Source organism: Spirochaetae bacterium HGW-Spirochaetae-1, from assembly GCA_002839375.1.
In the GTDB taxonomy this organism is placed as follows: Bacteria; Spirochaetota; UBA4802; order UBA4802; family UBA5550; genus PGXY01.
In genome coordinates this window covers 8430-111077 of sequence record PGXY01000012.1, presented here as the reverse complement: position 1 = coordinate 111077, position 102648 = coordinate 8430, and the positions used below count along the sequence as shown (strand labels likewise).

The following is a 102648-nucleotide window of genomic DNA, read 5'->3' as shown; positions in this document are numbered from 1 at the left end:
CTTTCAAAAGAAGAGAAAACCTGTTGGCAGTCAACCCTTCTTTAACAAGAAAGGGTTGCACTTGTTACTTGAATCCAAGGATTATAATTACCAATTGAGCCATTGACTCAAGCTTTAATCCGAATTAAAAACGATTATTAATATCTATAATTAGAATCGCGAAAAATGAACCTTTAATTGACTTTTTGAGATGCCCTTATCTAAACATTATATTACGCCAGAACAGATAAAAATTTACGATATATATCTGACGCTTTTTACCCAAGAAATACTTATTTGATTGTTCTATTAGCTGACCATTTTTTATAAGACGGTCAATTCTCAGTTTAATAATTATTTCAGAATTATATTTCAATATTAATTCTTCAAGAGGTATTCCATAAATATCGCTTTCATTTATGATACTTAATAATTTAATCCGTAGAGAGACTTCCCCAATGTTTAGCAAATTAATATAGAAATATGAAAGACAAATAAGAATTATTAAATTTCCAAATAGAGTATAGATAAAATCGATTCCTTGATATTTGATTATAAAAAATAACACAAAACTAAAAACTATGAATATCAATAGCATAAAAATAAATGAAACAATAAAAGAAAGTAATATTGATTTAAAATGAAATATACGATGTATGATAGCATGTAGAATGAATAATGTAACAAGGGCCAAAATAGGTGAAAGAATACTTACAAGTTCATTATCCATAATTAACCTCGAAATTCATCGGATGTAAACAAACTTCTTAAGAATAAAATCGTGTATAATAACAGTCTCCCATTCCTTGTCATTACATATCTACCGTTTTGTTTTGTAACATTCTTGTCTCTTATTAATCCTTCCAACCTTTCTAAGACAGTATTATTATTTGTTAATATACCTTTCAATTCATTATTGGGTAATCCATTCATACCATATTTTTCAACCTTTTTGAGTATAAGGCCTGATGGACTGTCCGATTCAATAGCAGTATATGTTAGCAAGTAGGCAATAAACATTGATGAGGCAATTAAATAACTGTGAAGTAATCTATAAATATATTTTAAATTAATTCCTGCATATATCAAATGGTATCCGGTTAATAAAACATTTATAATCCCTAATAAAAAAAATCCGAATATAAATATTGCTATAATTATTTTAGGAGTTTTACTAACAATATTTCTTCTCCATAATACTATTTGTACACCAAAAGGGATGACAAAAAGAATTATTCCAAATAATAATACATTCATATATCTTTTCCTAAAATGTTATTTAATTCTGTGAGGAGTGCTACAATAGATTTTTCTATTTACAATTTTTACTTCTAACCATAAACGAAGAAATGAGTATATAACATCAATCAAATTCTTTAATGAGATTGAAGAACTGCCATCCAACCCTCGTTGCATATAACCCCCAACTTCATAAAAAGAACACCCTGTTTTTAACATTTTGATTGTAGCTTCAATAATAATACTAAATCTATCAGATTTCAAAGAGATTTGTCTTAATCTATCAGTCGAATAAAGTACTCCCCCATTAATATATTGAACATAAATATTAAATATAATGGTATAAATTATACCATATATGGTCGATATAACATTTCTCCTTCGCCCTCTTAACTCTTTGTTCAAAAAATATACAAATACCAAGTCAGCTTTATTTCGATTCTCTAATATATTTAAAATAACATCTGCAGGCATATCATTATCACCTGCAATAAAAAAGAACTTTGAATATTTAGCTATTAATAAAGCTTTTTTAAAACAATAGCCTAGACCTTTATTTTGAGTATTATGAAAGGATTGGATAAATTTATATTTTTCCTCAATTGTTTCAATTATTTGTCTTGTCCCATCAGAACTACCGTCATTGGCAATAATTATATCAATTTCCTTAATATGTGCCTTCCGACAAGCGTCTATGATATCGTCTATTGTATTTTCAATGTTTTTTTCCTCGTTCAATGCAGGTACAAAAAAAGATACCATAAATAACTCCAACTATAGTTGTATAATATTTAAAATTTTGTTAACAATATTCTCTTTTGTAAAACCAAGAAATTCACAATGTTCATGATAATTCCCATAATTGCGGAGAAAGACATCTGGTATATTGATAAAATCATATTTAATATCACCACGATTGCAGCATGTACGTAATACATCCTCATTAACACCACCATAAACTGAGTGTTCCTCTATTATAAGAATTCTTTTTGTTTTCTTTATGCTTGTTTTTAACAAGTCCTCGTCAAAGGGCTTAATTGTAGGATAATACAATAAATCGATATTAATCCCTCTTATGGATAGTTCTCTTGAGGCTTCCATTGCAACTTTTAATTGAGGTCCAATAACAAGGATGGAGGCATCATCGCCTTCAATAATCCTTATTCCTTTACCCAAAACTATTTTACTATCGGATATACTTATTTCATGCATATCGCCAGGTAATCGAAAATATGTCAGCTGGTTGTTGTTATAGGTCTGCTTAAACAATATATTAAATTCATTGGGCATAGCTGGATATAATACTTGTGAACCAGGTAATGATTTCATTAAATTAATATCATTATAACAGTGATGACTACACCCGAGTCCTGAATAATCAAAAGCAGACCCAACTGTAATCAGGTTGCCTCCAATCTCTTGATATCCGTATTCAAGCTTAATCTGTTCAAAACTTCTTTCAATAAGAAATGGAGCTATCGTGTGAGCCACAGGACACAATCCTGATCGAGACAAACCGGCACTCATACTTACAATGGTGTTTTCAAGTATTCCAATATTATAATACCTGCCCGGGCAAGATTGAGCAAATGGTTGTAGTATTCCATGGCTTATATCCCCAACTAAAACAACTAATTTAGGATCAATAGTACCTATCTCCACCATTGTATCTGCAAATGCCATTCGCATATTCATTTGTCAAGCTCCATCATGATCTCCTCGAACTCTTCGCTATTCGGTATTTTATGATGCCAAGGGCCATGAACTTCCATAAAACTTACCCCTTTCCCCTTGATTGTGTTCGCGACGATAACAAACGGTTTATCAGAAGTTTTAGTGTAAAATTCTGAAAGGACTGATTCAATTTCCTTTTTATTGTGACCATCGATCTCTCTAGTATCCCAACCAAAAGCTTGCCATTGTTTTACCATGTTTGGATGGGGGAGGATTTGAGCAGCAGAGCCGTTGAAATCAACGATACAGCAAAGATTGTTTAATTTTAAATTTTGAGCAACAAGAGCTGATTCCCATATTGTTCCCTCATGGCATTCACCATCACCGATAAGGACAATAACCTTATTATTCTTTTTCTGTATTTTCAAACCCAAGGCGATGCCAATTGCAAATGGTAAGCCGTGGCCCAATGATCCTGTAGAGGCCTCTGCTCCAGGGACTTTTGTCCGGTCTGGGTGTCCCCCAAGAATCGAGTTATATTTCCCATAACTTGCAATATCAGATTCTGACAAAACCTGATATTTTTCTAATACAATGTAAAGGGCAGCAGCTCCGTGCCCTTTGCTGAGAATGAAATAATCTCTATCTTCCCATTCAACATTTCTTGGATCGAAATTAAGAAAACCTCCATATATAGTATCAATGATATCAACAATAGAAAAGGAGCTAGGGATATGTCCTTCCCCGGCTGAAGTTACCATTCTTACTATTTTCTTTCTTAAATCATTATTCATTCCCATATTTCTGTCCGTTTGATATTGTTTTGATCATTATAGCAAGTTTAATTATGCATTGTTTTTCATCTAACGTTTTAATTCCAGACCATTTTCTTTTTGTTACTGACGAACAAGGTTCCCTCTTTATAATTAATTGGCATATCATCAACACTTCCGACTTGTGCCCAATTAATTTTCTGACTGAATAAATTTATTCCCAATTCTTTAAAATGTTCATAGATAGCTTCCGCATTATCTTTGTTTTCAATTTCAATAAATGCATCTAATCTTTCCCAAATAGATTTTGAAGTATTGATTATAATTTCTTTTTCATGACCTTCCACATCCATTTTAATAAAATCAACTCCGTCAAGCAGAAAATTAAAATCAATAATTTTAACATTAAATCTATCGAGATCTCCATATGGATTTGGCTTCGATCCGGCAAGATGACTACCTGTAGTGTTGCCCTTAATGCGCACAAACTCCATTTCTCCTGATTTACTCGAGACAGCCATATTAACTGTTTTTACTGTATGAATATTATTGCTCATAAGATTTCTATTCAGCATTTGAAAATGTACCGGGTCAGGTTCATAAGACGTAACATTATATCCACATTTACTCAGCATTATCGAATGAAGACCTATATTGGCGCCGATATCTATTACTTTTTTATACCGATGTCGGTTAGCCCAATAATATGTGAATATCATTATTTCATCAAGATCGAAAAGATTAAGTGAATCAATATTTCCCATGGAAAAATATGGAAAATTTATTTTCCCAAAAGATGCAATCTCTATTGCTCCATCTTCATTTCCATTAAATAAAAGCTCAATCTCCTTACGAAGGGTTTTTTTCATGAAGTTGTAAAATTGTGTTCCAGGTGCGTGGCTGTCGGTTAACTCAGGAAGGGATAAAATGAGACTATCAAGTATCTCTGATTTTTTAGGTTCTTGAACCATGTTTTTTACCAGCATGCCATTTCCTTTTCTTCGTAGTTTGTACATATTTTTATCTTTAAGTAGCATCCGCGATAGCCGTTCATCACCCCACATATCAAATACGACACTGAAATTTCTACCACTTACCACCTCACGAGAGGATTGCAATATCCATTCACAGCAATTTATTACATCTTCCATGGGAGTGCATTCGTCACTTTTAAGCTTTTGACGCGTCTTATTAAAATTATCACCGGCCTTTTCCTTGGCATTCATAGTTGCATCATGTATTTTTGTTTTAACCCATCCTGGACCGATAATTGTAAAACGCGTATTTTGAATCTCTTCGTCCAACAGTTCACACATTTTAATAAGAGCAATCTTAGAAATTGTATATGCAGAGTAATTCACAGTAGCGTTATTGGTTCCTCCACCCGCAAAAAATAAAACACATGGTCCAAGACCACTATAATGTTTTTTATATGGAAGCAAGCGATGAACAATCCTTATCTGATTTATAAAATTTATTCTTATCGATTTTTCCCAATCATTGAATTCAGTATCGATAATAGGACCGATCGGTTCCTGAGTTCCTGGGCACAGAATTAATGCATCCCATTCATGACACAGTTTTATTAAATCCGAGCAAGCCTTATCAATAGAATCAATACTATTAAGATCACAAGGTACCAGTTTCACATTACTGTTTTCAACTGATTTCACTTCCTCGGTCATTGTCCGATAAGTACCAAATATATTCCATCCGTATTGAACCCACTTTCTGCATATTGCTAGCCCGATATCGCTAGATGCAGATATGATAATTATATTCAATTTTGTCATATCCATAGATTCCTTTAACCATTTTTTTAAGTATTTTCTATTTCCAATGATTTATTAATTCAGCACATTTATAAACATTATCTAGAGACTGTGATGGACCAGATGGTAGTATAAAAGCATTCTTCGATAGCTCATTTGCACAAGGAAAATTATCAGGACTATCAAGATACCGAGCAGAATGTAGCGGTAAATGAAATCTCGAAGTACCAATATTATTCACATTTAAATAATTAATGAGATCCTCTCTCTGTTCAGAATACGCCTCTACATATAATGGAACTTCTCCAGATAATATGTCAACAGGGAGCAAATTACATTTACTATTTTCTGATAAAGCCTCATTATAAATTTTGTATATATCACATACTCTCTTAATCTTTTCCTGAAGTTTATCTAACTGCCCCAATCCTATAGATGCTAATAAATCGCTAACCTTATAATTTGCCCCGAGATATTTATATTCTTCAGGATTTCTTACAACACCATGATCGCGAATCAATCTTATTTTATTATGTAAATCAATATTTTTCGTTACTAAGAAACCACCATAACCAATTGATAATAACGAAATCATGCCCATGGAAAAACAACCTATATCGCCAATAGTACCAAGATAACAATTATTATTCTGAGAAAACATTCCTTTACATACATCTTCAATAATATAAATATTATTTTCTTTCGCAATATTCTTTAATCTTTTTATATCACAGGCCCGCCCATTTAAATTAACAGGAATTATCGCTTTTGTTTTTTTTGTTATTTTCCTAGCAACACCTTCAATATCAATAATTGGCAGCCTTGGCAAACAATCAACTAAAACGACATGAGCACCCAATAGAGCAGCAGCCTGTGCTGTGGCTATCCAAGTCAATGCAGGTAAAATTACTTCGTCGCCTGGCTTAATGCCAATTGATAATAGAGATATTATTAAAGCCGATGTTCCACTATTTGTTAAGGTAACATATGGGACATTCATCAATTCTGAAATTCTTTCCTCAAATTCTTGTGTATACGGACCCATACTAAAGCATTTATTGTTAAATGCTGTTAGCATATAATTCTTTTCATTATCACCTATTTCTGTATACCACCAAGGGATACTATTCATACAATACACCTTCCATGAACTCTAAATTAATGACTCGACTTAGCATTTTGGGGGCACACCTATGCCACGAGATTAAGCATTTCATATATATCTTGTTTGGAGATATCTCTCCTGTCCATTTCAATAATTTGATCTACGAATGATCTCTTTATCATGATGCTAAATATTTTCCTCTCGATATTTGAGGTTCTTTAGGGAAAAAGGGTTGCGCTCGTTACTAGAATCCAAGTCGTATTATCATTGATTCTTTGCAGTAAAGACTTGCCGAGCAATATGAAAATGATCGTTTAATGTGATTCCACCATCTATTGTAATAGTTTGACCTGTAATATATGATGCCTCTTTAGAACATAAAAACAATACTAAATAAGCAATTTCTTGCGGAGATGCTGCCCTTTTTAATGGGACGGTAATATCAACAATTTCTTTATTCATTGGCTTACCTGTTAATGGCCGCCCATCTTCGTGGATATCAACTAGACCAGGACTTATTGTGTTAACTCGTATATTATTCACACCAAATTCACGAGCAAGATAATGAGTTAGATGAACAAGTCCAGCCTTAGCAACGTGATATGATACAGGTTGATGGGATATATAATTTTCATTAGTCGAACCTATATTTATTATACAACCATTACTAGATTTTTTTAAATGATTGTAACTATACTTAGCCAATAATGCTGGTGCTTTTAATAATACATTTATAGCATAATCCCACTCATCAAAGCTTTCAATAAAAGGAACAATTTTCAGTAGAGGCCGTGCACTATTTATTACAATATCCAACCCTCCAAATGTTTCAATCGTAATATTAACTAAGTTTAAAATATCGTTTTCACTGCATAAATCTGTTTTTATAAATAATGCATTCCCTCCAGCACTATTTACTTCATCTACAACCTTAATTCCTTTATCATTATCTATATCAGCTATAATCACAATATAATTGCTTGCAGATAAAGACTTAGCAATCGCCTTCCCAATTCCATGGGCACCGCCTGTAATTATAGCAATTTTACAATTCATTTTATCATTTTTACTTTTCAAAATAAACCTCTGGTAATAAATTTACTCGATTGGTTAAATTCATCCTTTCAATGATGGAATCTATTTCCAATAGATGTTTGTCTTCAAGAGAAAAATCAACTGATGAAATACATTGTTTTAATTGGTCTATATTACGAACACCTACCAGGATTGTTGAAATTTCTGGTGCTATAAGTGTCCATGCTAATGATAATTCTGTAATAGACCTGCCGAAGCGCTCGGCATACGTTGCAAGCTCATTTACTAACAATAAAGTATCTTCTAATAGCCATTTCCTAACTCTATAACTGGTTTCAGCACGACAACCATGGGGTAATGGTTGTCCATATTTATACTTACCGGTTAAAATTCCTCTTGCTAGGGACCTGTTACATATTATACTTGTATTGTAATCTTTGCATATTGGAAATAATTCTGCTCGTGCTCTACGCTCAATAATGTTAAAATGACATTGAGCAGAAACAATATTACTAAAAGCTTTCCTTTCTGCCGTCTTTGCCGCTAAAATAAACTCATCTGGATTATAATTTGAACAACCTATATAACGAATTTTCCCATTTTGTACAAGATCATATAAAACATCCAGTGTCTCATCAAATGATGTTGTATGATCAAAAGCATGAAGTTGCAATAAGTCTATATAGTCTGTACCAAGATTTCTTAAACTTTGTTCGACACTTGTTACTATATTATTTTTTATTAATTTTATTTCACGGACACTAAATGAACCATCAGAATTGATCTCAGGTTCTAAGCCAACTTTAGTCGATATAATTATTTGTTCCCGTTTTATACCTTTTAATGCATTATGGAGATATTGCTCAGACTTTCCATTTCCATACATTGGGGCAGTGTCAATAAAATTGATTCCACAATCCAATGCAAAACTAACAATGTCATTAGTTAATTTCTGATCACAATAAACACCAAAGTGCAGACTGCCAAGACCTAAAACAGATGAGTATAATGATGATGTACCTATTCTTCTTTTAATCATAATTCGGGTATTATTCGGAATTCTAAGTTTAGACGTGTTATATTACTATTTTCTACATTTTCAGTGTGTATTAATCTAGGATGGTATAATATTATTTGTCCTATCCTTAAGTTTGGTCTAAAACATTCAGCCTCTAAAGGTGTATTGACCAATCGAAATTCATCACTTCTAAATTTACTATCATTAGGAAGATATCTCTCATATTCACAAACATGTGATCCAGGAATAAACTTCAATGTTTCCGATTCACTTCGACCAATTATTGGTATCCATGCAGAAATAACATTTTTAGCTGGCCCCCATTCTTTTCTGCTGAAAGGGTATCCATCTCCCACACCAGGTCGTATAAATCTGAAGGCTAGCCAACCTAATCCTTCATCCCAAATTTTAAATTTTTTAATTCCTATCTGTTTTAAAAAATTATCAATCTGTTTATTGATTATTTTTTTTTTAATATTTTCTGGAGGATTAATATGTCTGTTGGCAGCACGAAATAGATTATTATGGTCTACATTTAATAAATTCCACCATTTATGATAGTTTTCGAGAGAAAACTCCTTTTCCCTATTATTTAGCCATGGGTTTAAAATTTTATTCAACCAATCTATTGCATACTTTTCTATAATAGAATTATCAATGATGTTATAAGCTTCAATTAAAGCAAAACCGTATTTATTATAACATTCTAATGGACTATTCAAAATAGCATCATGTATTTCCATTAAAGATCCTCCTTACAAAGTACTTTTCATCAAAACGGCCCCTTGAACCAGTCGCCCGGGGAATCATGTGGCGTTTTCCTGCTATTTACGATTTCCTCTTCGAGTTTTGATAAATCTTTTCCCATCATCTTTCCGATTTCGGAGACAATATCTTCCGCTCGCTTATAATAGGTTTTGGATAATCCATAGCTTGTCGGCGACGGATAATCCGGCAGCGCCAGCCTGGCTGGAGCGCATTTCAGGTATTCAAAAAGATCCATGCTCACCCTCGCTACGATTTCACCTGCGACAGAAACCATGGCAGACGAAATATCCAGTACTATCAGCCTTCCCGTCTTTTTTACCGAACAATAAACAGCCTCCCAGTCTAAAGGACTCACGGACCTGAGGTCGATCAGTTCACAGTTAATCCCGTTCTTTTCAAGCAGATCGGTAACATGCAGTGCTTCTATGGTCATGTAAGAAATAGAAATTATGGTGAGATCCTTTCCCTTTTTCATTAAAGCAGCCTTGCCGATGGGGATCCGGTAATCATCTTCTGGCACGTCCCCTTCGATATTATGCAACCACCGATGCTCAAGGAACAGAACGGGGTTGTTGTCAAATATACTCGACAGAAGCATCCCCTTCGCATCATGTGCGGTTGTTGGCATGACGACCTTGAGTCCCGGCACATGGGCAAACCAAGAATGCAGGCTCTGGGAATGCGTCGGTCCCTGTCCCCAGCCGCGTCCAAGGATCAACCTGATGGTGATAGGAACCGACATCTTCCCGCCGAACATGAAATGCCATTTAGCCGCATTGTTCACCAGTTGGTCCATAGCAAGCAGAAAAAAATCAAGACGTTGATGAGTCATTACAGGACGGATGCCATTAAGTGCGGCTCCGATAGCAATACCCGTCATGGCGTTCTCCGAAGTGGGCATATCAAATACCCGCTCTCCTCCAAAACGCTCCTTCAAACCAAGCGTAGTCCCGAACACACCCTTTGGGTCGTCAACGCCAAGCCCATAGCAGATGACATTCGGATCGCTTTCTAATGCTATGGCTAAAGCCTCGTTGATAGCTTTTGCATATGTTGAGTTACGCGGCATTACTGCTCCCTATTCTTTAAATAAGTCTGTCGTAAAGTCATGCAGAGGCGGAAAAGATGATGATTCCGCGAAGTTAAAGGCATCTTCTATGTCCGATAATATTTTCCTTTCCATTTCGCTTATAGTATCTCTTGTGATTATATCCTGTGCCAGCAAATGGTTGACATATGTTCCGATCGGATCTTTCTCTTTCCAGCAGAGAAATTCTTCTTCACTTCGATAACCAAGATCGTTATCGTATAGGTGTCCGCAATGTTCTCGCCACCGGTAAGTGGCAAATTCAATGAAGCGCGGGCCATCGCCTTCACGAATTTTTTTGATATTATAATCTGCTTTTGTGTATACTTCCCACACGTTGTTGCCATCACCGAAATCGGCATGAATCCCCATGGCCTCCACCATTGTATGAATATTCCTGTCCCCGGGCTGGCGTACCGAGAGCGGTGAGTAAACGGAATATAAATTATTCTCGCATATAAACAGCACGGGTAGCTTTTTCAGGACTGCAAAATTCACCGATTCGTAAAAAACACCTTCTTCGACTGCTCCATCACCGAAAAAAACGACACTCACCTGATCTGTTTTTTTAAGCTTGATTGAGAGCCCCAGTCCTACACCAATGGGTATCGTTCCGCCCACAATAGCGGTACTTCCCATAAATCCCGCATTGAGATCAACCAGGTGCATGGATCCACCCTTGCCCCTGGAACAGCCTGTGGCTTTGCCGTAAATTTCAGCAATGAGGCTGTTTATATCCCCGCCTTTCGCAATGTAATGCCCGTGGGCTCTGTGGGTGCTCACCGCAAAATCATTCTTTCTCAGGGACATGCAAACTCCTGCAGCCACCGCTTCCTGCCCTGTACACAAATGGGTGGGGCACCGCATTTTCCATTCAGCATAGTGCGATGAAATTGCTTCCTCGACATTCCGGATACGCATCATGACTTCAAGAAGTTTTCGAGCAACGGAGACATCAACGGAATCTAGCTTTTTCATATGTTCGTCTTTATACATTATGCCATCAGGGGATGAACCAGAAGTAATCCCCGGTATATCCGATTTCACCGAAAAAAGAAATCCATTCGTCCACGCTCATAATTGTTTTTGCAGTCAGGTTCCATGCATACATGCGCTTCTTTTCCTCATCAGTGCGGTAAGCGTCGACCGTAATAAAGCTCTTTCCACGGCTTACCCTCTCAATCTCCTGAAGCGCTTTCCCGCATTCGTCCCTTTCCAGGTTATGCACCGTGTTGATCGATATGACCACATCGAATGATTTATCGGGGAAGGGTAATTTCTTAGCGTCGGCGACCTGAACATACGGCTTCATGTCCTCTATCGTGTTTTCAATGGCATATTCAGATATATCGATACCCTTCACGGTGATTCCCGGGATTAGTTGTGCCAGATCATGCAGCATAAATCCTTTTCCACATCCGACATCCAGCACGGAACTGGCAGAAGTAAGGTTAAAATGAGCCTCGAACGTGGGAATCACCGGCTGCCAGAAACGGGAGAAGTAATTAAATCCTCCATATCCATATTTTCTGTCGCCATCAAAAAATTCTTTCCCAAATTTTCTGGCGACAGCCCTCACCTCTTCAGTTTTTTCCTCGACCCTTTCGTCAAGGTTTCTTTTCGTCTTCGGGTAGTTAACCAGTAAATCAACTTCCTTTCCCATTCTGCTCTCCTGCCGTTTATGCTAAATTACTTAATGACTTCAGTGTCTTGATACTGTACCACTCATCCCTTTCCTGCAACGTTCCAGCTTTATAAGCCTCCATGACCTCACGAATTGCATCGCGGACCATTTGGCGCGGTCTGAACCCGGTACCCAGCAGTTTATCGGAATTCAACCTGTATGAGCGTGGATCATTGGACTCGGTTACGGTGATCTTTGCATTTGTATACTCCTTCACTGTTTCCGCTATGGTCATGATACTCATGTTTTCAAAGCCGGCGTTATAAATGCCGCGGATACTTTCCCCTCCGGCCAGGAAGTGTGAATATACCTCGATCATGTCTTTTAGATGTATGTTCGGACGCGTCTGGTTACCGCCGAAAACAGTAATTTCCCCCTTTGTCAACGCCTGCATAGTCAGCATATTCACTGAAAGATCAAGACGCATTCTGGGGGACACACCGCAGATTGTTGCGGGGCGGACTATTTGTAGTATAATGGAATCTTTGTAGCTTAACAGTACGCGTTCGCTGATCATCTTCGTCTTATTGTAATCCGATATCGGAACGAGTTCCAGATCCTCGGTAACCTCAGGTTCATCCTTGACGCCATACACGCTCCCGGAGCTGGCATAAATAAATTGCCGCACACCACTCTTTATCGCCTTTTCAACTATCTGCATTGTAGCAAGCGTATTTACTTCCCATGCAAGCTTCGCATTCAAATCACAGCTTGGGTCATTGGCAATATTGGCAAGATGAATGATCGCGTCTATCCCGTCCATGGGAATAGACGCCGTATCACGAATGTCCATACGGACAACCTTGAGATTCTTATGCTCCTTGAGATAGTTGCCGAACCACATAATGTCCACAACGGTAACATGGTGCCCCTCCTGGAGCAATCGTGGCGTAAGCGTTGACCCGACATAGCCGCATCCGCCGGTAAGCAGTATGTTCATCTATTTTTTCCTTACTTATGGTTTATGAATATAATCTAACGGCTGTTTCTTTATGTCATCCAGGTTCTGTCGAACCCATGAAATTGATTCCTCTATCCCCTGCTCAAGGGACACTGTATCTGCCCAGCCCAGTGTACTCCTGGCCTTGGTGCTGTCCAGAAGATAGGCAGAATCTTTTCCAAGACGCTCGCCGACAATCTCAACATGATCTTCAAATGATACTCCCATCTGGTTTGCAATCATCAGCACCAGTTCACGAATGGAAATATTACGCGATGTGGAGAGATGGTATATTTCGCCCGAAGTGGATTTTTCAGCCAAACGCAGAGTTCCCTCGGCAACATCCCGGATATGGATGAAAGATCGGACAGACTCTCCACCGCCATGCAGCTGAAGTTTCTTTCCTATCAGGAAAAAAAGAATAGTTCTGGGTATAATACGATAGAGCTGTTGGCCTGGTCCATACACATTGGCAGCTCTGGTGAAGGCCACAGGAAAATTATATGCGCGGTAGAAAGTCATCAGGCTCATGTCCGCAGCCGCTCGCGATACCGCATAAGGAGTACTGGGATTATAATTGGTACTCTCGGATATGAGCCCCTGGCATGAGCCATAAACTTCGGGGGTGGAAACATGCACGTATTTTTTTAGAAAATCGCAATGCCTGAGCCTGTCATGAAGCTTAACGTTAGAAACGACATTGGTTTGGAACCAATGCTCGGGATTTTGCCAGCTTTCGGCCACCATGCTTTGTGCTGCAAAATTGAATATGTATTTAATTTTATTTTTTTGAATGAGATCAATGATTCCATCTATGTCCTTATTAATATCCATTTTGTGGAACTGAAATTGTTTCTGCATCTTGGGTTTTATCCATCGGTAGGGAAGAAATACCGGATGCGGTTCCTCTGACCTGCTTAGCCCCAAAACTTCAAAGCCTTTTTCAAGTGCATAGGCTGTAAAACTGGCTCCCGAAAATGAATTGCTGCCGATAACAACGATTGTATCTGACATCATAAAATAGTATTACCTTATATAATATTTTTTATTATAAAACTGGATTGACCGGGCATTAGCGGGCTTCCGATTTCATCTTAATGATCATATCCACGATGCAATGGCATATTGCATGATGAACAACTTCCACAGGCCCATATTCGCTGACGGGGACAAAAAAATTGATATCACCCAGAGACCTGAGCGGATTGTCCTTACTGAAACCTGACATGGTAATTATACTGCATGAGCGTCTCAGTGCGGCATTGCATGCGTTAAGAATATTAATGGATTTACCAGAACTGCTAATAGCAATTAAAATGTCACCTTCATCAGCAAGAATTTCTATAGGTTTCTGAAATACATACTCATAACCAAAATCATTGCTGAAAGTGGTAAGCATCGACGGATCCGTAAAAGCTGTGGTTCGTATGCCGCAATTTTTCATTATATCGGTTGATATATGGCTCGAAATCGACTGGCTTGCTCCGTTCCCTATAAACATTAGTTTCCTTTGGGCATGGGACACTGCCAGTATCATTTCTACGGAAATCCCTATGGCATCGTGCAATTTGATTTCTCTGCCGGACTTGTCAGAAGCCTTAATATTATTGAGCAGACCGATCATCGCCTTAAAGTATCTTCGAGATGCTTCGTAGGTCCTTTCTTCATAATTTATTGTCATGTTCCCTGCTGAATAATTTAATTAAATTCTGATTATTGAAGTCTGCCTGTAATTGACGGTACCTTTCCGGAGAGTCAACAGAGCATCTGTATCCTTGTAGGGGGTACCCAAAAAGCTCTGAGTTGGCAGTTAGTCCCGGGAAAAGGTCTTTTGGGAGATCAGAAAATACATTTCCAACAATGGAGTCAAGTATTTTTCTATTGAAACAGTATAAACCTGAATTAACCCATTTCTGTTTCCTCAGTACCGGTTCAACCGCAGGACGCTCGATAAAGGTTACAACCCTGCCTTCCTCATCAACTTCTACAATACTATTGGATTTCTCACGCTCGTGCATAATAATGGTGGCAGCAGCATTCCTTCTTGACCGGTGATAATCGTATAGTTTACGATAATCCTGGGTGCAAAAAACATCTCCATATAAAACCAGGAAACTATCTTCTTTTGTGAGTATATCCGCAACCTTTTTTACGGCACCTGCCGTACCGAGAGGTTCATCCTCATAGCTGTACATAATTTCAACCCCCCAATGCTTCCCATCCTGAAAATAAGAGGTTATGGCATCGGCAAGATAATGGAGATTAATCACCAGTTTTGTCACGCCCTGTGAAGCCAACAACCTTATTGTGTATTCAAGTAGTGGCTTGCCATAAATCGGCAGCATTGGTTTCGGAATGTCTTTAGTAAATTGCTTCATCCTGGTTCCGAATCCGGCGCACAGTATCATTGCAGTATTCATTGTATTATTTGTTTCAATTCCTCAAGATTCAGGATTCTATGGTCCGGTTCAATTCCCCTGTTAAATACCATATCTGTTTCGATTAGAGGATCTTCATGCCGACCGGTAAGACATTGTACTGTCTTGCACCCTGCTGCCGATCCTGCGACAATATCAGTGATTCTGTCACCTATCATGTAACTCCTGGTTAAATCGATGTCGAATTCTCTGGATGCACTGATCAGCATTCCCGGCTTCGGTTTTCGGCATTCACACCGGATTCGGTACTTTTCAAGGTTTGCCGAAGGATGGTGTGGGCAGTAGTATATCCTGTCAATAATTGACGATAAATTTTTCTTCAGCAGTTCTTGCTTTAAGGTTTCGAAATATGCCAGCAACTTTTCTTCACTGATGATCCCTCGCGCTACAACCGGTTGATTCGTAATTACGAATATCTGGAAACCGAGATTTCGGAAATAGGCGATAGTATCCGCTGATGCAGGATATAACTCCATTTCAAAAATGTTTTTTCCAACACCTTTATCAATGGTCAATACACCATCTTTATCAAAAAACAATCCCCGTTTCATAATTTTTCGTATTTTGATTTATATCAAGAGAACCGCTTCATGTCAATATAGTTGTCTCTTTTTTATGTACTTTTTTAAATACTTTTTAATTCAGCTCTGCTGCATGTTCTTAATTTGCCGGAAATCTTCCTACTTTTATCTTATTAGCTACTGAGCTTCTTTCGGCTTCAAATCAATCTACCGGCAAAAATAAACATGTGTTATTCCTTCATCAATTTGACATTGCCCCCCACTTTCAAAAATCCTGTAAATTAATAACTTGAGTCAAGATTAACATTAATACTGCTTTTAATGAAATAAACCATAATATTCGAAATATTATCAAATATTGCACAATTGTACTTGACAAAAAGCTAATATTTATCGTTTTGTATATGTAATAAGAGAGGAAGCAGCAAAAACCTGCAGTAAAAAGATATAGCATTACATCATACTCGCATTTTCTTTCCTTAATAAATCCAGGTAAAAAAATTCAGTAGTACATGATAAGCTATATCCGGAAACTCTTATTGTATTGTATAATAATTTTTAAATTTTAAGGAGTATCAGCATGAAACAGGGTGTTGTTAAGTGGTTCAATGAAAGCAAAGGCTTCGGCTTCATTACTAAAGATGACGGCGGTGATATTTTCGTCCACCATACAGGAATAATCGGCGAAGGATTCAAAACGCTTCACGAAGGCGATAAAGTTGAATTCGATACGGAAGAAACTCAGAAAGGACCCCGTGCTATTTCTGTAAAAAAAATCTAACAGCTAATTTTTCTCTTTGACGGAGGCATTTTGACTAAAAAAAGAGACAGTCAGTTTAAATTTGAGAAACGTCAAAAAGAACTGGCTAAGAAAAAAAAGAAAGAAGAGAAAAAACAGCGTCATCAAGAAATTAATAATGAAGCGCATAATGACGAGGCTAAGGAAGAACAAAGCTGAGTTGTATGCGCATTTCATTTCTTGCTTAAGCTAACAAATAGTCTTAATAAATAAAGGCATATTATTTAAAACGTGATGTAATTAATACTGATATATATTTCATCTTTCCGAATCCGCAGTACCAGTGTCCACACAATCCCTGGCACCTGAAGCCTTCTGCCGAAGGGGAAATCAGAAAAATAAAGTACAATATTCATCCCGGCTATACAGTATATTTCAGAGGTAATAATGAAATTAAATGAATTCAGACAGCTTGGCCTGTCAGAAAAATCTTTATTGGAAATTGACAAAAAAGGATTTGAAGAGCCGACGGAGATTCAGAAGAAAACCATCCCCCTGCTTCTGTCCTCCACGGTGGATGTTATAGGACAGGCACAGACCGGGACCGGGAAAACAGCTGCCTTCGGGCTTCCCATCATAGAAATGATAAAAGAACATTCTAAATCTGTACAGGCCCTCATCCTGGTTCCCACGAGAGAACTGGCGATACAGGTATCGGAAGAAATCAATTCCTTCAAGGGCGGTAAAAAAATACAAATACTCCCCATTTACGGCGGCCAGTCCATGATGGACCAGATTCGAAGGCTTGAAAAAGGTGTGGATATTGTCGTGGGCACCCCCGGCAGGGTTGCAGATCACCTTAAGAGGAAGACACTCTCTCTTGATAAAATCAGTATTGCCGTTCTTGACGAGGCCGATGAAATGCTCAACATGGGCTTTATCGACGAGGTGGAGAGCATACTGGCATTCACCAACCCGGATAAAAGAATGCTGCTTTTCTCAGCCACGATGCCCACCCATATCATGAATATAGCCAAAAAATATATGCATGAATATGAATTCATCGCAATTAAGAAAGATGCACTCACGGAAAACCTGACGGACCAGATTTACTTCGAGGTTTCACCTTCCGATAAATTCGAATCGCTATGCAGAATTATCGATATCGAAGATGAATTCTACGGCCTGGTTTTCTGCAGGACCAAGGTTGCCGTAGACGAACTGGCCAACAGGCTTGCCGACCGCGGTTACAATGCCGAGGGAATTCATGGAGACTTTTCCCAGCATCAGAGAGAGCTTACTCTTTCAAAATTCAAAAAGAAAAGGACCAATATCCTGGTGGCAACCGATGTAGCTGCCCGCGGTATCGACATCAGCAATCTTTCCCATGTCATCAATTTTTCACTTCCCCAGGACCCGGAAGCATACATTCACCGCATAGGAAGAACCGGTCGCGCCGGGAAAAAAGGTGTGGCAATAACATTTATAAGCCCATCAGAAAGACGGAAGTTGAATGAAATTGTCAAACTGACCAAATCCACTATTAACAAGAAAATTATCCCTTCCGTGGATGAAATTATAAACGCAAAAAAAACAAAGCTTGCCGCAGATTTGAGTGCCACTATTGAACAGGGCAATCACAGCAATTATGTCGGGCCGGCAATGCAGCTCCTGAAGGGGAATGACCCCATTGAGATCATCGCCGCCCTTCTTCATTATTCTTTCCAGGATGAACTGGATCGGAACAATTACAACGAGATCAGTCCCATCGTAAAAGAAAACAAGGAACACGTCCGGCTTTTCGTTTCCATGGGTAAGAAAGACGGTCTCACGGCGAAGAAGCTCGTACACATGATCCAGAACGAGTCACGGGTCAAAGCAGGAAGGATCAATGAAGTCACAGTCAAGGATACCTTTTCGTTTTTCTCAGTCCCCTTTGATGAAGCGGATGTAATCATAGATGCCTTTAAAAAACAGAGAAGAAAAAATATCCCCATGATTCATAAAGCCAGCAAGGAAAAAGAAAAAGAACGGCCCAAAAGAAAGAAAAAGACTGCCTGATAAAAATCATCTTCCCGGCACATGGCCCCGTGCCTTACCCGGCATATTTTCTTCGGGGCCATTAAAAATATGTGTACAAAGAGGGTATTCTAAAATACAGTGTAATTGCATCAGCATAAGCTGTTGACATATCCTCAATAAATTTTATGGCCGGGAATGAATATTCAGTCAGACATCTCGACTTTTGTCAGTGCTCTCTTTTTTGGTATAATCTTCATTATCATTTCCCACCGACTGAGGATTCCTGCCATAGTTATACTTTTAATAGGCGGTATACTTCTTGGTCCCAGCGCACTGGGAATCAAGCTCATTGATCCTTCGCTCCTTGGAAGCGGACTGCCCGCCATCATTAAATTGACCGTCGCCCTGATTTTGTTCGAAGGTGGATTAACGCTGGACATTAAAGGTTTCAGGCGGGTTTCGGTCGAAATTAAACGCGCCCTATCCCTGGGAGTACTTATAACCTGGCTTTCATCCTCCATCATTATAAAGCTTATTTTCTCATTCCCCTGGCCTTTCGCCATACTTGCAGGAAGTCTTATCATTGTAACCGGGCCAACCGTCATAGTACCTCTGCTCAAGCGCATAAATGTAAACGAAAAAGTACACAGCTACCTTCACTGGGAGGCAGTACTCATTGATCCGATAGGTGTTTTTATAGCTCTCCTTGCCTATGAATGGATCATCGGCCATGATGCTCTGCTATTTCTGTTCTTCCGTCTGGTGATCGGATCCGTAATCGGCATACTCAGCGGCATTATTCTGACGAAAGTTATAAACAGGGGATTGATCTCCCATGAGCACCTCAATGTATTCATCCTCTCCTATGCTCTTTTGATTTACGCGGTGTCGGATATGATTATTCAGGAAAGCGGGCTGCTCAGTATTGTTATCGCGGGATTTGTCACGGGCTACAGGGATACCCCCCAACTCGAGGAAATAAAGATATACAAAGCACAATTGACGGAATTACTGATCGGCCTTCTGTTTATTCTTCTGGCGGCAAATCTCGACATTGATTCCTTTAAAAAGTATGATACTGTCAGGCTTGTTCTGGCCGTTACAGCCGTCATGCTAATTATCCGGCCGCTCAATGTGTTTTTCTCTACCATGGGCAGGAAGGAATTATCCCTGAGAGAAAAAATTTTTCTCAGCTGGATAGCGCCAAGAGGAATCGTAGCCGCGTCAATGGCCTCCCTGTTCACGCTTAACATAAAATTACATGGCAGGCCGGAATACTCTTCCCTCAATGATTTTCTGGAAGCCTTTACTTATGCAGTTATCATTGGAACCGTAGTCTTCCAGGGATTCACGGCCAAGTGGATTGGCAACCGTCTTGGCGTTCTGAAGCAGATACCTACCGGGTGGCTGGTAATCGGAGCTCATCGTGTTGCCCAGATTGCCGCACGGTTTATCAATGAAAATGGAGTTTCCGTAACGCTTATCGACACCAACATGCATAATATAAAAAGAGCCAGGCAGTACGGGCTTACCGCACTTTCCGCCGACGCCCTTACTGTTGATCCCGACGAACATCCCGAATTGTACGGGATCGGCAATGTACTGGCCATTACCAAAAATGATCACCTGAACCAACTGGTGTGCCAGCGATGGAAAAAACTGCTTAAAAATCCCGAATTATACCGATGGAAATTATTGCACGCACACGATCATTCAGTAGAAAACAAAGAAGAACTAAATGCAACGGGACGGCCAGTATGGACCTCCCTTGAGCTGGATAAGATATCAACCTATAATATCGAAGAGGACGACTTCCCGGTATTCACAAGAGAATTGCAGGAACGATCCATAAAACACCCGGAAAGGGTTCTTCTCTTTCAAAAAGAAGATACCCTGTTACCCTACGTTCCCGATGGATTCACAGGGAAATGCACCTGCATGGTGTATATGCCTTTCTATGTGAAACTGGATATAAATATACGGCAGGAATGGATTATATACACAGCATCAAAATCATACAGAGAAGTCCTTCACGAACTGCTGATCAGACTCAACCTCGATTTCCCCCGGTTGAACATAGAGAACATAGAAGAAACCATAATGAAGCAGGAAATTGAATTTTCCAGTGTTATCGGCTATGCAACGGCATTACCCCATGCCTATATAGATGGTATTGACGAGTCCCTTGTTCTCATGGCAAAGACAGCAAAACCGGTCTCCTGTCTTTTCTGTCATGACGATGATGTAAATTTTTTATTTCTTGTTCTTAGTCCTAAAAATAAGCCCGACACGCACATTCGAACACTGGCAACTATTTCGAAATTGATCATGGACGAAGAAAGGCGTGCTTCTCTGCTTAAAGCTTCCTCTCGTGAAGATCTTATTAATATATTTTTCCCGGAAGGAATAGAGTAGAGGATACAATAAAGGCCGGATTATCCTTTATCATTTTTTAAGAAAAAGAACAATGCCGATAAAAATCAGAACCAGGCTGAAGATTTTCCGCATAAGAGATTCATCTATACCGACTGCAATTTTTGAACCGATAAATCCGCCGATTATAAAACCAATGCAGATAAACAAGGCGACTTTAATATCGACATAGCCGCTTTTATAATACTCCCAGGCAGCCAGAAGGCCAATGGGGGGTACCAGCAGGGCCAGTGTTGTTCCCTGTGCTTCATGCTGCGAAAGGCCCAATAAAAGAATGAGTGCGGGGGTAATAATTATCCCCCCGCCGATGCCTATCAGCCCGCTCACAATGCCGGCTGTCATACCGATGAGAATCAATACTGTAATATTCAAGCTGACTCATCTCCATTCAAGGCTTAATAAGTAAAAGCATCGCAATAATATGTCAATCAACGGTAAATTCGCGGCTTACAACCTGATTGCCATCCATCTGCAGAATTATTCTGTATTTTCCTTCATTTTTAAAATAAACTTCCGGTATGTATCCGTTCAGTTTTTTGAATTTTTTTTCCACTTCATAGCTGATTTTCTTATACGACCTAAACGAGTCACCTTCCGAGACTTCAATTGCCAGGGTAATATTTTCAGCTTTAATTTTTGTTTTATTCCTTGTTACGGAAAAGTACAGCCTGTTGTCATCCTTGATGGTAACGGGATCGGTTTCAGGGATGTCATCTGGATTGGAAATTTCCTCGGCTGATATTACAAATTTAACCTTGCCATAATCAGGACCGAGATAAACCTTCACCAGGAAAAGAATAACGACTACTGCAACAATAATTGCCAGAAATGCCTTGAGTACCTTGTTATTTCTGATGTCGTTTAACATACATTTAATTGTTTACTCCTTTTTTTATGTATTAATATTTATACAGTCTGCTTGTTGATTTGTACAAAATTCATATATCCCTTCAACCGGGCCCCTATGCCCGTGCCGGCACTACTTCAGAATTAAACTCACCGGTGTTATTAGGCAACCTCAAGTTTTATATTCATATATATAGAATATCGTATAATAAGATTATTCATTCAGCAATCATTTTTAGAAAGCTTCGATAATATTTTCCAGGTATTTACAGCTCGGGAAAACCTGAAGGGATAAGGCATATGAAAACCAGTTTTTCCTTCGAAGAATTCCTTATCTGATGCTCTTCATTCCCCGGAATAAATATAACTGTTCCCTCTACGATAGGATTCCAGTCCCCATTGCTGTAAACCTGGCCGGACCCCCGATGAATAAATATTTCATGTTCCCATTCATGACTATGCCGGGGGGTATATCCTTCAGGCTCGAGCTCGAATACGCGCATACAGAAATTCTCTGCGCCATGGGCTTTGCCGATAACGATTCTTCCCGTTACTCCCTTTACATTTTCTCCATTAAATTGCCTGGCTTCAGCTTCGGTATAGTGTTTCCGGTTCAATTTTTTTAACCTCATATTATTACTTACGCATATTTCACTTCTTTACGCAGATCAATGAGCACCGGTACATTCAGGGGTCAAATTATTTTTATAGCCTTTTCCCAAAAAGTTATCTTTATATAATTCTAATATTAACAGGTTGCCGAATAAAATAATTGTTGTGTCTTTGATAATTGTGATATACTTACTACATTTGATATGTCCAGTCAAGCATCAAAATAAAACACATGTTAAAACAATCGCTGAAATATTTATGCATAGCAATGTTCCTTTTGCCGCTGATACCGGAAACCGGTATGACTTCTTCAGGGATGCATTATTCTGCGGCCAAAGGAACAATCGATCTGAGCTCCTGGTCTCCGGAAAAAGATGAGATTGTAGTTCTTGAAGGAGAATGGGCTTTTTATCCCGAACAATTTATTGATCCTTCTTTCATCGCCCCCGGGCTTTATCATCACTTTATCATTTGTCCGAATATATGGAATAATTACATCTATAATAACAAAAAATTTGGAGGGCACAACCATGCCTCTTATTGCCTGATTATTGACCTGCCGGAAACAAACCGGTATTATGCCCTGAAAATTCCCGAAATGGCCACTGCCTACCGGCTATTTATCGATGGCAAAGAATACGCTTCAAACGGCAAACCGGGAATAAATAAAATCAACAGCATCCCGGCATACAGACCCATGGAAGTCCCTTTTTTTTCCCAGCGGAACAGGATTAACCTTGTCCTCCATATTTCAAATTATCATCATGTTAAAGGTGGAATGTGGGATCCCATACTTATCAGCACACCGCAAAAGATCAGGAGATATGCTCTCTTTCATCAACTTTATGAAATATTCCTCATGGGCGGACTATTCTTAATCGGCGTGAATCATATAATGCTCTACTGGCGAAGAAAAAGCGAAAGCGCCGCACTGTATCTTTCCCTCTTTTGTTTTACCATCGCCACACGCACTCTTGTTGTAGGAGAGCATTTATTGGTACAGGCATTCCCTTCCCTGCCATGGATACTCTACCTGACCATCGAATATGCCACATTTCCTCTTGCCATTATTTTTTGCGCGTTTTATCTTGGAGAAGTCTTTAAGGACTCCATCAATCAAAAGGTTATCAGGGCGATTTCTGCAATCTCCCTGCTCTACTTTCTCATCATCATAACAACATCACCGGATATTTTTATTCCTATGCTGTTTTATTTTCAGTTCGCTCCCGTAATTGTCCTGTTATATGTTATCCCCTTCATGCTCCTGGCCATGATCAGAAAAATTCCCTACTCTGTAATATTAGGTACGGGCATGATATTTTTCACCATAAGCTTCGCCTATGAATTCATGTATGTCAATCAGCTCATATTTGTCGTTCATGTAATAAATGCCACCTCTCTGGGGCTTATAGTACTTGTTATTTGCCAGTCCTATGTACTTTCGGACCGCTTCAGCCAGGCTCTGGAATCGTCGGAATCCCTGTTCCGGGAGATGGAAAAAAAGATTGAATCACGCACCCTGGAGTTATCAAACACCCTTTCCCTCATGAATGAAAACCTGGAATTTGCCGGAATGATCCAGCAGGCTCTGCTTCCGAAACTCAATCCCTCCTCTTCTCGTTACAAAACCGCTGCAGTCTGTGTCCCCGCTGAAATTCTGGCAGGAGATTTCTATAATTTTCATGTATTCAGGGGCGGCGGTCTGGGGATATTTGTAGCTGATGTAACCGGCCACGGCATCGCATCGGCGCTGATAGCATCCATGGTGAACATACTCTTCTCAACGGGACGATCCGATGCAGGCTCCCCGGCCATTTTCCTGAAAACGATGAATGATGAACTGACGGGAAATATTGAAAATCAATTTATAACAGCCTGTTATGCTTACCTGGACGACAGCGCCCGTAGTGTTACCTTCGTACGGGCGGGGCATGAACCTGTGCTGATTCACAGCCGCAGGGAAAACAGGGTCATGCGGTATCAGCCCAGGGGAATGCTCATGGGATACGAAAAGGGGATCGATTATGAAGAAATGACAATTCCCGTAAGCCCTGGAGACAGGGTATTTCTGTATACTGATTGTATAATCGAAGTCAGGAATCGCCAGGGCGATGATTTCGGTATTAACCGCCTTGAAGATTTTATCCTCAGAAACCAAACAACCTCGATCGAGGACATATTGAAGCTCATTATAGGAGAGCTTGAAGTCTGGTCAAATCGCAATGCCCCCTTTCATGACGACTTGACTATGGTCATCATTGAAATACTATGAGAATCATGCCTTATTCTCTCCTCTCTTCAGCATGGGAAATATGAAAAGTATAATTGAAGATAAAATCACACCAGCGGCAAAAAGTCCCGTATAACCTATGCGTTCCGCCAGCAATCCCGAGGCCCATGTTCCGGGACTTTTTCCCAGAACCTCGATTGCGGCAATGATGGTATAGTGCGTGGCTCCGATTCGTTTATCGACACGGGACATCATGAAGGCGAACATGGCCGTGGTAAGCATTCCCCCGAAGAAATGCTCAGCCACGGTTGTGGCAATAACCGTTGACGAGGACGGTATCACGATAGTGAGGCCAAACTCCATGGCTAGCGGAATTATTCTCAGGAAAACGGCTATAAACAGGGCGCGCAATATGCTTATCTTCGAGGCCATATATCCTCCCGCCAGGGAGCCGGCCAGGGACGCAATCATTCCCCATGTCCCTACCCAGAGACCGATATCGGAGGCTGAAAATCCGCTGTCTATAAGAAATGGTTTGAACATGGCATCGATCATATATTCGCCGATCTTGTATGTTGAAACAAACAGGAGAAACCAGTGGGCGCCGGGAAGCCGGAAGGCTTCGAGCGCAATGGTTACTATTTCCCTGAATGATTTTACTTCCCTGTCGCCGGAATGTTTCTCCCTGGTTTTTCCTTCACGGTATAATAATATAAACGGCAGGGGTACAATGGAAATAGCGGCCATGGCAATAAAGAATCCCTGCCAACCCGTATATGAACTGAACCAGACCAACAGGCCGCCGCTTAAAAGCATGCCGGTCTTATACCCCACGACCTGGGCGGCATTTCCCGTGCCCAGTTCATGGGTGGAGAGTATATCAACGGCAAGTCCATCAACGGCGATATCCTGCGTGGCAGCAAAAACATTCATCATAAAAACCGCCGTCATAAGCGGGAAAAGATCTGATCCTGCAGAAATCATGGACGCCGACAATATACTGAGGAAAAGAAGAACCTGGAGTGGTACTATCCACGATTTTCTTTTACCAAAGTCCCTGTTCCAGTACCGGTCCACCAGGGGAGCCCAGAACGGTTTCAGGAGCCAGGGTGCAGCCAGTGCGCCGGCGAAACCTATGGCCGCCAGGGATATACCCTGGGTCCTCAGGTACAGGGGCAAAGCCGTGGCCTGGAATCCAAAAGGGAGTCCCTGGGAAAGATAGAGGAGAGACAGTAGTATCATTTTCTTTCTGAAATTATTATCTGCCATATTGCCGGTCACACCCATAGCCCCGATTTGTCGGGAAGGATTAACTTTATTAAGCCATCTTATAATTGACACTGCCGGTTTTCCACTGAAAATACTGTTTTCGAATAAATAAAATCCTACAAAAATCAAAAACACTTCATTTTGCCGACTGATAAACATTAAAATCGATTTGACAATTATATCCCGTACATACTTTTGACATATGAAGATATTAAAAGAAAGTGAATCCTCAGAGGAACGTATGGCAAAGGCAAAACTAATACTGGAAAACAATGAATATGAATTCCCAGTCATGGAGGGCACCGAAGGGGAAAAGGCCATTGACATTAATGATCTTTACTCAAGAACAGGGCATATCACCCTGGACAATGGATTTCAGAATACCGGTTCCTGTGCCAGCGCTATCACATTTATTGATGGTGACAAGGGAATACTCCGATACCGGGGCATTGATGTGGCGGAGCTGGCGGAAAAATCTTCCTTTATAGAAACGGCCTACCTGATCATTTACGGGAAATTACCCTCCGTGGAAGAGCGCAGAACCTTTTCGACTCTCCTCACGGAAAACTCCATGCTCCATGAAGACATGATCCAATATTTCGTCGGCATGCCGCCCAATGCTCATCCCATGGCCATTCTGAGCACCATGGTAAATGCCCTGGCTATTTTCTATCCCCACTCCTTTGATGAGGATTTCGAAGAAGGGGATGTAAGCGCCTTCAATCTTATAGTTGCCCGGCTTATATCCAAAATAAGGACTATTGCCGCATTCTCTTATAAAAAATCCATCGGGGAACCCTATGTGTATCCCCGCCCCGATCTCAAATACTGCATGAATTTTCTCAACATGATGTTTTCCAGCCCGGTAAAGCCCTACGAATTCGACGACGAGGCAGAAAAAATACTGAACATGCTTCTGATTCTTCATGCCGATCATGAACAGAATTGCAGCACCTCGACAGTACGTCTCGTGGGAAGCAGCAAGGTGAACCTCTATTCTTCCGTATGTGCCGGCATCTGCGCCCTGTGGGGACCGCTTCACGGCGGAGCCAACCAGGAAGTGATTGAAATGCTCGAAGGCATTCACAAACAGGGCCTGAAGGTCGGGGATATAATCGAAAAGTCCAAGAAAAAGGAATCGAATTTCCGTCTTCACGGATTCGGACACCGGGTATATAAAAACTTTGATCCCAGGGCCATCATCCTGAAACGGGTGGGCAGGGAATTCCTTGAGAAAAGAAACATCACCGACCCTCTTTTGAATATTGCGCTGGAACTGGAGGATGCCGTTCTGAAGGACGATTATTTTATCGAGAGGAAGCTCTATCCCAACGTGGATTTCTACAGTGGTATCATTTACCGTGAACTGGGCATCCCCGTCGATATGTTTACGGTGATGTTCGCCATCGGCCGAATGCCGGGCTGGATCGCGCAATGGAAAGAGATGCATGATACAAAGCCGTTCAAGATAGGCAGACCGAGGCAGCTATACGTCGGCCCGACAAGAAAAAGCTACAGCTGACAACGTCAGTCTAAATAGAGTATATAAATGGCAAAAGGACTGGACAGACACAGAGAGAGGATGGATATACTGGCATCCTTCGGCAGGAACCTGGCCCGAAGGTCGGGTTCCCGGTGTGAATTATGTTCGTCATCGGGAGTCCCTCTCCACATATACGAAGTTTCTCCCGTGGCAGATACTCCGGACATGGACAGGTGTATATTCATCTGCACAACCTGCGAGAAGGGAATGGAAAATCCCCCGGGTATGGCAGATCACTGGAGATGTCTGAACACTGCGGTATGGAGCGAAATCCCGGCCCTGCAGGTCATATCTGTACGGATTCTACGGCAAATATCCCCGAAGTCCGACTGGGCCCGTTCCCTCCTTGAGGAAGTTTATCTTGATCCTGAAATTGAAGAGTGGATCGATAAGCAGTGATCTATCAACATGCTCGACATTGAAAGCATACGAAAATATTGCGCGTTAAAAAAAGGAGTAGTTGAGGATTTCCCCTTTGACTTTACAACCCTTGTTTTCAAGGTGGGCGGCAAAATGTTCGCACTCACGAACATAGATTCAACCGAACTGCACATCAACCTCAAATGCGATCCATACATCTCACTGCTGCTCCGCGACCAATATCCCCAGGTACAGCCCGGATATCACATGAACAAGAAGCACTGGAACACGGTACTGGCCGACGGTACAATTCCTGACGATGAAATTCTGAAAATGATCGACCACTCCTACGAGCTGGTCTTTCAGAAACTGAACAAATCCCTTCGCGAAAGCATACTCAACGCATAACACGTTGACAAATATGGGCCGCATAGATGTCAAAGGCCCGGATCGTATCGTATTGAAAGGTGTATCCCGTAGCTTTTTCAAGTTTCTCACTGGAGACTATCCAAGGATGCCGTATGAGCAGAAGCATGGAGCTGGGAAATTCGGTAAGCATGGACAGACGCAGCGCCCAGGCCAGGGCATTAAAGGGATACAGCAGAGGCGCCGGTAATGGCACGGGTATATTACCGAGCCGCCGGGCCATGTCGTATACGCTCATGGCACCCCGGGCGCCGACATTGAAGATGCCGCCTTTTCCTTTTTCCAGCATCATGATGATAATTTCCATTAGATCATCCTCGTGGACAAACTGCAGCGGCGTGGTTTTCCGCGGAAGGAACACCAGCTTTTTCCTGAGATGACGGGCCAGGGGATTATCAAAACCGGGTCCCACCACGAAAGATGGGCGCAGAATAGTGGCCGTAATATGGGGATTCCGTGCCAAAAAATCCCTGAATATCTCCTCGATAATTCTTTTTGTTTTACTGTAGGTTATGCTGTCATTTCCCCGAAGCCCATCCTCCTCAGTAAGAGGCACGGGGTTATCCCCATAAAACCCATAAGCCGTAGCGGAACTCGTGTAAAGGATGTGATGGACTCCAGCAGCTGCTGCCGATGCCAGGATATTCCGAGTGCCGTTTATATTTATATCCTCCATGTTTCTTTTGTCATGGGTTGGACTGAGAATAAAGGCGGCATGAATGATCGTATCGATACCGTGTTTCCCGAGGATGTCATCTACGGGATGCCGGACGTCCCTTTCATAAAATATGAGTTTCGGGATGTCCCTGGGAGGCCTGTTGACATCGATGCCGACTATCTCATCCACCTTGTCACGGCGCACCAGCTCCTCCGCCAGCTTCATCCCTATATACCCCGAAACCCCTGTTATGAACACTCGTCTCATGCTAACCTCCCTTCTTTATTTTTCCAACAGGTCCCTGAAAACTGGTTATCTGATTGTAAACAATCAGAAACGATAAACGGTTTTGAGCTGGACAAAATGCCCTTTGGGAGAATTTTCCGTGTGGATATCGTAAAGATAGGTAAGTGTCACGCTCAACCACGGAAAGCGGTAATAACAATCAGCTCCCAGGGAAAGCTTTTCCCTGGCACTGCCGCTTATCCGTGATCCGTCCTGTTTTCTGTCCCTGCTTTTCATCCAGTTTACCGCAGGACCTGATTTAAACTTTTCCGTGATATTGTAACCAATAAGTCCTTCCAGACGCAACTCATCTCCCGGCGCAACATCGGTATCATTATTTTCCAGCCGAAAATAATATTTCACCGCTGCATCGATGCTGAAGCTGCCCATTGTTTTGTGCATAAAAATCATGGGCGCGATGTCATACTGATTAGAACCGATATTTGCGGTTTTCTCTTTATCGTATCTCCCCGTGGGAAATTTCACAAAAAGCATCGGCAGGATATCAACCTGCTTCACCGGCAAAAAATAACCGGCCCCGATGCTCAAATCGCCCAGGCCGAAAGAATCCTGATCAAGTGAACTGATTTTAGTGTAACCAAAAGGCACTACTACGGTTGCCACAAAATCAGGCGTATAGTAACAGAGGCGCAGGATCTCCTGAGCGCTGAAGAGGCCGAAGTCTTTGTTGGCGACTTTTCCGTTTTTATCCGTAGTCTCGTCGGCGTAACAGGCATAAGTATAGGTAAGGAAATAAAAACCCTCTTTGGCCCGGGAGCCGTCAAAATAATTCACGGCAATGGCATTATAAGGAAACGCACTGATGAGACACAACACCACGGTGAGCAGAAAAAAACGCTGTAACATTGAACTTTTCTTTTGCCGAACTGATGGCATGAGGACCTCCGCATCAATAAATGTTTGTGCCGCTGTTTTTATTTTTTGCATCGCCTATTTTGTGATGGATGCTGCTGATCGCAAAAAGGAGGATAACGCTTATGAAAAGCGCCCCGAGTTCCATATATTTTATGCCGGCGAGCTTGCTAACCATGGCAGTCGTCCCGCCGCCGACAATTGATGCTAATGCTCCCGCGGAAGTTAATTTAAACCTGTCTTTGTAAAATCCGAAAAGAACAGGGATTATGACCCCGCCCGAATAAACCGTGTAGGCAAATAAAAGCGCACTGATTACTCCCTTCAGCAGCAGTGCAAGCAATAATGAAAGTATACCCAGCACCACTATTCCTGATTTGGCAATCACAAGCATTTGTTTTTCAGATACCTTCGGTGATATATGCTTTACAATATTTACTGTGAATATGGTACCTGCACTCATTATGCAGCTATCGGCAGAAGACATGGTAGCACTGATTAACGCAGCAAGTATCAGCCCGCCTATGGGCGCCGGCAAGTGTTCTCTGAGTAAAGTCGGAAATACCTGATCAGGCCTGATATCGGGGACAAGTATCGAAGCACTCATGCCTATAACGGTTATGGACAGTGCAAAGGGTATGATTATGAATGCCGACCAGAGAGCTGCGTTCCTTGCTGCTTTGACATCTTTTGCGCAGAACAGCCTCGAATATATATCGGGCCCGGCTGCATAGACCAGCCCTATGACAAACAAATATGAAACAAGGTCAGGCATGGTGAAACCGGAACTCACCGGGAAACTCAGTTTGTCCGCGGGCAAAACACTCACGAGCCCCCCCCAGCCTCCGATCTGAGCCAGCACAATTACAAGGCAGCTGAATATGCCGAAAAAGATCACTACTGCCTGAAGTATATCGGTCCTGATATCCGCCTGCTGGCCGCCGATCAGAGTATACGTTACGAATATTAAAGTGAAAATAATCATCCACAATGTAGTATCACCGATACCGGTAACACTTAGCACCTGTCCTGCCGCTACAATCTGTCCCGCTATAACACCGAGCCAGGCTATTATTATCAGTACGGAAATAACCACCGATACTGAAGTGCCATATTGCTTTTCTACAAGTTGAGGCAGGGTATATAGAGCATAAGCCCTTACTTTTTCAGCAAAAAATAAACCCAGCACAAGCAGACCGATACTGCCTGCCAGCATCCACCAGGCTCCGGTAATGCCGCGGCTGAAACCCAGCCCGCTCATACCGATCACTGCAGACCCGCCGATAATAGTAGCGACCAGTGAGCCTGTGATGAAGAGCGTGCTTCCTCTGCGTCCGGCTACAAAAAAACCTTCAGTACTGCCGGTGGATCTCCTGCTGCTGATACCTATGGCAATCATTATGGTAAAATATATGACTATGATGGCAAGGTAAATCATATTCAGACTCCTTATAAAATAATAATACCCGCAGTCAGTTTAAAGAGTCGATTGAATCAGCGATGCGCTGCCTTCGGTCAGGAGCCGGTAAATCATTACTGGAAGAGTAAGCTCATAGACCATAAGCCGGGGACCGGCCAGATCCAGGAAACTCAGCAGGTCTTCGTCATCGGCAATGAGATGATGGATTACGGGTTCTTCATCTCTGTCGAATGAACACCACTCGGGAGGACTGACAGAATGATGGCCCGAACAGGGCAGCGGCCGGACGGCATAAATGAGACAGGCATCCTGTTCGAGAAAGGGACAGGGAATGTTCATCTCAAGATACCTCATGGAAAAAGGCCTGGTTACGGCTATAATATCATCGATCGGCATGGATGACGAGAAGGCATGTATCCGGGTTTCATCGATGGCCTTTGCGACAGCATGGCCTTCATGAAACCACTGCTGGTAATTCCCGATAAATTTTCTCAGTACTTTTTTTCTCTGATATAAATAATCAACAATCACTATGCCGTGGGCCAGAGGCACGGCCACATAGTGAAAACAACAATAGGTGCACCCCTTTCGGCAGGTTATCTCCTCGCCTTTTGAGGCCAGCCTGTTTTCGAGATCGTTGTAAATCTTATCACGAGCCCGGATAAGAACTTCACGGTATTGTCCGCAGAATTCCCTGCGCCATTCTCCAAAGGGACCGATATTTTCTTTCTCTTCGATTTTTTCAATAGTGCGATAAAGGAGCTTCGCCATTTTTCCACCCATTGTCGTATCACGACCGTTTTCATCTTCTCTCAACAGTGTTTTATTTAGCCAGACTCTCCTGCCGCATCGATTCGAGAAACGCGGGCATAACAGCATTCTCCACCCACTTGATATCTATATCTCCCGCAATAAATTCAGGCTGCTCGATCACAAATTGCAGAAAGGGAATATTCGTTTGAATACCTTCTATTTTGAATTCCGCCAGGGCCTTTTTCATATTCGCCAAAGCTTCCGCGCGGGTATTGCCCGTTGCAATCAGCTTGGCCAGCAATGAATCATAGTAGGGGCTGATGGTATATCCTTCATAACAGTGTGTGTCTATGCGAACAGAATTCCCGCCGGGCATGTCAAAACAGGTTATATCACCAGGCGACGGCATAAAATCATCTTGAGCATCTTCGGCCGTTATACGACATTCTATGGCATGGCCCTTGAATTCAACATCATCCTGATCCAGCGAAAGAGCGGCTCCGAAGGCAACGTTAATCTGTTCCTTGATCAGATCTATGCCGGTAATTTCCTCGGTAACAGGGTGTTCAACCTGGATACGGGTGTTCACTTCCATAAAATAAAACTCATTCCGGTCTTTATCGACAAGGAACTCAACCGTGCCTGCACTGTTGTAACCGATACTGGAGGCAAGAGCCACGGCCGCATCCAGGATTCTATTCCGTAAATCATCGGAAAGATTATGGGGGGAAGCTTCTTCTATCACTTTCTGGTATCGCCGCTGAGTGGTACAGTCGCGTAATCCCACATGGATGACTTTACCGAAAGCATCTCCGATTACCTGTACTTCCACATGCCGGGCATTCTGCACATAACGCTCTACGAAGAGAGTCGCATCGCCGAAGGACTGAAGCGCTTCATTGGATGCCATATGAAAGGCAGTTTTCAGGTCCTTTTCTTCCTTGACGATACGCATACCCCGTCCGCCACCGCCGGCAGCGGCCTTTAGAATTACGGGGAACCCTATTTTCCGTACTTCCGCTTCTACGACATCCAGACCGCTCAGGGCGCTGCTGCCTTCGGTCATGGGCACATTGCTTTTCCTTGCCAGGCTTCTGGCGCGTATTTTATCACCCAATTGTCTCATGGTTTCCGAACGGGGACCGATAAAAATAATCCCGTTCTTTTCACATGCTTCCGGCAGCGCCGGATTTTCAGCAAGAAAACCATAGCCGGGATGAATGGCGTCGGCGCCGGTCTCTAATGCCGCATTGATAATGTTTTGTATATTGAGATAGCTCAGTGTGACCTGGGGAGGGCCGATACAGACGACTTCATCGGCAAGTGTGGCGCCCATGCTTTCACTGTCGGCTTCCGAAACGACCAATACGGTCTCGATATCAAGATCCCTGCAGGCCCTGATAACGCGTACGGCAATTTCCCCTCTGTTGGCAACGAGCACTTTCCTTTTTTTCATAAATCCCTTCCCCTCGAAATTAAAAAATATTTTATCATCCCCTGATGTTTTGCCGCATGTCCGTTTTAATCAGGCTGGCGGCCATTGCTCACAGCCACCAGCCTGGATATCCGCTCCCGGATTGACAGGATTATCACTCCGGCTTGATAAGCATCAATACGTCACCCTTTTTCACCAGCTTTCCGCTCTCTGCAAGAATCTTCTCTACCTTTCCCTTGACACCGGCATTAACGGACCGAAAACATTTCATTATTTCCATTAAACATACCACGGTATCTTCATTGACCTGATCACCTTCCTCCACATAAGGAGGTTCTCCAGGACTGGGTCGACGATAAAAAACACTGTTTACCGATGCTTCAATAGGCACAAGGCCATCTGCATTGACTGTACTCATATAATTTTACCTCCGGATTTCTTATGCAAATTTTCTCTATAAATACTTTTTATACACATCAGGCCCACCCGGGACGACGTCTTTCATCGCTTCACCCAGCAAAATCAAATGCAGGGTGTAATCTTCGTCTGAAACATGGGGTGAAAGGCCCAATTTTGTCTTTATGTCTTCAACGGAAGGTTCCGAATTTACATAACCGACGATATTGGCAGCCTTCTCTTTTATCTTTTGGGCCTGGGGAAGACTCAAAAGCCTGTCTTTGAGATTTTGATCCATATCGGCAATACAGGAATCTTCTACACCGAAAAGGCCGGCAGCATGCTCGACCATGGCGTCGATGCATTGCTCCCAGCGTCCCAGTTGCACATTGAGAACAGCCTGAGTCACAATGTACTGCGAGAACGGAGTAATCATGACAGGGTCCCCCATCTCTTTCAAAATACGCGGGATTTCCTCCAGCACATCCTGCAGCTTTTCCGGGATGCCCAGTTGTTCCAGCTGCGTCCTCGTATTGGAAATGACGCCCCCGGGGATCTGATGTTTATAGTATGTCAGATCGAAGGGCAGAGGGTAATTATTAACGGGATGGCCAAAAGCCTTACCGATTGCCGTCAGACGCTCCGATGCAGCATTCAGCTTATCCACATCGATGCCGTGTTTTATACCGAGTTCCTCGGCATTGCGGATGATATCGAAAACGTTAGGGTGCGAAGAGCTGTATGCCAGCGGAGGAACACAGGTGGAAATTATTCTGACACCCAGCTCCATGGCTACTGTCGCGTTATAGGTATGCAGGCCGTTCATGCCGTGGGCATGCAACTCGAGAGGTATGCCATTGGCATTCTTCTGCATGGCGGGAATGAGGGTTCTGAGACGCTCCGATGTCAGCAGCCCGTCCACATCCTTGATGCACAGGCTTTTCGGCTTGTATTTATCAACGACTTCCTTTACCTGAGCGGCATAAAACTCGTCGCTATGCCGGGGTCCGTGACCGATGGCAAAATATGGTATGGTTTCTATCCCGATTTCCCGAAACATGGGGAAGATAAAGGGGAATTCATTTTTAATCTCATCCCGGGTACAGCAGATGCACGCAGCCTCGTTAATGTTGGGCAGCCATCTTTTTATCTGATTATAACAGGTCTTTACCACTGTTCTATTCTCAGGCGGAGTCGTGACAGTCACCATCTGCCCCATAGTGGTTAATCTGATGTTTGAATCCGAATTCTTGAGCTTTTCCCTGAACATGGAATACATAATCCTGGGATCTTCTTTAAAAAAGCGTGCGCTGATCAGTGGCTGCGCGCCATGCCAAGGCCCATTGATGGAGTAAAAACCGGCTTCAGCGATATCGCCGAGAACCGGCTCTATCATGTGATAGCTCATCATCATTCCCCACAGACTCTGTGTGCCATCGCGCAGTGTTTCATCGACAATTTGCAGCGGACCATTACTACCGGCGGAACTTACTGTTTTTTCTTTCATCATAAAACTCTCCTCCCCCTTAAAATTTGTAATATTGAACGTTCGTTTTACTGAACTGCAGACATGACTATATGCTGAAGCCGGAATATATAACAGGTATCCCCGAATTTCTCAGCCTTTTTTCAAAAGAGAGGTGATTGAGTGCGTAAAAGCAGCCACAGCCCATTCACTGGTATGAGATTCGGGGTCAAGGTACCATCTTACAGCTATTCCATGATATATTGATGAAATTGTACGGGCCGTATTGTCAGTATCCATTTCAGGAAATATTCCTTTACTTATCCCTTCAGACAACGCTTCACCGAGAATCGAAACCCAGACCTGAACCCATTCGTGAAACATCTTCCGGTATTCAGCATCTCGTGCGGCCATGGCCATGGCGTCCATAAGCATTGGATATCCCAGGTTCACCTCGGGGTCGTCCCAGTTGTAGAGCCACCCGAAGGATAAAAGTTTACCCAGGGGGTCAGAGCACGCACTCAAGGTCTCTTTGCTGCGCCTGAATATGCGGACGAAAAATTCTTTGAAGGCCTCTTTGCAAAGGATATCCTTGGATTTATAATAATAGGCAACCCCTCCCTTTGACATTCCAGCCTGTTTTGCTATATCATCGAGGGTGACATTGGCGCTTCCCATTTCAGAAATTTTTATAAGGGCTGCCTGCAGAATCTGGGCCTTTCTGAGGTCCTCAAGTTCCAGGTTTAAGTTTATTGCTGAGCTACTATTCATGCTTAATATATCCTTTTTGTACAAGTATCCGACTGTCCGGATTATTATCCGACTGGCCGGATTATGTCAAGAAATAATTTTACCGCATAAAATTAATTGAATCCACTAAACAAGAGTCATCCTCTAATATCAGTTAATCTTTCCGCATGCCAGCCTGGATAAACGGTTCACCAGACTGCGGGGAAGAATGCTGTTCAGCATTCTGTGAAGAAGGTGGTGCTTCAATCCGGGTATGTAGACCCCTTTGCCTTTGACAAAGGCTTTAAAGCCTTTTCGGGCCACCTCATCAGGTCGGGCCATTCCGGCTATTTTGAACCACCGCAGTTTGTCAGGAAACCCGCTGCCGTGGAGCAGCGGTGTTTCTGTATAGGGTGGATTCAGCGTACAAACCTTTACCCCGGTGCCTCTCAGCTCTTCAGATACCGCCTCGCTCAGGCTCTGAACAAAGGCTTTGGACGCGCCGTAGACCGCCTGATAAACCGCAGGCTGGAAGGCTGATACTGAAACAACATTCAGAATACGCCCTTTTGCCGCAATTATATCAGGCAGGGCCAGGTGCATAAGCTTCATATATGCAAGGACATTCAGCTTTAAAATCATTTCCTGTTTAGTCAGTGTGAGATTTTCAAAGGCCCCGTAAGCCATTATACCCGCATTGTTTACGAGGATATCGATCCCTGCCCCGCTTTTCTTAACAGATGAAAAGAATTGCTCTGGGCCGTTTTCCGATGTCAGGTCAACGGAAAAAATCCCGGGGGTAGAGCCGTATTCTTTCGCTATACGATCAGCCAGCCCGGCAAGAGATTCAACTTCTGAAGGATGAGATCCCAGGTAGAGACGGGCGCCCGCTTCAGCAAAGCATAAAGCCAGCTCCCGGCCTATGCCCGATGAGGCCCCTGTAATAATAGTATTTTTCTCTTTGACACTGAAAATCGCCATGACGGTCTCCCCTTCGTTTTCATATCAGCCATCTTCCACCGGACTTACAATCCGATGAGTCTTTCGGATATCCCCAAGGTCAAAGCACATGTTTACTGCTTGAACACTATACATGTACAATTTAACCTTTTTGCATATCATTCCGACTGTACGGATTTTTATCCGACCAATTAGATTTTGTAAAGAAGTATTTTCATTTAATAGGGGGGTCTGAGTACTTTTTTCCTGCTCTCATACATTTTTATAAGATACGGTGAAAGGTCAGAGCATCGTTATGCAGGGAACTATCAGAAATGATAAACGGTTTTGAAGCGGATACAATACCCTTGCCGATGAAATTTACCGGTTACGCAGTGAAACATCTCCACTGATTATTTTTTTAATTACTCCGCTATCGGTTTCAACCAAAAGGGACCCATCTTCATCAATATCCACTGCTGTTCCGCTGATCTCCCAGGTGTCATCAAATACCCTTACTTTAGAGCCGATAGTGTTGTTCAGTTGTTTCCATTGAGTTAAGATCGGGGAAAATCCATTAACAATGAATTCTTTGTAAATATCTTCAAATTGTGACAGCAGACATCGTATGAATTCCATACGGGAAACCTCACTGCCCGACTGTTCCCTGAGAGATGTGGCGGTGTTCCTTATTAATTCAGGCAGGTTTTGCATGCCGGTATTTACGTTTATGCCGATTCCAAGAATAATGTAGTTAACTCTGTCTGCTTCGCAATTCATCTCTGTCAGGATTCCCGCAACCTTGCGGGTTCCAATCATAATATCATTAGGCCATTTAATTTTTGACTGTATGCCCGTGACCTGTTCAATTGTTTTTGTCAGGGCCACACCGGCTGCCATGGGCACCTGGGCAATATTAATCGGATTTATATCAGGCCTCAAAACTAAAGATATATATATGCCGCCTCCTGAGGGTGATATCCAGTTTCGTCCCCTTCTACCTCTGCCCGCCAGCTGTTTTTCAGCAATTACCGTGGTTCCCTCTATTGCTCCTTCGCGGGCCAGTTTTTCAGCCATGTCCTGTGTGGAGGTAACTTCGCGTAAGTATACAAGTTTTCCGCCAATGATACCGGTATTCAAACCGGCAGTAATTTCTTCGGGAACGATCTGGTCGGCAGAGTGTGCGAAGGGATATCCTGAGGGCGGCGTTGAATCAATGAGGCGGCAATCCTGCGGAGTTCCCTCATATGTTTCCATACCGCACTGCGCGATATCAGGTTGACTGGCTTTTTCCTCAACGGAAACGGTTTTTTCATGACGCGGAATTTTTAAAATGATTTTACCCACAAAAACCCATTATAACTGACAAGGACTCTCTTTACAGAAATCAGTGTAAGACAAAATTTCTTGTGTGTCAACAGTATTTTGCCGCAAGATGCAGCGTGCAGCGCCAACAACCGCACATTTCCCGCTTCAATTTTTAAAGATGCTTTGTTTTACAGGATTAACTTTATTACAATTAATTTCCTCTCCACGTCCCCCCTTCGAGAGTCAGGAGGCGAATAAAAATCTGAATTATGTAATGCTTTTAATGAAGCGATTGACATTTTCCCTGTAGAGGGTCCTGTAATCAACAGAATGAAGGATGGTTTCACGCAGCTTTCTGAACTGGAGATATCCATGAATAATACTCCAGAACATGATGGAAACATGTCGCGGACTCTCCACGGTTATTTCCCCCTTTTCGCAGCCAGAAATTATGACATCGTCAAGAATTGACAGAATTTTGTTACCATGTGCGTCGATCTGACGCTTCAGGTTCTGAGGAAAAAGCCTTTCCGGCGAGGTGAGAAAATAATTCAGTATATCGAAGTAATCTTTATACTTTTCGCTGAATTCATAATAGGCTTCGGAGATGTTTTTTAGCCTCACAGCGCATGTATCTTCCGTGGAAGCCCTGTCCTGGATCAGGATATACAATATTTCCAGTCCCTCTTCCTGGAGCGCTGCATATATCTCTTCTTTGCTCTTGAAATAGAAGTAAATGAGTCCGACACTCAGTTCAGCCATCTTCGCGATTTTATTGACAGTTGTACCATTCAGGCCTTTGTCAAAGAGCAGATGCCGTGCGGCGTTCAATATTTGCCGTCGCCGATCTTCCTTTTCACGCTCCCGGCGTTCCTTCGATCCCATACTTCATGCTTATCCGATTCCGGTCTCAGCGCTCAAGCTCTTTTTTAAAATTTTTAATGATGATTTTTTCATACAGTGAAGGGAAAAGCCGGTTCAACAGATATCCCGCCTTCCCAGACAGGGTAAGCACCACAATAGGCTTTCTTTTCATTACGGCACGGTACAGCTTCTCCGCCACATGTTCCGGGCTGTCCTGCTTCCCCATCGTTGACTGGGCATGCCGCGTAATGCTGCCGTCGGCATCCAGGGCCCGCGACTGAAGGTTCGTCCGGGTGAAGCCGGGACAGAGCATGAGGATATTCACACCCAGGTGGGATACTTCGGTGCGGAGGCTCTCAAAGAGACCGTGGAGGGCGTGCTTGCTGGCGCTATAGCCCGTTCTTCCCAGGAGAGGACCCAGTCCCGCTATGCTCGAGGTCACCACGATAGTCCCCTTTCGCTCAATGATGCTTTCAATGGCCGCCTTGGTACAGTTGAGTGAGCCGAAAAAGTTCACCTCCATGACCTTCCGGTATACCGATATCTCCGTATCCCTGAAAGAGCTTCGCTGCGTAATCCCGGCATTATTAACGAGGATATCGATGCCGCCTGTCTCATGAATAATTTTCCGCATCGCCTCCTGGCAGGCCTTCTCATCGGTGACGTCGCAGGATATGGCCATAGCCGGAATTCCCGCGTCTTCAAGCTCACGCTTCATCGTCCCGGCATTATCTCCGTCCATATCAATAATGACGATGCGTGCTCCCTCTTTGCCGAACTTCCGTCCGATGGCTGCGCCGATACCGCTGGCGCCTCCCGTTATCACCGCTGTTTTTCCTGTAATTTTTGCTTTCATTCAATATTTCCAATAAATATCTATATAAAAGTCAGTTATGTTCCCCTGCCGCACCCCGGCGTACACAGGTAATGTGCGGCATGGATTCTTTGTCGCCGCCCCTGGAAGGGGCTGTATATCTGCCATTCCAGGGGAGACGGTTTTAACCCCTTATAGGGGTGGCGACTGTTGATCGATGCCCATCAAACGGTATATTCGCCGGGGTCCCGTAATAACGACTGCCAATCTATCAAAGTCAACTATTGATTCGCCGGGGGAAACCCCTTTTTATTTTCAGGCCTTATAGCCTCCCAGGTTCGCCAGGGCGATACTGCCGGGACTGACCGTGGTGGTGTCGGTCATGACATTGATACATGCCGTCTTCCCCGATGCGAAGGCTTTTTCCAGGGCCGGCCTGATATCCGCCGGTTTTTCCACGTAGAGGCCCAGGCCGCCCAGGGCCTCCACCATGCCGTGATAATTGACCTTGCCGATGAAGGTTCCGTTGGGAATCGCATGTCCCATGCGGATCTCCTGGCTGTGTCTGATCATTCCCCAGCCCTGGTCATTGCTTATCACCGCCACAACAGGAAGTCCCTTTCTGACAGACGTCTCGAATTCCATGAAGTTGAACCCGATAGCCCCGTCTCCCGACATGAGGAGAACTCTCTTCTCCGGATACAGGAGTTTTGCAGCATTGGCATAGGGAAGTCCCACGGCCAGGCTGCCGTACAGTCCGTAATCGAGATAATGTCCCCCTTTACGCATGGTCCTGGTCATGCCGCACCATGTGGCCGTGTCACCGCCGTCGGCAATGACGATATCGTCCTGGCCGTTCATGAATGAATTGATTTCCCAGGCCAGCCGAAGGGGATGAATGGGAACAGTATCGCTCTTCCAGTTCAGCATGGCAAGCTTTTTACCTTCAGCATCCTTCGCGGTCAGTTCCTTCACCCAGGGCTTGAATCTTTCCGCCATGGAAGTTTTCTTTTTCCCCGCGAGACGCAGGCACTCCTCGAGGAGCGACCTGATATCGCTGACAATGGGCACGTCGATGGACCGGTTCCTGCCGATCTCCTCGGGCAGAATATCAACCTGCACCATACGCGCATTCCGGTTATAAATTCCTCCGAATATGTTAAAAAGACTCAGGCGGGTCCCGAGAATTATTACCAGGTCCGCGTTCAGGCTGGCATGCATTGCCGATCCCGGTCGTATGGCCAGGGATGATTCAAAACAAAGTTTATGCGTATCGGGAACTACACCGCGGCCCATGGCAAAGGTATAGAGAGGCGCGCCGGTCTTTTCAATAAAATCTTTCAGAACCGTTTCACTGCGGGAATACCAGACACCGCTGCCGCCAATTATCATGGGCCTCTCTGATTTGGCCAGAAGATCGATAATCTTTTTTGCCCCTGCCAGGTCCACGGGTCGTGATTCCATGACCGTCATGGGCCTTACGGCCTTTTCCGCATCGATTTTGGCGTTGAGCACATCAACGGGAAGTTCCAGGTACACGGGCCCGGGCCTTCCGCTTTCGGCAATGCGATAGGCCATGTCGATATATTCGGGAATGCGTTCGGTTTTATGACAGACAAGGGCCTTCTTCACCATGGGCTCGATCACCGGGGCCTGGCGCATATCCTGGAGGTCCAGTTTTTCCCTGGTTTCCAGGCCGACACACCCGGCGATGAGAACAATCGGAGCGTTGGAGAGACTGGCGCTGGCTATCCCCGTCAGTGCGTTGGTGAATCCCGGGCCCGCCGTTACCATGACCGTGGCCGCCTTCCGTGTCATGCGGGCCGTGGCCTCAGCCATAAAAACGGCGGCCTGTTCGTGGCGCGTATCGAATAGTTCCACGCTTGTATTTTCCAGGTGCTGATAAATGGGTGTTATGTGGCCGCCGCTGAGCGTGAATATCTTCTCCACTTTTCTTGCCACAAGGGCCTCAGCCGCAAGCTGTCCTCCCGTAATTTCGTTCATGATATTCCTCCGGTTTTTACAATTCCATGAGCTGCCCGCCGCAGACATTGATGGTCTGCCCGGTCATGTAAGATGAATCATTTGAAGCCAGAAAGGCGACGACACTGCCCACTTCTTCTATGGTGCCCAATCGTCCCTGGGGTATGGTCTTAATCATTTCCTTCTCCCGTGCCTCCACGGTTGAATTCAGCAGTTTCGCCTCAAGGCCGAACCGCCATTTCTCCAGGTCCGTGTCGATTTGCCCGGGACATACGGCATTGACCCGTATGTTCATGCCAGCCAGTTCCCTGGCCATGACCCTGGTGAGCATATTGATGCCGGCCTTTGCCACGGCATAGGCGCCGTTCAGGAGAGGCGCCACTTTGGCTGCCCTCGACGATGTATTGACGATACTGCCCGGACTTCCCGTCATAAGGGGCAGCACTGCCCTGGTTATCCGGAAAGCGCCGTGAAGGTTTACGTCGATGGTTTTGAGCCACAGCTCCTCATCATAGGTATGAAAGGCGGCCGGAACTCCAAAGGAAGCTCCCGCGTTATTGCAGAGAATATCGATGTGCTGAAAATCTTTCTTTATCGACGCGATCATGGCAGCTATTTTCCCGTTGTCGGTTACATCCACATCGACGGCAAGAGCCCTTACTGAATATGTTTCACGCAGAAATGCGCAAATATCTTCCATTTCCCGCCGCGCACCAGCCCCCTTTTCAGGATCCCCCGGGGTCAGAGCCCCCAGGTCAGCGATGACAATGTGGGCTCCCCGGCCGGCCAGGCTTTTGGCAATACCAAAGCCGATACCGGTTTTTTTACCGGCCCCGGTTACGAGAGCAGTTTTCCCTGCCATATCATCTTTCATGGATAATCCTCCCAATCGATCATGATTATCTTGACAAATCCTATTATATGTTTTATATTTGAATAGTATTCAACTATTGTTATATTGTCAATGATAAATTAAATACGATAACGCGAAACCCATGACCAGCAAGCGTTCATATGAACTGATCTACGGATACCGGCACTGTTTTAAGGAAAATGTGTATTCGGCGGGATATGTGCGCACCAGAAAGGAAGCGCAGGAATGGGCGGACCAGGGAAACCGGGGAATCATTTCCGTCCCCCGCCCCTCTGATGAAGAAAGTATATCCTGTCCGGCCCTGAGCTGCCCCCTGAAGGGACAGAGCCCCTGGTTCAGTTACCGCAGGTTATAAAAAAATATGGCTCATTCCATATTATTATGATTTTACCTCAATACCTGAAATCAGGTAAAAATTAAGGAATCCAATCACGCAAGCATAGAGGTCCGCTCCTCACACTTTTCAGGCAGGAGCCCTGAAAGAGGGCTTTGCCGACTAACTATCTTGAATTATCGTTGACAATAACATACATTATACATATATTATATGCATGAATAAATTTTCGAAGCACAGTCTCGACTGCATGGAGGAGCGCATAATTTCCAGGGAATCGATCGTGGCAATCCTCAACAAAGAAACAGATGTTATTGTTTACCCAAGCACCAGAGATGAAGATTTGGATCTCTATTTCGGAAAGGATGGCGTAAAATACCTTCTTGTAGTCTACAATCGAGAAACTTGCACAATCGTAACGGCGAGAAATATGAGGAAAAATGAAAAAGAAATTTATAACGAGGTAATTCACCATGAAAAAGAAAAAGCAAATTGATGCGTCGTATTATGATAAAACTGATTTATCCGACATGATGTTACAGGCAGACAAGAAGAAGAAAGTTTATAAAGCCGAAACAAAAAGAATTACTATAAACATAACCCACGAGGTCTATGAAGACGCACATGACCTTGACCGATTCATGGGGATGGGATATCAAAATGTGTTAAAAACAGCAATGATGATGGGACTTAAAGACCTGCATGATATAGTTTCCAGGGAAAAGAAAAAGAAAAAAGAACAGGCTTGAAATAAAAAGTGCTATTGCAACATCCACATCATGAAATCCAGCATCATATCATCAATAACCACGTTCGAGGAATGTATTCGTCTGGAAAGGCGCCAAGACGCAAAGAGTTACGCTGGAAATAATGTACGTTTATCATTTCCTGGTTTAAAGGTTAACGGCGAGATTCAAATAAAAAACATTAATGCATCCCGGCAAACCGCTAATTGATCCAGATCAGATACCGCAGTTTGTCCTCCAGGGAATCCTGGCCAAGGTCAATTTCATTTTTCATTTTCATAAGCCGCAGGGGCAGCAGTGAGGCCTTTTTATCATAGGCATAGAACTTTCCCCAGATGCCTTCGAAAAATCCGTCGAGGTAGCCGATGGACATGAATGCCATGGTTTTGGTCACTTCAATATCAATATCTTTGGGATTACTCAACATTCCTCCCAGATCAAAGTACCCCTTGGGATGCCACTCCGTTGATATCTGGAAAAAACTCATGAGGTCCGATGCCTTCAGGCACTCCTTCCCGGTGACGATGAGCCTCAGGTCCGATAAAATATTTTCCCAGGCCTCGTAGTGTACTTCCGTAACGGGAAGCGGCAGGGCCGTTCTCTTTTGGCGAGGATTGGGAATCCATTCATTGTCATCATCACTCTCAGCAAGATAGGCTTTTCGCGCGGCGCCGGAAAAGGCCAGTCCCTGGAGAATGGAGTCCCGGGCATCTCGCACTTTTTTCGTTTTTATCCGTATTGAAATTTTACCCGTATCATCCACGCTCTGCAGGGTTGTCTTTATATCATTCCAGTCAAAGGCCATGGCGCCCTGCACTACGGCGCGGTGAAAATGGATATAGGCCATGGCCCACAGCACATCACCGTGATCAAAATGGACTTCAGGCCTGCGGCGCGGATCTCCTTCCGGGATGTCTCCTCCCTGTCCGTCGTTTTCCACTTCGAGAAAGGCCCGGTCCTCATCGGCAAAAACGCCGTCCTGGTTCCAGTCGAAATGCCACAGCGCCGGTGTCAGGGCTATCTTCATATCCTTGTGCTTTGAAGCGGTCTCCAGGTCGGCCATTATATCTTCCAGGCGCTTGTCCGTTTCCTGTAATTTATCCTGGATCAATTTTATATTGAAGTCATCATCCTGTTCAAATTCACTGAAGTTGGTATTGAAAAACCGGTACAGGTCCATGCTCATGCTGATATATCTTTCGATGGCGCGCAGGAGAGCCGCGTAGGGATTGCCCCTGTCCCGTGAAAGAATGCCCCCTGTCTCGCGTTCAACACCCTGGAGGTCGCCGCGGTTGAGAAGTTCCAGAACGCCCGTCACCTTTTCTTTTCGTTCCTGCATGGGGACCGTACTGCAGGAAAGTGTTGTGATTACAAGCAATGACACGAGAATAAATACAAATTTTTTCATGCGATACCCCTGTATAGGTAATTATTGATTATGATTCCGCTGCCGCGGTATTAAAGCGGCTGAAAAATTTCCAGAAATTAACAAGAAGGGACGCCGATACAATGCACCAGATGGTGAATATGGCGGCAGGGATAGCGACTTCAGCGGAAAAATGCTGAAGGGCCAACACCACACCCAGTCCGGCGTTCTGCATGCCTATCTCGATGGAAAGGGTTTTTGTCCTTCTGAAATCATATCGCGCCGCTTTGCCGGCAAGGAAACCCAGCACCATTCCTGTCAGGTTATGAAAAACCACGGCCCCGAATATGAGGGCTGTCGCCTGCCCCAGGTTGTTCCGGTTGGCGGCCACGACATAGGAAGTGATCACAACGATAGCCAGGACGGAAATCGTGGCTGGACCATCGTGAAGCTTCATGATAAAGGCGGGGGACATCCTCCGTATGGCGAACCCCGCCAGGAGCGGAATAACCACGGTGTATATGATGGTCATGAACATGCTTATAAAAGGAATGGGGATATATTTTCCCGCCAGGACCAGTGTTATAAGCGGCGTCAGAACCGGGGCCAGTATCGTTGCCACGGCCGTGAGTGAAACCGAATAGGCCACGTCGCCGTCGGAGAGGTAGGATATTACATTGCTGGTCATGGCCCCGGGCGCCGCGCCGGTGAGTATGAGGCCCACGGTGATTTCATCGGAAAGGTTGAACAGCCACGACGTCACCAGGGCCAGGAGCGGCATGATGGTGAACTGGCACAGGTTCCCGTACAGTATCTGCCACGGCGACCGGATTATGTTCCGGTAATCCTCTTCGGTAATGACCAGGCCGATGCCGAACATGGTGATGGCAAAAAAAACATTTATGTACGATTTCACCGAAAGAAACAGGAAGGGGAAATTATAGGCGATGACGGCGAAGATAATGACCCAGAGGGAAAGTTTCGTGTTGATAAATTTGAGAACTTTGTCCATCTGTACCTTTCCTCTCTGACTGAAGCGTCACTTTTTTTGATGCCGGTTTACTGAAACAGGGAATAGTAGCGGCAGGTGAAACTCTATGTCAACATGTTTTACTGAAAAAGATATAACTGGGAGAGTGGCCCCCGGCAAATATATCTGCTCCCTACCTTCAATTCATAGCTGCCACCCCCATAGGGGGTTTTTGAATCGTTAATATCATTATAAATCTTCTTCCTGGGTTCGGAATCCACTTAATTCTTCAGAGTAGAACTCTGGAAGTATTAAAAATATTTTAAACCCCTCCCAGGGGTGGCGACAATAGATTTGTATATGTTTTGATTTTCTACGCCGGGGTCCTCTTCGCGTCCTTCGCGTTCTTCCTGTGAATCTGTCTTTTATTTTGATAAATTTCTTATACTCGGATTGACACAAAGCCATTGATAATGCTACAGTGCCCGGCATGAATAAACGCTTCGCATATATCGACGCCCTGCGCGGCCTGGCCGTGATACTCATGGTACAGCAGCACCTGCTGACCTGGCTCTGGCAAAAGAAGTGGCTGTCCTACGCCATGACCTTCCCGGAACATCCCGTCATGGTATGCCTGAACTTTGCGGGAAATTTCGCCGCGCCGGTTTTTCTCCTGCTCTCGGGGATGGGTTCGGCGCTCTTCCTGGCCCGGGAGGGGAACAGGGGTCAGAGCCTGGTCAAACGGGGGCTCTTTGTCCTGGGCTGCGGATATATCCTGAATCTTCTTACGCCTCACTGGTTTGTTCCCTGGTCCTGGTACGTGCTCCATACCATGGGCCTGTGCCTCATGATCGCGCCCGTTCTGAACCGCATGAAAACCGTGTATCTGTTGATTCTCGCAGTTTTCGTTGTCATTTCCGCCGCGCTCCTTCAGACCATGCTGGGAACGCCCCTCCTCCTGAACAACAGTCACATGAACAATGCGGGGATGACGGGCGGCCTCCTGCGCCTCGTCTTTGCCGAGGGACATTTTCCTGTTTTCCCCTGGGCCGCTTTCTTTATGGCGGGCATAGTTTCGAAGCGCTGGATAGAAAAAAAGACGATAGTGAACCTGTTCATGGCCGCCGCCGGATGTATTACCGCGGGCATCACGCTCATGGCCCTGTACAGGCACGGCTATGCCTTTGCAACCTACGGCACATTTTTCAGAATATTCGCCTGGCTGCCCTATTTTTATCCGGCACTGCCGGCTCTCACGTTCATGCTGCTGGGGATCGCCCTGTTTCTGTTGATATTCTTCTATGTTTTGAGGGATCTTCTGCGGGGAAAAATAGCCGGGGCTCTGACCCTCACGGGCAGGTCTTCACTTACCTGGTTCATGGTACATATTGTTCTTTTTAATGAAGCCCTGAGGATGATAGGACTGCACAGAACATTTTCTGCCGGAACCACATTAATGATAACAGGCACATTCATATTCATCATGATGTATTTATCTTCACTGTGGGGCAGGATTGAATTCAAATATGGTTTCGAGTGGCTGATGCGAAGATTGATACGATAATATTCATATCGTTATTGACATAACAGCAGTTATTCTATTAATGACTCTATTATGGCTTTAATTTATTCAGAGGTAATTATGAAATATTCTATCAGGCTCTTTATTTTCTTTCTTTCGATGATATTCCTGTACTGCGGCGGCACCGGTGGTAATAGTCCGTCCGATGCTTTTAATTATAAGTGGTTTCCCCGACACACAGAGGATCAATATATCGAAGGCTCAACTGAATGGTCTGGATGGATTCGTACTTTTATGGTAGCTGGAAACGATAAAGGACAATCCGTAATAATAAATACGATCGACAGCTCATTGAACATACAATGTTATGAGCATGGACTGACAACCGGTCCGGTTGTCAGTTTAAGTATGACATCTCAATATTCAGGCATGTGCCTCCAGACTGTCGACATGGACAACAATGGGAACATTTATATATCCACATTTCAATATTATACATCAGGTTCTACAACGTACCGCTATCTTCGTATATTTTCCATGCAGTTTGGGGATAGCAGCCTGGAACTTCTTTATACTATCACCGGAAATCAGGCGGCAGGGAGTTCAACTCACACATCCTACATAGACAATGATATCTACGCATTTGTCGCCAGCTCCGGTACAGACGGTCCTGTTGCAGTAATAAAACAGCCCGGAAAGCCTGTTATAACTCAAAACATTTTATCGGGAAGCACCATGGCTGGAGGATTCCAGGTTGTCAGGGTGGGCAGCATTATTAACATATTTTTTGCCTCCCGCAACCAGATTCTTAACGCTGACTATAATATGTCAGCTAATTCATGGAATGTACCGGTTATTGACAGCGACTATATTTTCATGTGGTCCGGTACGGCATATACATATTCTATGTATACAAGTCTTGCGGCTGTAAAACTTAAAAATGGACAGATTCATATCTTCTTTAATTCAGTCCCTACAAATACAACTGATCAAAATCAATACATATTTCACCTGTATTATAATGGCAGCGACTGGATCGGACCTGCTGATTTCAATGATACATTCAGTACTTCTTTAGTCCAGTTCAATGCCTATGGCCATACATATATCCGGGCAGTGTCATTGAATAATAAAATTGCAGTCTCATACGACCAATATATCAACTACTATGATGGAACCAAATGGACCGGAGAGCATTCTATAACGCTCATCGACCATAATTACAATCTTTTTATGACATACCCATTCTTTGACTATGGGACAGGCAGCCCCATGGCCGTACGGATGACGGGTTACAGCTCTCTTTTTTATGTATCTTATTTCGATGGAATATGGAATGAACCGCAGTCAACGGATGATGCCGACTTTATCCTGAGCCCCCTTACCACATCGGTATATAATGGTCAGCTCTGGTTTTCAGCATACCAGTCAAAAAATGGGAAAATTTACACGTTACATCTCGACTATAAAGATTCCACTGACACAAAGTATTATACGGCGGCTTTCTCCGATCAGGAAGAATTGCCATGACAAAGTGTAGACTCCCGGTAAAAGTATACCTGCAGCAATACTAATTTGCATATATTTATTTATGCAATAGTCACTCCACAAAAGAAAAAAATTACACTTTTCTTCTTTTGTGGAGTTAGTATATTTAAACAGGACAAAGCGTTTTATACTTTACAAATGTAACGATGCCATATCACACATATCATATATTGTCACTGGGAGTGTAAATATGAAGAAAAAAACGATATCATCTATTTTAATCAGCACTATTATAATTGCCGCTGCCGCCCTCTTCACCAATTGTTTTAATGACGACATGGCCATCGTAACTATAAGATTGGAGAGGAACGACCTGGCTGCATTTAAACAGGAAAAGACTAAACCACTCATAGACCGGATATTGGAAATATTCAGTTCTCCTGCCCATGCCGGAGGTTGGGAGGACATTCGTGATAATTTAAGTTACACCGTCACAGGGCCTGACATGGAAACCATTCCCTTGACACCCATCGCTTCCGGTACTACTCAATTCAGCATAGAAGTGCCCGCTGGTTTGAATCGTCATTTTACTGTTACTGCATATAATTCCACATGGGGATATGATGTCTGGGGCGGCCAAGCAACAGTAAGTCTCACGGCAGGACAGGAAGCAAATGTAACAATAAAAATGATACCAAAAACTGCAATTTATAGTGCTTCAGGTTCAACAGAGCTTACTGTCACATGGGGAATCATTGGTGGTCAGTATAATTTTTCCCGTTATATACTCTACCGATCGACAAATATCAATGGTCCTTATAATGAAATAACAACAATTTCAACATATTCTACAGGTTTTTACTATGATTATGATGTAACATATGGAACAACATATTATTATAAAATTGCCATAGAAAGCGACGCTGACGGTCTGGGGGTATTGAGTGATGCTGTTTCAGGCATGCCAAATTAATTCATAAAATAATTGATTCGGGAACATAGCTGTATGAAGAATTTAACCCTAATGAGGATAAATTTTATGAGAAATAAAATAGTATTAATAGCTCTTACTATTTGCATGTCCCTCGTTATAGCTTTTTCTTTCATTAGTTGTTACTCCGGCGACACGGCAATTGTGACTATTCACATCCAGGGCGGAAACACTGCCGCAGCCGAACATCCTCTTAAGGTAAAATCTCTTATTGAGCGATTTCTCATGCTTTTTAGTTCTCCGGCCTATGCCTGGAGCGATGACAGGGAAAGATATTCTTTAACCATAACAGCTCCCGACATGGAAACGATCATGCTTGATTCTATTACCCCCGAGACTACATCAGTCAGTCTGGAGATTCCAGCAGGATTGAACCGTGAAATTACTTTGGCGTGTTTTGAATATGAAGATTCAGTAACATGGTTAGGGCGAAGCAGTGTTTCACTGACAGCGGGACAGGAATCAAATATTGTCATGAAAATGATTCCTGTTACAGCCTTGACAGAAGTATATAACAACGGGGAGTATATGAGTGTGCGTTTCGGTAATGCATCCCCCTATGCTCTGGGATACCGCCTGTATCGATCAAATACCAGAGAAGGGACTTATACTTTTGTAGCCAATCATATTTTGGGGAACTGTGAAGAAGAATGCTGGATATACGACTATTCCACGTCACCATCTGATACATACTTCTACAAAGTTACAGTAATTGGAGAATATGGAGAAGGATTGCCCACTGATCCTCAGAGTAATCCCTTTCCAGCCAAGTAACACGGATTAATTTTTCTTATTTATCTGCCTTCCATCAAGGTTTTATTCATGGCAGTAAAAGGCACTGCCTGCCCACTCTCCTATATCTTTGCGTATCACAGGGATTGACTTGCCTGAAACATGATTTTAATGTGAATGCCACACAACATATTTTTGCTTTACAAATTTCATGCAAAAATATATTTATTCATAAGTTATGATCTATTCACACAAAGGGACAGAGTTATGAAGAAAAAAAGCGTACAGACTATCTTGGTCTTAGTGTTACTTTTTGTTACGTTATGTGTTTTTTCCGGCTGCTTCTCCGGAGACACAGCCCTTGTTACCATTCACATCGAAGGCAGAAATACTGCCGCAGCAGAGCATATTGTTAAGCCTAAATCGCTTATTGACCGGTTTCTCATGCTTTTCAGTTCACCGGCCTATGCCTGGTCATACACACCGGATTCATTAACTATTACAGTAACCGGATCAGGAATGGAGCCCATAGAATATACGCCTGAGAACTTTTCAGATGAATCAGCAGAATTTACTTTTGAAATACCAGCAGGCCCTCAAAGACTTTTTACTATAATTACAGCGAATGGCGATTCAGGGATTAACTGGGGTGCTCAGGCTACAGTAACGTTGACCGCCGGTCAAGAAACGTATCTCATCTTTAAGATGATACCGATAACTCAAATATTTGCCGGGTCCGAAGGAACTTATAATTTTATCACGATTGATACAGTAGATGCCAGTAACGCCTCTGAATACCGTATCTATCGTTCTACATCAGCAAATGGTCCTTATTCCCTGACAGGGATAGAGCCTGTTGATACAGGCTATCCTTCATCAACCTATTATGATTCATCCTACCCGCCAGGAACTTATTACTACCGTGTCTCCATCTATGGAAGTAATGGTGAGGGAATTATGTCTGAAATTTCCGACCCAGTAGAATTTTATAATATTGATTAATCCATATATTCCTCTCTTTCATTACCTAAATGTTCCTGACGTACTTTTTTTACTGTCGGTAGCATTATCTATCTTCTTATTTTTTTTAAAGAATCTTTGCTAATAACTTGACTTTCCGCAATTATTCACTATATTTGTTATATGAAACTATTGTCATTATCAACTATTTACAGCGACAAACAATATGACTGAGACAATTCTCGACAACATCATCCACCTGAAGGAACGATGCAATTCCCTCCTCGATGAATTCGGCGCTGACCTGGGACTTTCCTCCCGTGAATCGGCCCTGCTCCTGTCACTGGAAGAATATGAGGAAATCAATTCCAATTCCCTGTCGGAGAGGATGAATCTTTCAGCCTCGCGCATCAGCAGGATCGTGGACCGGCTTATCCAGAAAGGGTATCTGCACCGCAGACCCGCTGAAGATGACCGCCGCTATATCGAGATATCCTTAACCGTGAAAGGCATGGAAGCAAAAAAGAAGATTGCAGAAGTAAAGAAGATATGCGAAGATAAAATCAGATCAAAGATAAATGCCGGCGATATTGAGACAGTGAAAAAGGCGCTGAATATCCTGCTGCATTCCATGGAGTAAGGCAAGTATGGAAAACGTTAAAATACTGGGCCAGATCAACAAACGGTACAGCTCACTGGCCGAGAGCAACTGCTGTCTCTCGTGCGGAGGTGCCATCAATTATACAAATGCGCAGACAGGGGAAATATGCCTGGATATGGGCAGCGGCCGCGGAAACGACGTGCTGCGCCTCGCCGATATGACAGGCCCCGACGGTTTCGTCTACGGACTCGACGTCTCCGACGGTATGATCGAGAAAGCCAGGAAGAACGCTGAAAAATTCGATGTGAACAACGTGCGGTTTCTCCAATCTGAACTGGAAATAATACCTGTTGCCGATGATCATCTTGACCTGGTCATATCGAACTGCACCATCAACCATGCCCGCGACAAGAACCGTGTCTGGAAGGAAATATTCCGTGTCCTGAAACCGGGAGGCCGTTTTGTCGTGAGCGACATTTACTCATCGGAACCGGTGCCCGAAGAGCACCGCAACGATCCCGTGGCCGTGGCCGAATGCTGGGCCGGTTCCGTGACGCGTGATGAATACATGGAACAGCTCAGGGATGCCGGATTTGACAACATTGAAATAATTGAAGAAAGCGCACCCTATCCCAAGGGGAAAATAGAGGTTTCGAGTTTCACCATAAGGGGTTACAAATAACAACGCACTTATTTAACAATAAGGAGATACAAATGAAGTCACTGATTCAAAAAAAGGCTGATTCCGATCAGCAGGTAGCGCAGTGCTGCGCGAAGATTTCGAGCATCGTAGCCGGCTGCCACGACTAACACGGTCAGCTGCGGGTGCAAACCCGCAGCTGATTTTTAGAAGGAAACTGATAATGAATTTTTCAAAATATAACATCGTATCAAAAATAAAGGGCTCCGGGAATTATTTCATTCTTAACGCCCTGAGCCGCAATGCCGACATCCTGACGCCGGAAAAAGCCGATGAAATATCCCGGGGCAGCTACAGCGATATCGACGAATATATCGCCAAGGGCTACCTCATCGATGAAGAGGAAGAGAATAAACTCTACCGAAAAAGCTATCTCGACTTTATAGACGGGCGCGACAGTTCCGAGATACAGATATTCTTCGTTCCCCAGTATGCCTGCAACTTCGCCTGTTCATACTGCTACCAGGATGAATACGCCTGGCAGCACACGGGCGTGAACGAAGATATAATCGAGGCCTTTTTCAATTATGTGAACAGCGAATTCGCCGGGCGGAAAAAATATATCACCGTCTTCGGCGGCGAGCCCCTTCTCCCCGACCAGGCATCACGGAATAATTTGGCCATGATACTTGACCATGCCGGCCGCAGCAATACGGGCATCGCCATTGTGACCAATGGTTATAATCTTATAGACTACGTGGATATGCTTTCATCCTCGAAAACCCCGATCAGGGAAGTCCAGGTTACCCTGGACGGCACAAGAGAAGTCCATGACCGGCGCCGCGCCCTGAAAAACGGCCAGGGAACCTTTGACCGCATAGTCCAGGGCATTGACGCGGCCCTGACGGCGGGATTACCTATCAACCTGCGCATGGTCCTGGACAGTGAGAATATTGGCGACCTCCCCGCCCTGGCCTCCTTTGCCGTTGACAGGGGCTGGACGGGCAATCCCCTGTTTAAAACACAACTGGGCAGGAATTACGAGCTCCACCACTGCCAGGCCAACAGTATTCGTCTCTACGACCGGGTAAGCCTCTATGAAGAAATCTACAACCTCATGCTTAAACATCCCCAGATCAAAGAATTCCACCGGCCCGCCTTTTCGGTTACGCGTTTTCTTTATGATAACGGCGAGCTTCCCGATCCACTTTTTGATTCCTGTCCCGGCTGCAAGACGGAATGGTCCTTCGATTACACGGGAAAAATCTATCCCTGCACTGCCAATGTGGGCAAGGCCGGCGAAGAAGTAGGTTCATATTATCCTGAAAAAACATTAAAAGCTGATATAATTGAAACCTGGGAGGAACGTGACGTGACGTCCATACCGGAATGCCGCCAGTGTTCCCTGCAGCTGATCTGCGGAGGCGGATGTGCTGCCGTGGCAAAAAACAAAACCGGGAATATTCAGTCCCCTGACTGCAGGCCCGTTGACAGGCTGCTGGAAATGGGAATATCTTTATACTACGAAAAAGGAGTTATGTGATGTCTGAAAAAATATTGTATATCAAGGCCGAAGACTGGGAAGAGAAGGTGCTCAAGAATGGTACCGTGGTAGTGGACTTCTATTCATCGGAGTGCCCGCCCTGCGAGGCCCTGGCCGCAAAGTATGAACCGCTCAGTGAATTGTACGGCGATGATATTACCTTCATAAAAATTTTCCGCCAGGAGAACCGCGGCCTTGCCGAGGGCCTGAAAGTGACCGGTTCCCCAACGGTACTCTTTTACAAGGACGGAAAAGAAGCGGGCCCCCGCCTCATGGGAGGGATAAAACGCTCCGACCTGGTGAAGCAGCTCGACGGCATGCTCGCTCCTGCACGTGTTAAGGAAATTCATGCAAAGATAAAACCCGTCACCACGGAATGTGATGTGCTCATCCTGGGAGGCGGGCCTTCGGGCCTCACGGCCGGCATTTACGCTGCCCAGGCGAAACTTAAAACCATCATGGTTGATATTGCCCTCACGGGAGGACAGGTAACTACGACGCACATGGTTTCCAATTATCCCGGTTTTGAAAAACCCATAGAGGGATTCATGCTCATGCATTACATGAACGAACAGGCAAAAAACGCCGGGATGATGCTCCGGGCCGCCGTGGATGTGTCCGATGTTGACATGACGGGCAAAACCATTCTCGTCGACGGATTCGAGACCATAAAAGCCAAAAAGATCATCATCTCCACGGGCTCGGCGTACCGCGAGCTGGGTGTGCCGGGAGAAATAGAATACAAGGGACAGGGCATATCCTACTGCGCCACCTGCGACGCCAAATATTTTGAAGGGAAGGATGTCATCGTTATCGGCGGCGGCAACAGTGCCGTGGAGGAATCGCTTTTCATCACAAAGTTCGCCCGAAAGGTTACCATCGTCCACCAGTTCGACAAGCTCCAGGCCAACAAGGTAGCCCAGGAAAAGGCCTTTGCCAATGAAAAAATTGAATTCATTTTTGAACATGAACCCCGAGCCTTTGTCCGCAATGAGGACGGAACAATGACCGTCACGGTGGAAAACCTGAAAAACAGCAAAAGAGAAACGATGCACGCCGACGGCGTCTTTATCTTCGCCGGCATGAAACCCAACCTGAGCGGTTTTTCCGATAAACTGGCACTCGATGAGTGGGGATACGTGAAGGTCGACGACCAGATGCATACCAGCATACCGGGGATATTTGCAGCCGGTGATGTAGTGAGCAAGCGATACCGCCAGATCACCACTGCTGTTGCCGATGGAACCATTGCCGCAATCGCGGCCGAGCGGGATATTGAAAACGAGAGTGCTTCTCATTGAATTGCGTTAACTGCAATTCAAAAGCCTGTAAAGCAAAAAGCGTGGACTGCACCGGTGAAGGTCAATCCACGCTCCGGAAATATCATGATGAGAATATTTCCAGGCTATACGCCGATGCCGACAGCCTCGTGGCCGGCGGGCGCGCCGGAACCCTGTCGCGCATTGAAGAAATAGCCGAATTTTCCGAAAAACAGGGATATAAACACATAGCCCTGGCCTACTGCTACGGCCTGGAACCACTTGCCCGTGATGTACACGCCTTTCTTACCGAAAAAGGTTTTTCCGTTTCCTCTTTCCGGTGTACCATCCAGGGGCTCAGGGAAAAGGATATTGTCGATTCCCTGGGAGACTCGGTGTCCTGCAATCCCATCGGACAGGCCGAGACCATAAATAAAAGCGATGCCGGCCTGGTTATTGAAATAGGCCTTTGCCTGGGCCATGACATCCTTTTTCACCAGCATATCAAAAAACCCTTCACGGTTTTTACGGTAAAAGACCGCGTTTTCAACAATTCCCCCCACCTCTATTTCAGCCGGGACAAAAAATAGCATTGCATTGTATTGCGGCCCCTGAATCGGACTGAAACTGGACAATCTTCAATATTTTTAACACCCCGTGGAACCGGTCTTTAAAAACCGTGGTCTAACCATAACGACGCGGAGATGAAAATATTAAACTCCTGATTTTTCTTCTTGAATTATTTTAACTCATTCCGGGTACTATACTTTCGTTTTCCCTAAGGTCTTTCCCTGATACGGAAAAATGTTGAAATAATCAATTTTATTCATTAAAATACAATACTATGAAGAATGTATCGAGCACTAAAATCCGGAACAGAATTGCCGTGAAAAGAGCGGGGAAAAAAACCTGCCTGCTTTTTGCATTTCTGTTAACGGGCTCAATCATGGGTACGGCGGAAGTCATCAATGAAGTGAGCGGCATAAGCGCCGACGACATCAAAATCGCTTCTGTTAAGACTGAATTGACTCTCTTCGATGTGTATGCCCTGGCCGTCCATAATTCCCAGCAGCTTCCCGCAGCCCGTGAAATTCTGCTCCAGGCCCGTTCCCGGAAACATCAGGCCATTGGGTCAGTTCTTCCCCGTATTTCCATAAAGGGGAATGTTATCTTCCTTGAACCCGACAATCAATCATCGTCTACGCAGCAGACAAGTATCAGCCTTTACGCGCGGCAGCCCATCATCACCGGTCTCGATGAAATAACGGCTTTTAAAAACGCCCGTTATGAATCAGCCATTGCGCGGTATGAGCTGGCAAACAGTGCGGGAGCTCTTCTCGACAGCACGGCTTACTGCTTTTTCCATATCCTCCAGCTTGAAAAGTCATTAAAAAACAGCAATGAAATTCGTGACCTGTACCTCAAGACAATGCAGGAACTGAACCGCCGGGTCCTCGTGGGAAAAAGCCGCAGAAGCGACCTGCTGAGAACCAGTGAGAAAATCTACCGTATCGAGGCCACGATCAGGGCCCTTGAAAGCGAGCTTATGCGGTGCAGGCTGGAGCTTCACGCTCTTGCCGGTATTCCCGTCGATGCCGTATTGATAGAAGGAAGTGATCTGCACGACCCTGCAGAAATACCTGACCCTATCAATCCCCTGGTGGAGAACCGCTGGGATATCAAGGCTGAAATTGAGAGGGTAAAGCTTGCCCAGGCCAATATATGGGCCTCGGCAGGAGGTCAATTTCCTTCCGTGTACCTCGAAGGAGCCTACCGGCTCTATCAGGAAAGCCCCAATTCCGGTTCCGAGTATTATGGGGCCCTGGGATTTGAAATTCCACTTCTGGCCGGTGAAGTTCCCGGCCGTGTTGAAGAACGTTTTTCTATTAAACGGCAGGCCGAACTGAATCTTGCGGCAAAACGGAAAGATGCTGAAAGAGAGATACGCGATTCGTTCCAGGCCTGGAAGGGTTCCCTTGCTGAAACTGAGAGTTACCGGAAGGCCCTGGATGCCTCGGAACGGAACCATGAAGTGATAATGAACGAGTACAGGCTGAACCTGGTTACCATTCTTGATGTTTTGACAACACTGGAATCACTGCAGAACGCGCGCAATGATTACGCCCGGATCGTGCTCCAGCACCGCCTGGACAGGATTCGCTGCGGTATCGCCGTCAACGAGCTGTCGGGCCGGGGCATATCCATACTTAAAAATTCGGAAGAGTCAAAATGAGCATATCGGATATATCGATAAAAAATCCCGTTTTCGCATGGATGCTCATGGCAGGTCTCATGCTCTTCGGGTTGATTTCCTATAATCGGATGGGAATATCCCAGCTTCCCGACGTGGACTTTCCTGTAGTGAATATCAACGTTACATACGAAGGGGCCTCTTCGGAAATAATGGAAACCGACATTGCCGACGTGATTGAAGATGCGGTTATGAGCGTTGAAGGCATACAGGAAGTCCGTTCGACATCCAGGGACAGTTCAACCAGTATCACCGTGGAGCTGGATATCAATCGCAATGTTGACGTTGCTCTCCAGGAAGTCCAGACAAAGATCGCCCAGGCGCAGCGTCTCCTGCCCAAAGATATTGATCCTCCCATAATCAGCAAACGGAACCCCGAGGATTTTCCCATTATGTGGATCGCCCTTACATCAGACCGTCCTTTAAAAGAAATGATGGTCTTCACCCGATACGAACTCCGGGACAAATTCCAGACAATTTCCGGCGTCGCCGATGTTAGGCTTGGCGGATATGTAGACCGCAACCTGCGTATCTGGGTTGATAAAGACAAACTGTCTCTCTATGACCTCACGGTAGACGATATTATCAACACCATAGGACGGGAGCATGTAGAAGTTCCCGGCGGCAGGATGGAAACCACGGGACAGGAATTTGTTATACGGTCCCTGGGAGAGGCCTACACGGTCGACGCCGTCGCGAACCTGCCCATAACCCTCAGGGGCGGCTCGCCTGTATTCAGCAGGATTCTTATTAAGGATGTGGCGCGTGTAGAAGATAACCTTGACGACATTCGGAGAATATCACGATTTAACGGCGAACGCGCTATCGGTCTCGGCATCATAAAGCAGAGGAAATCAAATGCCATTGCCATAGCCGACGATGTAAGGAAGCTCCTTGATACGCTGAATCCCCAGCTTCCCAAAGGATATAAACTCCAGATAACAAATGATATGACCCGTTTTATCAAGGATTCCACGAGCGAACTTGTCTTTACTATTTTTCTTTCCACCATCCTGACCAGTCTCGTATGTTTCCTGTTTCTCGGCTCATTCAGTTCGACCATCAACATCATTCTCGCAATACCCACTTCGCTGCTCGGCACTTTCATCGTGCTGTACTTTGCCGGTTTCACGCTCAACACGTTTACGCTCATGGCCCTTTCTCTGGTAATCGGCGTGGTAGTCGATGATGCCATCATGGTACTTGAAAATATTACGCGGTATCGTGAAATGGGACAGGACAAGGTAATTGCCGCCGGTAACGGGGCCCGTCAGATCACCTTTGCCGCCCTGGCTTCGACACTGGCCATTATAGCTATTTTTCTTCCGGTCGCCTTCATGTCGGGCATCATCGGAAAATATTTTCTTGAATTCGGCGTCACCATATCAATCGCGGTAATTCTTTCTCTCCTCGAAGCCCTGACGCTCACCCCCATGCGCTGCTCCCAGTTTCTTGAAATAAACAAACGCAACAGCATACTCAACCGCGGTGTCAACCGCGCTTTCGATGCCTTGTCAGTCGCTTACCACAAAGCCCTGGCCTACACTCTTGATCACCGCTGGACTGTCATTATCACCGCTTCAGCAATTTTCTTTTCTTCCCTTCTACTCCTCGGGATGGTAAAGAAGGAATTCATTCCGGCTATGGACCAGAGCCAGTTCATATTACGTTTAAAAACGCCCGTGGGGTCTTCAATCTCGGTCACAGACGAATCCACAAAAAAAATTGAGACCCTCGTTCGATCCATCAACGATGTAAAATCGATATACTGTGCCGTAGGCGGTTTTGGTGGAGGAGAAACAAACAGTGCTATGATCTTCGTCAACCTCAAACAGCCGAAAGATCGCCCCGTGGACCCCAAAACCGGCAAGCGCCGTTCGCAGAACGATGTCATGATCGATATCCGGAAACAGGCGGAAAGATACATCGATGAAATGAAAATATCGATTCAGGACTTGTCCATGAGGGGGTTTTCCGCTTCACGCGGTTATCCCGTTGAATTCGTAGTACAGGGCCCCGACTGGGACAGGCTGAGTGACTACAGCACGAAAATCGCCGATGAAATGAAAAAATCCGGTAAAATGGTTGATGTGGATACCAGTTACGATCTCGGACAGCCGGAGATAAATATCATCCCCAACCGCATTGCCGCTGAAGAACGGGGTGTCAGCATGACCAGTATCGGTAATGCCGTTGGCGCCATGATAGGCGGTAAAATTATCGGGAAATTTACCGAAGGAGGTCATCGCTATGACATCCGCATACGCCTGGCGGATACGGACCGCAGGAAAATCAATGACATAAAAAAAATCTTTGTACGGAATAACAGGGGGGAACTGGTCAGGCTCTCGGAGGTCGTTGATGTCGTGTCACGACGGTCAATGCTGTCAATTTCCCGCGTGAATCGTGCCAGGTCCATAACCATTTACGCCAATCCATCTCCAACATCGTCACAGCAGGAAGCGCTTAATTATGCCATTACCATGGCCCGAAAAATGCTGCCGGAAGGATATCGCGTCGATGTGACTGGTACCGCCAAAACATCAGGGGAATCCTTTTCCAGCCTGACTTTTGCCCTCATAATCGGAATCATAGTGGCATACATGATCCTGGGCAGTCAGTTCAACAGTTATATCCATCCCTTCACCGTGCTGCTTGCTCTTCCCTTCAGTTTCACCGGCGCGATTATAGCTCTCGTAATAACCGGTCAGACGATCAACATGTACAGTTTCATAGGCCTCATTCTCCTCATGGGTCTGGTGAAAAAGAATTCTATTCTGCTTGTCGAATTCACCAACCAGATGCGTCACGAGGGTCTCAGCGTGAAAGAGGCGCTTCTCAAGGCATGCCCGGTCCGGCTGCGACCGATCGTAATGACAACACTCTCAACCATTGCAGCGGCCATCCCGCCTGCCATTGCCGTTGGTCCCGGTGCTGAATCGCGCATACCCATGGCAGTTGCAGTACTGGGCGGCGTTATTTTTTCAACGGTCCTGACCCTCGTAGTAGTTCCCGCAGCATACAGCCTGCTTTCCCGCCTGGAATACGGAAAAGACAATGCCGGGAAGGAATGATAAGGTGAATGGCGGGGCGCTTTTAATTATCTTTCCATTCCACTTCTATCTGCTCATTGCCTATTTTATCTTTTGCAATGGCAGCCAGGTTTTTGATCTCCGTTTTACAGCAATCAATGCCCTTTGATTTTTCAATCCGCGCGATGAGTTCATCGGAGAATTGACTGATAGTTATTTTCTTTCTCATGGTGGATACTCCCTCTGGCAGTTTAATTAAATAAATAGCTATTATATGCTCATTTTCTGTTTTTCAGGCGTTTCAACCTCTCCGCTTTCCCCTGTTGAACCAGGACTTCAACTTCCCCGGTTCATCATTTCCTGAAACATGTATTTAAAGGAACAGGTGACAAACCTGGAATTTTACTCAGGATTTCCGTCATATTCTCTAAACCTTCCCTGCCGCAATAATCGCTGTTATACTACGAATACTATTGAGGCCTCATACTTTATAATAAGGGATCACGCGTTCAATGAAAATCATTTTTTCCATAATCCCATATTTTATTCACGCTGCAGGAGGTATGGTCTCCCGATGGAAGACCCGTCAATAATGATAATTTTATTTGAACTGTCCCCCTGTTGGTGATACTTTGTAAGCACAGGTATTATGCATTTAGGAGGCTGAGATGGCTCTGAAAGATGATTATGATTTTGATCTTCTGGTCAACGAAATTGAGACCCTGGTCATTGATGAACTGGAAAGACAGCTGTCACTGGGCGACAACAGAGATGTTTGCCACTGCCAGGACTGCTTACTGGACATGGCAGCGCTGGCTCTCAACCATCTCAAACCTGCTTACAGGTCATCACTTTCGTACAAAGGAGTGCTGTATAAACAGAACCTTCATTCCGCGAAGAAAGACATGTCCTATGAAAAAGTGGTGAAAGTGGCTATTGAAAAAATAGCCGCCAATCCAGCCCATTGATCCGGTGCACGGCCCTATATGACAGTATAAGGCCGCTGCCGTTCCAGTCCCGGTTCCATGAGGCCAATGAATGCTGAATCATCTCCGGTAGTACCCTTCCGGTCCCAGTATCTTCAATATAACAAGCTGCAGTATTTCTTCATTGATTTCTCCATCCATGGAAAATAGATTTTGCACCATGGCTGCCGGGTTCCCTCCCTCGCTGACAATCTTCGGGGTCAGGAGTTGCCCCATGGATGACACCATGCATCCCTCGGGGGCCACATTGAGAACGAGATCAACGCCGTCACGAATGTTCAGTATTGTCTCTCCAGTATAGGGCACCAGTTCTCCGAAAGGCTTGAATGTGGGAAGAACCGATTTTGCCGCGGCAAAAACCTTTTTCATTGGATGCGACATGGGGAGTCCCGCGGCCTTGTATAGCGGCGCGGCCAGAATATTCCTGAAATTGCCGATGGTCCGTTCCGTATCCTTTTTGATCAATTCCCTGTCATTTATCAGCTTCAGAAGTTTCTGTTTTTCTTCCTCACTATCCGTGGCAAGTATCTCGTGCCTGAAATGCTCTATATCCCGGTTGGCCACGAGAATTCTCGCTTCCAGAACATTCTCAAAAAATATCCAGATGGGTGAATAGGATAGTTCAAAATTGCCATATCCCAGGGCATCAATAACGGATAGAAGAATTTCGTTCAGCTGGGCCACCCGCATATAGATTTCTCCATCCACATGGATACGGATATTTCGCTTGCCGCTTCCCGTTTTTTTAATCCACTTCTTCCTGAACTTTTTCAACATTTTTCTGAATCCGTTGTTGTTATACAGACCGAAAGCGAAATACAGGGCAGGTCCGCCCAATGGGGGAATCATCTTGCTTACACCGTCAACAAAAGCCGTGGCTATTTTCCCCGGTTTGACCTTGTGTTCCAACCGGTAGAATATCTCCGTTTTGAGTTTCCGGTAATCATCCACCATGGCCTGAAATTTTTCCGGCGTAGTGCATTGCGATGCAGCCTTTAGATACATAGAGTGAAATAATCCCTGGAGAATCAGCGACTGGTAGGCCTGTATACCGACCCACTTCTCCACTTCCGCGGTAAAATCATCCTTCCCCAGGAGACTGCTGGAAACATTTTCGATGAGCCTTATATTGGTGCTCTTTTTATCGGAGTCACCTGAACTCCGCGGTCCGAAAAGCCGGTCAAAGGAAATTTTATACAGATGCACATACTGCCCGAGGCGGCATGGGCCGTCTCCTCCGTGCATGAAGAGAACGACCCTGTTCTTTCCTTCAACCACGGGATCTTTCTCTTTCTTCTTTTTGATAAAATCCTCGATTGCGTTTATCATATCCGTATGAACCGCCGCCAGGGGAACACAGACCGAATCGCCCATGTATTTCCGCCCCTTTTTTGCCTTTTCTTCCAGATTGTACGTATCATCATCAAAGTTATCGACAACCGTCACTCCCATGGCCCTGAAAACGCTGATCATCATTCTGTTGTCATCGAGGGTGGGAAAATAAAGAACATCATTTTCAGGATTGAGTGCATCGAGAAAGATATTATTCAATATCTTAAGATCAAAATGAATTTCTTCATCTCTGTTGATCTCGCTGTGCAGGTGTTTTTCCAGCTGGTTTATATGCGTGTTGACCCTGTTTTCCAGGTGCGCCAGCTCGGCAATCATGGCGTCGGACTGAATGAGCAGCGAAGGATAATCGCGGGCGATCTCATTAATCACCGGCAGCGTTACACTGTCAGGACCACACCGGAACGTAGAAACCGTTACAATGGAAATAAGCGTCTCGCCCACACCCGATTCAATCTGCCGTATCAGCTTCTTAAGCCTCTCGTTGATTACGCTCGCATGCAGTTCCTTCCTGGTAATCGCATATATTTTTGATAATATATCGTGGGGATTCCGCCAGTAAATATAATTAAACTGCTCATCGAGATGTGTTTCAAAAACATACGACGGCAGGGCGACTATTCCCTTATCTTTTAAAAGTTTTCCCACATGACTGTCATAAATTCCGGGATTGAGGATGTATTCACGCCCTGTCACAATGGAAATGTTTCGCTTGTTGTCTATGGCGAACTGGATGAAATCGGCGGTCATCTCCGCTACATCGTCGTGAAGCTGCCGGAACTCGACCTGTGCTTTCCGTATGGCCTCAAGGACGTCCGCCTTGGGTATCTTTCTGCCATACCATTCAAACACGGCCTCCATTCTTTCATGCATCTGATCCGCAAGGTATGCCGGATCATCCTTGTTGAGGTTCAGCTCCATGACGTGAAAATGTGCCTCGGGATAGTGTTTCTCGGCAAAATGAAGCGCGATGAGCGGCCCTCCCTGGTTTGTCGTACAGGTCCGGCCCAGGCTCGTCTGACCTGAATTGAGAAAGTCTATCTGCGGAACCAGTATCATCCCCTTTTCTTCCCTGGCCAGTCGCATGAACTGGCCCGTGGCACCGATGTTCGGTGCGCATGAATCGATGGGAAAAAGAGGCTGTCCTTCCAGGATATCCTTTTCCGTCACATTATCGATATGAATGGGAAAATCGAGGTGATGGAGAATGCGACCCAGAAAATATGCCTGTTCGGAAACGGCAAAACTCCTTGGGATAACAAGACGTTTCGCTTCATCACTACGTGGCATTTTGCCGTCGATGAAACGCCAAATGTCGCGGTATGCGTCGGGCGTGTCCGCTCTTTTCCCCTTGTCCAGCCGGGCTTCCATTTCGTTCACTGCTGTGCAGCCGCCAAGACGCAGTTTAATTTCACCGCTGCCCAGTTGTGCCGTAAGCAGCGTCCTGGAACAGACGGCATTCTTATCGCCGCAGGCAGCGCCCCGGCAAACGAAAAGTTTTTTCTCATATGAAAAATCGATAAGGTCCGATAAAATGCTGTAGTCCTGAATCAGGGGCAGCTTCATATCCTCCATGGTCTTAATGAGCCCCAGGCAGGCCCGGTGTCCCGGCAGGGGCGGAACGATGCAATACGTCTTTGATCCGGTATAACCCTGTATACGGTCCGTTACGGCCAGGGGCAGCGGATCACTGAGCATGGTCTGGCCGTGCAGAAGAGCCACGGCGTTACGGGGAAAGTCCACCTGGTCCCAAAGGGTCCTGGCCATATTTTCCACGATGGCATGTGTACACGAGGCAAGTATCTCTCCCCGTGGAAAACCTTCGGCCTGCATTTTCCTGGCGTTTTCCATGAGGAATACAGCACAGGTGGCATTGATTCTATAGGCTTTATCGGCGGTAAATGCCATGTTATAGGCCTCGGCAACATTATCTATACCGAACATGGCCTTCAGGGTGTCCATGAGACTTCCCGTTCCAGCCGAACACTTGACATTCATGGCATTATCAAAAAGCTCTTCCTTCTCAAGGGAGATTATGGATACCTTGGTGTCCTCACCTCCGATATCTATGAGAAGACAAAACTCATTATTAACCGGCCCAACACCCTGTTCTTCCAGTTTTTTGATATGCTCCTTGGCATAGGATATGGCTCCCCTGGCGTGAGCATAGTTTTCAACCAGCACATAAATCCTGTCCTTCAAATGAGGGTAGATAGCGCCAATGGCTTTCTGGACCTGGTATCTGCCGCTTCCTGTGAGCCCCATATTCTGAACATTCAGTCTTTCTATCCCCTGTGCCCGCAGATCGCTAAAGATATGCTTAACTGTCTGTATGGTATCACCGTGATTTTCATATGAATCGGTGAAAAGGATATCACCGTTTTCCGCGTTCGTTACGACCATCTTTGCCATGGTAGACCCGATGTCCAGGGCCATATTGACAGGAATATTTTGAATCATTGAATTATCCATTGCCCTGACACTGTTATCGGTGAAGCGAAAATAAAGGGATTCTTCCTCATATCTTTTTTTAACCGATTCATACGAGGGGAGCTCGATGAGGGCTTTCACCTTCTTAAGCTTTTCCTCTTCCCTCGGTCTGAACCTGTCATGCAGCAGCGTGGTAAGATATTTCATCCCTTCAATAATGATGGTCTTGTCTTCATCATAATGTATCTCATTGATACCTTTCCCCTTGAGAATGTCCTCGGCGCAATCCCGCGCAAACTGCCAGCGGAACACACCGCCCGTGAGATATACCACGTCGATTCCTTCGGGAATTTTATTACAGGGCTTCATGACTTCGGATTTCATAGTCACTGCCAGTGCATGATCCAGAGGTATCCCCTGATTTTTATCGGAGATGGTGGCCGAAGAACTGAAAACCCCGCATCGATCAGATCGGACACTGATATTCTTACGTTTTTCCGCTCCTTCACTGCCCAGATATTCCTTCAGAAGAACATCAACCTCTTCTCTCGTGATGTCCAGTTTCTGCAGTATTCTGCTGAGGTTTACTCCCGACCCGGCACCGCATTTGGGATTAACAATAAGTGAATCTTCGCGGAGTTTTCCATTGTGATCAATACAGATGATGTTATATCCCGAGGCAGACAGGTCTATTATTCCCAGGGTTTGCAGGGGACCATCGTGCTGCCGCAGCAATCGCAGGGCCGAGGCCCATAAAGAGGCAGCCGGGATAATAACCTCTCCTTTACCAAGAGCCGCCCTTGTGATATCGGCAAGCTTTCCCGTTATATATATTGACGGCCCGTTAGCGCTGTCCTGGTCCAGGGCATCAATTTCAGCAAATACATTATTGCCGCGAAATAAGCTGGTGATTTCATCATTATTTTTTATGGTAAGATCCCTCACCAGTATCTTCTCCGCTGAAGAACCGTCCGATCGGTAAAATTGAAGATGCAGGTATTCAACTCCCGCATCGATGAGAACAACCGATGACGCCGATTCATTAATAGTAACATCTGTTTTTTTATTCATTCTTTGTTTCCGATTCCTGAAAATTTTTTAGCATACGTGGAAAATAGCACTACTATCAAGTGTAAAATTTACTGTCAAGCAGTAACCGGTATATATCTTATCCGATTATATTTAATTAAAATCGGTACTAACACCTTTTTTAAATGTGTGAAAAATATTTTCGATAACCTGCTGCAGCTCTTCGAACTGGTATGGTTTTGCCATCATTCCCATGAATCCATAGTCGGTGTAGTGAGACATAATTGGATCATTTGAATATCCGCTTGATACGATTGACCGCACATTGCTGTCAATTGATTTTAAATGACTCAGCGTTTCCACTCCCCCCATTCCCCCGGGAATCGTCAGGTCCATAATGACAAGATCGAAGGGCATCCCTTCTTCAACTGCCTTTGCATAGTACTCTAATGCCAGCTCTCCATTCAGGGCAGTTTGCACATGGAATCCCAGGCGGTTCAGCATTCGTGTCCCCGTGTCAAGTATCATGGGATCATCATCCATGAGAAGAATTTTTCCGCCCGCAAATATCTCCTTTTTCTCCAGGTCGTTATCCCCGCAAATCTTTTCTCCCGAGGCCGGGAGATACATTGTCACCGTAGTCCCCGATCCCTGTCTGGATGTGATGTCGATGTGGCCGTTATGTTTCCTGATGATGGAATATACAATGGCAAGGCCCAGACCACTGCCGTTGCTTTTCGTAGTAAAATATGGATCAAAAATTCTTCCCAGAGCCTCTTCGGATATTCCTTCGCCATTGTCCACAATGGAAATTTTTACATAATCCCCATTCTCAACAGGTAAATTGTCCTTGTTTGAAATTGAAATGTTCTCCATTACAACAATGATTTCACCGCCTTCGGGCATGGCCTGCAGAGCATTTATCACGCAATTCTGCACTACCTGGCTGAATTGTCCCCGGTCTACATCGGCGTGCCACAGCATCTTATCCACATTATACCGGCACTTAACCCTGGAGCCGGAAAGAATAAATGCGATGGTTTCCTTCACGAGTGATGTTATATCGGAAATTTTTTTTATGGGGGCCCCGCCCTTGGAAAAAGTGAGAAGCTGTTGTGTCAGATCTCTTGCGCGCAATGTTGCCTTCTCAGCTTCACGGAGCGTTGTACGAACAATAGTATTATCAGAAACATCTATCTGCGCCAATGATATATTCCCCAGAATCGCCGTCAGCAGATTGTTGAAATCGTGAGCAATTCCACCGGCAAAAACTCCCAGTGATTCGATTTTAGAATTCTTGACAACCTCCTCTTCGAGCCTTTTACGTTCAGTGATATCCACCGCCGAGATTAGAATGGCCGGTTTCCGGTTATATTCGATAATAGCGCCGACATATTCAATCCAGATGCACTTGTCCCCCCTGACTACTGCCTTAATCTCATAGGTCGCCCCCATAACAGCGCCGTCAAGCCGGGAACTCTGTCTTTCTTCGGAAATGTCGCGATAATCGGGATGTATGAGATCCAGGAAATTCAAACCTTCAACCTCTTCCAGTGCATATCCCGACAGTTTTGAAAAAGCCTGATTCGCATAACAGAGCTTATTATCCTGCAGGATAAAAACGGCTGAAGGAATATGTTCTGCGAAAGTCCGAAACTTGTTCTCGCTTTCCCTGAGAGATTCTTCGGCCATTACCCGTTCGTGAACGTCGTTGGTGACACCCAGTATTCCCACTGATCCATCGCCGTTCCTGATCATAATACATGAAGAGGAAACGTAGCGCTCGGCCCCATCCCTGCAGAGAACCCGGTATTCGAGATACACTCTACGGCCAATCAGGAGGTCCTGATACTGCAGCAGGAGGTTCGGCAAATCATCGGGATGGATGTACTGGAAAAATTTCCGGCCGGTTATTTCATCGTGATGATATCCCGATAGCTTGAATATTGCCGGGCTGATATAGGTGAATACATTGTCGGCATCCAGTTTAAAAATAACTTCATTTATGTTTTCCACCAGGGAACGGTATTTTTCCTCCGATTCCTTCAGGGCAATTTCAATTTTTTCTTTTTCCTTAATGTCCTTCTCAAGCAGGGCGTTGATTTCCTTCAACTCCGCAGTTCTCCTGTGAACCAGGCTCTCCAGATTAACCTGATATTGCAGCAGTTCATCCTCAATTTTTTTTCTTCCGGTAATGTTTCTGATAACTCCCTCAATACCGGCCGGCGTTCCCGTATCATCGAAGTAGATATGCGAGGAGGTCTCAACAAAGACCGTTTTCCCATCTTTTGTTTTAAGTGATACCGGATAATTGGTCACCCTCCCATTCCGTAAAATCAAGGCTTTCAGAGTATCGCGTTCCTCCGGATTTTTATAGGCTTCATTGGCAATATTGAGACCGACCATATCCTCATATTTCTCATAGTTAAGCAATTTCAGACCCGATGGACTTATTTCCACCAGGTTCCCATGTATGTCGGCACGATAATAGACATCTTCTATGTCTTCAAAGACCGTACGATAATTCTGTTGAGTCTTTTTTAAAAGCTCATTTTCTCTTGTCAGTCGTTCCACTTCACCGGCAAGATTCATCACGTCTTCTCTGCCTGCCGATAAATCCGCTGATAGTTTGTTTATTTTGCTCATACTAATCCTGGCCTGATGCAATATATTTTTTTATTATCAGTTTAATTTCTTTCATGGCGATTGGTTTTGTTATATAATCATCACACCCCGCACGAATACATTTTTCCATATCATCCTGCATGGCATGGGCAGTTATGGCAATGATGGGCGTATGCGTATTCACGGCCCTTTCATGTTCCCGGATCAGCCTGGTCGTTTCATAACCATCCATCCCCGGCATCTGGATGTCCATCAATATAAGATCATAAGGCGTCCCCTGCCTTATTCTTGCTATGGCATCTATGCCATTGACAGCAATATCCACGGTAAAACCCGCCTTTTCCAGCATGCGCTGAATGAGTTTCTGATTGATGACATTATCTTCAGCTATAAGAATATTGAATTGAGTTCCCTGCTCGACTGCAGAATCTACGACTGTCTGTCTTTTCTCAGCAGGGGCCGAAGATATATGCGGCAGAGTAAAATAAAAACAGGAACCCCCGCCTTCCGTTCCCGGGGAATCAACCCATATATCCCCGCCCATGAGCTCCACCAGAAACTTGGAGATGGTAAGTCCAAGCCCGGAACCGCCATATTCCCTGACTGTGCTGACATCACCCTGCTGAAAGCGTTCGAATATTCGATCCTGTTCAATTCGGGAAATTCCTATTCCCGTGTCTTTAACAAAAAATTCCAGCAACTGCCCTTTTATCAGATAGCCATATTCGATATGGCCGGTTTGAGTAAATTTAATTGCGTTTCCCATGAGGTTGTTCATTACCTGTTGAAGACGATGGGGATCACAGATAATATTATTCTCCAGCTTATGAAAATTCGGTTTTAATTCAATATTTTTTTTCTGCTGAACAATAGCTATGCGTGCGTTCGATTCCACGTTATACAGTATATCAGGGAGATTGCAGCTCACTTCATGGAGCTCTATATTACCCGACTCGATCCTTGACAGATCAATGATATCATTTACCAGGGAGAGAAGTAGGTTGCCGCTTTCATGAATAATATGGATGTAATCCCTGTTCTCCATATCCGTTTCATCATCAAGCATGAGCTCAGTATATCCCAGTATGGCATTGAGTGGTGTACGGATCTCATGAGACATGTTCGCCAGGAAAGCGCTTTTCAGGCTGTCGCTTTTTTCCGCCCTGAGTTTTTCCTGCTTCAGCGCCTCCTCGGCAATTTTCCTTTCATGAATATCGACAAGAGTTCCCACAAGCCGCATGGGAACGCCGTTTTCGTCCCATTCGACAACACGGGCATTTCCCTGGAGCCACTTCCACCTGCCTGATTTTGTTTCAAGCCTGAACTCAAAGCGTGTTACAGGATGACTCTCGCTGGTTGTAAAAAATATGCTCTTGAGAAAATGCTCCCGATCATCGGGATGAAGACGTTTCATCCATTCCTGAAAGGACGGTTCAACCTCGCCTACGGAAAACCCCAGGATCTCATAACCCCGGGAACTGAAATGCACCTCGTTGGTCAATGTATTAAAATCCCAAATACCGTCGCTGGTGGCTTCCATGGCAAAATTAAGCCTTGCCTCGCTTTCCTGCAGCATGGTTATGGATCGTATATTGGAAATCGAAACGGCAATCTGTGAAGCGAGCCCCTTCATAAGAATTATTTCGCTGTCAGTGAAGGTATGTCTGACATGAACGTTTCCGAGACACAATAGTCCCAGGGCCTCTCTCTTGTAACGGACAGGAATGCAAACAAAAGACTCTCCTCCCAGTTTATTATGTAAATCCCTGAGTTCAAGAGAGAATTTTTTCTTTATCTTATTTACATCATTAATGATCAGGCAACCGTCATCAGAAAATATGATTGTCGCCAGTTCGGTATAGTTATTATCCTTTAAATTGATAACACTTTTTTTCAGCGCATCCCGGTCCGTAAGGGAAAAACCATATCCTGCTTTAAAAAGTATGGTTCCGCCGTCTTTATCAAAAAGCATGATCATCCCCCTGTCATAGGGCAGATGCTTATTAAGTATAAGCGCTACAGAATCGAGAAGAAGATCAATATCGAGAATCGCAGCCGCGGCCTGTCCGATATCCTTCATTATTGCCGCGTTTCTGTATCTTTCGTTAATTTCAAGTATATATGATCGGGCCGATTCCCCCTGTCGTCCCAGTCCGTCCCGCAATTCCTTGTTTTCGATAAAAAGGTATATCAGTTGGATGATGATATTGCCGGCTACTATTCCGCTGATCAGCAGGGTTCGCACGGGAGCCGCGAGCATAACAATGGCAACGGGCACGATAAAAGAGGACAGAGCGGTAAAAATATTTCTCACGAGCCTGATACTTCTGCTTATGCTGCGATCCCAGTTAACTTCATACATGCAGTAAGGGTCACCCCGGTGATAGCACAGGGGATGACGCACAGTTGCGGCTTTTTCTGTAAAAAGCAATGGAATCGATTCGAATATGCCCAATCGGTAATCGCATTGGAAAGGTTTCTCCACCACACCCGGTGCCGGACGGGAAATAATCTCTGCCCTGCTGGATCCTGTTGTTTTTGCGTCAATCAAGGCTCCAAGACTGTATAGATTATAAAATTTTGCCAGCATCCGGAATACACTGCTGATACTTATCATGCCGAGAAGATACTGTTTTACGATGCCCACATTTTTAGCCGATGATGCGAACCGGCCTGCTTCAATAAAAAGATTTTCATTCCCTGTTTCTTCCAGCAACGCTTCACAGAATTTATCTCCCTGCTCCTGGGTAAGCCAGGTTGAAGAATCAAGCATGTCGGCCATGGAAAGTCCTGATCTTGCACAGACAAAATTTATATCTACATGGGGATAATATTGTTCAGTGTATTCTATAAGTAGCTGGAAAATCTTACTATTATAAATTCTTGAACTGCTGTCATAGGGAAATGACATTTGCTAATCCTTATATTAATTGGAATATGGGAAATGCGGTCAATGCAAGTATGCCGGATTTAATAAATTATGCAATGATATTTTCCAATATAAAATCCATGGGAAGAATTTATTTTTATCACACCTGTATTGTCTTCATAAAAGTGTTTTTTATGGGCACCTCTAAAAATAAGGTTTTTCCATTAACTAAAAAATGAAAAAACCTTATTTTTCCTATGCTTGTACCCACAAGGGAACTTCCAAAATCTAATTTATAGAGGTTCCCTTATTTTATATTGACTCGTGCTTCTGTTGATGATAGTTTTTTGTTATACCTATAGAGGGGGTGACAATATGACTCTATTTCGAAAATCCAGCCTGAAAAAAAGAGGCCATTGCTCCCGGAGAATGTTCATGAGGCGTGTCAGCCAGCGCCGTATTGTGGATCTGCATGATACCATAACGGACGACAGAAGAAATGACAACACTATCCAGGACAGGCGAAAACATGAAAGGCGCTGGGACGGATAATCAGCGGCAATGAAATATCATCAGTTATACTGTTGCAGCAATCCATTATTTTAACAATAAAACTTTCTTGCATAATTTAAGCTGCTCAAGAAGAGTAAGTATGCTCTCCGATAAACAGAATAGAATCCAGGAATGGGGAAAACACAAAAGCGAGGATTGATGGCCAGCAGTAAACACGTTCGTTACTTTCAGAAAGGGGAAAGAATCATCCGGGAAGGGCATCAGGAACAAAAAATGTACATCATCCTGGAAGGAAATGTTGTCATTACACTCGATGCCGGTGGTGATGAAATAGAAGTCGCCAAGTTGAAAAAAGGCGACTTCTTTGGGGAAATTTCCCTTTTTGAAAAAATACCACGGAGCGCTACAGCTACAGCTCAGGACAACGTCAAGGTCGTTTTCATTGAAAATGAAGATCAACTGAAAGAATTTCTTCTTAAAAATCCCTCTTTTGCGGCAAAAATGGTACACATTCTTGCCAAGCGGCTTGCTAAAACCGACAAAATACTGATAGAGGAATTCAGGGAAAAAAACAAGTTACAGGCCATGAAGGACATGTCTGGCCTTCACTATTTTCTTGACTGAACTTACCTGCTTCCCATACTCAGTTTTCTTACTTCTCTTTTCAATTCGATAATCTCGGTCATGAGATTGCTGAATGTCGAGTACATTCCCTTTTCCTTCGCATCCTGAGCCTGGATCTCCTTTTTCTTTAAAATGATTTCCAACTGATGTAATTTGTTTGGTTGAATCATGTAATCCTCCTCAAAATTAAAATCATTTAATATAATAATTTTTTTAAAAAACGGCAACCATTTACATCAATATTTTATCAATAATTTTGTTTTTTTTAATAAAAATAATATAGGATATTTTGATATCAGAATCAAATAATTTGCATATTTCAGCATTAATAAATATAATTGACTTATTTCATTATTTTTAAACGAATGAAAAGGAAAAATACGGTTACTCTAATTTAAACGGATATACCACCATGACAAAAAATCAACTGCGAGAATCCATTTTTAATTCAGCGGATGAAGGTCATATTTCATGCGCCAGAGCCTTCACTATATCAGAGGAAACATCCGAATCTCCACAAGAAACGGGCAGAATGCTTAATGAGTTGAAAATCAAGCTTAACCGCTGCCAATTGGGACTCTTCGGCTATGGAGAAAAGGGAGTTAAGAAAAAAATAATACAGCCCAATGTACAGGTGACTGAGAAACTGAGCCTGGCCATCAAAGGCTCCCTCACTGATGGAAAATTATCATGTAAAAAAGTCTGGGAACTGGCGGAAAGAATGAAAGTCAGCCGGCTTGATATTGCCAACGCCTGCGAAAATATGAATATCAAAATCAATAAATGCCAGTTGGGTGCATTTTAAAGATTTATTCATTATATAAAAAAAACCCAGAAAGGCGGTTTTGTGATTGACTTTAAAAAAAATTGTAATATATTATAAATGATATATGATTTTGTATGTCGATTCGGGGGTAACCCCTATCTGACGCCTCATGGAGACATGAGGCATTTTTTTTCCGCTATTCCACCCACACAATGCTGTCATAATTTTTTATCTGCTGTCCCTGGAGGTATTGCTTCCATTTTTTACTCACCAGGGCACCCTGCAAATCAGCCCCGCGGAGATCTACACTGGATAGATTGACTCCACTCAGATCCGCTCCCTGTAAAATGGCCCCCCGCAGGTCAGCGCCGAAAAGATTGACGAGCCGAAGATCAGCCTTACTAATCTTTGAATTCCGCAGATCAGCCCTGACAATATCCGCACCGGTGAGTTTTGCTTTTTCCAGGTTGGTATTTTGCATTTTGGCGTTTTCCAGATTGACATCCCGCAATTCCGCCTCGACTAGTTCAGCATCGCTTAAATCGGCATTTTTCAATATGGCACCACTGAGGTTGGCCCTTCTGAGCTTCGCCCCCCGCAAGTCTGCATCGCTGAGATTTGCATCCCGGAGATCAACGCCTTCCAGATTTGCAAAACATAAGTTCGCCCCGTGCAGGTCTGCCCCTCTCTTTATTTTATTAACGGCATTTTGATCATAGGGCATTGATGTGCAAAACATCATTAAAGTACCGCAAAACAGGAACATCAGCATGAACGAATATAGTTTCATAAAGACCTCTCATAATTATCCTGCATATTCTTTATTATTTTTGTCATGCAGTCAATCTGTTTTACAATCTCTTAAGGGAACCTCAAATTTTAATTTTAGATATTCCCTTATTTGAAATAAATCCGGCATCCCCAATAATCTGCCGGGATCATTTTTTATATTAAATTTTTTGTATAAATTCTCAAAAACCTTCATGTGACATAATATTTTTCTTGACACTAAAATAATATCATGCCCTATTGTACAGTTGTCGATAAATATATAGACGACGTAACAAAATCATAGGTGGAACAACATGAATCAAAGGACAAAAAACATCGGTGACATTACCATTGTTTACCTCTCCGGACGTCTGGATATTTTCGAATCAGAAATGGCAGAAAAGGATATCGTGTCCATCCTTGAAAAAAACGAGGACTCTCACATTATTCTGGTTCTGGAAGACCTTGATTATCTCAGCAGTTCGGGATTGCGGATATTCATTTCACTAAAACGCACTCTCGAGTCACGGGGTCAGATGCTTCTTCTCTGCAATAAAAATAACAACGCCGTTAAGATATTCTTTAAAATTGTCAACATCAAGGACATGTTCACCATTTTCGAAACAGAGGATGAGGCGGTAGGATATCTTTCTGGATTGCAGGCAAATAATGCAATAAAAATTGCCTGATAGAAAGCGGTATCTAATTCTTGTTATTTGATTCGAATTCAAGCTTTTCAATAATGTAAGACAACTTGAGAGCTTCATAATTGACAATGGACTGCACATCACCCTGGTGATTTTTCAGATAATTAATCCTGAGGGTAAGTTGATCCAGCCTTTTATTGTAGTCCCCGAGAGAATCAAAGCGATACATAATGCCACCTCTTTCTTGTAATTCTCAACTTAATTAATTATCGGCAGCTGTGAGACTGAAAATAAGTGCCGGCTGACAAGATTTTTATTGACATTATCTATTTTTCATACATTATAGACCTGACGAGTCCGGTCTATCTATTATGCAAAATTAAAGGTAGGGTCATGCATGAAACAGTCAACTAAAGATATCTTTGTTAAACACGGTTGGAGGGTGGACAGAGCTATCCATAATTATATTTATTTTCGATATTACTATCCTTACATTAAAACACTCACAACAGGCGTTCTGACCCTTAAAAATATCATGTGGTTTCCCCCCTTGAAACCCGTGGCCAACTTTGTTTTTCACCGGTATCATTCCAAGGTTTTATCGGCCGGTGATGTGAAAAAGATCTTCGCCTTAAACGAAGATGTCCGCATTATTTCCGATGAAAATAAAAAAATTATCCCTTACAAATACGCCACAAAAATCATTTTTCAGGATCCCGAGAATATAACCGTCATGGATTGTCCCTGTAAAAAGTCCACCAAGGCTCCGAAGGAAGATATCAATTCCTGTTTCATGGTGGGCAAGGGAGCCGCCTTCTGGCTCGACAGCTGTCAAAAATACAATCCGAGAAAAGTAACCCAGGCAGAAGCGCTCGATATAATACAAAAGATGAGAAAGAAAAAATATATCAACCAGGCCTTTTTCAAAGTAGCTACCGGCGGATGTACGGGAGTTATCTGCACCTGTCACCCCGATCATTGCCTGAGCCTCATTGCCACGAAGTTCACCCGCGTCATGGGAAACACTGTTGTTCCCGTATCAACAACGGCGGGGTATTCCATAACCCACGATGAGAATAAATGCAAAGATTGCGGAACCTGCCTTGATTTCTGCCACTTTCAGGCTATCAGCATTGTCGGGGGAAAAAGAGTTTATACCGGCGCCGAATGCCGCGGCTGTGAACTCTGCGTTGAAAACTGTCCGAACGGAGCCCTGTCACTCTACGTGGATCCGGAAAAGCCTCTCCCCCTGGATCTGGATGCCGTCAGGGCCGGAAAGGTTAATTGACACATGAATGCCCCCTCTACGTCAGCACATGCTCAAGACATAAACTGATAATGATAATCACGATAAACCAGCCCATGAGTATCAGTGAATATTTTTTGAGAAAAGAATAATCACTTCGATCGACAACCCGCAGTGTTTCCTGCCGTGCTTTATCATGGGGCAGCGGGACAATAAAGGTGACAGCCATCCCGGTGAGGACAGTCATAAAAAAACCCGTACAATTCCACCACATCCACGAGATGGAATCGTGAAAAAATATCCACAGGACGATATTCAAAAAAACACCCGAAGCAAGGCCCGTGAGCGCGCCGCCCTGCCCCGCCTTCCGTGACAGGAATCCGAGAATGAATACTCCGGCAACGGGACCATAGAAGGCGGAACCGATTTTATTCACCATCTCGATTACCGTGTCAGTTCCACCGGAAAACCAGAGTGCGCAGAGTATAGTAAAAACTCCCCAGCACACTGTCATGAGCCTTGCGATAAATATTTTAGCCCGATCCCCCTTTTCCGCAAGATGCGGTCGTATGGGGATGATGATGTCCTCCCAGGTGGCTGCGCTGAGGGAATTAATTGCTGAATCAAGGCTGGACATGGATGCGGCAAAAATACCGGCGACGAGGAGACCGCGCATTCCCGCCGGCACATAATCCCTGAAAAAAACAGGCATGAGATAATCAGCAGGCAGTCCGTTCACAACTTCGGCAAAGGAGGCATGTGATGCCAAAAAGGGCACCATGAGAATACCCGCACAGCAATAAGTCAGAACAAGAGGAAAACGGAGCAGGCTGTTGATGAGAAGAGACCTGGCCGCAGTACGGTCATTCTTCGCGGTGAGGAGCCTCTGGGCCTGGCTCTGATCGCATCCATAATAGGAAATATACAGGAAAAGTCCTCCCACAAGCATGGGCAAAAAGGCAAAAGAATTCCCGTCACCAAGCCCCGTGGCAGTAAAATCAAATATCCTGAATCTTTCATTTGTAAGGTTATGCAGACCAGAGGGCTCCAGGAGAACAATGAGAATTCCGATGAGAACAAAAGAGCTTATCCATAATACGGCAAGCTGCATGATATCGGAATAGATATCGGCCTTGATGCCTCCCATTGACGTATAAAGAAGCGAAACAGTCCCGATGATGATGATGGTGAGTGTAAGCGGTATCCCCATGCATACGCTGGTTACATAGGCGGTTGCCAGCAGGGCCACGCCCGTAGCCAGGGATCTGCTGACGAGGAAGACCAGACTCATGGTCAGGCGGGTATGATAGCCGAATCGTTTTTCCAGGTATTCATAGATGGTGATTCCCTTCACGGATCTGACGAGGGGCATCACGAAAATGATTATGGCGATCATGGCAAGGGGGATAGCCATTTCATACTGAAGCCAGACCAGTCCTCCTCCCTTTTTGACGGCGATAAAGGCCGGAGCTCCCACCAGGCTTATGGCGCTCACCTGGTTGGCCGTCATGGAAGCTCCTGCCTGCCAGGCCGGGATAACGCGTCCTCCCAGGTAATAATCATCATGATTTTTCTGCGATTTTCCCACCAGATAGCTCATAAGGACAACGGCTGAAATATAAAGGCCAACAATAGCCCAGTCAATCAATACCATTATTACCTCCCTGTGGCTAAAATTGGTTGCCAATTCCCCGCATATCTTTTAATAATTGCTCAATGCTGCTTGTTCATTAAGCCTATTTGCTATATTTTCTCGGCTTTCTCGATAAATACAAAAACAGCATTCCAGGTGATAAATTATAATGAAACACAGCATACATATAGTCGCAATAACCTGCATTCTTTTGTTAACGGGTGCCGTTTCTCCTGCCCGAGACGCCCAGAAAAACGTGCTCTTTCTCGGTCTCTCTTCCAATGATAAAAATAATATAGAGGATATAAAAAAAATCAATGACCTTTTCCTCGAGGATATTCAAAAAACGCTGCATGGCAGAATATCCGTCATCAACCTGAGCGAGCCCTACGCGTACAGCGTACAGCGGGATATTGATACTATAGCCGCCGCCAATCGTTCCGGCTGGGTGATATACGGTTCCGTAAAAATTGACGAAGCCAGAAAGGCCCGGGTGCGGTTATACCTCTATGATTCCACCCGGAAAAAAGATGTCATCGACAGGGGATTTACCACTGCGCTCCGACCCAATGCGGTCATATCATCCAACCTGGAATACTGCTATTCCTACATCGGGGACTATAAGGGATACTTTGCCAATGTCGGAAACATCAAAAACACCGCGTCCAGAATCGCATTCATTGATTTTAACATTTCCGGGGATTCCGGTTCGGAATACCGGAAACTGAAGTCCCGGCTAAAACAGCACATGGAACAACACCTGGGGGCCCATCTCACTGTTGTAAAGGATGAATCATATCCTTTCATCAACATGAACAGTGAACAATACCGTTCTGAAAAAAGACTGTCGGCCATCAGCAGCGCAATAAAATGCGACTGGCTCGTTACGGGCCATGTTTTCAGAAACGATGAAAACACCGACCATAATGTCATCGTCCAGCTGTTCAATGGCAGGACCGCCGGTTATCAGAACGTAATTCAGATTTCAGCACCGGATTTTTCCACGGCCGTATTGCTGGCTCAGAAAAGAATGGAAAGTTTCCGTCTCACCATGTCGATCGCCTCGGGCTATTCCCTGCATCCGCCCACAGACATGCGATATATCCGTGATATGTCATTCCTGGGGATGAGCTCCATTGACCCGAACCACACGACTCCTTACAGTGTCTATTCACGCGGAGACGAAGTTGTCATCGGTGCCTACGGCCTCATAAGCCGCATCGATGACTCGGGCAGAATTCGGGGAAAGATCGGCATGCCGGGGTCCGATATGGGCGAATTCCAGGTCCCCATGAAGATTGACGGTGATGGCAGCGGCACTATTTTTGTCCTTGATACATCGGGAAAAAAAATAATATTGTATGATAAAAGCGGCTCCCCGGTCCGCGAGATATTCCACAACGCGGCGGCAGCTCAGGATTTTGCCGTATCCTCGGCGGGGTATGTTTTCGTCCCCGATAATCAAAAATCACTGATCCTGGTCTACAACAGCGAAGGCATGCACATCAGCAGCATTCATCTTAACGGCGAGACTCCGGTGACCATCACGACCTTTAACGGCAAACCGGTCATCATATCCGATAAAGATAATTTCTATTGCCTGACCTATCTTTCGGAACACGGCCAGGTGCTGAGAAAAAGGACCATGGGAATAAACCGTTCCTTACTGCTCATATCCCGCTGCACCATGGATAAAAATGAGAACCTCTACGGGGTAGATGTTTCCAAAAACATCATATTCAGGATTGATAAAGATGACAGTGTCCGGTGGATCACAAGCGAACTCCCCGGGAATGACCGGAAATATTTCAACGTGCCCTATGATATTACGGTCAGCGCCGACGGGAACCGTCTCTATGTCGCCGACATGCAGAATAAAAGGATCGTCTGCTTCAACGTCCTCAAAAACCTGAAAGAGGCAAAGTCCGCGGCGGTATACATGGTCTTTTCCCGCAAGCACCCGGCAGGCTCATCGCAGGCGCTGTATTACATCAACATGGCCCTGTCCGTCGACCCGAAATATATGCCGGCAATCCTTGCCCGGGCCGAATATTATTCAGCTGTCGGTCATTTCCCCACGGCAATTGCCCTCTACGAAAAGGTCCTCCAATACAATAAGAATAATTCGGCGGCTAAACGGGGCCTGGATAAAAACCGGCTTGCCCTGTACGGAGAGTATGCCCGCTTTCATGAAATGAATTTCCGCAGCGCCCTTGGAACAGGCCCGGAAAGCGCCCGTCCCCACTATGAAAAGTCCGTGCAATATTACGAGATGGCGCTGAAGCTTTCTCCCGCCGACAATGCCCTTAAGAGCAGGTATGATGCCGTCGTTGCGCTCTTCAATAAATCTCAGGGCGTCGTGGAAGTGAAAAATGCCGAGATTGAATCCATTTCCCTCCAGGTACTCTTCAGTTCCCTGTACAAATTCTATACGGACAATCCCCTGGGAACGGCAGTTATACGAAATACCACGGGACACACCATTGACCGCATCTATGCGGAACTGCTGCTGAAGGATTACATGGATTTCCCCACGGATTCGCGTTCTTTCCGTCAGATACAGCCCGATGATACGGTACGGCTGGACCTTTATGCCGTTTTCAACAACCGTATTCTCGGTATAACCGAGAATACGCCCATAAATGCCCAGCTCACCATAAGGTACTCAATCAAAGGGAAAGAATACAGCATCTCTCGCAACGAACCCATCAGCGTATACAACCGTAATGCCATGACCTGGACTGATACCCGGAAGCTCTCCTCCTTCATCACGACAAGGGATACGGCTGTGAAGATATTCTCCCGCACCACGGCACAGCAGTTTCGCAACCTCCGCCCCAAATTCATGAATACGGCGCTGCAGAATGCCATTGAAATATTTGATACGCTGGGCACCTTCGGCATTACCTATGTCAGGGACCCGCGTACGCCCTTTACGACCTTCTCCCGGCAGAAAAATCTTGTCGACCATATTCAGTACCCTCGCGAGACACTGCGATTCAGGTCCGGAGACTGCGATGACCTTACGGTCCTGTACTGCGCTCTCCTTGAAAATCTGGGGATAGAAACCGCCCTCCTGACCGTTCCCGGACACATACTCATGATGTTTAACACCGATGTCTCCGAAGCAAATAAAAGCAATGTTTCTTCCGATGACAGCCGTCTTGTCATCTACAAAAACAGCGTGTGGATTCCCGTGGAAACCACGGCCATGGGAGAATCCTTTCTGACTGCATGGGACAAGGGACTTCAGCAATATAGAAAATTTGCCCGCAATGACCAGATTGAGGTTATCACATCCAAGGAAGCATGGCAGCAGTATGCTCCGGTAACGCTGGACGACGATGGCTGGGAACCGAAAATTCCCGGCATAGAGGAAACGGACCGTTTATACCACGGCGACATTAATACCATCATTGAAACGGAGTTGACCCGCCGGATTAAGGTTCTGGAAAACTCCCTGCAACAGGACAGCGGCAACAGCAGAATTTACAACAGCATCGGTGTAACGTACTCCCGTTTCGGTAAATACGACCAGGCCAGGTCTTATTTCGAAGAGGCCCTCAAGCTCGATCCTGGCTATTTCTCGGCGACCAACAACATGGGCAATATACTTATGCTCGAAGGAAAGTTTGACCAGGCCCTGGTATTCTTTGAAAAAGCCAGGACTATCCGGCCCGATAATCCAACGGTACATGTTAACATGGCCCTGGTATACGGGAAAATGAACCGACAGGAAAAGTCCCGGGAGATGATGCTCATAGCCCTGCGTCTCGATTCATCCCTCCATAAACAATACGGATTCATGCTGGAAACGGAAACGCTGAAAGCCGGGAAGGTGGACGAGGCAGACCCTGTCTGGGCGGACAAATGATACTGTGCCCCGCAGCAGTCAGCCGCAGTACTGCAGGCGGCTGTTTTTGTTTCTAATCTTTTTTCTTTCCCACCATCGCAGCTGCATCGCGGGCCACAGAGCTGGCGGGATACCTGTCCAGAATGAGGCGGTAGTATTTCATGGCACGTTCCTCGTCGCCGCTCAACATATATGAACCGGCAAGCATGGAACAGGCTTCGGGAACCAGGGGGTCGTCGGGAAATTCGAATATAAATCTGCTGAGCAACCCGATGCTGTCCCGATATGCGCCGGTGTTGTTATGGGCCAATGCCGTTATTAAAATGACTGCTGAGCGTTTGTGCGGTGAAGCCTCATGGTCGATCATGAGGTGATCGGAGAGTTCCACGCATTTCGCGTAACTGCCCAGGTTGTAGTACGAAATGAAAAGCATGTAGGTACCGTCATCCTTTTCCGAACCTGTCATGTTTTTCACTGCCGGTTCCAGCAGAGCCACGGTACCTTTATAGTCCATCTTTATAAAAAGATCCTTTGCCTTATCCAGCGGTTTTTCTGAAGACGACTTCTCTTCACCGGTGAGATCATCGGCCCATACCGGGGAAGAAGAATCATCCATTTTCTCTCCACGAACAGCAACAATCGTGGTAGAAGAAACATACTTCTTCCCCGTGAGGATATCCCCCAGGCGGGTACGCAGATTCGACAGACCGTCGGATGCGCGGAACTTGCCGGATTGTGACATTTCTTTCAGCGGTACAATCCGGTTTTCAGCGATCGTTATTCTTCGGCCGTCCTTTTCCAGGACTGCCCGGGAACGGTCTCCTGTTTTTATAATAGCGTCGTCGTGAAGAAACAGTCCATCCTTTACTGCGGTCCATTCTTTTAATTCCGCATTCCTGTATGTTACTGTACCGGCCGTCAAAATGACACGGTAAGCATCATCTGCGGCAAAAATATCCGGTGATAGCAGCAAAGCTGTGATGACAATGGTCGCCTGTACGAATCTTCTCATCGAATTTATTACCCCTCACGCAAAATGATGCACCTATTGATTCAATTTGCATGCAAATGACGGTTAAGGCAAGAAAAAAAATGAAAGCAGTCAGCGGCGAGGAAGAAAAAACTGTCCATGGCGGTGAATATCGAGCACGATATTCACCGCTCATGAAAGGATTATTTTTTATTTTTTTATAAACATATTCACATCAACAAAGTCAATACCCATTTTCTTTAACGTTTTCTTTTTGGGTATCCCGTTTTTGTCCCATCCTCGAAGTTTGTAGTACTTGGGTATCATCTTGTCCAGACGGACAACCGATTTTTTATTATTCGCAAGGAGCGGCACATCGGTAAAGCGTTTCGCCAGTGTATCAAACTCCTTGTCAATGCCTTCCCGGAGATTAAAAAGTTTTTCCATAGTATACCCCCGGGCACCGGCCATCATGAACTTGCCGAAATCCATTTTCATGCCCGTGGCATAATTTATCGCCTTGGTGTGGGGAAGCATGGGCAGATGGAACTTCATCAGCCCCTTGGGCATTGTGTAGGTAAAATTTATCAAGGGCCAGGAATAGGTCAGCACCTTGGTAATTATCTTTGAAATAAGAAGGTGACCGGGAGCTTTGTAAGCAATACCGGGAACAAAGGTCCAGGAAGTGAACAGGCAATTACCGGCCGCGCTTATTACAGCCAGCAGGTCCTGGTCAAGCGTTACCCATCCCGGTTTTGAGCGGTAATGGAACTGATCCAGCGTTACCGGACCCGTCGCTTCGAAAAAAATCAAGTACCCTCCATCGAGGTGACATCCACCTCGGCTTGCCGTGGCATATCCCAGACCATGCCCCACAGAAGCGCGCGGCTCATAGGCGGCCAGCTCAAGTCCCTTGGCGTGGGGCGCGAAATCCTTGCCGCCGTATTTTTCCGAAAGGAAACGGACACCCTCGGCCAGGTCATTGCCAATCCCTTCCCTGTAGGCAATTTTTCTCAATATTTCTGATATATTATCCTTTTTCCCGAATTCGATTCCGGTTTTCCACATTCCTTTTTCATTGAGTTCGGCGGCAAATCCTATAAGAGTCCCAACCGTGATAGCATCTATACCGAGATGATCAAGCTCCATATTCCATCGCAGGATAGCTTCCATATCGTTGATAAGCATGTTTGAACCGAGAAGGCAGAGTATTTCATATTCCGGTCCTTTTACATCCTTGCCGTCAATATTCACTACACGTCCACAGCGGATTGGACAGGAGGTGCAGCCATAGTTTTTAACAAGGAACTCATCGGCCAGGCGCTCGCCGCCGATCATGTAGGCGTCCTCGTAGGAACCCCGGGAAAAATTTTTCGTCGGCAATGCGTTTTTCACTGAGAGAGTTGTTAAAAATCCAGCGGTTCCCAGTTTCGGCGCCTGGTCTCCCGTGGCGGGATGACCCTGCAGCAATTTAATCCATTTTTTAATATGCTCCTTATATTTTTCCGGTTCCTCTATTTCATGTTTTTTGCTTCCCCGGGCCACCATTCCTTTCAGGTTCTTATATCCCATGACGGCGCCCATACCGGTACGTCCGTGACTGCGTTCCTGGGATACAACCGTGGCAAATTTAACCAGGTGTTCACCGGCCGGGCCTATTGCCATGGTCCCGCCCTTGCCCATGGCTGCCTGGGCATCCTGGGTGTTCATGCCCCACAGGTGATCGGCGTTTTTTATCTGCACATTGTCATCTTCGATTTCAATATATACATGCTGCTTCGACCTGCCGCGGACGAGCATACCATCCCAGCCTGCCTTTTTCAGGAATATACCGAAATTACCACCGCTGTTGGAGTGGCCGATAGCACCGGTAAGAGGGCTCTTGGCGGAAATGTCGTACCGGCTGGAGGAAGGAGCTCCTGTTCCGGTCAGCGGTGATGTCATCACCACAAGGATATTATCGTCAGACATGGGATCTATCCCGGACTTTAGTTCATCCCATAAAATTTTGGTGCTGAGATATCTTCCCCCGAGGAACAGTTCACGATCCTTGTCGCTCACATTGTACTCACCGATTGTTCCTTCAGTCAGATTAATATCCAGCATTTTCCCCATGTACCCTTTGAACTTGCTAGCCATTGCTAACCTCCTTTTTTAGTCTCTTTTTATCATGCAGGCATGCACTTTTTTATTTTTATTATTCCGAATGCCCAGGCAAAAATTTACTGGGTTCAACGCCGAGAATATGATCGAGATTTTTGATGGTATTAAAGATTACATGAATTTCATCCTCACTGTAACTACCCATGTTGCCGAATATTAAGTTTATTGCATGGTCTTCTATCTTCTTCACAATGCGTTTCCCTTTGGCCGTTATGGTGACAAGAATATTTCGTTTGTCAACGCTGTCTCGCTTTCTTTTAATCAACTCTCTCTTTTCCAGTTGATCTGCAAGTCGTGTAGCCGTAAAAACCTTAATCTTCATTTCTTCGGCGATGTCACTAATGCGCATCCCGTCATTCCGCCTGAGCATTTTCAGGATATAGATCAATTCATAGGATAGGTCGAATTCCAACACTTCAATTTGTTCAAATTGATAGAAGGTTCTCAGTAGATGAAAAAGAAGGTCCTCCACTTTATCCCTGTCCAGATTGTCAACTCTTGCCCTGACTGGATCACGCACAATAATATTCCCCCTGATGTTTTTTTATATTTATTTTTGTATTCATTGAAGTACTCTTATATCCAATTTTTATCAGATTTTAGCATGCAAAATTGAGATAGTTGCAGTTCACGCCGATGAACCTGATTCAGTATAATATGTTTATGTATTAATAATATTTCTTTACATGCAATTTGCAAGTATTTTTTTGCATATTGCAAATATTTCTTGATTTTTTTTAATTACTATTATATTTTGTTACCATAATGCAATTAACGGGATCTGCCCGATTCATCAACTGAAGGATTACACTACTATGACACAAAAATATCCGGCCCCCTGGAAACTGAAAGGGAACGGCTACATTTTTCTTTATAAATTTCCCCGTTCGTTCAGCGACGACCCGGCGTTCCGGATCGGCCTGACCGACCAGCCTTTCAGCGGGTTCGGCACCGTAATGCTCGTGGATTATACCGAGTCCAATGCCGGTCCATATAAAGAACTTCTTTTCATTCCCGGCGAATTCCCGTATCTCCACAAAAAATTCTATTCCATAACGAAAATTTTTGTTTCCACCATGGAAAGCGTAGTCAACGGAAGGGAAAACTGGGGAATACCAAAAGAGCTGGCTGACTTCAGGACTGAGTCTCTGGGCAAAAACAGAGAACGGCTGATCGTAAGCCGTGACGGGACTCCCTTCTTCGATGTTGTCATTAAAAAGAAGGCCCTGTCTTTCAGGGTCAATACAAAATACATATCCCATGCCCTGGTTCAGAAGCTTGAGGATGAAACTATCTTTTTTACTGAATTTAACGGAACCGGCCGGGGAAGGATGGCCTCACTGGAATCCATATCGTGCAACGAAAAATTTTTCCCAAAAATATGCCCGGTGAAACCGCTGGCAGTCACGGCAATAGAAGATTTTTCCATTGAATTCCCCGTGGCCGCCACATTGAAGGAACTGAACCGATAGGACAGTACAGACAGGCAACTTCATGCATGGATATTCCATGCATGTTATAATAAAAAATATAGAAAATATCATGGGGGCAACACATGAACCTGGAAAACAAAAAGATAGTGCTTACCGGTGCATCGTCGGGTATCGGCAAGGCCATTCTTGCAGAGCTGAAAAAACACAATGTACAGGTCCTGGTGGGCGACCTTGAGCCGAAAAAAGTAGAAACCGTGACCGGAAAAATAATGGCTGAAAAATGCGATGTAAGCAATCCGCAGAACATTGACAAATTATTCGCTTCAGCCCAAAAAAAACTGGGTGGCATCGATATTTTCATCGCCAACGCCGGCTTCGCCTATTATGAGCAGATAAAAAAATCAGATTATGATCATATTGAAAAAATATACAAAGTCAACTTCATGGCCCCGGTATACATCACGGAAAAAATGAAAGAACTGAACAAGGGAAAGGAATACATGGTGGTCATTACCGCTTCGGCCATGGGCAAGCTGGCCCTGCCGGGTTATGCCCTGTATTCATCAACCAAGGCAGCCCTTGATTCCTTCGCCTCGGCCTATCGCTATGAGAAAGACGACCTGGGTATCATTTCACTGATATATCCTATAGCCACCAAAACTGAATTTTTCAGGGTAGCGGCAGGAGATACGACACCGGTCCCCTTCCCTGCACAGACTCCCGGCATGGTTGCCAGGGCTGTTATCAAGGGCATACAGAAAAACAAAAAATCTATTTTTCCGTCAAAGCTCTTTGTCTCCATGATGGTGATAAACAGATACCTTCCCGTCATATTCCCTGTCTATCTCAAAATTGAGCAGGCAAAACTCTTCAAATGGCTGCGCAACAGTTAACATACGCTAATAGAATCCCGGATGGTTATACTTTTTACAGACACCCTCTGTAGAACCTTCCAGAACAGACTCCAACATAACTGTCCGGGATTTTATATATCACTTCCGACCATCCTTTACTTCATGTTTTACGGAAGCGGAAAAACATTTTTCGCTTGCCATAATATGCTTCCATGACAACATTTTATTCCTGTCTGCTGATAAAGAAAATCATCTTGAGGAAATACCGTGAAACAGGGAAAGAAACCAGCCTTCACCAGTAAGTTTATCATCACAATCTCCGTGATTTATTCATCCCTGATCATCGGTGTGGCTGTTTTTTTCAACCATGTCGTGGTAGAGAATAACCGCATTATTCAGGATACGCTTATCGAAAGAAGTAATGATGTCTTCCTGGGAAAAACCTCCACCCTCACCACGGGAATACTCCTGCAAAAACCGGAAAACGTGAGAGAACTCAACGCTGCCGTCAGGGAAGTATGCAAAAACGACTCCGGGGTACTGCATGTCCTGGTATTCCACCGGACAGGTGATGAAAATTATTTCAGGCTTACTGACTCCATTCCCGTCAACAGTCACCTGGTGATGGATATAAAAAAAGGCGACATTGTCCAGGAACCATCGGGAATCGATTATCTCAAGGAGGGCCGGATCCATGCCGTCATCGATCCTCAGGTCTACACAAAGGAACAGTACACCTGGCAGAGCACCTATCATCCCCTGGCGTTGAAAAACAAAAAGTATATTCTGCAGTACATTATCTCATCGGACCTCCAGAATATAATACATGACGCCTATAGCCGGGCCAACGCTGCTTCTTACCGTTCCCTGGTTATCATGACCGGCGTCCTTGTCATGGCCGTCATTATCCTCACCGCACTCTTCTTCCAGAATTACAGCTACCTGGTGAAGAGACTCGCCGAATACATGCAGATGGCGGCCGGCGGAAACCTGGATATCAACCTGCACCCCACAGGCGACAGCGAGTTGAATGAACTCGCCCTTTCATTCAATACGCTCATCGAGGAGATCAGGGATATCAGGGCAAAAAAGGACTCCATGGAAAAACAGATGGCCGATAGCGATTCCGATGATCAGACCGTGAAGACCATTTTCAACCGGGGCGTGGCTTCCCTGAAAGAAAACATGTATGATGAAGCCATTTCCCTTTTCAAAACGCTTCTCATCATCAAATCGGGTAATTTCGGCTGCTACTTCAACCTCGGCGTCGCCTTTGCAAAAACCAGGCGTTATGAGGAATCCCTGGAAATGTTTCAGAAGGCAAAAGAGGTTAATCCCTCCTATGCCGTAACGGACGGTTACATAGAAAGAGTGGAGAAAATCCTGTCGGGCGATGCATCATTCAGAAAAAATTGACCATATCCTCTCCAACCTTCCCTCGGATCCCGGCGTATACCTCATGAAGGACGGCGGTGACGCCATACTCTATATCGGCAAGGCATCAAATCTCAAAAAACGCGTATCCTCCTACTTCCAGAAAAAAAACACCGACGCCAAGACAGAGGTCCTGGTTAAAAAAATCACCGACATCGAATGCATTGTCACCGATTCTGAAATCGAAGCCCTGATCCTGGAGAGTAATCTCGTAAGGAAACACAAACCGAAATTCAACATCCGCCTCAAGGATGACAAACGCTTCCCTTACATCGCCGTGTCCCTCAGCGAAGAGTATCCCCGGGTTCTCTTTACCAGGAAAGTCTCCTCTAAACAGAACCGCTATTTCGGTCCCTACACAGACGCCCGTGCCGCGCGTAATATTGTGAGCATGACCAATGCCCTGTTCAAACTTAAAACCTGTAAAAAGGATATACCCCTCAATGACGGTGAACGGCCCTGTCTCAACTACCAGATGAAGCGCTGCAGCGGCGTCTGCACGGGGATCATCTCCCGGGAGGAATATCTCGATCTGGTCAATACGGCCGTTCATTTTCTCGAGGGGGATATGGAGCCGGTCATGAACGCCCTGCAGGGAAAAATGAAGACCTATGCTGAAACCTTCCAGTACGAAAAAGCAGCGCAGATCCGCGATATCATGTTCGATCTTCAGAAAATCACGGAAACCCAGAAAGTGGCGGTCCCCATAGGTCAGGATATGGACTACCTTGATGTGCTTCTCCAGGGGAACGAGGCCCTCCTGGTCCTCTTCGAATTCCGCAAGGGCCTGCTCCTGGGACGCAAGATACATGTCTTTGAGAACACGGGACTCTCGGAAGCGCGTGATATCGTCAGGGCCTTCATCGTGGAGTATTATCAGGGAAAGGAAATCCCGGGGCGGATCATATGCGATCAGGCAATCGAGGACCGGGATCTCATTCAGTCGTATCTCACGGAAAAGGCATCAAAAAAAGTCAGGATATCAAAGCCGGCCACGGGTGAAGACCGGGGCATTCTCGACATGATACGGAAAAACATAGAGCAGATAGCGGCGGACCGCCAGGTATCGCAATTTTACCGCAGTATTGATGAAGGGCTCCTGGAGCTCAAGTCACTTTTCAACCTGAAGGAAATTCCCGAGGAGATCGTCTGTTTCGATATTTCCAACCTGCAGGGGACTGATGCCGTGGCCTCCATGGCGACTTTCAGGAACGGAATCCCGGACAAGAGCAACTACCGGCGTTTCAGAATCCGCGGCTATGACAGCCCCAATGATCCGGGCATGATACACGAGGCAGTTGCGCGCCGGATACAGCATCTGCTCAATGAAGACCTCCCTCTGCCTGATATCATGGTCATTGACGGGGGCCCCACTCAGCTTACCAGGGCCTTGGAAGCAGCTCATGCCTTTGGCGTCACCCCCGTCATCATCTCCATTGCCAAACGTTTTGAGGAACTATACTATGACGCAAAAATGTCCCCAATCCGCCTGGAGGAAACATCGCCGGGGCTGAAAATCATACAACAGATCCGCGACGAGGCGCACCGCTTTGCCATAACCTATCATAAAACACTGCGCGGTAAAAAACTCACGGGATCCCAGCTGGACAATGTACCCGGAATCGGCGTTAAAACACGTAAAATATTACTTGAATATTTTCAATCGCTGGATATAATAAAAAATGCCGGGATTGAAGAACTTAAAAAAGTCCCTGGCATAGGCGAAGCGGCAGCAAAGGCCGTTTATGACTTTTTCCACGATTGATAAAGCGGAGTCACTATTTTTTACCATGGGAAAGAATTTTTCTTTACATGGTTGATGCAGTAATTATTATGGATCATCGATTTTTAAAATATTTCAAACGGGGCGTGGCGCAGTCAGGTAGCGCACATGACTGGGGGTCATGTGGTCGCTGGTTCGAATCCAGTCGCCCCGAATATAGCGGCTATTCCGCACAATTAAAAATATAAAACAGTTTTCCGATAATTACCCCGTCTAAACACGGGGTAGTTTTATTTTCCCACCGAATAATTATGGAGAAGTTAAAACAATGGACCTCGATTATTTTCTAAAAAAAGAACAGGTAATCAAAGTAAAATCAGAAAACAAGCAGACCGTCATCAAGGAGATGGTGGAAAAGCTGCAGGAACTGGGACTCATCGATAACAAGGACCGCTACTACGCACAGATCATACACCGCGAATCCTTGGAAAACACGGCCCTGGGCAACGGATTCGCCATCCCTCACACCAGAACCGAATCAGTAAACCAGTTCATATCCATCCTGGGAATCCACGAAGAAGGCATTGATTTCCACAACGAAGATGAATCTCCTGTCAACTATATCCTGCTCAGCATATTTCCCTCTAAAATGAGCACGACGTATCTCTACTTTATCGGGATGATGGCCCGTCTTTTTTCCAACAAAGAAAAGAAAGGTCTTCTCGATGAGGCGCGGACACCGGCCAAGGTATATGCGGTACTCAAGAAGGAAGCAGAATCTTATTTTGATGCCATCTCGGAAAAGGAAATCATTTCGGCCAGGGAAGGCGACAGTCTCACCGGCGTACCCTCATCAGACCTGGACCTTCTTATCAGGCTCGACCGCCTTTACAAGGTATACGACGGCGGCGACAAAGCAGATTCAATCTTAAAAAAAATCGAGAATCTCAAAAAGCTGATTGATAACAGGTCCCTGTCCTACTACGAGCGTATGAGGAAGAAGCAGAACAATCCCTTTGCCATTGTAGAAAAAAACAGCTGCTCAGGATGTCACATGGAAATACCGCCGGTATACATGCGACAGATAACCGACCGGAACGGTATTACGCTCTGCACGTACTGCGGAAGATTTCTCATTCTTGTTTAAAGATACGCGGATATTCTGTGAACGATGACAGATTAATTGTTCACAGAATATAAAACAATCGTCCCGAGGGTGTCATATCGTCGAGAGGAGCAATGCTGTGCTCTACACGGTACAGCTTCCTCTTGCAAAAATCCGATTTTTCCCCCAGGCAGTATTCGCTGAAAATTTTCTGACACAGATCCGCCCGATAACTGTTATACTTGATGAAAAAACCGCATTCTTTGGAATACTTACATTTAACCATCTCGATCCTCACACACACCTGTTTATATAGATCACCCCCGATCAGGGGTTTGGGGAAGGCACGAATTCTCTTTTGGGAAAGATATTCACCGGGAAGGAACGATTCAAATTTTTTGTCGGAAAATACCATTTTTTTTTACCAGGAGCCGGAGCCCAGGTAAAACAGCGAAGGCCCTTTTCAGGGCCTTCATACATTTCATATAGCTATTTTTTGTTTCTTCCCTCAAGGAAGACCTCGATGAGGTCTATGGGTATGGGAAATAGCGTGGTGGAATTATTTTCCGTGGCGATTTCACTCAGGGTCTGTAGATACCGGAGCTGAAGTGATATGGGATGCACTTCCATGAGCGCAGCTGCTTCCACCATTTTCGCCGCTGCCTGGAATTCTCCTTCAGCGCTGATAATTTTCGCACGGCGCTCCCTCTCGGCCTCGGCCTGTTTGGCCATGGCCCGCTGCATCTCCTGGGGAAGATCGACGTGCTTCACCTCAACGGCAGTCACCTTTATGCCCCAGGGGTCGGTCTGCAAATCCAGAACGCTCTGGAGATGTTCGTTGATTTTATCCCGTGCCGACAGCAACCCATCGAGTTCTGTCATACCCAGGATGCTCCGCAGCGTTGTCTGCGCCAACTGTGAAGTGGCATAGAGAAAATCATCAACAATAGTTATGGCCTTGTTTGGATCGACGACCCTGAAATATACAACGGCATTAACTTTTACCGAAACGTTATCCTTCGTAATAATATCCTGGGGCGGGACGTCCATGGCCACAAGCCTGAGACTTATTTTCTCCCATCGATCGACAAAGGGGATAATAATTATAATACCGGGACCTTTTGCCACAGGCAGAAGTCGTCCAAGCCGGAATACAACGGCCCTTTCATACTCCTTAACGATCTTTACCGACATCACCAGGAGAGCGACGGCCAGGAAAAGCAATGTAATGATGAAATTATAATCCATCAGTTTGTGCCTCCATTATATTTTATTGTGTAATATGCGCATTGTTATCATGCCTGTTGTTTCTTTTTTTCAACGACAAGATCCATACCGCGGACCTCCCGGACCTCAACTTCTTCATCTACATAAACGGGTTCATCACACAGGGCGTTCCACAGCTCGCCATGAATCATGATTGTCCCGCGGCCGGAAAAATCCCGCATGGCCCTGCCTGTTAAGCCGATGAGTCCTTCTTTTCCCGTAGTAACGCGTTCACGATGCACATTGATAACCAGGCGCACAACAAGAAACACGAATCCCAGGACAAAGACAACAGCCGCAATTATGGATGTCATGGGAATATGGCCACCGGGCAGCGGAGAATCAAAGAGGATCATGGAACCCAGGACAAAGGCTATGAGCCCGCCGATCGTCAGCAGGCCATAGCTCACTATCTGCAGCTCCAGTATAAACAGGACAATGGCCATGATGATGAGGATTAGCCCCATGGCATTGATGGGAATTATCTGGATTGCCATAAGAAAAATGAACAGGGATATGGCTCCCACGACACCGGGAATTATCATCCCGGGATTCTTGAATTCCATGCCTATACCCACGACAGCAAGGATAAAGAGAAGAAAAATAATCTGTGGGTCGGCGAAGCGGTTCATCAGTTCCTGCTTCCAGTCCATGGAATAGGTAATGGCTTTTATGTTTTTCGTATTGATGACAACAGTGTTTCCGTTAATGTCGATCTTCCGGTTGTGCAGCCTGACGAGAAGATCATCCATGTCCTCGGCGATTAAATCAATAACGCCCAGTTTCAAGGCTTCCTGGTAGGTGCTGGATATGGCCTGGCGCACGGCGTTCTCGGTCCACTGTATGTTCCTTTTTCTTTTCTGGGCCAGGCTCCGGGCGTAGGCGATTGTATCATTCAGCACTTTTTTCTCCATGACACCGGCGGGACCGCCCTCTTTATCCTTGGGCAGAAAATTCAGGGCCGGGCTCACGGGATGCATGGCCCCTATTTCCGTGCCGGGAGCCATAACTGCTATATGTGATGACAGCATGATGAAGCCGCCGGCTGAAGCGGCCTGGGCGCCCTTGGGATAGGTATAGACTACAACGGGAATGGGTGACGTAAGGATCGCCTTGATTATATCGCGCATGGAGTCCATGAGACCGCCCGGCGTATCCATCTGGATCACGATGAACGTCGCCCCGGCATCACCGGCTTTTTTGATTGAGTCGACGAGAAACGCCGACACCACGGGGTTTACGGCCCCGTCAAGTTTCATGACGGCATATTTATTCTCCGCCCGAAGAGGAGATCCCGATAGTATTATCGCGGCAAACATGAAAAAGATGCAAAGCAGGCTTAGCTTCTTCATAGTGTTATATCGTCCCTTTTACTTCGATATGTGCAACTACCATCGCTACGGCAGTATATATCATATTATCATAGAAAGTGCCGTTATGTCAAGCGCCATACCGGGAGAACATAGGGTATGTATACCGAATCAACTGTCAGTTACGACTTTTTACCTCCAGGTCCCCCATGACCCGGCTGATTTCATGATAAATACCGTCAAATCCTCCATTGGACATGATGATGATGATATTTTCCTCACCGAAATCGATATGGTCCGCCACATACCTGATAATGGCATCCACATCGCCGAAAAGACGCGCGTCCTTTCCCCGGGTTTCCAGGTCGGCACGTACCCTGTCCAGATCAAGACGTTCTCCGGGGGGAATGGCCCCGGGATTAAAAAGTGTTTTCATCAGGACCGCGCCGGCCGGTTCAAAGGCGCCGGGGAGCTCATTCTGGAATACATTGCGCCGGCTCGTTGCGGACCGGGGCTCATAGATCGCCCATATTTTAGACCCGGTATGGCGGTGAGCCAGGGTCCTCAACATGTAGCCGATGGCCGTGGGGTGATGGGCAAAATCCTCATAAATGACCAGATTGGCACCGCGGTAAATAATCTCCTGACGCCGTTTCACGCCGCGGAAAGTTTTCACCGCTTCGATTATATCTTCCGCAGCGATGCCCAGTTTCAGGGCCATGCCGGCGGCACCGGCAATATTCGCATAATTGAAATCACCGAAGAGAGTCGATTCCAGGGCCAGTTCCGCCCCGTCACCGGGCGATGAAAGAGACAAGGCGGCGCCCTGCTCCGTGTACCCGCTGAAATGCCAGGTGAAATCGGAACCGCCGCTTCCAAAGGACGCGCACCTGCTCCGGGAGCCCGCGATCACGGGACGCAGCGTATCATAGGCGCTGCTGTATACGATGTTTCCCTTCGATGGGATGATATTCACCAGTCTTTTGAACCAGAGGGATATTTCATCGAGATCGCGGTAGATATCGGCATGATCAAATTCCAGCGAGGTGAGGATACAGTGCGACGGCCGGTAAAAGATGAACTTGGGCACCTTTTCGAAGAAGGCAGAGTCGTATTCATCGCCCTCGATGATGAAATATTTTCCTTTGCCCAGGCGGTAGTTTTTCCCCAGGTTTATGGAATTGCCGCCGATAAAACACGAGGGGTCCAGGCCTGCCACGGTCAGGATATGGGCTAGAAGAGCCGTGGTGGTGGTTTTACCGTGGGTCCCGCACACGGCGATGACCTCGCGGTCGCGGAGAAAAAATTCATGGAGCGCGCCGGCCATGGACAGGTATGGCTTCTTTTCATTGAGAACATACTCGGCTTCAACGTTTCCTCTGCTTATGGCGTTGCCGACAATCACCAGGTCGGCGGCGGCGGCATTGTCCTCGCTGAAGGGGCCGTATTCAATTCGGGCATCACGGAGGATATCGCTCATGGGCGGATAGACGCCGCTGTCGGAACCGGTAATATCATACCCTGACTCCCTGAGCATGCAGGCCAGTGTTCCCATGGCTATACCGCCGATGCCCGTGAGATGTATTTTTTTATAGTTCATTGAAATGTTCCTTAGCGTAAGTAACGGGAATGTAAGAATAAAAGGATTTTTCGGTCAATCCATATTTAAGAATTTCACAGGAAGAACGCGAAGAACGATACGATGGGACCCCGGCGAATGTAATAAGGTTATGCAGGAACATATCGCCGCCACCCCTGCGAGGGGTTTGAAATTTATTCATTTTCCAGCAGTGCGGCAATCATCTCTGTAAATTTTCCCTAATAAGCACTTCAACTGCCGCAGTATCCCGGGGAAAGAATCTGCAGTTTTATCAGCCTGGCCCTGCCCCCCTCTATGATATAATATGCTTTGGCTTTCTGGCAGAGGGAAAGGGCCGATTGTCCTTCATCGCCGGTTTTATTCTCCACGATGGTCTGCTTGTCGAGGTAGACCGTCACTTCAGTCTTCCCCTTTTTCAGTTCAACACAGTCGTCACTGAAATAAATTACGACACCGGAAAAGACCTTTTCTTTCGGTTTCGCTGTCACGCCCTGCACTGCCGTCATGGTCAGGGAGAGAAGAACCGTCAGCACTATTCCTGTATACCTTTTCACCGCCGCACCTCCTGAATCGTGAGAACAAATAGGGCATTCATACCAATAAGGTAAATCACCCCGTGGATGTTTACAAATTAATATAGTTTATTTATCCTGTAAATGAAATTTTCCCGGTTTTAACCTAACTTACCCTGGAAACCCCGGCGGAAATACTCAATATCCATATGAACTGACAGCCGCCACCCCTGCAAGGGGTTCAAAATTCTCTCATTCCATCGTTACGGCAGGAACCTGTAATATCGAAAATATTTGACAAAAATGTAATTGCTTTTCAACTGTCTCCAGAATACAATTTCATCCCGGGGAATAAGGAAAGTAATGAAATATCTTTTATTCAGAACCTTCGATAACTGCCCGGGAATATTATAAAGTATACGGTCAACGGGAAATGCAGCGCAAAAGCACCTTGTTCATTATGGCATGTATTTTAATATCCTGCCCCCTTCTTTATTCCCGTAACGCCGATTTTACCTGGGGTGTTTCCATGGAATCGGTAAAGAAGTCCCTGCAGGCGGACCGGGAGGCAGTGACCTTTTATGCCGATGATAAACCCCAGTATAAAAACAAGATTCTGCGCCACATTCTGAACGTAGATCCCACACTCTCGCGGGAATGCATCATACTGAGGATCAATTCCAGGCCGGTGACGGATTACCTTTTCGTAAAGGGGCAGCTTTACAGTGTTCTCGATGACTATGAGAACAGCAACGCAACGGAAATAAACACCATCGGCTCGAACCTGAAAAAACTCTACGGGCCGCCCGAAATCAAGGAAGAGGGCAATGAATATACCTATTCATACAATACGTCCAATACACGAGTGCTTTTTTATTTCAAAAAGGACCTTGAAGGGAAAATCAAGAGCCGGGTCTACTATTATCCCCGAAAGCTCTTCATGATGCTCATATCGCAATGAAATTTTTCTTTTTTTTTGGTAATATTCTTGACAGTTTTTATGTCTGCTCACATATTTGCTAACCGTATTGATGAAAAATTTTTACATAAAAAGGTAGTATACATTGGCAAACACTAAATCACAGGAAAAGCGTAATCGTCAGAACGAGAAACGCAGACAGAAAAACACGCAGGACAAATCAGCCATAAGAACTGCGTCTAAAAAAGTTAACAAGGCTCTTGACACAAAAGAAAAAAACGCTGAAGAACTCACAACCCTTTTCACCCAGTTCTCAAGCACTATAGACGCAGCTGCCGCTAAAAGAACCTTGCACAAAAACACAGCCGCGCGCAGAAAATCAAGAATAGCAAAGAAGATCAACAACGTACTCAAACAGACACAAGCATAAGAGGGTATCCTCTTGACTAAAACTGACATAGTCAACCTGATATCTTTGAAAAGGGGCTTAAAAAAAAAGGAAGTTCTTGAAATAATAGACACCTTCCTTGAAAAGATAATAGAATGTACAGACAGGAATGAGCAGGTGGAAATAAGGGGCTTCGGCACCTTCTACCAGGCAGACAAGAAAGCCAGAAAAGTTCATTCCCCCATCGCCGGAAGAATTCTTGAAGTTCCGGCGAAAAAAATGCTGGCCTTCCGGGGCAGCAAGGCTACTGAAAGAGAAAACAACAAAACGGGCGCTTAGCTCAGCTGGGAGAGCATCTGCCTTACAAGCAGAGGGTCGGGGGTTCGATCCCCTCAGCGCCCAAGAAGATCTCCGCGTCTGTTCTCGCCATCCGTGGCTCCACAGACACTTCCCACATCCTGTGGGTCGCGCGCTAACTCCTCCGTGGAGAGGGCTCTCTGACCGGAATTCCATGGTGGACCTCCTGTCCGCGCTCGACACTAAAACTTCGAGTTTTGATCTCTTTCAGATGAGAGGGCTTTCTTGCAGGGAAATTTTCCCGGTTGCCAGGAATTTCTTGCGGGAAAATACTGCAGTCTTTACAACTCATCTTTTAAAGGCAAGAGTTCTCTTTCAAGTTCAGGTATTCTTTTTTTTATGGTTTCCCACAGGATGGGAAGGCTGGTTCCAAAATATTCATGGATAAGCTTGTCACGCATTCCAGCGATTTTTTTCCATGGTATGCCTGGATACTTGCTGCGTATCTCCGGCGGTATTTTTTTACCGCTTCCCCAATAATTTCAAAGGAGCGGATAACGGCGTACACGGTTTTGGCATCGGCGGCGAAGTCATCATAGTTCATTCCTTCTGTAAATTCCATGATGCGTCCCGTCTCGACGATGATGTCTTTAAAATAATCGCGGTAATCTCTTGAACCTTTCACAGAATTACCATCTCGTTTAGTATACGTTCACCGATATACGGTTTGAGCGCCCTCCTTTCAACCAGATCGACGGGCATTCCCAGCAGCTTTTCAAGAGATTCTTCCAAATCAAGAAAATCGAAATAATCGATATTTTTGCTGAATGATACCAGTATATCGATATCACTTTTTTCATCAGCCTCTCCCCTGACCATGGAGCCGAACAGGCCAAGCTCAAGAACTCCATATTGTGCTTCAAGAGCATCTCTATGCAGTGCTAATACTTTTCTTATATCTTCAATTGTGAGATTTTTCTTTCCCATGCTTTTTCTCCGGCATACGAATCCTCAAAAAGTATCTCATACTATTTTATAATGGCATATGCGGGCATTTCTCCGCGTCTGTTCTCGCCATCCGTGGCTCCACAGACACTTCCCACATCCTGTGGGTCGCGCGCTAACTCCTCCGTGGAAAGGGCTTTTTGGCATAAATTTTCTGTTATGGCCTCCCCGGTCGCTTCGATACGCCACCGGTCATCGAGTGATGGCGAAGCCACCGTATCGAGATGGCGGTGGCACTCAGCAACCGGGGCCTTACTCCCTTCTGAGTATTTCACTCAAAGACCGAGACCTCGGTTGCCGAGTGACGGCGAAGCCGTCGTATCGAGGCACACCGCCCGCCGCAACGCATCTCTGTCGGCCTCGACCCGGCCGAGACGTTCCTCAAGGCCGTCACACAGCGCCATGAGGCAATCCACGGTTTTCACCTCACCCCGGCTCCGCCGCGCCCTCTCCCACAAGGAGAGGGCTCATCGTCATAAATTCTCTGCCACGACCTCCCCCTCTCCTGTGGGAGAGGGGGCCGGGGGGTGAGGTAAAACCATCACCGTAGGGGCCGATGATTTCGGCTCCTCCAGTTCCCGGGCGTGCTTCTTATATGGCTCCAGGATCTATTCCGGGTCGGCGTGGTTAAGGAATTATTCCCAATCCTCGATCTTTAGTTCTTTGATCCGCGAGAATTCCTTTACGTTATGCGTCACCAGGGTCAAATTATTTAACACGGCAAGGCTGGCTATTTGCAGATCATACGGTCCGATTGGTTGTCCCGACTTTTCCAGACGTGATCTTATTTTCCCGTAAATCTCTGACGCCTCATCGTCAAAGGAAAGTGATGGAAAGACTTCAAGAAAGGTATTCAGTTTCTTATAGGTCTTCACGAAAGACTTGCTTTTATAGGCGCCCGTGAAAAGTTATGCGCGTACTATGGAACAAACGGCCACATGTTCCGGCCTTATGGACGATAACTTTTGCCTGATTTTATCCGATTCGCCGTTCAGGTATTTAATGCATACATTGGTATCCAGCAGATATTTCATTTCAAGGGCTCCCTGTCGGGATACTCTCCCTGGGGAGGTCTCTTCAGAGGTTCCTTTCTGAAACTCCCATAAGTAGCGTCAAAAAAACCTTCAGGCCAGGCGCTTTTCCTCTTATTCTCAGGTTGTATGATGACAACCACGTCTACATCCACTTCCTTTTCGTTCGTGGGGACCTTGATCTTCAAGAGACCGTCGGCCCCGATGCGTGATTTCAGACTTATGGTTTTCATTGTATCTTTCTCCCCGTTCCAATTCTCAACAAAACAATGTATCAAAATGTATTAAAACGGTGTTTTCATTTCAATCAAAATAATTAAATTATTCATCAAGAAAGCATCAATAATTATAATTTCTTTCTCAACCCAAAACTCACCTCACCCCGGCTCCGCCGCGCCCTCTCCCACAGGAGAGGGCTCTCTGACCGGAATTCCCTGGTGGACCTCCTGGCCGCGCTCGACGCTAAAACTTCGTGTTTTGAGCTCTCCCACAAAGAGAGGGCTTTTTGGCATAAATTCTCTGCTATGGCCCCCCCCGGTCGCTTCGATACGATCGCCCGGTTGCCGGATAACAGCAAAACTGTCGTATCGAGACAGCGATCACTCAGCAACCGGGGCCTGGAATAATACTTTTATTCCCGTATTCTTATCCTGTTTTCTTACACAATCCACAGTTTATCGGCGACCTGTTCTTTTGTGATTACTTTCAACAGGCGGGCTACAGTATCTATTATCGTTCGTTTATCCTGTTTATTCATTCTTATGACCAGGATGCCCGGAGTTTCTCCGGGAGGGCAGTTCCGGATATCTGCAAAATCAAGATCAAGCGTTATCAGTATTCTTTCCTCTTGCATGCAGGTTCCGAGAATATCTTCATCACGGGCCCCTGTCATGTGTTCTTCATGAACAGTATGCGCGTCTTAACTATTTTCACGAAGCAGGCGGGCGACTTCAACGGGCAGGTTTTCGTCTACTTTGAATCTCATCAGGAAATCTTCCGGGAAAAATCAATAACTCTTTCCCTGGCCAACTCCGCGGCATAGTGAATCGCGGCAAAAATGTCTTCATTTGTTAAAGAGGGATAGCTTTGAAGAATCTCTTCATGGGACAATCCTTCGGAAAGATTATCAAGAATTATAGACACCATGATTCTTGTGCCTTTAATGTAGGCCTTGCCATGACACACCTGCGGATCAACGGTTACATGCTCTTGCCAGTTCATAAATGGTACTCTCCCGGAAACACCCGACAATAACAGGTTTTTCACTATATTGTTATCAATGATAAATGTACTATCAAGGGAAACAGATTGTCAAGATATTTTAGGGTTTCACGGACCTCACCCCGCCTCCGCGTCTGTTCTCGCCATCTTCCAAACAGGATGTTTCAATGGCGACGCGGGACAGGACGTCCCAAAAAGCGTCGCCCGTGGCTCCACAGACACTTCCCACATCCTGTGGGTCGCGCGCTAACTCCTCCGTGGAGAGGGCTCTCTGGCATAAATTTTCTGTTATGGCCTCCCCGGTCGCTTCGATACGCCACCGGTCATCGAG

General features: G+C 45.0%; 93 protein-coding genes, 2 tRNA genes and 3 pseudogenes. 38 read left to right on the top strand and 60 right to left on the bottom strand.

Annotation, left to right across the window (positions count from 1 at the left end; all coding sequences use genetic code 11):
• Positions 1-196: 196 nt before the first annotated feature.
• The 18 genes from CVV44_23010 to CVV44_22925 form a co-directional block, all read right to left on the bottom strand.
• The gene (locus tag CVV44_23010) at positions 197-709 is read right to left on the bottom strand and encodes a hypothetical protein (protein PKL35248.1); all 513 of its coding nucleotides are present in this window, start codon (positions 707-709) and stop codon (positions 197-199) included.
• Positions 710-711: 2 nt separating this feature from the next.
• Entirely contained in the window at positions 712-1236 is a 525-nt protein-coding gene (locus CVV44_23005) for a hypothetical protein (protein PKL35247.1), read from the bottom strand.
• An 18-nt stretch (positions 1237-1254) separates the two neighbouring features.
• Positions 1255-1980, bottom strand: a complete 726-nt coding sequence (locus CVV44_23000; GenBank protein ID PKL35246.1) for a hypothetical protein — start codon at positions 1978-1980, stop codon at positions 1255-1257.
• 12 nt (positions 1981-1992) lie between these two features.
• On the bottom strand, positions 1993-2913 hold the full coding sequence (locus tag CVV44_22995) for a hypothetical protein (GenBank protein ID PKL35245.1): 921 nt from the start codon (positions 2911-2913) through the stop codon (positions 1993-1995).
• Positions 2910-3692 (bottom strand): transketolase, encoded by a 783-nt coding sequence (locus CVV44_22990; protein PKL35244.1) that lies wholly within the window; start codon positions 3690-3692, stop codon positions 2910-2912. Before CVV44_22990 ends, CVV44_22995 begins: the two co-directional genes overlap by 4 nt.
• A gap of 71 nt (positions 3693-3763) precedes the next feature.
• The gene (locus tag CVV44_22985; protein ID PKL35243.1) at positions 3764-5464 is read right to left on the bottom strand and encodes a hypothetical protein; all 1701 of its coding nucleotides are present in this window, start codon (positions 5462-5464) and stop codon (positions 3764-3766) included.
• A 31-nt stretch (positions 5465-5495) separates the two neighbouring features.
• Entirely contained in the window at positions 5496-6569 is a 1074-nt protein-coding gene (locus CVV44_22980; GenBank protein ID PKL35242.1) for a pyridoxal phosphate-dependent aminotransferase, read from the bottom strand.
• 237 nt (positions 6570-6806) lie between these two features.
• Positions 6807-7619, bottom strand: a complete 813-nt coding sequence (locus tag CVV44_22975; GenBank protein ID PKL35241.1) for an NAD(P)-dependent oxidoreductase — start codon at positions 7617-7619, stop codon at positions 6807-6809.
• Positions 7609-8616, bottom strand: coding sequence for an aldo/keto reductase (locus CVV44_22970; GenBank protein PKL35240.1), 1008 nt, complete (start codon positions 8614-8616; stop codon positions 7609-7611). The genes CVV44_22975 and CVV44_22970 overlap by 11 nt, the downstream gene beginning before the upstream one ends.
• On the bottom strand, positions 8613-9338 hold the full coding sequence (locus tag CVV44_22965; protein ID PKL35239.1) for a hypothetical protein: 726 nt from the start codon (positions 9336-9338) through the stop codon (positions 8613-8615). The genes CVV44_22970 and CVV44_22965 overlap by 4 nt, the downstream gene beginning before the upstream one ends.
• Positions 9339-9367: 29 nt before the next feature.
• A complete protein-coding gene (locus CVV44_22960; protein PKL35238.1) occupies positions 9368-10432 on the bottom strand; it encodes an alpha-ketoacid dehydrogenase subunit beta in 1065 nt (354 codons plus the stop codon).
• Positions 10433-10441: 9 nt separating this feature from the next.
• Positions 10442-11428 carry an acetoin dehydrogenase gene (locus CVV44_22955; protein PKL35250.1) on the bottom strand — a complete coding sequence of 329 codons (987 nt, stop codon included), beginning with the start codon at positions 11426-11428 and terminating at the stop codon, positions 10442-10444.
• A gap of 25 nt (positions 11429-11453) precedes the next feature.
• Positions 11454-12113, bottom strand: coding sequence for a methyltransferase type 11 (locus tag CVV44_22950; GenBank protein PKL35237.1), 660 nt, complete (start codon positions 12111-12113; stop codon positions 11454-11456).
• A gap of 16 nt (positions 12114-12129) precedes the next feature.
• Positions 12130-13074: an NAD-dependent epimerase/dehydratase gene (locus tag CVV44_22945; protein PKL35236.1), complete on the bottom strand. Its 945-nt coding sequence runs from the start codon at positions 13072-13074 to the stop codon at positions 12130-12132.
• 15 nt (positions 13075-13089) lie between these two features.
• On the bottom strand, positions 13090-14091 hold the full coding sequence (locus tag CVV44_22940; GenBank protein ID PKL35235.1) for a dTDP-glucose 4,6-dehydratase: 1002 nt from the start codon (positions 14089-14091) through the stop codon (positions 13090-13092).
• A gap of 55 nt (positions 14092-14146) precedes the next feature.
• Positions 14147-14755, bottom strand: a complete 609-nt coding sequence (locus CVV44_22935; GenBank protein PKL35234.1) for a phosphoheptose isomerase — start codon at positions 14753-14755, stop codon at positions 14147-14149.
• On the bottom strand, positions 14739-15494 hold the full coding sequence (locus tag CVV44_22930; GenBank protein ID PKL35233.1) for a hypothetical protein: 756 nt from the start codon (positions 15492-15494) through the stop codon (positions 14739-14741). Before CVV44_22930 ends, CVV44_22935 begins: the two co-directional genes overlap by 17 nt.
• Complete coding sequence (locus CVV44_22925) at positions 15491-16063, bottom strand: D,D-heptose 1,7-bisphosphate phosphatase (GenBank protein ID PKL35232.1); 573 nt, start codon at positions 16061-16063, stop codon at positions 15491-15493. Before CVV44_22925 ends, CVV44_22930 begins: the two co-directional genes overlap by 4 nt.
• Before the next feature lie 550 nt (positions 16064-16613).
• On the opposite strand from CVV44_22925, the gene CVV44_22920 reads away from it, so the two are divergent.
• The 3 genes from CVV44_22920 (at position 16614) to CVV44_22910 (ending at position 21209) form a co-directional block, all read left to right on the top strand.
• Positions 16614-16814 carry a cold-shock protein gene (locus CVV44_22920; protein PKL35231.1) on the top strand — a complete coding sequence of 67 codons (201 nt, stop codon included), beginning with the start codon at positions 16614-16616 and terminating at the stop codon, positions 16812-16814.
• 405 nt (positions 16815-17219) lie between these two features.
• Positions 17220-18833 (top strand): RNA helicase, encoded by a 1614-nt coding sequence (locus CVV44_22915; protein ID PKL35230.1) that lies wholly within the window; start codon positions 17220-17222, stop codon positions 18831-18833.
• 156 nt (positions 18834-18989) lie between these two features.
• Positions 18990-21209, top strand: coding sequence for a hypothetical protein (locus tag CVV44_22910; protein ID PKL35229.1), 2220 nt, complete (start codon positions 18990-18992; stop codon positions 21207-21209).
• A gap of 30 nt (positions 21210-21239) precedes the next feature.
• Here the strand turns inward: CVV44_22910 and CVV44_22905 are convergent, their stop codons facing one another.
• From CVV44_22905 to CVV44_22895, 3 genes are all read right to left on the bottom strand, one after another.
• Entirely contained in the window at positions 21240-21599 is a 360-nt protein-coding gene (locus CVV44_22905) for a permease (protein PKL35228.1), read from the bottom strand.
• A 52-nt stretch (positions 21600-21651) separates the two neighbouring features.
• A complete protein-coding gene (locus CVV44_22900; GenBank protein ID PKL35227.1) occupies positions 21652-22095 on the bottom strand; it encodes a hypothetical protein in 444 nt (147 codons plus the stop codon).
• A gap of 244 nt (positions 22096-22339) precedes the next feature.
• Positions 22340-22705, bottom strand: coding sequence for a cupin domain-containing protein (locus tag CVV44_22895; GenBank protein ID PKL35226.1), 366 nt, complete (start codon positions 22703-22705; stop codon positions 22340-22342).
• Positions 22706-22917: 212 nt separating this feature from the next.
• Between CVV44_22895 and CVV44_22890 the strand changes: the two genes are divergently transcribed.
• A complete protein-coding gene (locus CVV44_22890; protein ID PKL35225.1) occupies positions 22918-24957 on the top strand; it encodes a hypothetical protein in 2040 nt (679 codons plus the stop codon).
• Positions 24958-24960: 3 nt separating this feature from the next.
• Here CVV44_22890 and CVV44_22885 read toward each other — a convergent pair whose 3' ends face one another.
• Positions 24961-26157 (bottom strand): MFS transporter, encoded by a 1197-nt coding sequence (locus tag CVV44_22885; GenBank protein ID PKL35249.1) that lies wholly within the window; start codon positions 26155-26157, stop codon positions 24961-24963.
• Between the two features lie 268 nt (positions 26158-26425).
• Here CVV44_22885 and gltA point away from each other — a divergent pair, with 268 nt between their 5' ends.
• Genes gltA through CVV44_22870 form a run of 3 tightly spaced genes read left to right on the top strand, consistent with a single transcriptional unit; the run spans position 26426 to position 28495 of the window.
• Complete coding sequence (gltA, locus tag CVV44_22880; GenBank protein PKL35224.1) at positions 26426-27706, top strand: citrate (Si)-synthase; 1281 nt, start codon at positions 26426-26428, stop codon at positions 27704-27706.
• A 27-nt stretch (positions 27707-27733) separates the two neighbouring features.
• Positions 27734-28126 carry a phnA protein gene (locus tag CVV44_22875; protein PKL35223.1) on the top strand — a complete coding sequence of 131 codons (393 nt, stop codon included), beginning with the start codon at positions 27734-27736 and terminating at the stop codon, positions 28124-28126.
• Between the two features lie 9 nt (positions 28127-28135).
• Positions 28136-28495, top strand: a complete 360-nt coding sequence (locus CVV44_22870; GenBank protein ID PKL35222.1) for an MmcQ-like protein — start codon at positions 28136-28138, stop codon at positions 28493-28495.
• Here the strand turns inward: CVV44_22870 and CVV44_22865 are convergent.
• The 14 genes from CVV44_22865 to CVV44_22800 all read right to left on the bottom strand — a co-directional run bounded on the left by CVV44_22865 (position 28485) and on the right by CVV44_22800 (position 43309).
• The gene (locus tag CVV44_22865; GenBank protein ID PKL35221.1) at positions 28485-29438 is read right to left on the bottom strand and encodes a hypothetical protein; all 954 of its coding nucleotides are present in this window, start codon (positions 29436-29438) and stop codon (positions 28485-28487) included. The two genes, CVV44_22870 and CVV44_22865, sit on opposite strands and share 11 nt — an antisense overlap.
• A gap of 63 nt (positions 29439-29501) precedes the next feature.
• Entirely contained in the window at positions 29502-30404 is a 903-nt protein-coding gene (locus tag CVV44_22860; protein PKL35220.1) for a hypothetical protein, read from the bottom strand.
• The gene (locus CVV44_22855; GenBank protein PKL35219.1) at positions 30367-31767 is read right to left on the bottom strand and encodes a sodium:solute symporter; all 1401 of its coding nucleotides are present in this window, start codon (positions 31765-31767) and stop codon (positions 30367-30369) included. The genes CVV44_22860 and CVV44_22855 overlap by 38 nt, the downstream gene beginning before the upstream one ends.
• A 39-nt stretch (positions 31768-31806) precedes the next feature.
• Positions 31807-32565 carry a hypothetical protein gene (locus CVV44_22850; GenBank protein PKL35218.1) on the bottom strand — a complete coding sequence of 253 codons (759 nt, stop codon included), beginning with the start codon at positions 32563-32565 and terminating at the stop codon, positions 31807-31809.
• A gap of 7 nt (positions 32566-32572) precedes the next feature.
• Entirely contained in the window at positions 32573-33958 is a 1386-nt protein-coding gene (locus tag CVV44_22845) for an acetyl-CoA carboxylase biotin carboxylase subunit (protein ID PKL35217.1), read from the bottom strand.
• Between the two features lie 133 nt (positions 33959-34091).
• Complete coding sequence (locus tag CVV44_22840; GenBank protein ID PKL35216.1) at positions 34092-34355, bottom strand: acetyl-CoA carboxylase biotin carboxyl carrier protein subunit; 264 nt, start codon at positions 34353-34355, stop codon at positions 34092-34094.
• A 36-nt stretch (positions 34356-34391) separates the two neighbouring features.
• Positions 34392-35843 carry a hypothetical protein gene (locus CVV44_22835; GenBank protein ID PKL35215.1) on the bottom strand — a complete coding sequence of 484 codons (1452 nt, stop codon included), beginning with the start codon at positions 35841-35843 and terminating at the stop codon, positions 34392-34394.
• 108 nt (positions 35844-35951) lie between these two features.
• A complete protein-coding gene (locus tag CVV44_22830) occupies positions 35952-36569 on the bottom strand; it encodes a hypothetical protein (protein ID PKL35214.1) in 618 nt (205 codons plus the stop codon).
• A gap of 129 nt (positions 36570-36698) precedes the next feature.
• Positions 36699-37508 carry a short-chain dehydrogenase gene (locus CVV44_22825; GenBank protein ID PKL35213.1) on the bottom strand — a complete coding sequence of 270 codons (810 nt, stop codon included), beginning with the start codon at positions 37506-37508 and terminating at the stop codon, positions 36699-36701.
• A 339-nt stretch (positions 37509-37847) separates the two neighbouring features.
• Positions 37848-38813 carry a biotin--[acetyl-CoA-carboxylase] ligase gene (locus tag CVV44_22820; protein PKL35212.1) on the bottom strand — a complete coding sequence of 322 codons (966 nt, stop codon included), beginning with the start codon at positions 38811-38813 and terminating at the stop codon, positions 37848-37850.
• 228 nt (positions 38814-39041) lie between these two features.
• The gene (locus tag CVV44_22815) at positions 39042-39659 is read right to left on the bottom strand and encodes a hypothetical protein (protein PKL35211.1); all 618 of its coding nucleotides are present in this window, start codon (positions 39657-39659) and stop codon (positions 39042-39044) included.
• Between the two features lie 25 nt (positions 39660-39684).
• Positions 39685-40494, bottom strand: a complete 810-nt coding sequence (locus tag CVV44_22810) for a short chain dehydrogenase (protein PKL35210.1) — start codon at positions 40492-40494, stop codon at positions 39685-39687.
• A 273-nt stretch (positions 40495-40767) separates the two neighbouring features.
• The gene (locus tag CVV44_22805) at positions 40768-42504 is read right to left on the bottom strand and encodes an acetolactate synthase (protein PKL35209.1); all 1737 of its coding nucleotides are present in this window, start codon (positions 42502-42504) and stop codon (positions 40768-40770) included.
• A complete protein-coding gene (locus CVV44_22800) occupies positions 42473-43309 on the bottom strand; it encodes an NAD(P)-dependent oxidoreductase (GenBank protein PKL35208.1) in 837 nt (278 codons plus the stop codon). The genes CVV44_22805 and CVV44_22800 overlap by 32 nt, the downstream gene beginning before the upstream one ends.
• A 121-nt stretch (positions 43310-43430) precedes the next feature.
• Between CVV44_22800 and CVV44_22795 the strand changes: the two genes are divergently transcribed.
• The 3 genes from CVV44_22795 to CVV44_22785 all read left to right on the top strand — a co-directional run bounded on the left by CVV44_22795 (position 43431) and on the right by CVV44_22785 (position 44392).
• Entirely contained in the window at positions 43431-43664 is a 234-nt protein-coding gene (locus CVV44_22795) for a hypothetical protein (GenBank protein ID PKL35207.1), read from the top strand.
• Positions 43665-43893: 229 nt separating this feature from the next.
• Positions 43894-44139 carry a hypothetical protein gene (locus tag CVV44_22790; protein ID PKL35206.1) on the top strand — a complete coding sequence of 82 codons (246 nt, stop codon included), beginning with the start codon at positions 43894-43896 and terminating at the stop codon, positions 44137-44139.
• The gene (locus CVV44_22785) at positions 44117-44392 is read left to right on the top strand and encodes a hypothetical protein (GenBank protein PKL35205.1); all 276 of its coding nucleotides are present in this window, start codon (positions 44117-44119) and stop codon (positions 44390-44392) included. Before CVV44_22790 ends, CVV44_22785 begins: the two co-directional genes overlap by 23 nt.
• Positions 44393-44591: 199 nt before the next feature.
• Here CVV44_22785 and CVV44_22780 read toward each other — a convergent pair whose 3' ends face one another.
• Both CVV44_22780 and CVV44_22775 read right to left on the bottom strand, forming a co-directional pair.
• Positions 44592-45797 carry a hypothetical protein gene (locus CVV44_22780; protein ID PKL35204.1) on the bottom strand — a complete coding sequence of 402 codons (1206 nt, stop codon included), beginning with the start codon at positions 45795-45797 and terminating at the stop codon, positions 44592-44594.
• 28 nt (positions 45798-45825) lie between these two features.
• On the bottom strand, positions 45826-46767 hold the full coding sequence (locus CVV44_22775; GenBank protein ID PKL35203.1) for a hypothetical protein: 942 nt from the start codon (positions 46765-46767) through the stop codon (positions 45826-45828).
• A 448-nt stretch (positions 46768-47215) separates the two neighbouring features.
• Here CVV44_22775 and CVV44_22770 point away from each other — a divergent pair, with 448 nt between their 5' ends.
• The 3 genes from CVV44_22770 to CVV44_22760 all read left to right on the top strand — a co-directional run bounded on the left by CVV44_22770 (position 47216) and on the right by CVV44_22760 (position 50708).
• The gene (locus tag CVV44_22770; protein ID PKL35202.1) at positions 47216-48289 is read left to right on the top strand and encodes a hypothetical protein; all 1074 of its coding nucleotides are present in this window, start codon (positions 47216-47218) and stop codon (positions 48287-48289) included.
• 408 nt (positions 48290-48697) lie between these two features.
• Entirely contained in the window at positions 48698-49777 is a 1080-nt protein-coding gene (locus tag CVV44_22765) for a hypothetical protein (GenBank protein PKL35201.1), read from the top strand.
• Positions 49778-49985: 208 nt separating this feature from the next.
• Positions 49986-50708, top strand: coding sequence for a hypothetical protein (locus CVV44_22760; GenBank protein ID PKL35200.1), 723 nt, complete (start codon positions 49986-49988; stop codon positions 50706-50708).
• Positions 50709-50971: 263 nt separating this feature from the next.
• Here CVV44_22760 and CVV44_22755 read toward each other — a convergent pair whose 3' ends face one another.
• Positions 50972-51202, bottom strand: coding sequence for a hypothetical protein (locus tag CVV44_22755; GenBank protein ID PKL35199.1), 231 nt, complete (start codon positions 51200-51202; stop codon positions 50972-50974).
• On the opposite strand from CVV44_22755, the gene CVV44_22750 reads away from it, so the two are divergent.
• The 10 genes from CVV44_22750 (at position 51201) to CVV44_22705 (ending at position 62712) form a co-directional block, all read left to right on the top strand.
• Positions 51201-51500 carry a hypothetical protein gene (locus CVV44_22750; GenBank protein ID PKL35198.1) on the top strand — a complete coding sequence of 100 codons (300 nt, stop codon included), beginning with the start codon at positions 51201-51203 and terminating at the stop codon, positions 51498-51500. The two genes, CVV44_22755 and CVV44_22750, sit on opposite strands and share 2 nt — an antisense overlap.
• Before the next feature lie 135 nt (positions 51501-51635).
• Positions 51636-52460 carry a hypothetical protein gene (locus tag CVV44_22745; GenBank protein ID PKL35197.1) on the top strand — a complete coding sequence of 275 codons (825 nt, stop codon included), beginning with the start codon at positions 51636-51638 and terminating at the stop codon, positions 52458-52460.
• 184 nt (positions 52461-52644) lie between these two features.
• The gene (locus CVV44_22740) at positions 52645-53058 is read left to right on the top strand and encodes a hypothetical protein (protein PKL35196.1); all 414 of its coding nucleotides are present in this window, start codon (positions 52645-52647) and stop codon (positions 53056-53058) included.
• 7 nt (positions 53059-53065) lie between these two features.
• On the top strand, positions 53066-53701 hold the full coding sequence (locus tag CVV44_22735; protein ID PKL35195.1) for a methyltransferase type 11: 636 nt from the start codon (positions 53066-53068) through the stop codon (positions 53699-53701).
• Between the two features lie 181 nt (positions 53702-53882).
• A complete protein-coding gene (locus tag CVV44_22730) occupies positions 53883-55202 on the top strand; it encodes a radical SAM/SPASM domain-containing protein (protein PKL35194.1) in 1320 nt (439 codons plus the stop codon).
• Positions 55202-56503: a thioredoxin-disulfide reductase gene (locus CVV44_22725; GenBank protein ID PKL35193.1), complete on the top strand. Its 1302-nt coding sequence runs from the start codon at positions 55202-55204 to the stop codon at positions 56501-56503. Before CVV44_22730 ends, CVV44_22725 begins: the two co-directional genes overlap by 1 nt.
• On the top strand, positions 56500-57051 hold the full coding sequence (locus tag CVV44_22720) for a hypothetical protein (GenBank protein PKL35192.1): 552 nt from the start codon (positions 56500-56502) through the stop codon (positions 57049-57051). The genes CVV44_22725 and CVV44_22720 overlap by 4 nt, the downstream gene beginning before the upstream one ends.
• A 254-nt stretch (positions 57052-57305) precedes the next feature.
• Positions 57306-58694, top strand: coding sequence for a hypothetical protein (locus CVV44_22715; GenBank protein PKL35191.1), 1389 nt, complete (start codon positions 57306-57308; stop codon positions 58692-58694).
• Complete coding sequence (locus CVV44_22710; protein PKL35190.1) at positions 58691-61786, top strand: multidrug transporter AcrB; 3096 nt, start codon at positions 58691-58693, stop codon at positions 61784-61786. The genes CVV44_22715 and CVV44_22710 overlap by 4 nt, the downstream gene beginning before the upstream one ends.
• 626 nt (positions 61787-62412) lie before the next feature.
• Complete coding sequence (locus CVV44_22705) at positions 62413-62712, top strand: competence protein ComFB (protein ID PKL35189.1); 300 nt, start codon at positions 62413-62415, stop codon at positions 62710-62712.
• Positions 62713-62790: 78 nt separating this feature from the next.
• Here CVV44_22705 and CVV44_22700 read toward each other — a convergent pair whose 3' ends face one another.
• The 3 genes from CVV44_22700 to CVV44_22690 all read right to left on the bottom strand — a co-directional run bounded on the left by CVV44_22700 (position 62791) and on the right by CVV44_22690 (position 73075).
• Positions 62791-67581, bottom strand: coding sequence for a hypothetical protein (locus CVV44_22700; GenBank protein ID PKL35188.1), 4791 nt, complete (start codon positions 67579-67581; stop codon positions 62791-62793).
• Between the two features lie 111 nt (positions 67582-67692).
• Positions 67693-70185: a hypothetical protein gene (locus CVV44_22695; protein ID PKL35187.1), complete on the bottom strand. Its 2493-nt coding sequence runs from the start codon at positions 70183-70185 to the stop codon at positions 67693-67695.
• A 1-nt stretch (position 70186) separates the two neighbouring features.
• Positions 70187-73075 carry a hypothetical protein gene (locus CVV44_22690; protein PKL35186.1) on the bottom strand — a complete coding sequence of 963 codons (2889 nt, stop codon included), beginning with the start codon at positions 73073-73075 and terminating at the stop codon, positions 70187-70189.
• 642 nt (positions 73076-73717) lie between these two features.
• On the opposite strand from CVV44_22690, the gene CVV44_22685 reads away from it, so the two are divergent.
• Together CVV44_22685 and CVV44_22680 are read left to right on the top strand one after the other, a co-directional pair.
• Positions 73718-74170: a cyclic nucleotide-binding protein gene (locus CVV44_22685; GenBank protein ID PKL35185.1), complete on the top strand. Its 453-nt coding sequence runs from the start codon at positions 73718-73720 to the stop codon at positions 74168-74170.
• Between the two features lie 412 nt (positions 74171-74582).
• Positions 74583-74975 (top strand): hypothetical protein, encoded by a 393-nt coding sequence (locus CVV44_22680; GenBank protein ID PKL35184.1) that lies wholly within the window; start codon positions 74583-74585, stop codon positions 74973-74975.
• 157 nt (positions 74976-75132) lie between these two features.
• Here CVV44_22680 and CVV44_22675 read toward each other — a convergent pair whose 3' ends face one another.
• Complete coding sequence (locus CVV44_22675; protein PKL35183.1) at positions 75133-75726, bottom strand: hypothetical protein; 594 nt, start codon at positions 75724-75726, stop codon at positions 75133-75135.
• Positions 75727-76021: 295 nt separating this feature from the next.
• On the opposite strand from CVV44_22675, the gene CVV44_22670 reads away from it, so the two are divergent.
• A complete protein-coding gene (locus CVV44_22670; protein PKL35182.1) occupies positions 76022-76396 on the top strand; it encodes an anti-sigma factor antagonist in 375 nt (124 codons plus the stop codon).
• Positions 76397-76751: 355 nt separating this feature from the next.
• Positions 76752-77642 carry a hypothetical protein gene (locus CVV44_22665; protein ID PKL35181.1) on the top strand — a complete coding sequence of 297 codons (891 nt, stop codon included), beginning with the start codon at positions 76752-76754 and terminating at the stop codon, positions 77640-77642.
• A 16-nt stretch (positions 77643-77658) separates the two neighbouring features.
• On the opposite strand, the gene CVV44_22660 is transcribed toward CVV44_22665, so the two are convergent.
• Entirely contained in the window at positions 77659-79254 is a 1596-nt protein-coding gene (locus CVV44_22660) for a sodium transporter (protein PKL35180.1), read from the bottom strand.
• 148 nt (positions 79255-79402) lie between these two features.
• Between CVV44_22660 and CVV44_22655 the strand changes: the two genes are divergently transcribed.
• Positions 79403-83107 (top strand): hypothetical protein, encoded by a 3705-nt coding sequence (locus CVV44_22655; GenBank protein ID PKL35179.1) that lies wholly within the window; start codon positions 79403-79405, stop codon positions 83105-83107.
• A gap of 52 nt (positions 83108-83159) precedes the next feature.
• On the opposite strand, the gene CVV44_22650 is transcribed toward CVV44_22655, so the two are convergent.
• From CVV44_22650 to CVV44_22640, 3 genes are all read right to left on the bottom strand, one after another.
• Entirely contained in the window at positions 83160-84098 is a 939-nt protein-coding gene (locus CVV44_22650) for a hypothetical protein (GenBank protein ID PKL35178.1), read from the bottom strand.
• 168 nt (positions 84099-84266) lie between these two features.
• Positions 84267-86195, bottom strand: a complete 1929-nt coding sequence (locus CVV44_22645) for an aldehyde:ferredoxin oxidoreductase (protein PKL35177.1) — start codon at positions 86193-86195, stop codon at positions 84267-84269.
• 58 nt (positions 86196-86253) lie between these two features.
• Positions 86254-86739, bottom strand: a complete 486-nt coding sequence (locus CVV44_22640; GenBank protein PKL35176.1) for a hypothetical protein — start codon at positions 86737-86739, stop codon at positions 86254-86256.
• 295 nt (positions 86740-87034) lie between these two features.
• Between CVV44_22640 and CVV44_22635 the strand changes: the two genes are divergently transcribed.
• From CVV44_22635 to CVV44_22610, 6 genes are all read left to right on the top strand, one after another.
• Positions 87035-87691, top strand: coding sequence for an acetoacetate decarboxylase (locus CVV44_22635; protein PKL35175.1), 657 nt, complete (start codon positions 87035-87037; stop codon positions 87689-87691).
• An 83-nt stretch (positions 87692-87774) separates the two neighbouring features.
• Positions 87775-88545, top strand: a complete 771-nt coding sequence (locus CVV44_22630) for a short-chain dehydrogenase (GenBank protein ID PKL35174.1) — start codon at positions 87775-87777, stop codon at positions 88543-88545.
• A 228-nt stretch (positions 88546-88773) separates the two neighbouring features.
• On the top strand, positions 88774-89922 hold the full coding sequence (locus CVV44_22625) for a hypothetical protein (GenBank protein PKL35173.1): 1149 nt from the start codon (positions 88774-88776) through the stop codon (positions 89920-89922).
• The gene (locus tag CVV44_22620; GenBank protein PKL35172.1) at positions 89900-91705 is read left to right on the top strand and encodes an excinuclease ABC subunit C; all 1806 of its coding nucleotides are present in this window, start codon (positions 89900-89902) and stop codon (positions 91703-91705) included. The genes CVV44_22625 and CVV44_22620 overlap by 23 nt, the downstream gene beginning before the upstream one ends.
• Before the next feature lie 98 nt (positions 91706-91803).
• A tRNA-Pro gene (locus CVV44_22615) sits at positions 91804-91877 on the top strand.
• A gap of 114 nt (positions 91878-91991) precedes the next feature.
• Positions 91992-92810 (top strand): hypothetical protein, encoded by an 819-nt coding sequence (locus tag CVV44_22610; protein PKL35171.1) that lies wholly within the window; start codon positions 91992-91994, stop codon positions 92808-92810.
• A gap of 40 nt (positions 92811-92850) precedes the next feature.
• Here CVV44_22610 and CVV44_22605 read toward each other — a convergent pair whose 3' ends face one another.
• From CVV44_22605 to CVV44_22585, 5 genes are all read right to left on the bottom strand, one after another.
• Positions 92851-93183 (bottom strand): hypothetical protein, encoded by a 333-nt coding sequence (locus tag CVV44_22605; GenBank protein PKL35170.1) that lies wholly within the window; start codon positions 93181-93183, stop codon positions 92851-92853.
• Positions 93184-93257: 74 nt separating this feature from the next.
• A complete protein-coding gene (locus tag CVV44_22600; GenBank protein ID PKL35169.1) occupies positions 93258-94016 on the bottom strand; it encodes a hypothetical protein in 759 nt (252 codons plus the stop codon).
• Between the two features lie 47 nt (positions 94017-94063).
• Positions 94064-95386, bottom strand: a complete 1323-nt coding sequence (locus CVV44_22595) for a serine protease (protein ID PKL35168.1) — start codon at positions 95384-95386, stop codon at positions 94064-94066.
• A 136-nt stretch (positions 95387-95522) separates the two neighbouring features.
• Positions 95523-96944 (bottom strand): UDP-N-acetylmuramate:L-alanyl-gamma-D-glutamyl-meso-diaminopimelate ligase, encoded by a 1422-nt coding sequence (locus tag CVV44_22590; protein PKL35167.1) that lies wholly within the window; start codon positions 96942-96944, stop codon positions 95523-95525.
• 230 nt (positions 96945-97174) lie between these two features.
• Entirely contained in the window at positions 97175-97498 is a 324-nt protein-coding gene (locus CVV44_22585) for a hypothetical protein (protein PKL35166.1), read from the bottom strand.
• Positions 97499-97889: 391 nt separating this feature from the next.
• On the opposite strand from CVV44_22585, the gene CVV44_22580 reads away from it, so the two are divergent.
• The 4 genes from CVV44_22580 (at position 97890) to CVV44_22565 (ending at position 99165) form a co-directional block, all read left to right on the top strand.
• Positions 97890-98417, top strand: a complete 528-nt coding sequence (locus CVV44_22580; protein PKL35165.1) for a hypothetical protein — start codon at positions 97890-97892, stop codon at positions 98415-98417.
• A 103-nt stretch (positions 98418-98520) separates the two neighbouring features.
• A complete protein-coding gene (locus tag CVV44_22575) occupies positions 98521-98805 on the top strand; it encodes a 30S ribosomal protein S20 (protein ID PKL35164.1) in 285 nt (94 codons plus the stop codon).
• A 6-nt stretch (positions 98806-98811) separates the two neighbouring features.
• Entirely contained in the window at positions 98812-99102 is a 291-nt protein-coding gene (locus tag CVV44_22570) for a hypothetical protein (GenBank protein PKL35163.1), read from the top strand.
• Positions 99093-99165, top strand: a tRNA-Val gene (locus CVV44_22565). The genes CVV44_22570 and CVV44_22565 overlap by 10 nt, the downstream gene beginning before the upstream one ends.
• Positions 99166-99401: 236 nt before the next feature.
• Here CVV44_22565 and CVV44_22560 read toward each other — a convergent pair.
• From CVV44_22560 to CVV44_22525, 8 genes and pseudogenes are all read right to left on the bottom strand, one after another.
• A pseudogene (locus CVV44_22560) lies at positions 99402-99682 on the bottom strand (hypothetical protein).
• Positions 99683-99741: 59 nt separating this feature from the next.
• Positions 99742-100047 carry a nucleotidyltransferase gene (locus tag CVV44_22555; GenBank protein PKL35162.1) on the bottom strand — a complete coding sequence of 102 codons (306 nt, stop codon included), beginning with the start codon at positions 100045-100047 and terminating at the stop codon, positions 99742-99744.
• A gap of 41 nt (positions 100048-100088) precedes the next feature.
• Positions 100089-100340, bottom strand: a complete 252-nt coding sequence (locus tag CVV44_22550; GenBank protein PKL35161.1) for a hypothetical protein — start codon at positions 100338-100340, stop codon at positions 100089-100091.
• Positions 100341-100523: a hypothetical protein gene (locus CVV44_22545; GenBank protein PKL35160.1), complete on the bottom strand. Its 183-nt coding sequence runs from the start codon at positions 100521-100523 to the stop codon at positions 100341-100343.
• A 177-nt stretch (positions 100524-100700) separates the two neighbouring features.
• Positions 100701-101099: pseudogene (locus tag CVV44_22540) on the bottom strand (VapC toxin family PIN domain ribonuclease).
• A complete protein-coding gene (locus CVV44_22535; protein PKL35159.1) occupies positions 101096-101329 on the bottom strand; it encodes a hypothetical protein in 234 nt (77 codons plus the stop codon). The pseudogene CVV44_22540 and the gene CVV44_22535 overlap by 4 nt, the downstream one beginning before the upstream one ends.
• A 425-nt stretch (positions 101330-101754) precedes the next feature.
• Positions 101755-102081, bottom strand: a pseudogene (locus tag CVV44_22530) (hypothetical protein).
• A complete protein-coding gene (locus CVV44_22525) occupies positions 102081-102317 on the bottom strand; it encodes a hypothetical protein (GenBank protein ID PKL35158.1) in 237 nt (78 codons plus the stop codon). Before CVV44_22525 ends, CVV44_22530 begins: the two are co-directional and overlap by 1 nt.
• Positions 102318-102648: the final 331 nt, after the last annotated feature.

Coding starts and splice junctions, on each gene's coding strand:
- CVV44_22890 (PKL35225.1), top strand. CDS start 22,918: ATGTTAAAACAATCGCTGAAATATTTATGCATAGCAATGTTCCTTTTG.
- CVV44_22930 (PKL35233.1), bottom strand. CDS start 15,494: ATGAATACTGCAATGATACTGTGCGCCGGATTCGGAACCAGGATGAAG.
- CVV44_22885 (PKL35249.1), bottom strand. CDS start 26,157: ATGATACTACTGTCTCTCCTCTATCTTTCCCAGGGACTCCCTTTTGGA.
- CVV44_22965 (PKL35239.1), bottom strand. CDS start 9,338: ATGGAAATACATGATGCTATTTTGAATAGTCCATTAGAATGTTATAAT.
- CVV44_22660 (PKL35180.1), bottom strand. CDS start 79,254: ATGGTATTGATTGACTGGGCTATTGTTGGCCTTTATATTTCAGCCGTT.
- gltA (PKL35224.1), top strand. CDS start 26,426: ATGGCAAAGGCAAAACTAATACTGGAAAACAATGAATATGAATTCCCA.
- CVV44_22735 (PKL35195.1), top strand. CDS start 53,066: ATGGAAAACGTTAAAATACTGGGCCAGATCAACAAACGGTACAGCTCA.
- CVV44_22715 (PKL35191.1), top strand. CDS start 57,306: ATGAAGAATGTATCGAGCACTAAAATCCGGAACAGAATTGCCGTGAAA.
- CVV44_22760 (PKL35200.1), top strand. CDS start 49,986: ATGAAGAAAAAAACGATATCATCTATTTTAATCAGCACTATTATAATT.
- CVV44_22525 (PKL35158.1), bottom strand. CDS start 102,317: ATGAACTGGCAAGAGCATGTAACCGTTGATCCGCAGGTGTGTCATGGC.
- CVV44_22790 (PKL35206.1), top strand. CDS start 43,894: ATGGAGGAGCGCATAATTTCCAGGGAATCGATCGTGGCAATCCTCAAC.
- CVV44_22970 (PKL35240.1), bottom strand. CDS start 8,616: ATGATTAAAAGAAGAATAGGTACATCATCATTATACTCATCTGTTTTA.
- CVV44_22620 (PKL35172.1), top strand. CDS start 89,900: ATGCATCATTCAGAAAAAATTGACCATATCCTCTCCAACCTTCCCTCG.
- CVV44_22695 (PKL35187.1), bottom strand. CDS start 70,185: ATGAGCAAAATAAACAAACTATCAGCGGATTTATCGGCAGGCAGAGAA.
- CVV44_23010 (PKL35248.1), bottom strand. CDS start 709: ATGGATAATGAACTTGTAAGTATTCTTTCACCTATTTTGGCCCTTGTT.
- CVV44_22955 (PKL35250.1), bottom strand. CDS start 11,428: ATGAAAAAGCTAGATTCCGTTGATGTCTCCGTTGCTCGAAAACTTCTT.
- CVV44_22860 (PKL35220.1), bottom strand. CDS start 30,404: ATGCAAAAAATAAAAACAGCGGCACAAACATTTATTGATGCGGAGGTC.
- CVV44_22795 (PKL35207.1), top strand. CDS start 43,431: ATGACCAGCAAGCGTTCATATGAACTGATCTACGGATACCGGCACTGT.
- CVV44_22845 (PKL35217.1), bottom strand. CDS start 33,958: ATGAAAAAAAGGAAAGTGCTCGTTGCCAACAGAGGGGAAATTGCCGTA.
- CVV44_22535 (PKL35159.1), bottom strand. CDS start 101,329: ATGAAAACCATAAGTCTGAAATCACGCATCGGGGCCGACGGTCTCTTG.
- CVV44_22650 (PKL35178.1), bottom strand. CDS start 84,098: ATGAGAAGATTCGTACAGGCGACCATTGTCATCACAGCTTTGCTGCTA.
- CVV44_22750 (PKL35198.1), top strand. CDS start 51,201: ATGAAAATGATTCCTGTTACAGCCTTGACAGAAGTATATAACAACGGG.
- CVV44_22610 (PKL35171.1), top strand. CDS start 91,992: ATGGACCTCGATTATTTTCTAAAAAAAGAACAGGTAATCAAAGTAAAA.
- CVV44_22765 (PKL35201.1), top strand. CDS start 48,698: ATGGACAACAATGGGAACATTTATATATCCACATTTCAATATTATACA.
- CVV44_22995 (PKL35245.1), bottom strand. CDS start 2,913: ATGAATATGCGAATGGCATTTGCAGATACAATGGTGGAGATAGGTACT.
- CVV44_22700 (PKL35188.1), bottom strand. CDS start 67,581: ATGAATAAAAAAACAGATGTTACTATTAATGAATCGGCGTCATCGGTT.
- CVV44_23005 (PKL35247.1), bottom strand. CDS start 1,236: ATGAATGTATTATTATTTGGAATAATTCTTTTTGTCATCCCTTTTGGT.
- CVV44_22605 (PKL35170.1), bottom strand. CDS start 93,183: ATGGTATTTTCCGACAAAAAATTTGAATCGTTCCTTCCCGGTGAATAT.
- CVV44_22665 (PKL35181.1), top strand. CDS start 76,752: ATGAAACAGTCAACTAAAGATATCTTTGTTAAACACGGTTGGAGGGTG.
- CVV44_22825 (PKL35213.1), bottom strand. CDS start 37,508: ATGGCGATTTTCAGTGTCAAAGAGAAAAATACTATTATTACAGGGGCC.
- CVV44_22595 (PKL35168.1), bottom strand. CDS start 95,386: ATGAAGAAGCTAAGCCTGCTTTGCATCTTTTTCATGTTTGCCGCGATA.
- CVV44_22800 (PKL35208.1), bottom strand. CDS start 43,309: ATGAAAGATGATATGGCAGGGAAAACTGCTCTCGTAACCGGGGCCGGT.
- CVV44_22870 (PKL35222.1), top strand. CDS start 28,136: ATGCTCGACATTGAAAGCATACGAAAATATTGCGCGTTAAAAAAAGGA.
- CVV44_22935 (PKL35234.1), bottom strand. CDS start 14,755: ATGACAATAAATTATGAAGAAAGGACCTACGAAGCATCTCGAAGATAC.
- CVV44_22580 (PKL35165.1), top strand. CDS start 97,890: ATGCAGCGCAAAAGCACCTTGTTCATTATGGCATGTATTTTAATATCC.
- CVV44_22945 (PKL35236.1), bottom strand. CDS start 13,074: ATGAACATACTGCTTACCGGCGGATGCGGCTATGTCGGGTCAACGCTT.
- CVV44_22900 (PKL35227.1), bottom strand. CDS start 22,095: ATGTTAAACGACATCAGAAATAACAAGGTACTCAAGGCATTTCTGGCA.
- CVV44_22680 (PKL35184.1), top strand. CDS start 74,583: ATGACAAAAAATCAACTGCGAGAATCCATTTTTAATTCAGCGGATGAA.
- CVV44_22740 (PKL35196.1), top strand. CDS start 52,645: ATGACTGAGACAATTCTCGACAACATCATCCACCTGAAGGAACGATGC.
- CVV44_22835 (PKL35215.1), bottom strand. CDS start 35,843: ATGATGAAAGAAAAAACAGTAAGTTCCGCCGGTAGTAATGGTCCGCTG.
- CVV44_22780 (PKL35204.1), bottom strand. CDS start 45,797: ATGAAAAAATTTGTATTTATTCTCGTGTCATTGCTTGTAATCACAACA.
- CVV44_22815 (PKL35211.1), bottom strand. CDS start 39,659: ATGGGATCGAAGGAACGCCGGGAGCGTGAAAAGGAAGATCGGCGACGG.
- CVV44_22710 (PKL35190.1), top strand. CDS start 58,691: ATGAGCATATCGGATATATCGATAAAAAATCCCGTTTTCGCATGGATG.
- CVV44_22925 (PKL35232.1), bottom strand. CDS start 16,063: ATGAAACGGGGATTGTTTTTTGATAAAGATGGTGTATTGACCATTGAT.
- CVV44_22840 (PKL35216.1), bottom strand. CDS start 34,355: ATGAGTACAGTCAATGCAGATGGCCTTGTGCCTATTGAAGCATCGGTA.
- CVV44_22960 (PKL35238.1), bottom strand. CDS start 10,432: ATGCCGCGTAACTCAACATATGCAAAAGCTATCAACGAGGCTTTAGCC.
- CVV44_22705 (PKL35189.1), top strand. CDS start 62,413: ATGGCTCTGAAAGATGATTATGATTTTGATCTTCTGGTCAACGAAATT.
- CVV44_22855 (PKL35219.1), bottom strand. CDS start 31,767: ATGATTTACCTTGCCATCATAGTCATATATTTTACCATAATGATTGCC.
- CVV44_22555 (PKL35162.1), bottom strand. CDS start 100,047: ATGGGAAAGAAAAATCTCACAATTGAAGATATAAGAAAAGTATTAGCA.
- CVV44_22980 (PKL35242.1), bottom strand. CDS start 6,569: ATGAATAGTATCCCTTGGTGGTATACAGAAATAGGTGATAATGAAAAG.
- CVV44_22670 (PKL35182.1), top strand. CDS start 76,022: ATGAATCAAAGGACAAAAAACATCGGTGACATTACCATTGTTTACCTC.
- CVV44_23000 (PKL35246.1), bottom strand. CDS start 1,980: ATGGTATCTTTTTTTGTACCTGCATTGAACGAGGAAAAAAACATTGAA.
- CVV44_22910 (PKL35229.1), top strand. CDS start 18,990: ATGAATATTCAGTCAGACATCTCGACTTTTGTCAGTGCTCTCTTTTTT.
- CVV44_22725 (PKL35193.1), top strand. CDS start 55,202: ATGTCTGAAAAAATATTGTATATCAAGGCCGAAGACTGGGAAGAGAAG.
- CVV44_22770 (PKL35202.1), top strand. CDS start 47,216: ATGAATAAACGCTTCGCATATATCGACGCCCTGCGCGGCCTGGCCGTG.
- CVV44_22775 (PKL35203.1), bottom strand. CDS start 46,767: ATGGACAAAGTTCTCAAATTTATCAACACGAAACTTTCCCTCTGGGTC.
- CVV44_22745 (PKL35197.1), top strand. CDS start 51,636: ATGCCACACAACATATTTTTGCTTTACAAATTTCATGCAAAAATATAT.
- CVV44_22895 (PKL35226.1), bottom strand. CDS start 22,705: ATGAGGTTAAAAAAATTGAACCGGAAACACTATACCGAAGCTGAAGCC.
- CVV44_22940 (PKL35235.1), bottom strand. CDS start 14,091: ATGATGTCAGATACAATCGTTGTTATCGGCAGCAATTCATTTTCGGGA.
- CVV44_22805 (PKL35209.1), bottom strand. CDS start 42,504: ATGTCTGCGGCGGGCAGCTCATGGAATTGTAAAAACCGGAGGAATATC.
- CVV44_22830 (PKL35214.1), bottom strand. CDS start 36,569: ATGAATAGTAGCTCAGCAATAAACTTAAACCTGGAACTTGAGGACCTC.
- CVV44_22635 (PKL35175.1), top strand. CDS start 87,035: ATGACACAAAAATATCCGGCCCCCTGGAAACTGAAAGGGAACGGCTAC.
- CVV44_22985 (PKL35243.1), bottom strand. CDS start 5,464: ATGGATATGACAAAATTGAATATAATTATCATATCTGCATCTAGCGAT.
- CVV44_22755 (PKL35199.1), bottom strand. CDS start 51,202: ATGACAATATTTGATTCCTGTCCCGCTGTCAGTGAAACACTGCTTCGC.
- CVV44_22920 (PKL35231.1), top strand. CDS start 16,614: ATGAAACAGGGTGTTGTTAAGTGGTTCAATGAAAGCAAAGGCTTCGGC.
- CVV44_22950 (PKL35237.1), bottom strand. CDS start 12,113: ATGGGAAAGGAAGTTGATTTACTGGTTAACTACCCGAAGACGAAAAGA.
- CVV44_22865 (PKL35221.1), bottom strand. CDS start 29,438: ATGAGACGAGTGTTCATAACAGGGGTTTCGGGGTATATAGGGATGAAG.
- CVV44_22675 (PKL35183.1), bottom strand. CDS start 75,726: ATGAAACTATATTCGTTCATGCTGATGTTCCTGTTTTGCGGTACTTTA.
- CVV44_22810 (PKL35210.1), bottom strand. CDS start 40,494: ATGAAAGCAAAAATTACAGGAAAAACAGCGGTGATAACGGGAGGCGCC.
- CVV44_22645 (PKL35177.1), bottom strand. CDS start 86,195: ATGGCTAGCAAGTTCAAAGGGTACATGGGGAAAATGCTGGATATTAAT.
- CVV44_22590 (PKL35167.1), bottom strand. CDS start 96,944: ATGAACTATAAAAAAATACATCTCACGGGCATCGGCGGTATAGCCATG.
- CVV44_22630 (PKL35174.1), top strand. CDS start 87,775: ATGAACCTGGAAAACAAAAAGATAGTGCTTACCGGTGCATCGTCGGGT.
- CVV44_22685 (PKL35185.1), top strand. CDS start 73,718: ATGGGGAAAACACAAAAGCGAGGATTGATGGCCAGCAGTAAACACGTT.
- CVV44_22655 (PKL35179.1), top strand. CDS start 79,403: ATGAAACACAGCATACATATAGTCGCAATAACCTGCATTCTTTTGTTA.
- CVV44_22915 (PKL35230.1), top strand. CDS start 17,220: ATGAAATTAAATGAATTCAGACAGCTTGGCCTGTCAGAAAAATCTTTA.
- CVV44_22785 (PKL35205.1), top strand. CDS start 44,117: ATGAAAAAGAAAAAGCAAATTGATGCGTCGTATTATGATAAAACTGAT.
- CVV44_22990 (PKL35244.1), bottom strand. CDS start 3,692: ATGGGAATGAATAATGATTTAAGAAAGAAAATAGTAAGAATGGTAACT.
- CVV44_22875 (PKL35223.1), top strand. CDS start 27,734: ATGGCAAAAGGACTGGACAGACACAGAGAGAGGATGGATATACTGGCA.
- CVV44_22600 (PKL35169.1), bottom strand. CDS start 94,016: ATGGATTATAATTTCATCATTACATTGCTTTTCCTGGCCGTCGCTCTC.
- CVV44_22690 (PKL35186.1), bottom strand. CDS start 73,075: ATGTCATTTCCCTATGACAGCAGTTCAAGAATTTATAATAGTAAGATT.
- CVV44_22730 (PKL35194.1), top strand. CDS start 53,883: ATGAATTTTTCAAAATATAACATCGTATCAAAAATAAAGGGCTCCGGG.